The 115,343-nt window shown below is 55.7% G+C and carries 91 protein-coding genes, 4 tRNA genes and 3 rRNA genes (1 of these 98 only partly in view); 47 read left to right on the top strand and 51 right to left on the bottom strand.

Features of this window, described 5'->3' with window-relative positions; translation table 11 throughout:
- Positions 1-18 precede the first annotated feature (18 nt).
- Positions 19-237, top strand: a complete 219-nt coding sequence (locus HP15_RS05780) for a SlyX family protein (protein WP_014576624.1) — start codon at positions 19-21, stop codon at positions 235-237.
- 73 nt (positions 238-310) lie between these two features.
- On the opposite strand, the gene dapE is transcribed toward HP15_RS05780, so the two are convergent.
- The 6 genes from dapE to map all read right to left on the bottom strand — a co-directional run bounded on the left by dapE (position 311) and on the right by map (position 7,503).
- The gene (gene dapE / locus HP15_RS05785) at positions 311-1,447 is read right to left on the bottom strand and encodes a succinyl-diaminopimelate desuccinylase (protein ID WP_014576625.1); all 1,137 of its coding nucleotides are present in this window, start codon (positions 1,445-1,447) and stop codon (positions 311-313) included.
- Entirely contained in the window at positions 1,434-2,462 is a 1,029-nt protein-coding gene (gene dapD, locus HP15_RS05790) for a 2,3,4,5-tetrahydropyridine-2,6-dicarboxylate N-succinyltransferase (protein WP_008170392.1), read from the bottom strand. Before dapD ends, dapE begins: the two co-directional genes overlap by 14 nt.
- Positions 2,463-2,549: 87 nt before the next feature.
- Positions 2,550-2,891: an ArsC family reductase gene (locus HP15_RS05795; RefSeq protein WP_014576626.1), complete on the bottom strand. Its 342-nt coding sequence runs from the start codon at positions 2,889-2,891 to the stop codon at positions 2,550-2,552.
- A complete protein-coding gene (gene dapC / locus HP15_RS05800; RefSeq protein WP_014576627.1) occupies positions 2,888-4,090 on the bottom strand; it encodes a succinyldiaminopimelate transaminase in 1,203 nt (400 codons plus the stop codon). The genes HP15_RS05795 and dapC overlap by 4 nt, the downstream gene beginning before the upstream one ends.
- Positions 4,087-6,732 carry a [protein-PII] uridylyltransferase gene (locus HP15_RS05805; protein WP_014576628.1) on the bottom strand — a complete coding sequence of 882 codons (2,646 nt, stop codon included), beginning with the start codon at positions 6,730-6,732 and terminating at the stop codon, positions 4,087-4,089. Before HP15_RS05805 ends, dapC begins: the two co-directional genes overlap by 4 nt.
- Positions 6,733-7,503, bottom strand: a complete 771-nt coding sequence (map, locus tag HP15_RS05810; protein ID WP_008170385.1) for a type I methionyl aminopeptidase — start codon at positions 7,501-7,503, stop codon at positions 6,733-6,735. It lies immediately after the preceding gene.
- Positions 7,504-7,755: 252 nt separating this feature from the next.
- Between map and rpsB the strand changes: the two genes are divergently transcribed.
- From rpsB to HP15_RS23035, 17 genes are all read left to right on the top strand, one after another.
- Positions 7,756-8,508: a 30S ribosomal protein S2 gene (rpsB, locus tag HP15_RS05815; protein ID WP_008170383.1), complete on the top strand. Its 753-nt coding sequence runs from the start codon at positions 7,756-7,758 to the stop codon at positions 8,506-8,508.
- A gap of 92 nt (positions 8,509-8,600) precedes the next feature.
- Entirely contained in the window at positions 8,601-9,470 is an 870-nt protein-coding gene (gene tsf / locus HP15_RS05820; RefSeq protein WP_008170381.1) for a translation elongation factor Ts, read from the top strand.
- Positions 9,471-9,655: 185 nt separating this feature from the next.
- Positions 9,656-10,384, top strand: coding sequence for a UMP kinase (gene pyrH, locus HP15_RS05825; RefSeq protein ID WP_008170379.1), 729 nt, complete (start codon positions 9,656-9,658; stop codon positions 10,382-10,384).
- Between the two features lie 74 nt (positions 10,385-10,458).
- Positions 10,459-11,016 carry a ribosome recycling factor gene (gene frr / locus HP15_RS05830; protein WP_008170376.1) on the top strand — a complete coding sequence of 186 codons (558 nt, stop codon included), beginning with the start codon at positions 10,459-10,461 and terminating at the stop codon, positions 11,014-11,016.
- 71 nt (positions 11,017-11,087) lie between these two features.
- A complete protein-coding gene (uppS, locus tag HP15_RS05835; RefSeq protein ID WP_014576631.1) occupies positions 11,088-11,858 on the top strand; it encodes a polyprenyl diphosphate synthase in 771 nt (256 codons plus the stop codon).
- A gap of 21 nt (positions 11,859-11,879) precedes the next feature.
- The gene (locus HP15_RS05840) at positions 11,880-12,719 is read left to right on the top strand and encodes a phosphatidate cytidylyltransferase (RefSeq protein ID WP_014576632.1); all 840 of its coding nucleotides are present in this window, start codon (positions 11,880-11,882) and stop codon (positions 12,717-12,719) included.
- 2 nt (positions 12,720-12,721) lie between these two features.
- The gene (gene ispC / locus HP15_RS05845) at positions 12,722-13,906 is read left to right on the top strand and encodes a 1-deoxy-D-xylulose-5-phosphate reductoisomerase (RefSeq protein ID WP_014576633.1); all 1,185 of its coding nucleotides are present in this window, start codon (positions 12,722-12,724) and stop codon (positions 13,904-13,906) included.
- Positions 13,907-13,955: 49 nt separating this feature from the next.
- Entirely contained in the window at positions 13,956-15,305 is a 1,350-nt protein-coding gene (gene rseP / locus HP15_RS05850) for an RIP metalloprotease RseP (RefSeq protein ID WP_014576634.1), read from the top strand.
- A 44-nt stretch (positions 15,306-15,349) separates the two neighbouring features.
- Positions 15,350-17,668: an outer membrane protein assembly factor BamA gene (gene bamA / locus HP15_RS05855; RefSeq protein ID WP_041645133.1), complete on the top strand. Its 2,319-nt coding sequence runs from the start codon at positions 15,350-15,352 to the stop codon at positions 17,666-17,668.
- Positions 17,669-17,713: 45 nt separating this feature from the next.
- Positions 17,714-18,211 (top strand): OmpH family outer membrane protein, encoded by a 498-nt coding sequence (locus tag HP15_RS05860; RefSeq protein WP_041645134.1) that lies wholly within the window; start codon positions 17,714-17,716, stop codon positions 18,209-18,211.
- Between the two features lie 47 nt (positions 18,212-18,258).
- Positions 18,259-19,284, top strand: coding sequence for a UDP-3-O-(3-hydroxymyristoyl)glucosamine N-acyltransferase (gene lpxD / locus HP15_RS05865; RefSeq protein ID WP_014576637.1), 1,026 nt, complete (start codon positions 18,259-18,261; stop codon positions 19,282-19,284).
- 11 nt (positions 19,285-19,295) lie between these two features.
- Positions 19,296-19,733: a 3-hydroxyacyl-ACP dehydratase FabZ gene (gene fabZ / locus HP15_RS05870; RefSeq protein ID WP_008170365.1), complete on the top strand. Its 438-nt coding sequence runs from the start codon at positions 19,296-19,298 to the stop codon at positions 19,731-19,733.
- Positions 19,733-20,524, top strand: a complete 792-nt coding sequence (gene lpxA / locus HP15_RS05875) for an acyl-ACP--UDP-N-acetylglucosamine O-acyltransferase (RefSeq protein ID WP_008170364.1) — start codon at positions 19,733-19,735, stop codon at positions 20,522-20,524. Before fabZ ends, lpxA begins: the two co-directional genes overlap by 1 nt.
- A gap of 18 nt (positions 20,525-20,542) precedes the next feature.
- Positions 20,543-21,724 (top strand): lipid-A-disaccharide synthase, encoded by a 1,182-nt coding sequence (lpxB, locus tag HP15_RS05880; protein WP_014576638.1) that lies wholly within the window; start codon positions 20,543-20,545, stop codon positions 21,722-21,724.
- Positions 21,724-22,410, top strand: coding sequence for a ribonuclease HII (rnhB, locus tag HP15_RS05885; protein WP_014576639.1), 687 nt, complete (start codon positions 21,724-21,726; stop codon positions 22,408-22,410). The genes lpxB and rnhB overlap by 1 nt, the downstream gene beginning before the upstream one ends.
- A 69-nt stretch (positions 22,411-22,479) precedes the next feature.
- Positions 22,480-22,556: transfer RNA gene (locus HP15_RS05890), tRNA-Met, on the top strand.
- Positions 22,557-22,905: 349 nt separating this feature from the next.
- Positions 22,906-23,370, top strand: coding sequence for a fibronectin type III domain-containing protein (locus HP15_RS23035; RefSeq protein WP_227499711.1), 465 nt, complete (start codon positions 22,906-22,908; stop codon positions 23,368-23,370).
- Positions 23,371-23,401: 31 nt separating this feature from the next.
- Here the strand turns inward: HP15_RS23035 and HP15_RS05900 are convergent, their stop codons facing one another.
- The 4 genes from HP15_RS05900 to HP15_RS05915 all read right to left on the bottom strand — a co-directional run bounded on the left by HP15_RS05900 (position 23,402) and on the right by HP15_RS05915 (position 30,662).
- The gene (locus HP15_RS05900; RefSeq protein ID WP_014576641.1) at positions 23,402-25,969 is read right to left on the bottom strand and encodes a CHASE2 domain-containing protein; all 2,568 of its coding nucleotides are present in this window, start codon (positions 25,967-25,969) and stop codon (positions 23,402-23,404) included.
- Between the two features lie 33 nt (positions 25,970-26,002).
- A complete protein-coding gene (locus tag HP15_RS05905) occupies positions 26,003-27,640 on the bottom strand; it encodes a FecR family protein (RefSeq protein WP_014576642.1) in 1,638 nt (545 codons plus the stop codon).
- Positions 27,633-28,367, bottom strand: coding sequence for a response regulator transcription factor (locus HP15_RS05910; RefSeq protein ID WP_008171403.1), 735 nt, complete (start codon positions 28,365-28,367; stop codon positions 27,633-27,635). The genes HP15_RS05905 and HP15_RS05910 overlap by 8 nt, the downstream gene beginning before the upstream one ends.
- A 111-nt stretch (positions 28,368-28,478) precedes the next feature.
- Positions 28,479-30,662 (bottom strand): DNA topoisomerase III, encoded by a 2,184-nt coding sequence (locus tag HP15_RS05915; protein ID WP_014576643.1) that lies wholly within the window; start codon positions 30,660-30,662, stop codon positions 28,479-28,481.
- Positions 30,663-30,939: 277 nt separating this feature from the next.
- On the opposite strand from HP15_RS05915, the gene HP15_RS05920 reads away from it, so the two are divergent.
- Both HP15_RS05920 and HP15_RS05925 read left to right on the top strand, forming a co-directional pair.
- Positions 30,940-31,296 carry a BolA family protein gene (locus tag HP15_RS05920; RefSeq protein WP_008171407.1) on the top strand — a complete coding sequence of 119 codons (357 nt, stop codon included), beginning with the start codon at positions 30,940-30,942 and terminating at the stop codon, positions 31,294-31,296.
- A complete protein-coding gene (locus HP15_RS05925; RefSeq protein ID WP_008171409.1) occupies positions 31,293-31,916 on the top strand; it encodes an L-threonylcarbamoyladenylate synthase in 624 nt (207 codons plus the stop codon). The genes HP15_RS05920 and HP15_RS05925 overlap by 4 nt, the downstream gene beginning before the upstream one ends.
- A 21-nt stretch (positions 31,917-31,937) precedes the next feature.
- Here HP15_RS05925 and HP15_RS05930 read toward each other — a convergent pair whose 3' ends face one another.
- Positions 31,938-32,603, bottom strand: coding sequence for a hypothetical protein (locus tag HP15_RS05930; protein ID WP_014576644.1), 666 nt, complete (start codon positions 32,601-32,603; stop codon positions 31,938-31,940).
- Between the two features lie 286 nt (positions 32,604-32,889).
- Between HP15_RS05930 and HP15_RS05935 the strand changes: the two genes are divergently transcribed.
- Positions 32,890-34,515: a methyl-accepting chemotaxis protein gene (locus HP15_RS05935; protein ID WP_014576645.1), complete on the top strand. Its 1,626-nt coding sequence runs from the start codon at positions 32,890-32,892 to the stop codon at positions 34,513-34,515.
- Positions 34,516-34,542: 27 nt separating this feature from the next.
- Here the strand turns inward: HP15_RS05935 and HP15_RS05940 are convergent, their stop codons facing one another.
- From HP15_RS05940 to HP15_RS05960, 5 genes are all read right to left on the bottom strand, one after another.
- Entirely contained in the window at positions 34,543-35,190 is a 648-nt protein-coding gene (locus HP15_RS05940) for an MBL fold metallo-hydrolase (protein WP_014576646.1), read from the bottom strand.
- A 36-nt stretch (positions 35,191-35,226) separates the two neighbouring features.
- The gene (locus HP15_RS05945) at positions 35,227-35,805 is read right to left on the bottom strand and encodes a Tll0287-like domain-containing protein (protein ID WP_014576647.1); all 579 of its coding nucleotides are present in this window, start codon (positions 35,803-35,805) and stop codon (positions 35,227-35,229) included.
- Positions 35,806-35,902: 97 nt separating this feature from the next.
- Positions 35,903-36,577, bottom strand: coding sequence for a polyamine aminopropyltransferase (locus tag HP15_RS05950; RefSeq protein WP_014576648.1), 675 nt, complete (start codon positions 36,575-36,577; stop codon positions 35,903-35,905).
- Positions 36,578-36,956: 379 nt separating this feature from the next.
- Positions 36,957-38,621, bottom strand: coding sequence for a UvrD-helicase domain-containing protein (locus HP15_RS05955; protein ID WP_014576649.1), 1,665 nt, complete (start codon positions 38,619-38,621; stop codon positions 36,957-36,959).
- Positions 38,618-40,537, bottom strand: a complete 1,920-nt coding sequence (locus HP15_RS05960) for an ATP-dependent nuclease (RefSeq protein WP_041646160.1) — start codon at positions 40,535-40,537, stop codon at positions 38,618-38,620. The genes HP15_RS05955 and HP15_RS05960 overlap by 4 nt, the downstream gene beginning before the upstream one ends.
- 257 nt (positions 40,538-40,794) lie before the next feature.
- On the opposite strand from HP15_RS05960, the gene HP15_RS05965 reads away from it, so the two are divergent.
- The 4 genes from HP15_RS05965 (at position 40,795) to HP15_RS05980 (ending at position 44,226) form a co-directional block, all read left to right on the top strand.
- The gene (locus HP15_RS05965; RefSeq protein ID WP_014576651.1) at positions 40,795-41,145 is read left to right on the top strand and encodes a hypothetical protein; all 351 of its coding nucleotides are present in this window, start codon (positions 40,795-40,797) and stop codon (positions 41,143-41,145) included.
- Between the two features lie 36 nt (positions 41,146-41,181).
- Positions 41,182-42,144 (top strand): DUF932 domain-containing protein, encoded by a 963-nt coding sequence (locus HP15_RS05970; protein WP_014576652.1) that lies wholly within the window; start codon positions 41,182-41,184, stop codon positions 42,142-42,144.
- An 86-nt stretch (positions 42,145-42,230) separates the two neighbouring features.
- The gene (locus HP15_RS05975) at positions 42,231-43,232 is read left to right on the top strand and encodes a YqaJ viral recombinase family nuclease (protein ID WP_169702137.1); all 1,002 of its coding nucleotides are present in this window, start codon (positions 42,231-42,233) and stop codon (positions 43,230-43,232) included.
- A 61-nt stretch (positions 43,233-43,293) separates the two neighbouring features.
- Complete coding sequence (locus HP15_RS05980) at positions 43,294-44,226, top strand: recombination directionality factor (RefSeq protein WP_014576654.1); 933 nt, start codon at positions 43,294-43,296, stop codon at positions 44,224-44,226.
- 184 nt (positions 44,227-44,410) lie between these two features.
- On the opposite strand, the gene HP15_RS05985 is transcribed toward HP15_RS05980, so the two are convergent.
- The 6 genes from HP15_RS05985 to HP15_RS06005 all read right to left on the bottom strand — a co-directional run bounded on the left by HP15_RS05985 (position 44,411) and on the right by HP15_RS06005 (position 53,875).
- Complete coding sequence (locus tag HP15_RS05985) at positions 44,411-47,686, bottom strand: DEAD/DEAH box helicase (protein ID WP_014576655.1); 3,276 nt, start codon at positions 47,684-47,686, stop codon at positions 44,411-44,413.
- 515 nt (positions 47,687-48,201) lie between these two features.
- Positions 48,202-48,744: a hypothetical protein gene (locus HP15_RS22300; RefSeq protein WP_169702138.1), complete on the bottom strand. Its 543-nt coding sequence runs from the start codon at positions 48,742-48,744 to the stop codon at positions 48,202-48,204.
- The gene (locus tag HP15_RS22305) at positions 48,684-50,180 is read right to left on the bottom strand and encodes a hypothetical protein (RefSeq protein ID WP_169702139.1); all 1,497 of its coding nucleotides are present in this window, start codon (positions 50,178-50,180) and stop codon (positions 48,684-48,686) included. Before HP15_RS22305 ends, HP15_RS22300 begins: the two co-directional genes overlap by 61 nt.
- Positions 50,174-52,147, bottom strand: coding sequence for a coiled-coil domain-containing protein (locus HP15_RS05995; protein WP_014576657.1), 1,974 nt, complete (start codon positions 52,145-52,147; stop codon positions 50,174-50,176). Before HP15_RS05995 ends, HP15_RS22305 begins: the two co-directional genes overlap by 7 nt.
- 13 nt (positions 52,148-52,160) lie before the next feature.
- Positions 52,161-52,790, bottom strand: coding sequence for a hypothetical protein (locus HP15_RS06000; protein WP_041645135.1), 630 nt, complete (start codon positions 52,788-52,790; stop codon positions 52,161-52,163).
- The gene (locus HP15_RS06005; protein WP_206076550.1) at positions 52,787-53,875 is read right to left on the bottom strand and encodes a methyltransferase; all 1,089 of its coding nucleotides are present in this window, start codon (positions 53,873-53,875) and stop codon (positions 52,787-52,789) included. The genes HP15_RS06000 and HP15_RS06005 overlap by 4 nt, the downstream gene beginning before the upstream one ends.
- A 246-nt stretch (positions 53,876-54,121) precedes the next feature.
- On the opposite strand from HP15_RS06005, the gene HP15_RS06010 reads away from it, so the two are divergent.
- Complete coding sequence (locus HP15_RS06010; RefSeq protein ID WP_373274857.1) at positions 54,122-54,979, top strand: hypothetical protein; 858 nt, start codon at positions 54,122-54,124, stop codon at positions 54,977-54,979.
- A 23-nt stretch (positions 54,980-55,002) separates the two neighbouring features.
- Here HP15_RS06010 and HP15_RS21875 read toward each other — a convergent pair whose 3' ends face one another.
- On the bottom strand, positions 55,003-57,723 hold the full coding sequence (locus HP15_RS21875) for an ankyrin repeat domain-containing protein (protein ID WP_041645136.1): 2,721 nt from the start codon (positions 57,721-57,723) through the stop codon (positions 55,003-55,005).
- A 175-nt stretch (positions 57,724-57,898) separates the two neighbouring features.
- On the opposite strand from HP15_RS21875, the gene HP15_RS06020 reads away from it, so the two are divergent.
- On the top strand, positions 57,899-58,810 hold the full coding sequence (locus HP15_RS06020) for a viperin family antiviral radical SAM protein (protein ID WP_014576661.1): 912 nt from the start codon (positions 57,899-57,901) through the stop codon (positions 58,808-58,810).
- Between the two features lie 298 nt (positions 58,811-59,108).
- Here HP15_RS06020 and HP15_RS06030 read toward each other — a convergent pair whose 3' ends face one another.
- From HP15_RS06030 to HP15_RS06045, 4 genes are all read right to left on the bottom strand, one after another.
- Positions 59,109-60,476, bottom strand: coding sequence for a hypothetical protein (locus HP15_RS06030; RefSeq protein WP_014576662.1), 1,368 nt, complete (start codon positions 60,474-60,476; stop codon positions 59,109-59,111).
- An 11-nt stretch (positions 60,477-60,487) separates the two neighbouring features.
- On the bottom strand, positions 60,488-62,716 hold the full coding sequence (locus tag HP15_RS06035) for a CHAT domain-containing protein (protein WP_014576663.1): 2,229 nt from the start codon (positions 62,714-62,716) through the stop codon (positions 60,488-60,490).
- Between the two features lie 565 nt (positions 62,717-63,281).
- On the bottom strand, positions 63,282-63,638 hold the full coding sequence (locus HP15_RS23040; protein WP_227499713.1) for a protein rep: 357 nt from the start codon (positions 63,636-63,638) through the stop codon (positions 63,282-63,284).
- A 408-nt stretch (positions 63,639-64,046) separates the two neighbouring features.
- A tRNA-Arg gene (locus tag HP15_RS06045) sits at positions 64,047-64,123 on the bottom strand.
- An 87-nt stretch (positions 64,124-64,210) separates the two neighbouring features.
- On the opposite strand from HP15_RS06045, the gene HP15_RS06050 reads away from it, so the two are divergent.
- Both HP15_RS06050 and HP15_RS06055 read left to right on the top strand, forming a co-directional pair.
- Positions 64,211-64,918 carry a TIGR04283 family arsenosugar biosynthesis glycosyltransferase gene (locus tag HP15_RS06050; protein WP_041645139.1) on the top strand — a complete coding sequence of 236 codons (708 nt, stop codon included), beginning with the start codon at positions 64,211-64,213 and terminating at the stop codon, positions 64,916-64,918.
- On the top strand, positions 64,905-65,537 hold the full coding sequence (locus tag HP15_RS06055; protein ID WP_014576665.1) for a TIGR04282 family arsenosugar biosynthesis glycosyltransferase: 633 nt from the start codon (positions 64,905-64,907) through the stop codon (positions 65,535-65,537). The genes HP15_RS06050 and HP15_RS06055 overlap by 14 nt, the downstream gene beginning before the upstream one ends.
- Positions 65,538-65,542: 5 nt before the next feature.
- Here the strand turns inward: HP15_RS06055 and HP15_RS06060 are convergent, their stop codons facing one another.
- Together HP15_RS06060 and HP15_RS06065 are read right to left on the bottom strand one after the other, a co-directional pair.
- Positions 65,543-68,365, bottom strand: a complete 2,823-nt coding sequence (locus HP15_RS06060) for an insulinase family protein (RefSeq protein ID WP_014576666.1) — start codon at positions 68,363-68,365, stop codon at positions 65,543-65,545.
- A 64-nt stretch (positions 68,366-68,429) separates the two neighbouring features.
- Positions 68,430-68,729 carry a hypothetical protein gene (locus tag HP15_RS06065; protein ID WP_008171428.1) on the bottom strand — a complete coding sequence of 100 codons (300 nt, stop codon included), beginning with the start codon at positions 68,727-68,729 and terminating at the stop codon, positions 68,430-68,432.
- A 385-nt stretch (positions 68,730-69,114) separates the two neighbouring features.
- On the opposite strand from HP15_RS06065, the gene HP15_RS06070 reads away from it, so the two are divergent.
- A complete protein-coding gene (locus HP15_RS06070; RefSeq protein WP_041645140.1) occupies positions 69,115-71,100 on the top strand; it encodes an SDR family oxidoreductase in 1,986 nt (661 codons plus the stop codon).
- A 157-nt stretch (positions 71,101-71,257) separates the two neighbouring features.
- The gene (locus tag HP15_RS06075; protein WP_014576668.1) at positions 71,258-73,504 is read left to right on the top strand and encodes a methyl-accepting chemotaxis protein; all 2,247 of its coding nucleotides are present in this window, start codon (positions 71,258-71,260) and stop codon (positions 73,502-73,504) included.
- Positions 73,505-73,578: 74 nt separating this feature from the next.
- Here the strand turns inward: HP15_RS06075 and rnt are convergent, their stop codons facing one another.
- Together rnt and pyrC are read right to left on the bottom strand one after the other, a co-directional pair.
- Complete coding sequence (gene rnt, locus HP15_RS06080; RefSeq protein ID WP_075267700.1) at positions 73,579-74,235, bottom strand: ribonuclease T; 657 nt, start codon at positions 74,233-74,235, stop codon at positions 73,579-73,581.
- Positions 74,236-74,279: 44 nt separating this feature from the next.
- Entirely contained in the window at positions 74,280-75,311 is a 1,032-nt protein-coding gene (gene pyrC / locus HP15_RS06085) for a dihydroorotase (protein ID WP_014576669.1), read from the bottom strand.
- A 183-nt stretch (positions 75,312-75,494) separates the two neighbouring features.
- Between pyrC and HP15_RS06090 the strand changes: the two genes are divergently transcribed.
- Positions 75,495-76,412 (top strand): flagellar protein MotY, encoded by a 918-nt coding sequence (locus HP15_RS06090; RefSeq protein WP_014576671.1) that lies wholly within the window; start codon positions 75,495-75,497, stop codon positions 76,410-76,412.
- 6 nt (positions 76,413-76,418) lie between these two features.
- Here the strand turns inward: HP15_RS06090 and HP15_RS06095 are convergent, their stop codons facing one another.
- Positions 76,419-77,345: a histone deacetylase family protein gene (locus HP15_RS06095; protein ID WP_008171440.1), complete on the bottom strand. Its 927-nt coding sequence runs from the start codon at positions 77,343-77,345 to the stop codon at positions 76,419-76,421.
- A 208-nt stretch (positions 77,346-77,553) separates the two neighbouring features.
- On the opposite strand from HP15_RS06095, the gene HP15_RS06100 reads away from it, so the two are divergent.
- On the top strand, positions 77,554-80,298 hold the full coding sequence (locus tag HP15_RS06100) for a bifunctional acetate--CoA ligase family protein/GNAT family N-acetyltransferase (RefSeq protein WP_014576672.1): 2,745 nt from the start codon (positions 77,554-77,556) through the stop codon (positions 80,296-80,298).
- A gap of 56 nt (positions 80,299-80,354) precedes the next feature.
- Here the strand turns inward: HP15_RS06100 and rdgC are convergent, their stop codons facing one another.
- From rdgC to HP15_RS06140, 8 genes are read right to left on the bottom strand one after another with little or no spacing between them, the layout of a single operon-like run.
- Positions 80,355-81,281 (bottom strand): recombination-associated protein RdgC, encoded by a 927-nt coding sequence (rdgC, locus tag HP15_RS06105; protein WP_014576673.1) that lies wholly within the window; start codon positions 81,279-81,281, stop codon positions 80,355-80,357.
- Between the two features lie 19 nt (positions 81,282-81,300).
- Positions 81,301-81,501: a DUF2788 domain-containing protein gene (locus HP15_RS06110; protein WP_008171445.1), complete on the bottom strand. Its 201-nt coding sequence runs from the start codon at positions 81,499-81,501 to the stop codon at positions 81,301-81,303.
- 24 nt (positions 81,502-81,525) lie between these two features.
- Complete coding sequence (gene yaaA / locus HP15_RS06115) at positions 81,526-82,296, bottom strand: peroxide stress protein YaaA (RefSeq protein WP_008171447.1); 771 nt, start codon at positions 82,294-82,296, stop codon at positions 81,526-81,528.
- Between the two features lie 12 nt (positions 82,297-82,308).
- A complete protein-coding gene (locus tag HP15_RS06120) occupies positions 82,309-82,542 on the bottom strand; it encodes a glutaredoxin family protein (protein ID WP_008171448.1) in 234 nt (77 codons plus the stop codon).
- Complete coding sequence (locus HP15_RS06125) at positions 82,542-83,291, bottom strand: YciK family oxidoreductase (protein WP_008171450.1); 750 nt, start codon at positions 83,289-83,291, stop codon at positions 82,542-82,544. The genes HP15_RS06120 and HP15_RS06125 overlap by 1 nt, the downstream gene beginning before the upstream one ends.
- 57 nt (positions 83,292-83,348) lie before the next feature.
- Positions 83,349-84,020 carry a phosphoglycolate phosphatase gene (gene gph / locus HP15_RS06130; protein WP_014576674.1) on the bottom strand — a complete coding sequence of 224 codons (672 nt, stop codon included), beginning with the start codon at positions 84,018-84,020 and terminating at the stop codon, positions 83,349-83,351.
- Positions 84,010-84,726, bottom strand: a complete 717-nt coding sequence (gene ubiG / locus HP15_RS06135) for a bifunctional 2-polyprenyl-6-hydroxyphenol methylase/3-demethylubiquinol 3-O-methyltransferase UbiG (RefSeq protein WP_008171454.1) — start codon at positions 84,724-84,726, stop codon at positions 84,010-84,012. The genes gph and ubiG overlap by 11 nt, the downstream gene beginning before the upstream one ends.
- A 35-nt stretch (positions 84,727-84,761) precedes the next feature.
- A complete protein-coding gene (locus HP15_RS06140; RefSeq protein ID WP_014576676.1) occupies positions 84,762-86,099 on the bottom strand; it encodes a TRZ/ATZ family hydrolase in 1,338 nt (445 codons plus the stop codon).
- A 112-nt stretch (positions 86,100-86,211) separates the two neighbouring features.
- Here HP15_RS06140 and mtnA point away from each other — a divergent pair, with 112 nt between their 5' ends.
- Positions 86,212-87,276 carry an S-methyl-5-thioribose-1-phosphate isomerase gene (gene mtnA, locus HP15_RS06145; protein ID WP_014576677.1) on the top strand — a complete coding sequence of 355 codons (1,065 nt, stop codon included), beginning with the start codon at positions 86,212-86,214 and terminating at the stop codon, positions 87,274-87,276.
- On the opposite strand, the gene HP15_RS06150 is transcribed toward mtnA, so the two are convergent.
- The 4 genes from HP15_RS06150 to HP15_RS06165 all read right to left on the bottom strand — a co-directional run bounded on the left by HP15_RS06150 (position 87,265) and on the right by HP15_RS06165 (position 93,905).
- Positions 87,265-88,065, bottom strand: coding sequence for a helix-turn-helix domain-containing protein (locus HP15_RS06150; RefSeq protein WP_014576678.1), 801 nt, complete (start codon positions 88,063-88,065; stop codon positions 87,265-87,267). The two genes, mtnA and HP15_RS06150, sit on opposite strands and share 12 nt — an antisense overlap.
- A 19-nt stretch (positions 88,066-88,084) precedes the next feature.
- On the bottom strand, positions 88,085-90,268 hold the full coding sequence (locus HP15_RS06155; protein ID WP_041645141.1) for a carboxy terminal-processing peptidase: 2,184 nt from the start codon (positions 90,266-90,268) through the stop codon (positions 88,085-88,087).
- Positions 90,269-90,516: 248 nt separating this feature from the next.
- Positions 90,517-92,667 (bottom strand): 3-hydroxyacyl-CoA dehydrogenase NAD-binding domain-containing protein, encoded by a 2,151-nt coding sequence (locus HP15_RS06160; protein ID WP_014576680.1) that lies wholly within the window; start codon positions 92,665-92,667, stop codon positions 90,517-90,519.
- Positions 92,668-92,696: 29 nt separating this feature from the next.
- Positions 92,697-93,905 carry an acetyl-CoA C-acetyltransferase gene (locus HP15_RS06165; protein ID WP_014576681.1) on the bottom strand — a complete coding sequence of 403 codons (1,209 nt, stop codon included), beginning with the start codon at positions 93,903-93,905 and terminating at the stop codon, positions 92,697-92,699.
- Between the two features lie 188 nt (positions 93,906-94,093).
- Here HP15_RS06165 and HP15_RS06170 point away from each other — a divergent pair, with 188 nt between their 5' ends.
- Positions 94,094-94,357: a late competence development ComFB family protein gene (locus HP15_RS06170; RefSeq protein ID WP_014576682.1), complete on the top strand. Its 264-nt coding sequence runs from the start codon at positions 94,094-94,096 to the stop codon at positions 94,355-94,357.
- 13 nt (positions 94,358-94,370) lie between these two features.
- On the opposite strand, the gene HP15_RS22585 is transcribed toward HP15_RS06170, so the two are convergent.
- The gene (locus HP15_RS22585) at positions 94,371-94,730 is read right to left on the bottom strand and encodes a hypothetical protein (RefSeq protein WP_041645142.1); all 360 of its coding nucleotides are present in this window, start codon (positions 94,728-94,730) and stop codon (positions 94,371-94,373) included.
- Positions 94,706-96,835: a DUF349 domain-containing protein gene (locus HP15_RS06180; RefSeq protein ID WP_014576684.1), complete on the bottom strand. Its 2,130-nt coding sequence runs from the start codon at positions 96,833-96,835 to the stop codon at positions 94,706-94,708. The genes HP15_RS22585 and HP15_RS06180 overlap by 25 nt, the downstream gene beginning before the upstream one ends.
- 178 nt (positions 96,836-97,013) lie before the next feature.
- Between HP15_RS06180 and HP15_RS06185 the strand changes: the two genes are divergently transcribed.
- Positions 97,014-97,484 carry a regulatory protein RecX gene (locus tag HP15_RS06185; RefSeq protein WP_014576685.1) on the top strand — a complete coding sequence of 157 codons (471 nt, stop codon included), beginning with the start codon at positions 97,014-97,016 and terminating at the stop codon, positions 97,482-97,484.
- Positions 97,485-97,503: 19 nt separating this feature from the next.
- Here the strand turns inward: HP15_RS06185 and mltF are convergent, their stop codons facing one another.
- Positions 97,504-99,024, bottom strand: a complete 1,521-nt coding sequence (mltF, locus tag HP15_RS06190; protein ID WP_014576686.1) for a membrane-bound lytic murein transglycosylase MltF — start codon at positions 99,022-99,024, stop codon at positions 97,504-97,506.
- Positions 99,025-99,299: 275 nt separating this feature from the next.
- Here mltF and purL point away from each other — a divergent pair, with 275 nt between their 5' ends.
- Positions 99,300-103,205 carry a phosphoribosylformylglycinamidine synthase gene (purL, locus tag HP15_RS06195; RefSeq protein ID WP_014576687.1) on the top strand — a complete coding sequence of 1,302 codons (3,906 nt, stop codon included), beginning with the start codon at positions 99,300-99,302 and terminating at the stop codon, positions 103,203-103,205.
- 49 nt (positions 103,206-103,254) lie between these two features.
- On the opposite strand, the gene HP15_RS22315 is transcribed toward purL, so the two are convergent.
- On the bottom strand, positions 103,255-103,629 hold the full coding sequence (locus HP15_RS22315; protein WP_169702143.1) for a hypothetical protein: 375 nt from the start codon (positions 103,627-103,629) through the stop codon (positions 103,255-103,257).
- Between HP15_RS22315 and HP15_RS06200 the strand changes: the two genes are divergently transcribed.
- Positions 103,622-103,933, top strand: coding sequence for a Nif3-like dinuclear metal center hexameric protein (locus tag HP15_RS06200; protein ID WP_014576688.1), 312 nt, complete (start codon positions 103,622-103,624; stop codon positions 103,931-103,933). The two genes, HP15_RS22315 and HP15_RS06200, sit on opposite strands and share 8 nt — an antisense overlap.
- Positions 103,934-103,942: 9 nt before the next feature.
- On the opposite strand, the gene HP15_RS06205 is transcribed toward HP15_RS06200, so the two are convergent.
- Complete coding sequence (locus HP15_RS06205) at positions 103,943-104,494, bottom strand: NUDIX hydrolase (RefSeq protein WP_008171471.1); 552 nt, start codon at positions 104,492-104,494, stop codon at positions 103,943-103,945.
- Between the two features lie 97 nt (positions 104,495-104,591).
- Between HP15_RS06205 and HP15_RS06210 the strand changes: the two genes are divergently transcribed.
- The 9 genes from HP15_RS06210 (at position 104,592) to rrf (ending at position 112,974) form a co-directional block, all read left to right on the top strand.
- Positions 104,592-105,179 (top strand): NUDIX hydrolase, encoded by a 588-nt coding sequence (locus HP15_RS06210; protein ID WP_014576689.1) that lies wholly within the window; start codon positions 104,592-104,594, stop codon positions 105,177-105,179.
- Between the two features lie 2 nt (positions 105,180-105,181).
- Positions 105,182-105,715 (top strand): gamma carbonic anhydrase family protein, encoded by a 534-nt coding sequence (locus tag HP15_RS06215; RefSeq protein WP_008171478.1) that lies wholly within the window; start codon positions 105,182-105,184, stop codon positions 105,713-105,715.
- Positions 105,712-105,900: a DUF1289 domain-containing protein gene (locus HP15_RS06220; RefSeq protein ID WP_008171481.1), complete on the top strand. Its 189-nt coding sequence runs from the start codon at positions 105,712-105,714 to the stop codon at positions 105,898-105,900. The genes HP15_RS06215 and HP15_RS06220 overlap by 4 nt, the downstream gene beginning before the upstream one ends.
- Positions 105,901-105,918: 18 nt before the next feature.
- Entirely contained in the window at positions 105,919-107,109 is a 1,191-nt protein-coding gene (purT, locus tag HP15_RS06225) for a formate-dependent phosphoribosylglycinamide formyltransferase (RefSeq protein WP_014576690.1), read from the top strand.
- Between the two features lie 513 nt (positions 107,110-107,622).
- Positions 107,623-109,162: ribosomal RNA gene (locus HP15_RS06230) — 16S ribosomal RNA — on the top strand.
- A gap of 91 nt (positions 109,163-109,253) precedes the next feature.
- A tRNA-Ile gene (locus tag HP15_RS06235) sits at positions 109,254-109,330 on the top strand.
- Between the two features lie 122 nt (positions 109,331-109,452).
- Positions 109,453-109,528, top strand: a tRNA-Ala gene (locus HP15_RS06240).
- 340 nt (positions 109,529-109,868) lie between these two features.
- A 23S ribosomal RNA gene (locus HP15_RS06245) occupies positions 109,869-112,760 on the top strand.
- Between the two features lie 99 nt (positions 112,761-112,859).
- Positions 112,860-112,974, top strand: a 5S ribosomal RNA gene (gene rrf / locus HP15_RS06250).
- Together the 16S, 23S and 5S rRNA genes with 2 tRNA genes alongside form the textbook arrangement of a ribosomal RNA operon.
- A 67-nt stretch (positions 112,975-113,041) precedes the next feature.
- Here the strand turns inward: rrf and HP15_RS06255 are convergent.
- Both HP15_RS06255 and HP15_RS06260 read right to left on the bottom strand, forming a co-directional pair.
- Positions 113,042-113,722, bottom strand: coding sequence for a sensor histidine kinase (locus tag HP15_RS06255; protein ID WP_014576692.1), 681 nt, complete (start codon positions 113,720-113,722; stop codon positions 113,042-113,044).
- Positions 113,719-115,343, bottom strand: partial view of a tetratricopeptide repeat-containing response regulator gene (locus HP15_RS06260; protein ID WP_014576693.1) — the 3' portion only. Its footprint extends 13 nt past the window's final position; the window shows 1,625 of its 1,638 coding nt (coding positions 14-1,638); its start codon lies beyond the right edge, outside the window; it ends in the stop codon at positions 113,719-113,721. Before HP15_RS06260 ends, HP15_RS06255 begins: the two co-directional genes overlap by 4 nt.

Raw genomic sequence — 115,343 nt, forward strand, 5'->3', positions numbered from 1 at the left:
GGGGAGCACCAATACCCGATGAGCCAGAACGATCTGGAAACCCGACTGGACGAGCTGGAAACGCGGCTGGCCTTTCAGGACGACGTTATCAATACCCTGAGCGAACAAATTGCCAAGCAGGAAATGGATATCCGTGAGTTGTGGGAGGCCAAGCGGCTGCTGCACAAACAGTTGAAAGATGTTTCACCGTCCAATATCAAGTCAGAGCAGGACGAAACACCTCCCCCTCATTATTGATAATGGCACATTAAAAAAGGGATCGGATGAAGGTTTCATCTGATCCCTTTTCGTTGGATTCCGGTTCCCGCTTTTATGCCAGCAGTTCGATCAGAATCTGTTCGTAGATTTCAGACAGGGTATTCAAATCGTCGGCCTTTACGCACTCATCCACTTTGTGAATGGTCGCATTGATGGGGCCAAGTTCGACCACCTGCGCGCCGGTAGGTGCAATGAAGCGACCATCCGAGGTGCCGCCGGAGGTTGAAAGTTCGGTTTCCCGGCCTGTCACCGTGCGAATGGCGCTCTGGCTGGCAGACACGAGTGCGCCCTTGTCCGTCAGGAACGGACGGCCACTGAGGTGCCACTGCAGATCGTATTTCAGGTTGTGGCGGTCCAGGATGGCTACCACCCGTTCCTCCAGACTTTCTGCAGTGTTTTCCGTGCAGTAGCGGAAGTTGAAGTGCACCAGGCATTCACCGGGAATAATGTTGCTGCCCGTACCGGCCTCCAGCTTGGTGATCTGGAAGGTGGTTGGCGGGAAGAAGTCGTTGCCGTTATCCCAGAACTCCTTTGCCAGCGCATCCAGGGCAGGCGCAACCAGGTGAACCGGGTTCTCGGCCAGGTGCGGATAGGCTACGTGGCCCTGAACCCCATGCACGGTCAGGTAACCATGCAGAGAGCCCCGTCGACCATTCTTGATCACATCACCCACTTCTCGGGTGCTGGACGGCTCGCCAATCAGGCACCAGTCGATCTTTTCGTTCCTGGCTTCGAGAGTTTCCACCACTTTGACCGTGCCGTGTTGGGCTGGCCCCTCTTCGTCACTGGTAATCAGCAGGGCTATGGAACCCCGATGGTCCGGGTAGCTTGCAACGAAGCGCTCGCAGGCAGTTACGAAGGCTGCCAGGCTGCCCTTCATGTCCGCGGCGCCACGGCCGAGAAGGTAGCCATCCCTGATCACGGGATCAAAGGGTGGGTGCGACCAGTTCTTTTCCGGCCCGGTTGGTACCACATCGGTATGGCCGGCAAAGGCCAGTACCGGCCCCTCGGAGCCCTTTCGGGCCCAGAGGTTATCGGTATCGCCAAAGCGCAGGTTCTCGCCGGTGAAGCCCAGAGGCGCAAGGCGCGACATCATCAGTTCCTGACAGCCGGCATCGTCTGGCGTGACAGACGGCCGGCGGATCAGATCAACGGCAAGTTCGAGGGTCGGGGAATCAGTTGTTTGCATGCAGCTCTTCATTCAGCTCGATGGCAGACTTGTTGGTTTTGCACTCCACCGCGCCAGTTTGGCTGTTACGGCGGAAAAGCAGGTCTGTCTGGTTGGCCAGATCGCGGGCCTTGATCACCTCAACCAACTCGTTGTTGTCGTCGAGCAGCGCAACCTTGGTGCCGGCGGTGATGTACAGCCCGGCCTCAACCTTGCAACGGTCGCCCAGCGGGATGCCGATACCGGCGTTGGCGCCGATCAGGCAGTTCTCGCCAACGGCAATGATGATGTTGCCTCCACCGGAAAGGGTGCCCATGGTGGAGCAGCCACCGCCCAGATCAGACCCCTTGCCAACCATGACGCCGGCGGAAATACGGCCCTCGATCATGCTGGTGCCTTCGGTGCCGGCGTTGAAGTTGATAAACCCTTCGTGCATGACCGTGGTGCCTTCACCCACATAGGCGCCAAGGCGAACCCGGGCGGTATCGGCAATGCGGACACCTTTCGGTACCACGTAATCGGTCATCTGCGGGAATTTATCCACGGATTTGACTTCCAGTGTGCGGCCTTCCAGGCGAGCCTGAAGCTGGCGGTCGGACAGTTCGTTCAGATCGATCGCGCCTTCGCTGGTCCAGGCCAGATTCGGCAGCAGGCCAAAAATGCCGTCCAGCTTCAATCCGTGGGGTTTGGCCATGCGATGAGAAATCAGGTGAAGCTTGAGGTAAACCTCCGGGGTGCTGGACGCGGTGTCATCTGTTTCGAGTACTGTGACAACCACCGGGCGCTTGCTGGCGGCCGCTTTGTCCGCCAGTGATGCCTGGCCTGTCTGGCCGATCTGACGCAAGGCGTTGGCGAGCTGGCTGAGCTGCTCGGCGGTCGCGCTGATCGCCTGGTTGCCACCCTTGTAATCAAGGGCGTTGGAGATGACGTCCATCAGGGTGTTATCGGGTGTCATGACCGGCTGCTGGTAAAACACTTCCAGCCACTCGCCCTGGTTGTTCTGGGTGCCGATACCGATACCGAATGCAAAGCTCATCTGATGGTTGCTCCTGTTTTGAATGTGGGGGCAGGGCAATGCCTCAAGACCCCTGAAATTAAAGTTTGGATCTGGTTTGCCCGAGATTCAGGCCAGCCATGCGGACCATTCGTCTGCACTGAAACCTACGCGCACATCACCGCCGTTTTCGACAACGGGGCGCTTAATAATGGATGGATTCTCCAGCATGATCTCGTAAGCGCTTTGGGCGTCAATGGTATCACGAACGTCCTCCGGAAGTTTGCGCCAGGTGGTGCCACGGCGGTTCAGCAGGGTTTCCCATCCGACCGCCTGCTCCCAGCGGAACAGCAACTCACTCTGCAGGCCATCCTTCTTGAAGTCGTGGAATTCGTAGTCGATACCTTGTTCGTCCAGCCACTTCCGGGCCTTCTTTACGGTGTCGCAGTTTTTGATGCCGTACAGTTTCATGGCTTGTTCGCCTTAACAAATTCAACAATGCGTTCCGCTGCCTCTACGCACTCTTCCAGCGGGGCGACCAGGGCCATCCGGACACGGTTTTCTCCGGGGTTATGGCCATCCACGGTTCGGGAAAGATATCGCCCAGGCAACACGTGCACGTTCTGTTGCGCCGAGAGCTCCCGGGCAAACGTTTCATCGTCCATCGGAGTTATCGGCCACAGGTAAAACCCGGCATCCGGAAAATCAACATCCATAACTTCCCGGAGGATCGGGACCACTGCCTCAAATTTGGCGCGGTACGCTGCACGATTCTCCCGAACGTGGTCCTCGTCGCTCCAGGCGGCGATGCTCGCCAGCTGATTGTGGATCGGCATGGCGCAGCCGTGATAGGTGCGGTACTTCAGGTAGCCGTCAAGAATGTTTGCATCCCCGGCTACGAAACCCGATCGCAGGCCGGGCAGGTTGCTGCGTTTGGACAGGCTGTGGAACACCACGCAGCGGGCGTAGTCATCCCGGCCAATGGCGGCGCAGGTTTGCAGGAGGCCTTCCGGCGCGTTGCCTTCCTCCGGATAGAGTTCGGAGTAGCATTCGTCGGAAGCAACGATAAAGTCGTGTTTGTCGGCCAGGGCTATCACCCTGGTCAGCGCCTCCCGGGAGATAACAGCACCACTGGGATTGCCCGGGGAGCACAGAAACAGTATCTGGCATTCTTGCCAGATGGATTCGGGCACTGAATCAAAATCGGGAATGAAGCCATTTGAGCCATCGCAGGGGATGTATACGGGCGTCGCGCCTGCAAGGAAGGCGGCTCCCTCGTAAACCTGATAAAACGGATTGGGGCTGACTACGGTGGCAGGCTTGGTGGCATCCACGACAGCCTGAACCAGGGAAAAGATGGCTTCACGTGTGCCGTTTACCGGCACGATGTTGTTCGCCGCGCTGAGGCTGCCGGCCTTCAGATTGAATCGGCGGGTTGCCCAGCCACTGATGGCCTCGCGAAGTTCATCCGTACCCCGGGTGGTGGGGTAATTGGCAAGCTTGTCCAGATTGTTCGCAATGACCTGTTTGACGAAATCGGGCGAAGGGTGCTTCGGCTCTCCAATCCCCAGGGAAATCGGCCGGAGATGATCGGGCACGCTGATGCCTGCCTTCAGTTTGGCAAGCTTTTCAAAAGGGTAGGGATGAAGTCTGTCCAGGTTCGGATTCATTGAATGTCGTCCAGCATTTTACAGAGATCTTGCTGCAGGGCCTGGCATACCGCCAGCTCCCGGATGGGCTCGCCGTGTTCGTCCGTCACGAAGAAAACGTCCTCCACGCGCTCGCCCAGGGTGGCAATCTTGGCGTTGCTCAGGCGTACCCGGTGCTCCAGCAGCACCTGGCCGATGCGGGCCAGAAGCCCCGGGCGGTCGGGCGTGATCACTTCCATTACGGTGCGCTGGTTGATGGTGTCATTCGAGAACGTCACTTCCGTTGGGAAAGCGAAATGCTTGAGCTGGCGTGGCGTGCGCCGGTGGATGATGTCCGGATAGTCATCCGGGTCGTCCAGCTCTTCGATCAGGCGCAAACGCACTCGCTCTTTTCTCGCAGGGTCGATTCCCAGAGGCTGTCCCTTCTCATCAAGTACCACATAGGAACTGATCGAGTAGGGCCCCTCGCTTGAGCTGATGCGCGCGTCCACGATGTTCAGGTTCAGCTGTTCTAGGACCGCCGTTGTCGCAGCGAACAGGGCAACCCGGTCCTTCATGTAGATAATGATCTGGGAGTAGCCGTCCGTCGGGCCGCCCCGCGTGTCTCGAATCAGCACCAGCGGGTCCGTATTGTCGCCGTGTCTGATGATGGCAGCAGTCTGCCAGGCGATGTCCACGGTCGAGTCCTGGAGGAAATAGTCTTCGTCCACGGTGTCCCAGATGGCGTCGATCTGTTCATCGGTCATGTTCTGGGCATGCAGGATTTCCCGGGCTTCCGACTGGGTAGCGCGAACCCATTCCTGTCGGTCGATGGGCGTTTCAGTGCCCCGACGCAAAGCCCGTTTTGCCTCGATATAGAGTTGGCGCAACAGCGAGGCCCGCCACGTGTTCCACAGCTTCGGATTGGTAGCGCTGATGTCGCACACAGTTAGAACGTACAGGTAATCCAGGTGCGCCTGGCTCGGCACTGCCCTGGCAAACCCGTGGATAATGTCCGGGTCGGAGATGTCTTTGCGCTGGGCTGTCATGGACATCAGCAGGTGGTTTTCCACCAGCCAGGAAATCAGCTGGGTGTCCCGTTCGCTCAGGTGATGCCGCTGGCAGAAGGCCTCGGCGTCGATGGCACCCAGTTCCGAGTGATCGCCACCCCGGCCTTTGGCCACATCATGGTAAATGCCCGCAATGTAGAGAGTTTCCAGTTTCGGCAGCCGGTGAATCAGGCGAGATGCCAGCGGATACTCGGTTCGGGCTTCCGAGCCGCCAAGCCTTACCATGTTGCGGATGACCCGCATGGTGTGGGCATCCACGGTGTAAATGTGGAAAAGGTCGTGCTGCATCTGGCCAATGATCTGGCCAAACTCCGGGAGATAGCGCCCGAGCACGTTGTACTTCTTCATGGCAGACAGCGTCTGATCCAGGGCATGGGGCGTTCTGAGCAGCTCCATGAACAGGGTAGTCACCGCCAGATCAGATCGGAACGCATCATCGATTAAATGCCGGTGGGCCCGAAGCGACCGGATCGTCGTGGCCCGGATGCCCTTGATCTCAGGGTGCTGAGCCATCAGAACGAAGATTTCCATGATGGCATAGGGCGCGTAGGCGAAGACCTGGTTGTTGACCGCTTCAATATAGTAGTTACGAATCTGGAAACGCTTGTTGATGGGCTGGATGGCGTCTTCCGATGGGCTACCCAGAATCGCTTCGTCGTAATACTGCAGAATCACATCCGCCAGTTCGGCGAGGGCCAGGACGGTGCGATAGTAGGCCTGCATCATCAATTCGACGCCGAGCCGCTTACCTTCATCTCTATAACCGAGCATCTGGGCCAGGGCTCGCTGATGATCGAACAGCAGCCGGTTTTCATTCCGGTCAGCGAGCAGCTGCAGGCCGTATCGCAGTTGCCAGAGGAAGGTTTCACCCTGGAACAGAATCTGATGCTCTTCCTCGGTAAGAATGCTGAAGCGGGTCAGGTCAGCGATGTTCTGCAGTCCGAAATGTCGCTTGGTAATCCAGCCGATCGTCTGTATGTCCCGCAGGGCGCCCGGGGAACCCTTCACGTTTGGTTCCAGGTTGTATTCGGTATCGCCGTATTTCTGATGCCGTTGCTGCTGCTCCTCACGCTTCGCAATAAAGTAGTCGCGGTCGGTGCTGACATCATCGGAATAGACTTGCTCGCTCAGATCTGACCGGAGTTCATCCGGGCCGGCAATCGTGCGCGTTTCCAGCAGGTTGGTCAGTATGGTGATGTCTTCGCGGGCGGCTGTCTTGCTTTCCTCGATGCTGCGAACACTGTGGCCGATATCCAGCCTGAGATCCCACAGCAGGGTAACAAACGCGCCCAGGTCTTCGTGCCAGCTGTCTTCGATGCCGGCACGGGTGAGAATGAGCAGGTCGATGTCCGAATGCGGGTGCAGCTCACCCCGTCCATAGCCGCCGACGGCGATCAGGGCAATGTCCGGTGAATCGGAAAAGGGGTAGCGGTTCCAGATCAATCTGAGAACTGTGTCGACCGTGTCAGCCCGGGAGCGGACAAGGGCGCGCACATCGGCGCCTTGTCGAAAGGCCTCGGCATCGGCGTCATACCTGCCCTTTAACAGCTCCCGGGCCGCCGTAACCGGAGATGGGTCATTACTGATGCGGGATTCCAGCTCGCTTTGGTCCACTTAGAAGGACTCTTCCTTTCGCTTGGTCAAGACCTCATGACCGTCCGCCGTCACAAGGATGGTGTGCTCCCATTGTGCAGAGAGTTTGTGGTCCTTGGTCACGACGGTCCAGCCATCCGGCAGAAGCTTGGTCTGGTACTTGCCCTGGTTGATCATCGGCTCAATTGTAAACGTCATACCTTCCTGCAGCTCCAGACCGGTGCCGGGTTTGCCGTAATGCATTACCTGAGGCTCCTCGTGGAATACTGCGCCGATGCCATGGCCACAGTAATCTCGAACCACGGAATAGCGGTGTTTCTCGGCGTGCTGCTGAATCACATGCCCAATATCCCCCAGACGGGTTCCCGGCTTGACCAGCTCAATGCCTTTATAGAGGCATTCCTGTGTTATCTGGATCAGCCGCTCGGTGCCAGGTTTCGGCTTGCCGACAATCCACATCTTGCTGGTGTCGCCGTGGTAGCCATCCTTTATTACGGTGACATCGATATTAAGGATGTCTCCATCTTTGAGGATTTTCTTCTCAGACGGGATGCCATGGCAGATAACGTGGTTGACCGACGTGCAGATGGACTTCGGAAACCCCTTGTAGTTGAGCGGTGCCGGAATGCACTTTTGCTCGTTGACAATATAGTCGTGGCAAATCCGGTCGAGCTCTTCGGTGGAAACGCCGGGCTTGACGTGATCGCCGATCATCTCGAGCACTTCGGCCGCCAGGCGGCCAGCGACGCGCATCTTTTCAATTTCTTCCGGTGTCTTGATCGATACCTGCATTGGGTTTCCCGTTGTTTGTGCCAAACCGGCATTTTAAGGGGCCTGCTGCCCGGGTACAAGGAAGCTCGCCGTCAAAAATAATGGCGTTTGTCGGGGCGAATATGGTATAAACGCGCCCGCTGGAAACGAATCCAGCAAATTCACACACGTGTCGGCACGTTATCCTAGGGTGCCTGCTCCTGCTTTTAAAGGAGTCAGGTTGGGGTAATCGGATACGTGGAGGACTAACCCGAAGCTAAAAAGGTAACTATCATGGCTCAGGTAAATATGCGTGACCTGCTTAAGGCAGGTGCTCACTTCGGTCACCAGACCCGCTACTGGAACCCGAAAATGTCGAAGTTCATCTTCGGCGCCCGTAACAAGATTCATATCATCAACCTTGAGCAGACTGTTCCTGCCATGAACGACGCGCTGAAGTTTGTTCAGCAGCTGGCAGAGAACAAGAACAAGATCCTGTTCGTTGGTACCAAGCGTGCCGCGGCCAAGATTATCAAGGAAGAAGCCGAGCGTGCCGGTCAGCCGTTCGTTAACCACCGCTGGCTCGGTGGCATGCTGACCAACTACAAGACCATCCGTCAGTCTATCCGTCGCTACCGTGACCTGGAAACCCAGAGTCAGGACGGTACTTTTGACAAGCTGACCAAGAAAGAAGCACTGGATCGTACCCGTGAAATGGACCGCCTCGAGCGCTCCATTGGTGGTATCAAGGACATGGGCGGCCTGCCGGACGCGATGTTCGTGATTGACGTTGACCACGAGCGTATCGCCATCAAGGAAGCCAACAAGCTTGGTATTCCTGTCATCGGTGTTGTGGATACCAACAGTGATCCCGACGGTGTCGATTACGTGATCCCGGGCAACGATGACGCTATCCGTGCGATCCAGATTTACGTGAAAGCCGTTGCTGATACCTGCATGGAAGCAGCCCAGTCTGCTGGTGCCGGTGCTGACGAGTTTGTTGAAGTCAGCGAAGACGCTGAAGGCGCTGCTCCAGCCGCTGAGTAACGTTTTACCTTCACGTTTTAGATGTAAGGTGTGCCCGGTGTTTTCCGAGGCACACCGCCCCACCGAATTCGGAACAGTTGAGAGGATTGAACATGGCTGCAATTACCGCTGCAATGGTCAAAGAGCTGCGTGAGCGTACCGGCCTTGGCATGATGGAATGCAAGAAGGCACTTGTTGAAGCCGAAGGCAGCGTTGACGCTGCGATCGAAGAGCTGCGCAAGTCATCCGGTCTGAAAGCTGCCAAGAAAGCCGGCCGTACCGCCGCTGAAGGCGCTTCACTGATCAAGATCTCTGACGACAACACCGTTGCCTTTATTCTGGAAGTGAACTCCGAGACCGACTTTGTTGCTCGCGATGACAACTTCCTGAACTTTGCCAACGACGTGCTGAACGTTGCGTTTGAAAATGGCGAAACCGACGTAGCCAAGCTGATGGAAGGCGATCTGGAATCCAAGCGTGAAGCGCTGGTTCAGAAAATCGGCGAGAACATTACTGTTCGTCGTGTCGTCAAGGTTGAAGGCCCGGTTGTTGGTGGATACGTCCACAGCAACAACAAGATCGCTTCGGTTGTCGCCCTGACTGCCGGTGATCCTGAAGTTGCCCGTGACATCGCCATGCACGCAGCTGCGGTTAACCCGCGTGTCGGCAAGCCGGAAGATATGCCGGCTGAAGAACTCGAAAGAGAGAAGGATGTGATCAAGGCCCAGCCGGATATGGAAGGCAAGCCTGCCGAGATCGTCGAAAAGATGATGGGTGGCCGCATCAAGAAGTTCCTCAAGGAGAACAGCCTTGTTGAGCAGCCTTTCGTCAAGAACCCGGACCAGACCGTGGGCGAGCTGATCAAGTCCAACGGCGGCGAGCTGGTTGGCTTCGTTCGTCTGGAAGTGGGTGAAGGCATTGAGAAGGAAGAAGTGGACTTTGCTGCCGAGGTTGCTGCTGCAGCCGGCACAGGCAAGGCCTGATCCTTCGTTCGATGCAGCGGGCTTTGAGCCACTGTATCACCTGAGTCTGCCACGTTAGCCGGGAATTCCCGGCTCTCGTGGCGGGCTTGTATCTGAGATACCCCTTTTTATGAGGAGTATGTCAGATACAAGCCTGCAACGGGTACCACGCCGGATAGCAGCCAACAGACGACAAGGGGATCATCATGCCGACATCATCGAAAACCCAGCCCAGATACAAGCGTGTTCTGCTCAAACTCAGTGGCGAGGCCCTGATGGGAGAGCACGATTTCGGTATTGATCCCAAAGTTCTTGACCGCATGGCACTGGAAATCGGTGCGCTGATTGGCATCGGCGTGCAGGTTGGTCTGGTGATTGGTGGCGGCAACCTGTTCCGTGGCGCAGCCCTGAATGCGGCCGGCATGGATCGGGTTACCGGTGATCATATGGGCATGCTGGCCACCGTGATGAACGGTCTGGCCATGCGTGATGCCCTGGAACGTTCGAACATCCGGACCCGTGTGATGTCCGCGATCCCCATGAGCGGCATCGTGGAGCACTACGACCGCCGTCGCGCGGTACGGGATCTGAAGGATGGCGATGTCGTGATCTTCTGCGCCGGTACCGGTAACCCTTTCTTCACGACCGATTCCGCTGCATGTCTGCGTGGCATTGAGATCGAGGCCGACGCGGTGCTGAAGGCTACGAAAGTGGATGGCGTATACTCAGCGGATCCGCACCTCGACAGCAGTGCAGAGAAATACGACTACCTCACCTATGATGAGGTTCTGGACAAGAAACTGGGTGTGATGGATTTGACAGCCATCTGTCTCGCCCGTGACCACGGCATGCCGCTGCGGGTGTTCGATATGAACCGTGCCGGCGCCCTTACTCGCATCGTAACTGGCGAGAAAGAAGGTACACTGATCGAATGAATCGCTGTCCCGGCCCCACAGGATCGTGGCGCCAGATTACAGAATGACATGACGAACGAATTGAGGATGCTGAAGTGATCAACGACATCAAAGCAGAAGCCGAAAAGAAAATGAAAAAGAGCCTGGAGTCCCTTAACTCCGCGTTCAACAAGATCCGCACCGGCCGTGCCCACCCCTCTATCCTGGATAGTGTCATGGTGAACTACTACGGCCAGGAGACGCCGCTGAAGCAGGTGGCTAGCGTCAACGTCGAGGATAACCGCACGCTGACGGTCTCTCCCTGGGAGAAAAACCTGATGCCGACCATCGAGAAAGCTATCATGGCATCAGACCTTGGCCTGAACCCGGCGACCAGCGGCGATATCATCCGTATCCCGATGCCCATGCTGACAGAAGAAACCCGTAAGGAAATGGTCAAGCAGGCAAAAGCAGACGCCGAGCACGGTCGTGTTTCCATCCGTAATGCGCGTCGTGACGCGAACAGCATGATCAAGGATCTGCTGAAGGAAAAGGAAATCACCGAAGACGACGAGCGCAAGGGCGAGGACGATATCCAGAAGCTGACTGACCGCTACATTGCAGAAGTCGAGAAGATGCTCAAGGCCAAAGAAGAGGACCTGATGGCGGTTTAACCGTCCGGACCTACTTGCACGCGAATTGAAAGGCCGAAGCACCGAGGCGCTCCGGCCGCACAGGGGATTTCATGACGGGAACTGTATCCGCAGAGATTCCGGTGTCGGCAGACAGTCGGCCCCGGCATGTGGCCATCATCATGGACGGGAACAATCGATGGGCCAAGGCCCGTCGGCTTAAGGGAGTGGCTGGGCACAAGGCCGGTGTCGATGCGGTCAGGGCAGTGGTGGAAACCTGTGCCCGTGAAGGCGTGGAAGTGCTCACGCTGTTTGCCTTTTCCAGCGAGAACTGGCGGCGGCCCAAGGACGAAGTGTCCGCGCTCATGAAGCTGTTCCTGTTCGCCCTTGAGCGCGAGGTTCGCAAACTTCACCGGAACGATATCCGCCTGCGCATTATCGGTGATCGGTCAGCGTTCAGCGCTTCACTGCGTGAACACATGGAGGCGGCTGAAGAGCTGACCCGCAACAACTCCCGGATGACCCTGGTAATTGCCGCCAACTATGGTGGTCACTGGGATATCACGCAGGCCACACGCAAGGTGGCCGAGCAGGTCCGTTCCGGGCAGTTGGCACCCTCTGACATCACCGATGACCTGATTCAGCAGCACCTCAGCATCGGTGACCTGCCAATGCCGGACCTGATGATTCGTACCGCCGGTGAGCAAAGAATCAGCAACTTCATGCTTTGGCACCTGGCTTACACAGAGCTTTACTTTTCACCGGTGTATTGGCCTGACTTCCAGCAGGAAGAGATGCTCAAGGCCCTGCAGGCCTATGCCGGCCGACAGCGTCGCTTTGGCCAGACGGATGATCAGATAGCGGCCAAGGCTGTACAACAATAACGAACGATAGCGACGTCAACCGTGTTAAAAACCCGAATTATCACCGCACTGATCCTCGCTCCTATCGCCATTGGCGGGATCTTTTTCCTCCCGCCCCTGGGTTTTGCGCTCTTTACCGGTGCCATCATTACCCTGGGCGCCTGGGAGTGGGCGAACATGTCCGGTATTGAGAGTCCTGCCGGTCGGGTTGGCTACGCACTGGCCACCGCTATCATTCTCTACGGTCTGCTGAACGTTCCGTTTGTGGCGGTCCTCTGGTTATCGTTGCTCTGGTGGGGCGTTTGCTTTCTTTTGGTTCGCGGTTATCCCGCCGGCTCCGAAAAATGGGGCAGTCTCCCCGCAAGAGCCGTCATGGGGCTGTTCGTTCTGGTGCCGGCGTGGGTGGGCCTTAATCACCTGCGAACCGGCGGTTTCCAGTTTGGTGACAGTACCAACAACCTGCTGCTCATCCTCTACGTATTCTGTGTGGTGTGGGTTGCCGATATCGGTGCTTACTTCGCCGGTCGGGCGTTTGGTAAGGCAAAATTGGCGCCCCGTGTCAGTCCAGGCAAATCATGGGCAGGCGTCTGGGGCGGCCTGATGGCCGTCGGGGTTTTTGCCCTGGTTGTCAGCTGGCTGGCTTCGGCGGGGACGGTTCAGACCTCGCTGCTAATTCTTGCCAGCCTCGCCACGGGTCTTGTTTCAGTGTTGGGCGATCTGCTGGAAAGCATGCTCAAGAGGCACCGAGGCATCAAGGACAGTAGTCAGCTATTACCCGGTCACGGTGGCATCATGGACCGGATCGACAGCCTGACGGCGGCCATTCCGGTATTTGCGTTGATTATTACCAAACTTGGTTGGCTGACAACCGGGCACTGGTGACTATGGTAACCCGCTCTATCAGTGTTCTCGGGGCGACCGGCTCCATCGGTCTCAGTACCCTGGACGTTGTTCGGCGCCACCCTGACCGCTTCTCGGTCTATGCGCTTACGGCCAGTACCCGTGCGGAAGAGCTCGCGGTCCTCTGCCGTGAATTCCGTCCGAAAGTGGCGGTCATGGCTGACCCTGAAGCGGCCGATGTCCTCTCAAAATTGCTGGCAGACCTGCCTGAAACTCGCGTGCTTGGCGGGCTGGAAGGGTTGTGCGAGGTGGCCTCCACCCCCGATGTTGATACCGTGATGGCGGCTATCGTCGGGGCAGCGGGTCTTTCGCCAACACTGTCGGCGGTGCGGGCGGGAAAGCGGGTATTGCTTGCCAACAAAGAAGCGCTTGTGATGTCCGGCAAACTGTTTATGGATGCCGTGGCCGAAGCGGGGGCAGAATTGCTGCCGATCGACTCTGAGCACAACGCGATTTTCCAGTGCATGCCGGCCGACAAGGTCCGGGACCCTGCCGGTGCCGGCATCACTCGTATACTTCTGACAGCCTCCGGGGGCCCGTTCAGGGAACATTCTGCCGAGGATCTTCGATCGGTAACGCCCGCCCAGGCCTGTGCCCATCCGAATTGGTCCATGGGGCAGAAGATTTCCGTGGACTCGGCCACCCTGATGAACAAGGGCCTGGAGCTCATTGAAGCCTGCTGGCTGTTCAATACCACGCCCCAGAAAGTTGAGGTGCATGTCCACCCTGAGAGTATTATCCACTCGATGGTTGAATATGCCGATGGCTCCGTTCTGGCCCAGCTTGGCAGTCCCGATATGAGAACACCGATTGCCAACGGCCTGGCCTGGCCAGAGCGCATTGATGCCGGCGTTGCTCCTCTCGACCTGTTTGCGATCGGTCGCTTTCATTTCGAGCGTCCGGATCTGGGTCGTTTTCCGTGTCTGCGCCTCGCGGCGGAAGCGTTCGAGGCAGGTGGCACTGCGCCGGCGGTTCTCAATGCCGCCAATGAGGTGGCTGTTGCCGCTTTTCTCGAGGGCAGCCTGTGTTTTTCGGATATCCCCGTTATCATAGAGCGAACGCTGGTTGCGACTGCTGTTGAACCAGCAAACAGCTTTGACATTATCTTTGCAAAGGATAAAGAAGCACGGGCTCGTGCGCGGGAACAGATAGGTCTGTTAACTGTCTGATAGTCGCAGCGGAATGCTGCCCGGCTGAAGCCATTCAATCAGGAACGCTATGCAGATTATTGAAACCGTCCTAGCACTCGCACTTACCCTGGGTATCCTCGTGACCTTGCACGAATACGGTCATTTCTGGGTTGCCCGGCGTTGCGGCGTGAAAGTGCTCCGTTTCTCGGTGGGTTTCGGGAAACCGATGTTTTCATGGTACGACAGGCATGGAACCGAGTTTGCGGTTGCCGCCATTCCTTTGGGTGGCTACGTGAAAATGCTGGATGAGCGCGAAGGGCCGGTGCCAGAAGAACTGAGGGATCAGGCCTTTACCTCCAAACCGCCAGGGCAGCGTATTGCCATCGCCGCAGCCGGTCCCGTGGCCAACTTCATTTTCGCTATTTTCGCATACTGGCTGTTGAGCGTGGTCGGCGTTACCCATGTCGCGCCCATTGTTGGGCAGATTGCCGATGAGAGCGTGGCCGAGCGGGTAGGTTTGCAGGAAGGCATGGAGATCCACGCGGTGGATGGTCACCGGGTAAGCTCCTGGCGCGATGTGAATATGCGCATTCTGGAGCGAACCGGGGAGCATGGCCTGATTTCCATGGAGGTTTCGGAGGATGGCGCGCGCGGGACTATCAGCGGCGAGCTTTCCGGCTGGGGCCTGAGTGATGATACCCCCAATCCTTTGGCCGAGTTCGGTATCACACCATGGCGCCCGGCGGTTCCCCCGGTACTGGGGCAGATTTCCGACGGTGGCCGCGCTCAGGCGGCAGGACTTCAGCCCGGTGACCGCATAGTGGCCGTCAACGGGGAATCGATCAACAGCTGGTTCGAGCTGGTTGAGTTTATCCGCAATGCCCCGGAGCAAGCGCTGCAGGTAACCATCGAACGCAATGGTGCGGAACAAGCTGTCAGTGTCACGCCGGAGGCGAGGGCCGAAGAAAGCGGGGAGTCGATTGGTTTTGTCGGTGCCGGTGTGGAAGCCATTTCCTGGCCGGAAGAGGTTTTGCGGGATGTCAGCTACGGCCCGTTTGCTGCGGTTCCGGTTGCCCTCAGCGAAACCTGGGCAGATACCCGTCTGACACTGGTGGCCATCCAGAAGATGTTTACTGGCCTGCTGTCGCCCACCAATCTCAGTGGGCCCATCACCATTGCCCGGGTGGCTGAAGCCAGTGTCAGCTCCGGATTCGAAGACTTCGTGCGTTTTCTTGCCTATCTCAGCGTGAGTCTGGGCATTCTGAATCTTTTACCTGTGCCGGTTCTTGATGGTGGTCATATCGTCTACTACACCATCGAAGCCCTCCGTGGAAAGCCGCTTTCCGAGCAGGCTCAGGCGTTTGGATTACGAATTGGTATGGCAATGATCCTCACATTAATGGTGTTTGCTCTTTACAACGACCTGATGCGGTTGTGAGAATTGCGAGCTCCTTACGCGCATTAACCAGGCGAAATATTTGAATGAGACGTTCTCTTCTAGGTGTAGCCGTTGGCCTCGCTGTGGCTGTGTCCGGCCTGAAGCCAGCACTTGCTGATCAGTTCACGGTGGCGGATATTGAGGTGGAAGGCTTGCAGAGGGTATCTGCGGGTACCGTGTTTTCTGCGTTCCCTGTCAATATTGGTGAACAGGTGGACGAGACTGAGCTGGCTGGTGCGATCAAATCGCTGTTCCGGACCGGGCTTTTTACCGACATTGAGGCCAGCCGGGATGCCGGCGTACTCATCCTGACGGTGCGCGAACGTCCCTCCATCAGTGATATCGAGATTGAGGGTAACAAGAACATCGAAACCGAGATGTTGATGGACGCGCTGGCAGGTGCCGGGCTCCAGGAAGGGCAGGTGTTCCGGCGCGCAACCCTTGAGCGTCTTGAGCTTGAAATCCTGCGCTCTTACATTGCCCAGGGGCGCTACAACGCCCGGGTAAAGGCGACGGCCGAGGAACTGCCCAGAAACCGCGTTGCGATTCGCCTGGATATCAACGAGGGGTCGGTCGCTGCGATCCACCATATCAACCTGATCGGCAACAAGGATTTCAGCGACGAGGAATTGCAGGAACTGTTCGAGCTGCAGTCCACGAGCTGGTGGAATTCCCTGACCAACTCGGACAAGTACGCCAGAGAGCGGCTAAGCGGCGATCTGGAATCGCTACGGTCATTCTATCTTGACCGTGGGTATCTCGATTTCAACGTGGAATCCAGTCAGGTCTCCATTTCCCCTGACAAACAAAAGGTCTTCATTGCGATTGCCCTGAATGAGGGCCCCCAATACACCATTTCGGAGATCAACCTTCGCGGGGATCTCATCGTAGGGGAAGAGGAATTGCGTGCGTTGATTCCGGTTGAGGAAGGCGACGTGTTCTCCCGCTCCCGTATGACGGCCATTTCCGAATCCCTGGCGTTCCGGCTCGGGCGTGAGGGCTATGCCTTTGCCAACGTCAATGCTGTTCCGGAGCCCGGTGAGAATAACACAGCTGCCGTGACCTTCTTTGTGGAACCTGGCAAGCGGGCCTATGTGCGCAGGATCAATTTCGACGGTAACGTGTCGACCCGTGATGATGTGCTTCGCCAGGAAATGACGCAGATGGAGGGGGGCGTGGCCTCTTCCGACCGCATCGAATTCTCCAAGACCAAGCTCGAACGTCTTGGCTTCTTCCAGACCGTGAACGTTGAAACCGTGCCTGTGCCAGGCACTGACGATCTGGTGGATGTGAACTACTCTGTCGAAGAACAGCCCACAGGCAGCCTGTCAGCGTCTGTCGGTTTCTCCCAGGATTCCGGGGTGATCCTCGGTGCCAATGTCTCCGAGAACAACTTCTTCGGCACGGGTAAACGGGTATCTTTCGGTGTGAACGTCAGTGATTCCATCAAGAGTGCGAACATTTCCTACCTGGACCCTTACTACACCGTTGACGGAGTGAGCAGGGGCTTCAGCGTATTCGCCCGGGAGACGGACTACGAAGAAGAAGATATCTCCTCGTTCCTTCTGGATGAGTACGGTGGCCGGGTGACATTCGGCTACCCCACCGACAGCATCACCCGCCTGAACTTTGGTGCCGGTATCACTCAGTCGAATTTGAAGGAAGGCCTGTTCACCTCTCAGGAGGTGAGTGAGTTTATTGATGAAGAGGGCGATTCGTTCACCAACTTCTTCCTGTTCGGAAGCTGGCGTCGCAGTACCCTGAACCGGGGTGTTCTGCCGACTGATGGTTACAGTCACTCCCTGTCATTGGATGTGGCGGTTCCAGGCAGTGACCTGACCTTCTACAAAGCCACTCATAAAACCGATTTCTACTACCCTGTGACTGATGACAATCGCTGGGTCTTCCGGGCGCGATCGGAGATTGGTTATGGGGATGGTTACGGCGATCGCAGCCAGATGCCGTTTTACGAGCATTTTTACACGGGCGGCTATGGTTCGGTTCGTGGTTATGAGGCGAACTCGCTTGGCCTGAGAGCAACGAATAACGTAAACGACCTCTCGGATCCTGATCCGTTCGGGGGCAACCTGCTGACCGAGGGTGGCCTGGAGCTGATTTTCCCGACACCATTTGCCGGTGATACCCGCTCCATGAGAACCGCGTTCTTCCTGGATGCTGGCCAGGTCTTCGACACGGCACGGGGTTTTGACCCGGAGCTGAACGAGATCCGGATGGCGGCGGGTGTTGGTTTCCAATGGATTACCGCAGTTGGTCCATTGGCATTCAGTCTTGCCTACCCCCTGAACGACAAAGCGGGTGACGACACCCAGGTGTTCCAGTTCTCGCTGGGCCAGACCTTCTAAAGCATGGATAATAACAACCTACGGATGAAAACCAGGAGAAAACCAATGTCCCGATTTGTGTTGATGTTCGCTGCCGTGATGCTGGCGTTTTCATTCCCGGCGATGGCCGAAACCCGCATCGGTGTGGTCGATCTGCGTCAGGCACTGTTTTCGTCTGACGATGCAAAGACCTTCAGCGAGTCGCTTCAGAAAGACTTTGCCGGCGATGAAGCCCGGGTTCGCGAAGCGCAGGAAGAAGCTCGCAAGCTTCAGGAGCGCCTGGAAAAAGACGGTGCCATGATGAACGAGAGCGAGCGTAACCAGCTGGCCGGCGAGTTCCAGGAAAAGGTAAAAGAGTTCAACTTTTTGAAGCAGCGACTGGATTCTACAGTGAATCAGCGCAAGCAGGCGTTTCTCGAGCAGGCCCGCCCCGAGGTAGACGCAGCGGTCAAGGAGCTGCTTGAGGAGAACAACCTCGATCTGATCCTGCCGAGCGAAGCGGTTGTCTATGTAAAGCCGGAAATGAATCTGACCTCTCAGCTTCTTGAAAAACTGAACCGTTAACCTGTGATGGGCACCCCGGTGCCCTGATCGTTGCTTGGGAGCTCGCAATGACAGAAAGGTCCTATCGCCTTGGGGATATTGCCAATGCCCTTGGTGCGGAGCTACGGGGTGATCCTGATGTGAAGGTATCGGGCCTTGCGACCTTGCAGGCTGCTGGGCCCGACCAGATCAGTTTCCTTGCCAATCCGTCCTACGGTAAATACCTGGCAGATACGCGCGCCTCGGCTGTTATTGTCTCGCCGGCGTCGGCCAAAGATGCTCCGACCAACGTCCTGTTACTGGACAACCCTTATCTCGGATATGCTCAACTGAGCCACTGGTTTGATCCTGCCCCTGTTGCTACCCCCGGTGTTCACGCAACTGCAGTGGTGGATCCCTCTGCGTCTATTGCGGAGGACGCCTGCATTGGCCCCAACGTGGTAGTGGAAGCGGAAGCGGAGATCGGCGAGAAAGTCGTTGTTGGAGCAGGCTCCGTTATTGGCGCCCGCGCCAGCATCGGATCCCGCACGCTGATTCGACCGAGGGTAACGCTGGCCCACGATGTGGTCGTTGGTGAGCGTTGTCACATCCTCAGCGGCGCCGTTATTGGCTCCGACGGTTTTGGCTTCGCCAATGAGAAGGGCGTATGGCATCGTATCGCGCAACTCGGTCGGGTTGTGCTCGGAAATGATGTAGAAGTGGGTGCAAACACCACCATTGATCGCGGTGCATTGGACGACACGGTGATTGGCAACGGTGTAAAGCTCGATAACCTGATCCAGATTGCCCATAACGTTCGCATCGGTGATCACAGCGCCATGGCGGCCATGGTTGGTATTGCCGGAAGTACTCGTATTGGTCGGCATTGCGTGTTTGGTGGCGCCTCGGGCGTGGCCGGCCATCTCGAGATTGCGGATCAGGTCCATCTGACAGGTATGACTCTGGTGACCGGAGATATCCGTGAGCCCGGAGTCTATTCATCTGGCACCAGCGCCGATACCAACCGTCAGTGGCGCAAGAATGCTGTGCGCTTCCGGCAACTGGATGCGCTGGCGCGACGGGTCAAAGAACTGGAAAAGAAATTAGAGGGCTGAGGCCGATCAACATGATGAACATCGACGAAATTCTGGAATACCTGCCGCACCGATACCCGTTTTTGCTGGTGGATCGGGTAACGGAGGTCGAAAAAGGAAAATCGATCAAGGGCTACAAGAATATTTCGTTCAACGAGTCATTCTTTCAGGGCCACTTCCCGAACAACCCGATCATGCCGGGTGTCCTGATTATCGAAGCCATGGCCCAGCTCTCGGGCATTCTCGGTTTTGTGACTGTGGGCCGGAAACCTTCTGACGGCGTGGTACAATACCTCGCCGGCTCGAGCAAGGCTCGGTTCAAGCGCCCGGTTTTGCCGGGAGATCAACTGTGCATGGAGTCGGAACTCATCTCCGGTAAACGGGGTATTTACAAATTCGAGTGTCGCGCCCTGGTCGACGGTGAAGTCGTCTGCGTGGCAGAGATTCTGACCGCTGAGAGAGAAGTTTGATGGCGACAAATGACTGGTCGGGTGTCCATCCTCAGGCGATTGTAGACCCGTCAGCCAGGCTCGGGGACAACGTTACTGTCGGGCCCTGGAGCTACATTGGCCCCGATGTGGAAATCGGCGAGGGTACCGAGATCCTGTCCCACGTAGTGGTCAAGGGGCCGACGGTTATCGGCCGGAATAACCGTATTTTCCAGTTCTCCAGTATCGGCGAGGAATGCCAGGACAAGAAATACGCGGGCGAGCCAACCACACTGGTGATTGGCGACAACAACGTGATTCGCGAGAATTGCACGGTTCATCGGGGCACGGTCCAGGACCGGGGTGAAACCCGTATCGGCAGCGGCAACCTTTTGATGGCGTACGTGCATGTCGCTCATGACTGTATCGTCGGTGACAACACCATTCTGGCCAATTGTGCCACCCTTGCGGGCCATGTTTCGGTCGGCGATTTCGCGATTCTGGGCGGTGGTACCATGGTGCACCAGTTCTGTCATATTGGTCCCCACAGCATGGCGGCCGGTGGCAGCATCGTACTCAAGGACATTCCGGCTTATGTGATGGCGAGCGGTCAGTCCGCCCAGCCACACGGCATGAACGTGGAAGGCCTCAAGCGCCGTGGTTTCAGCAAGGATGTCTTGCTGGCTTTACGCCGCGCCTACAAGGTGATCTATCGCCAGGGACTGACAACCGAACAGGCCGTCGAAGAGCTTGAGAAGTCCTACTCCGATGTTGCAGAAATACGTCCCCTCATTGACTCCCTGCGTGGAGCTCACCGCGGCATCATCCGCTAACCCGGCAGGAGCCTGTCGGTGACAGATCTTTCTAACGCGACCATCAGCGAGCGTAAAATCACATTCGGAATCATTGCCGGTGAGGCATCGGGGGATATTCTCGGTGCCGGCCTGATCCGTTCGCTGCGCCAACGCTATCCCCAGGCCCGTTTCGTCGGCATTGGCGGGGAGGAAATGGTTGCGGAGGGATTTCATTCCCTGGTGCCGATGGAACGTCTTTCGGTCATGGGGCTGGTGGAGGTCCTTGGACGAATTCGTGAACTGTTCAGCATCCGGGCCCGGCTCCTGGACTATTTCTTCGCCACGCCACCGGATGTTGTGATCGGTATCGATTCTCCGGATTTTACGCTTGCGATCGAACGGCGCTGCCGCGAGGCCGGCATTCTTTCCGTGCATTATGTCAGCCCATCGGTTTGGGCCTGGCGGCAGAAGCGGATCTTCAAAATTGCCAAATCGGTCAACCTGATGTTGACCCTGTTTCCTTTCGAGGCAAGGTTTTACGAGGAGCATCAGGTGCCTGTGGCCTTCGTGGGCCATCCACTGGCGGATCGAATTCCCATGGCGCCGGATACCCTCAAGATGCGGGAGTCGTTGGGAATAGATGCGGATGCACCCGTACTGGCGGTTCTTCCCGGTAGTCGTGCAGGAGAAGTGGAGAGACTTGGTACCCTGTTTCTTGAGGCCTCTCGCTGGATACAGGAAAGAAGACCTGATCTGCAGTTGGTGATCCCCTGCGTGAACCGGGACCGGGAGAAGCAGGTGCGCGATCTGGTCGATGCGTTGGAGGTGAAGCTTCCGGTTACCATCGTACGTGGGCGTTCCAGGGATGTGATGGCCGCCTCCGACGTTGTGCTCTTGGCCTCTGGAACGGCAACACTCGAAGCGATGCTTCTTAAAAAGCCGATGGTTGTAGGGTACCGCCTGAGCGGGTTCAGCTATGCGCTTCTGTCGAAGTTGGTGAAGGTGCCTCATGTCGCATTGCCCAATCTCCTCGCGAAACGCCAGCTTGTTCCAGAGCTGCTCCAGGACGACGCCACGGCCGAGAGTCTGGGTGCAGCAGTGCTTGAGCGACTGGAGAACAAAGAGGAGAGGGCGAGGCTTAACGAAGCCTTTACCGAGTTGCACCATTCACTGAAGCAGGGGGCTGATGAAAAAGCCGCTCAGGCGATCTCAGACCTGATAGAGCAGGGTGCCCACTGATGCCCAAGAGCCCTTTGCCACCCTTCGAATGTCGTTACACCGGTTCTTTGCTTGCCGGTGTGGACGAAGTCGGTCGGGGGCCGCTCATCGGGGCCGTCGTGACTGCCGCGGTCATTCTTGATCCGGACCGGCCAATCGCAGGCCTGGCTGACTCAAAGAAGCTGACCGAGAAGCGTCGCAACGCCCTCTACGATCAGATTCTCGAGCATGCCAAAGCCTGGAGCATTGGCCGGTGCGAGTCCCACGAAATTGACCGGCTGAATATCTACCAGGCCACAATGCTGGCTATGGAGCGAGCAGTGTCTGGGCTCGCTGTGGTGCCTGAGTACGTGCTGGTGGATGGCAATCGCTGTCCCAAGTGGCGCTGGCCGTCGGAACCGGTTGTCAAAGGCGATAGTCGGGTGGCAGCCATCAGCGCCGCTTCTATTATTGCCAAAGTAACCCGTGACCGGGAAATGGAAGCGCTTGAAGCGCGTTTCCCCGGGTTCGGCCTGGCGCAGCACAAAGGTTATCCGACCCCGGTCCATCTGGAGGCCCTGCGCCGCCTCGGAGCAACCATTGAACACCGCCGCTCCTTTCGACCTGTTCAGGAAGTGATTGAAACAGTGGGATTCTATCAAGATCACGTTGCCTCAGAGCCCGAAGAGCTTCAGTACCGGGCAGATCTTTTCGAAGATATCGATTGACAGTTTTGAATCCAATCCTTAATATACGCGCACGTTGATCGGGGTAGCCCGGTAAACAACCAGTTTTGATGCGGGGTGGAGCAGTCTGGTAGCTCGTCGGGCTCATAACCCGAAGGTCGTTGGTTCGAATCCAGCCCCCGCTACCACTATTAAAATAAAGCCCGCATCTTGCGGGCTTTATTGTTTGTATTCGACCTTTTTTGAGCGTGCCCACCACAATTAAAAAGCCCGTCTTTGCGGACCTTTTTTCGCACTCCAGCACACCCATTTTGCTCTCCACTGCCCCTGCCCGGACTTTTTTGTAACGTTGTGTATGGCGCTTGATTCCGCTAGGCAAAAATTTGCCCGCCTGATCAATTACTTCCCCGCTTTATTACAAATCCCTGACGGGAAATTGACATTTTCGTAATTAGGAAAATGACCACCGTCACACCGATAATCGTCCACGTTTTATACAATTTAACAAAGTCGACGATTTATTGGTGCTTAATGCATATGAAACGCGTCATCAAAGTGTCACAGGCATGGATCGCCGCGTTTATTTTTGGAGCACTTCTCACAGGCTGTGGGGGTGGCTCATCGGGTAGTGCTAGCGTCGGTTCGCCGGGCGATTCTGGAGATTCCGCTGGTTCAGGCGGTCAAGTTGATTCCGGGGGCACCGGAGGACAAGAGCCATCTCCCGAGCGCTCCGCAGTATTGAGCTGGAGCGCTCCCCTGACTCGCGTTAACGGCGAGAGCATTCCGATGGGTGAGCTCGACAAATATGTGATCCGGTACGGTCAGGATGCTGACGAGCTGAGCGAAGAGGTGGTTGTCACCAATGCTCAGGCCGAAGCGGAAATGTCCTACGAGGTGAGTGGTCTGGACGCAGGGACCTGGTATTTCACCATCCAGGTTCAGGATACCAACGGGCTGATCAGTGAGCCCTCCGATGTTGTGAGCAAGTCCATCCGTTCCTGAGACTAGAACCCCGGGCCTGGAGTATGAAGTCTCAGGCCATCGGGTCTGCAATCGGCAATTTGAGGGTGAACGCAGAGCCTTCGCCTGGTTGCGACGACACCGAAATTTCCCCTCTATGCTTTTCAACAACGGTCTTGACGAAGGAGAGTCCGAGTCCCGTTCCGTGGACTCCGGCCAGCTCAGTGCTTTTTTGACGCCGGTAACGGTCAAACAGGTGCGGCAGTTCCTCCGGATCGATACCGGTACCTTCATCGGCAATCGTCAAACAGGCCTGATGGCCAGCGCGGAAGACCTGAATGCTGACGTCTGATCCACTCGGGCTGTATTGAACAGCATTGGTCAGCAGGTTGATAACGGCGCGCTCCAGAAGCTCCGCATTGCCTTTCAGCCACAAATCCTCGGTACCCTGTAACTGGAGTTGTATCTGCTTCTCTACAGCCTGCTCGCTGACGCTGTCACGGGCGTTTTCTACGATCGCCAGAAATTCGCATTCGTAGAACCGGGTTTCCGTTAATTGTTCCGCCCGGGCCAACTGCACGAATTCCTCGGCCAGGTGATAGCTTCTCCGGGCCAGCCGCCCCAGTTGTTCCAGCTGTTCCTGTTCAATGTGGCTGGGATCCCGTTTCAACTGTTCGATCAGGGCAAGCTGTGAAACCAGAGGCGAACGCACGTCATGGGAAATAAAGTCGATTGCCTCGCGGTGCTGGCGCTGCTGCTCCCGCAATTCCGAAATATCCGAAATATTGGCAATGATGCCTTGCTGGTCGCTGTCTGGCAGCGAAAACGGTGCAAAATGAATCAGGAAGTCCTTGTCGCGAATCCTGAGGTCTACGGTCCGGCTCTGTAATAGGGTCAGGGTGTCGGAAACGGTTTCATGCCAGGGTGGCGTTTCCCGCGGATCGTGTCCCTCCAGCAGTCTTACCAGGGGAAGGCCGGCCAGGCTGGGCATGGGCTCGCGGAACCATTCCTCTATGTGGCCGTTGGCAAAACGGATGACCCCCAGTTCGTCGGTCACGATGATACCGTCGGGCATGCGCTCAAAACTTCTCCGGATGAACTGCTGCATGTGGTTCAACCGATCCGTGGCGATGCGGACCCGCTCGATTCGTGCAGAAATGTTTTCACTGGGTCTGGCAGCAGAATCCGCCGGTACGGCTTGCTCAAGGTGAAGCCTGCGCAGATAGCGCTGGATGGCCTCGCGCCCGAGATCATTGGGTAACAGCAGGCCCAGGTGATAGCGGGTGCCGGCTCGCAATAGCTGAATCCAGCTGCGATTGCTGTCGTGAAACCAGTGCCCCGGAGTCAGGTCATCCGGAATATCGCTCTGTGACAGTCCACGTGCGGAGAGGATGTCGTTCTCCTCCATCAAAAGCCACCCTGTGGGGCGAAACAGGGCCTGGAAGTGCTCCAGAAGTTGTGTCGGGTTCCTTCCCGAGGGTGCGGGCAGTGCGACCTGGGGACTTCTGGCCAGTTCGTCCAGTTGCCGGTTCAAAAATCGGTTGGTCATAGCCAGTCGAAGGCCGCTGGATACAGGAAAGGCCAAGAGTGGAACCAGCAGTGCGTTTGCAAGGGGAAACCACCATCGCATCGTCAGCAGCACGAACAGATAGATTCCGAGCAGTCCCGCCAGAACCGTCGCGCAGGCGAGAAGGGTTCGCGCAGGGCGCATGGGTGGCAGGGCGAGGGCGAGTATCAGGATGGTTGTCATGGCCAGCAGGGCAGACGCCCACGCAGGTGCGGGTTTAATCAACAATCCCTGCATGTATGCCGACAACACGTTGGCGTGGAATTCAACGCCGGACATCGGACGGCTCAGCCCCGAGAAGGGCGTGGGCAGTATGTCGCCAAAACCGGCGGCTGTGGCACCGACAAAGACTATTTTGCCACTGAAGTGTTCGGGTGCGGCCGGCTGAGTGAGTACCTGCGAGAAAGAATACGACTGGAGAGAGCCGGCACCACCGATCAGGGGCACGGCACGGTATTGATCCCGAATATTGACATAGGAAGGCGTATCCCCGGCCTCCAGATTTTGTGGTCCAACACCGCTTGCGGCCAGCGCAAGGCTTGGCCAGAGCTGGTTACCGAGGCCATTAAACAGGTAAAGACCCCGGGCAACGCCGTCGCTGTCCAGTTCCACGTGAGCATGGCCCAGACCGGCGGCCGCTGAAGCCAGCACTCCAACCGGCAATTGTTCGCTTAACAAGTACTGGGAGGTGGGAGGCGACAGATAGACTGGCAGAATAACGTTGCCGTGGCTTCGCATCTGTTCTGCCAGTTGCTGGTCGTCTGGCGACGGTTCGGCGAACAGAATATCGAACACAATGGTTTTTGCGCCCGCCTCGTTGAGCTTGGCAATGAGCTCAGCGTGCAGATTACGGGGCCAGGGCCAGCGGCCCAGGCGATTCAGGCTCAGCTCGTCGATCGTCACCAGAACCACCTCGTCCGAGGCTTCCAGTGGATTCGAGGTGATGGTTTGGTCGTACAGCCAGTAATCCAGGCGTTGAGGCAGTTCGGTTGTCTGGATAAGCAGGAGCAGTGCCAGCAGTATCAGGCCCAGAGTCCAGGGGGTCGTTTTAATTGGCAGCCAATCCCGGTTCATGAGCCCTGCTGTGTGGTTCGGTCGATCAACGGATTATTCCAGGTACAATTCCCTCCCTGGTCCCCAACGGCTTTGCAGTGGACCATCAGAAAGAGCTTTCAGGCGCACAAAATACCGCCTTCCGGGAATAAGACGCAAGGCTGCCGTGGTATCAGGCAGTGTTGCTTCCTTGATGATATTGTTGAAGCCCGGCTCCTCCGAGAGTTGCAGTCGGTATTCTGCCGCCGTGTCTACCTTCTCCCAGAACACCCTTACCTGGCTGTCGATGTAGTTCACGCTGATGATCCGAACCGGAGGCAGACTGCCATTGACCACCAGCTCCCGCGGCTGCGTTGTAGCAACTGAATTGCCGCCTGCTTCGGTCACCACGCGCCAGTAATACTTGCCAGGCCCAAGCGGGCGTGAGGGCAGGGCAGCCGTTTCGGGTGCCCACTCGCTGGTGGCGATCAGGTTCCGGAAATCCTGATCCTCGGCTATTTCTACCCGAGCCACTTCATTGTCGCCGTTAAGCTGCCAGCGAAACTCGGGCATATCGTCGTTGACGGTGCCGCCATCTTCCGGAGCAACCAGGCTGGCAGTCCTGGCCTGAAGATCGACTTCCAGCGGGACGACGCGGGGCATTCCCGCCGTGCCGCGAGTATCGAGTGCCGCCAGGTGTACCTCATAGCTGCCATTATCCAGTTGCCCGATATCAAAGCTGTTGCCTGTCAGTTTTCGGCTTTCTACCCAGCGACCTGTGTCGCTTTCGAAGATGTCCACCCGGTGCATGGGGGCGCGACTTTCCTGCCAGGTCATGGTGGTTGGCAGTTGGGTCAGTCTCGGTGGCAGTGGATTGAGCGCCGGCGCTGGCGGTAGGCGACGAATGCTCAGGCCGTCATTGTCGGTGGTGGACAGGCTGGCTCCGAAACCCGCAGGGATCCGGCGGGTCTTGCCGGGCGCCCCGAAGTCAACGTCACCCTCGGTTACCTGCAGGCGAGTGCCCTCTGCCGATGTCTGGAGTGAAAATGCGGTACCTCTCACGGCGGCGACGGCCGAAGGCGTTTCAATCTCGAATCGTGCGCCTCCCTCCATGACCGGCTTCACCCGGGTGTGGATCTCGCCCCTGTCGAGTCGGAGTCTGGTATCGACCATGCCGGCTTTGCCGTATTGGGTCAGGCGATTGAAGATGAGTCGAGAATTCGGAGAAATCCTTACTTCCGAGCCGTCCGCCAGTTCAATGGTGGCGGTCCCGGACGCGGACAGAATTTCATCACCAACGCGGATGAGGGCGTCTTCACTCAGGGGTGTTTTACGACCGGTATTTCCGGAAATCAGCTGTACGGTTCCGGCGACCGATGTCGCCCGCGCCGGCTGAGGTTGGCGCTTTAGCCAGGCAAGGGGAATTCGCACACTGTCGCTGGCACCCAGAATGGCACCGTTGCCAATCTTGTTGTATTGCAGAAGGCGACTCGCGGGATAATTGGGGGCGAGCAGGTCGTTGGCCACTTCCGAAAAGCTTTCTCCCGGCCGCAAGGTGTAGATCCACTCGGGCACCGGGTTAGCCGACGAAACGTCAGAATGCCCGGCTGAACCGCGCGTTACCGAAAGCTCGGCAGCCGCGGGGGCAGCCCAGGCAAGCAGTGAAAGGATCAGCAGCAGTGCCGGTAATCGCGGAGCCGGGCTGTCAGTCATTGGCTGCCCTGGCGGGTTCGTCGACGTCAAAGGCCTGGTCCTGCGCCTTCATGGCCTCCAGGCGGTAGCCCCGCTGGTAAATGGTCTTGATGCGGAAGCCGTTTTCCGGGTTCAGGCCGAGACGACGGCGCAGTCGGCTCATATGGGTGTCCACGGTACGGGTATTGATATCCCGCGCCAGACCCCAGACGCGCTCAAGCAGCATTTCCCGAGTCAGCAGCCGGCCCTGGTTCTGGAAGAGGAACAGGGTCAGATCGAAATCCTTGTCGGTCAGCGTCAGTTCTTCACCATGGAGTGCAATGACCCTTTGCTGCGTGTTGATTTCGAACGGACCATAGCGAAGCACTTCCTTTTCGCTGTCAGGATTGGAACGTCTCGCCAGGGCATTGATGCGCGCGCCCAATTCCGCTGCACGGGCCGGCTTGGCCAGGTAATCGTCGGCGCCGGCATCCAGAGCCCGAACAATATCTGCCTCGCTGTCCCGCTGGGTGAGAAACACCACTGGAATCGGCCAGTTCAGCTGGGCGCGAACGCTCTCTAGAACATCAATGCCGGTCATGTCCGGAATCTGCCAATCCAGAATCAGGAGATCATAGCTGCGGTGCAGAACCGCGCTCAGGAAATTTTGGCCGGTCGGGAAGCTGTCGCAGTGATGCCCGCTTTCAGACAGAATTGACTGGATGTGCTGTGCCTGTTCGGTTTCATCTTCAAGCAAAGCAATACGCATTAAGCCTCTCCCGGAGTGTCGCTCTCTTGCCTGGTATCGAGCAGAGCTTTCAATGGACTACTCTGCTATATCAATCAATTATCACAAAATGTGGATCTGCGTTCAGTATCGTTATGTAGACTTGCGTAAACGGACTGAAGGCTTTCCGTTGTCGTCGTCCAGTGTTTGTCGGCAGCCGGGGAAATTACTGCAGCCCCAGAACCAGCCTTTTTTCCCTTTTCGTCGCACCAGGGGCGAGAAACAGTGGGGGCATGGAATGGGTTTCTGGCCAGTGCCATCCTGAGGCGTGGCTTCTTCCAGCGGTCGGGTGCCCCGGCAATCCGGGTAGCGTGTGCAGGCAAAAAAGCGGCCGAATTTGCCCTCACGCTCCAGCATCGGGGCGCGACATTTGGGGCAGTGGGGCTGTGCCTCTGGCGAGGTTGTGCCGATGCTCTCCGAGTCGACGGTCGGGCGGCCTTGGGGCCTGTCCAGAAAGCCGCGGATCTCCTCTTTGAGGGTATCCAGGAACTTTCTGGGATCGCCCTCGCCACGGCGAATGCTCTCCAGGTTGGCTTCCCAGACGGCCGTGCGATCCGGCTTGCTTACCGATTCGGGCAAAGCACTGATCAACGCCTTGGCTTTGTCGGTGGCGCGTATATGTCGACTGTCGCGGTACAGGTAATCGCGCTTGAACAAGGTATCGATGATCGCAGCCCGGGTTGCTTCGGTGCCCAGGCCATCGGTCTCGCGCAGGGTTTTGCGAAGTTCGGTATCGGTTACAAATCGGGCAATGTTGGTCATTGCCGAGAGCAGGGTCGCGTCGGTGAAATGCTGGGGCGGCTGGGTTTTGCGCTCGCTGAGGCTGCTATCGTCGCAGAATACTGGTTCGCCTTTTTCCAGTCTGGGAAGGGGGGCCTTCTCCGGTTCCTTGCGAGCTTCTCGCAGTTTCAGTTCCAGCGTTTTCCAGCCCGGCACCAGGATGGCGGTTTCCGTCGCGCGGAATTCGTGCTCTGACACTCGTACCGTTAGCTTACCCTCCCTGTGCACGGCATCGGGCGCGAACTGCATCAGATAATACCGGCTGATCAGTCCGTAGATTTTTTCTTCCGCGTCACTGAGTTTGCCGTTCGGCGTCGGGCGGCTGGTTGGGATAATAGCGTGGTGGGCGTCGACCTGTTTGTCGTTCCAGGCGGAAGTCCTGCGACCAAGGTCTGCGCCGTTGCAGGCTTCCTCCAAATCCGGTGCTACTCGGGCAATGGCCCTTATCACCTGCTCCCGCTGGCTGTAGTGGCCTTCCGGTAAATACCGGCAATCGGATCGCGGGTAGGTGATGAGCTGGTGGCGCTCGTAAAGATTCTGGGCGGTATCCAGGACGTCTTTGGCCCCCATCCGGAATAGCCGGCCTGCTTCAATTTGCAGGGCCGACAGGGAAAACGGCAGCGGTGGCGCTTCCGACCGATCCCGAAAGCGGGACTCGGTGATGGTGCCGGGTCGGTTTCGAACGCTGTCGGCAATCTGTTCAGCGACTTCCCGGTTCAGCAGGCGGTTCTCTTCGTCCAGGTAATCCTGGAACTGCTCGTTGGGCTGCCAGCGGGCGGTGAAGGTTTGCTGGTCGGCTTCTTCCTCCTGAGCCCTGAACCTTGCTTCAATGCGGTAATAGGGCTTGGGCTGGAAGTGTTCGATGGTGGTGTCACGTTCAACCACAAGGCCAAGTACCGGAGTCTGGACCCGGCCAACGGAATAGACCCCCTGTTCACCCTGCCGCTGATAACTGAGGGTATAAAATCGGGTCAGGTTGATGCCATAGAGCCAGTCGGCGCGTTGTCTGGCCAGGGCGGAATGGGATAACCGACGGAATTCCCGGTTGTCCCTGGGGCTCTGGATCGCCCGGGCCACGGCCGCTGGCGTCAAATCGTTGATCAGTATCCGTTGAACCGGAGCGCTAGCGCCGAAATAGCGTATAACTTCGTCCACCAGCAGCTGGCCTTCCCGATCCGGGTCGCCAGCATGAATAATGGTCTTGGCCTGGCGAATCAGGGATTCCAGCACCTTTAATTGTTGCTGAACACTGTCCTTGGGCATGACCTCCCATTTGTCGGGAAACATCGGCAGGTCTTCCTGGCGCCATTTCTTCCAGGCCGGGTTATAGCGTGCAGGTTCTGCCGGCTCCAGCAGGTGGCCGATGCACCAGCTAACGGTGGCAGCATTTTCGCCAGTGCCACAGCGTATCCAGCCCTGGCCTTTCTGGTGAGGGCCGGGGAGGGCAGCGGCGATGGCGCGGCCGAGGCTTGGTTTTTCGGCGATGTACAGGTGCATGGGGTTTGGGTGTTTTGGAATCGGGATGGGAATGTGGCGCTTTGGCTTTATGGTGTCAAGGCTCTCGGGTGTGTCCTGTATGTGTAGTAGACTGAGGTTGTTGGTGGAGGCGGCTGTGAAGATGGCTTTCCCAAAAGACGCCGTGAACCCATCCATGGGGGCTTGGTGTTGCCATCCTTGGCAACACACACTTTTGGGAAAGCCATCTCCACACCCGCTTCTGACCGTTCGTCATTCGCCCTCTTCCATCAGGGTTGAGCAGTAGGAGTCTCGAAACATGAAGATCCAGAATGCAATTGAAACCAAGCTGAACGACGCCTTCGATGCGCGTGTGCTTCAGGTGGAGAACGAGAGCCACAAGCACAGTGTGCCGCCTAATTCTGAAACTCATTTCAAGGTGACCCTGGTGTCGCCGGAATTTGAGGGGCAGATGAGGGTGCGGCGTCATCAGGCGATTTACAAGGTGCTTGCCGAGGAACTGGCGGGGCCGGTTCATGCGCTGGCGTTGCATCTATACTCACCGGAAGAATGGGAGGCGACGGGGCAGTCGGCGCCGGAGTCTCCGAATTGTATGGGCGGGTCGAAGAAAGATCCGGCGATGGCGACGCGGACCGCACAGGGAGAGGGTTCATGAGTCAGTTTTTCCAGATTCATCCGGAGACGCCGCAGAAGCGTCTGATCAATCAGGCGGTGGATATTCTGCGTCGTGGCGGGGTGATCGTGTATCCCACGGATTCAGCCTATGCCATTGGCTGTCACCTGGGTGACAAGCAGGCGGCGGATCGGATCAAGCGGATTCGCCGTCTGGATGACAAGCATAACTTCACCCTGGTGTGCCGGGATCTTTCGGACATCGGGGTCTATGCCAAGGTGGATAACACCCAGTACCGGTTGCTGAAGAATTTCACGCCCGGACCCTACACTTTCATTCTGGATGCCACCAGTGAAGTGCCCCGGCGGCTGCTTCATCCCAAGCGCCGGTCAGTGGGCGTCCGTGTGCCGGACAATGCCATTGTTCAGGAGCTGTTGGGCGAGCTTGGTGAGCCCATCATGAGCAGCACCCTGATTCTGCCGGGCGAAACCGATCCGATGACAGACCCTTATGAAATCCGGGAAACCCTGGAGCATGAGCTGGATCTGATTATCGACGGAGGATTCTGCGGTATGGAAGCGACCACGGTCGTGGACTTCACCGGCGAGGCTCCGGTGGTTACCCGTGTTGGCAAGGGGGATCCGGCGCCTTTCGAGGTCTGATTCTCCTGATCCGTCTTTCCGTTATGCCCGGGCGTTCAGATTAAAGGCGTACGCCCGGCTATTCCCTGCAGCTTCGATTTGCTCGGCACTCACTGAGCGGCGCATGGTGTCGTAACGGTGCACGAGGTCCTGCAGGCCGTTGAATTGCTGGTTCTCGCTGATCAGTGTGTCCAATAGCGGGTTATTCACCCCGTACGCCTGGTTGAGCTTGAGCGCATTGTCCATGAAATGCAGCGTTGGCTCGTTAACGCTGAGGCGATTGAACGCTTCCTTGAAGTTTTTGTTTACGTTCAGATCTTTTTCAATCTGGATGCGTGTGTTGTCTGCGATTTTCCCTTCCACCGCAACGCTGCCATTCTCCGTTTTGCTCACGTTCAATGCGGTTGCCGGGTGCAGGTTGTATTCGGCAAGTTTGTGCCGCAGGGTTTCCCGTACAAAGGCAAGATCCTGCCCCACGGTCTGTTTGTAGTCAGCCATGGCCAGCCTGCGGGCTTTCAGCCGTGAGAGGTCAGACTGGTTGTTCTCCGAGGGTGTAAAGCGGTCATCGCCAGGTGTCGGCTCGGTTTCCATGGCCTTTGCCTGTGCTTTGCCAGGCGCGGCTTCCGGCGCTGTTGAGGGCGTCTGGCGCCTTTCCATGGCCTGCTGGAACTGGGTGCTCGCCCGGATCAGAGAGGTCAGTAGGGACATGGATGGGTTTCCTCCTTCGGTCAACCGGAGTGCGGTTTCCGAACAGTCAGCGTTGGGAATCACGAATGCTTGTCATCGTGCTCTGCAGCTTTCAGGCCAACTCGATGAAGTCCCGGGCTGAGGGCTCCCCCTCCTTCCTTCATGTGTAAACGACTTTTCCCGGATCTGATCTGGGTCAGGAAATAATTGACGCATATCTATAAAGTTTGGCGACAGTTAGTTGTCATCACGAAACGTCAAAACAACGTCCTGGCCGCATGCCGCGCGGTCTCTGTGTCGGGTTACCATGAAAAAACAGTATTCCATCCGCTTTCTCTTACTTGCCGCTCTGGCGGCTGCCTTCTCCCTGGTGCTCGTGTTTACCGTAATCTACAGTGCAGACTCGCAGCGTGATCATCTTGAAGAGTTCAGCCACAAATACGTGGATGGACTGACAAAATCCTATTTCGATGGGCTGAATACCATGATGGTCACCGGCACCATCGGTAACCGGGATGTCCTCCGGAAAAAGGTGATGGCGTCTGAAGACGTGCTGGACGTGCGGGTGATTCGCAGTGACCATTTGAATCGGATCTTCGGCAACGGCAACGCGTCGGAACAGAAGCGGGAACCACTGGATAAGAAAGCGCTTACCGGTGAGCGGGTGGAGTCCTATTCCAGCAATGAGGACGGGCGAGTCTACACACTTATTGAGCCCGTGATCGCGATGGAAAACTATCAGGGCGTCAACTGCCTTGGCTGTCATCAGGCCAGTGAGGGTGACGTTCTTGGCGCCATTCGGGTGGACTATTCCATGGCTGACAGCGATGCCCGTTTGCAGCAGCAACTGCTGACCAGTGGCGGTATTCAGGTAACCATCTTTGCTGCGGTGTTTTTCCTGACCGCCGCCGCTTTGAGTCGACTGGTGTTTTCCCGTTTGCGGCGACTCCACGACCGCATGGACGAGATCTCCAGAAACTCTGACCTGACCATTGAGCTTGAGGTTAGCCGCAACGACGAGATCGGTTCCGTCTCCCGGGCGTTCAACCGGATGATGGCGAAGATACGGGAGAGCATGAATACCGTCATGGACAACGCCGAACAGGTTGAACAGGCGGCCAGAAGCATTGCAGGGAAGGCTGACACGACAGAGAGGGAAGTGCTTGCCCAGCGTGACAACACGGATCAGGTGGCCAGCGCCACTACCGAGATGGCCGCATCTGCGGTTCAGGTTCGGGAAAATGCCATCCATACCACCCGAAAATCCGCAGATACTGCGGAATCAGCGAGCAAGGGTGAGAGCCTTGCCCGGAATGCAGTAAAAGGCATCGAGGCATTGAACTCCGAGGTCCAGAGTGGCGCAAAACGCATTGAGCAGCTGGATCAACGTACCAGTAAGATGTCGGATATGCTGGAGGTAATCTCCAATATCGCTGACCAGACCAACCTGCTGGCGCTCAATGCCGCCATCGAGGCGGCCCGTGCCGGAGAGCAGGGGCGCGGTTTTTCTGTGGTGGCCGATGAGGTGCGTGCGCTGGCGTCGAGAACTCAGGATTCAACGGAGGAAATCCGGAACACCATCAACGGACTGAAGGGAGAGGTTGTCGATTGTGTGGCCACCATGCGCCATGCCTCTGAGATGGCAGAGCATCAGGTTTCAGCCATTCTGACCGTAGAGTCTGAACTGCAAACCATTGCATCTGCTGTGCGGGAGATCACCAACCTCAATCAGGAAATGGAGAGCGCTGCCAACGAGCAGAGCGATGTCTCCGAATCCATTAATCACAACGTGATTGAAATCAGTCGCTCGGCAGAGCAGACCTCCGGGGATGCCAAGGAGACAGCGAGAATTGCCGGAGACCTTCTGGCCATGGCCGAGAATCTCAGGAAAACCATCGAACAGTTCCGGCTGAATCAGGAAGGCCGCCCTTAGAACGGCGGCGTGGGTCTGGCGACAGGCTCAGCCCCGATGGTCGGAAACAAAGGGGTTGGTGGCTCGCTCCCGGCCAAAGGTGGACATCGGACCGTGTCCGGGAATGAACGCAACCTCGTCGCCGAGCGGGAACAGCTGTTCCCTGATAGAGCGAATCAGTGTTGCGTGGTCGCCCTTTGGAAAATCCGTGCGTCCGATGGAGCCATGGAACAGCACGTCACCTACCAGCGCCAGACCGGATTCCTTGTGGTAAAAAACCACATGTCCCGGTGTGTGGCCGGGGCAGTGAAGGACTTCCAGGGTCTGGTTACCCACGGTGACCTGCTGCCCATCTTCCAGCCAGCGATCCGGGGTGAAAACTTCCGGGGCCGGAAACCCGAACATCTGCGCCTGCTGGGGCAGGCCAACAATCCAGAAATTGTCTTCCTTCTGCGGCCCCTCAATGGGAATACCCAGCTCTTTGGTCAGCTCCGCAGTTCCGCCGGCATGGTCAATGTGGGCATGGGTAAGCAGAATTTTCTCGACCGTCACGCCTTCCTCAGCCACAGCGGCGCGAATCTTCTCCAGATCCCCGCCCGGATCGACTACGGCTGCCCGGCGCGTCTTTTCGCACCAGATCAGTGAGCAGTTCTGCTGGAAAGGCGTGACCGGAATGATTCTGTAGTTCAGTGACATACCTGTTCTCAATCGCTGAAGAAATGGCTAGTGCCATCAGTTTACTGGAACTTCCCGCGTAACAACGAACGCGCCCCGCAAATCGCCCTCGGAGAAGCCGGTCGCCTTGTCTTCAGGATACAGTTCAGCCAGTTTTGCCTTCACCTCCGGGGCGATGGACTTACCGTGACAGCCAAGGCAAAGTTTCTGTGTCGGGATGGCGCTCATATATTGGAACGCCGGCTGTCCGGACGCTTCGGAGACCTGCCAGACCTCCACCGGTTTTCCGTTCTTCACCGGCTGTCTGTCCATGGCCAGCAGCTGGATCTCCTGCCAGTCGGTCGGGGTGTTTTCCGGGTTCCGAACTTTCAGACTGGTCCGACTGATGACCCAGCCGCCGCTGCTGTTGTTCCTGGCGATTTCCGGTGCAACAGTCTTGCAAACACCAATACCGTTTGTGAGGCCGCCTTCTTTGATGGCCGCCTGGAGCGCCTGCTTCAGTGAGCCGCCGAAGCTTTTCACCAGGGAACGTGCTTCGGCAACCATTGCTTCCGGGCTATCTGCTTGGGGTTGCGCGAGCAGTGGCATGGAAAGCAAAGAGCATAGCAAGGCTGTTGTGATGATCGGTTTGGTCATTGAGTCTCTCCCGGGCTTCTTGGCTTTGGAATAAGTATATAACAAAAGAATAATCCCAAATTGAGCCAGGACAGATTCCGGTAGAGCCGATGAATGATTACCACGCCAGCCAGATAACGTGGCGGGCACCCTTGCCGGGTCGCAAGGCCCTCACTGTAACGGGCTCAACAGAAAATCCTGCCCGTCGCAGCCTCTCTGTGAAGGAATGCTCCTGGCCGGCAGACCAGTAGGCAAGGATGCCATCAGGTCGCAGGGCGTTCTGGGCGGCCGCAATGCCATCCGGTGAGTAGATCCAGTTGTTTTCTTTGCGGGTGAGGCCTTCCGGGCCGTTGTCAACATCGAGAAGGATGGCATCCCATTCGCCGTCGCTGTTTCTAAGTAATTCGGCTACATCACCAATGTGAACCAGCGCTCTCGGGTCGTTCAGCGGGTTGCCCGCCGCAGAGCCCAGTGGCCCTCGATTCCAGGCTTCTACTTCGGGAACCAGCTCGGCTACCGTCACCTGCGCATCGTCGCCCAGAGCGGCCAGCGCTGCTGCCAGCGTGAACCCCATGCCCAGGCCGCCGATAAGAACCCGGGGAGCAGGCTGATCGGCAATCCGTTCGCACGCGAGGGTGGCAAGAGCATCCTCCGAGCCGTGGATCCGGCTGTTCATCAATTCTCCGGTGGTGCCGGCAATTTTGATGGAAAATTCATCATTGCGTTGCAAAAGACGTAATCGGGTTCCCTTGCCGGGGATCGTTGCGGTTCCGATTTCGGTAAAGCGGGCCATTGAGAAGTCCTGATGTCGGTAAGGAGGGGCAGTTTAGCTCGCCTGGAGCCAGGTTGAATATCACGGACCGAGAATCGGGGTTAAGAGAGGTGGTACCCCCGGCAGGACTCATATAAAGGTCTAAAGCATTGAAAGATAACGCCTAAAAATTCCATCGGTGAGTTTAGTACCCCAATATAAGCCCCCAACTATCTTTTCCTGAATGGGGTTGTGCCCCATATAATCAAGTATTCTGGCTTGCAATATAAAGTCGCTAAGGTCGACATCCACTGTATTTCAACTTCAATTATCGGCGATCAAATGAGTAGCAGGCTAATGAAATCGTGCTCCTCATTTAGGACTGGATCGCTTTGCAACGGCTCTCTGCCCAAGCCGGATATCAATGTTCTGTTAAAAATGGTTCCACGTACGAAAGGTATTCTGATTGTGGCGAGCGATGTTCTCTCCACATTCCGCCGTGATTTTCCGGCCGAGGGCGAAGCTTCGCGTTTGTTAGTACTAAACGTCGTTTCGCACGAGACACTCCTACAAAAAAGGCACAGCGATTCTCGTCTTGATTGCCAAAAAAAATCTCATTTTCGATCGCCATCATGATAACCGAGTCAAATTCAAGTCCTTTACTCTTATGTATGGTCAAGATCCTCACTGACTCGTCGTCTGAAAAACGGTCCAGCGCTTCTTCGAGGGTAGAGGTCGATTGACTCAGCTCAGATATGCGATTTTTTGTATCGGTAATAACGTCTCTCAGCCTTGCCTTTGACTCATATTCAGGAGATAGCGCTGCAACGGTTTCAATGCCAACGTGTTGAAGAAACAACTTTGCTGGTTCCCACCATTCCGTGCTTCGTTGCTCAGCCGTCTGGCCAGCCATGGCTTTCCTTTGCTTTCTTATAAAGCTGTCCAGGGACCGGCTAACTTCAGACTGCACGTCGTCATCGGCAAAGGGCTGCAGCTGCTTCATTAGTCTTATCCACGCTTTGGGTTCGCGTTTTCCGTAGAGGCAAGAAAGGTAATCGACAATCAAGCGAGCTGCTGGCTCAACTGTTATATCCTGCATCTCTTGTTCATTTCGAAAGGGTATTCCTCTTGCCGTCAGCGCCTTAATTAAGTCGTGCGCGTATAGATCAAGCTGCTTGGATACAAGTATCGCGATCTCTGATGGTGCCAACTCCTCGGTTTCAATCCAGCTTTTTATGGTGTCTGCCAAATAGGAGGCTTCATCGCTGCTGTTCGCAAATTGCGTCGACAGAATCTCTCCAGCGTCTCCCTCAAGTTGTTCATCTGGCATGACAGAATCAGGGTCTATTACCTTAATGATTTCGTTTTGTACCCTGAGCAGGCCTGGTACAGACCTAAAATTTCGGTAAAGGTTTAGTGGCATCGCGGAGAAGTCTTGAGCAAATGTGAGGAATATTCCCTCTAGCGCACCGGCCCAGCCCATAATTTTCTGTTTTACATCACCCACAGCGGTAAGACGAACAGGAGTATTGTGAAATGCCAACTTTACTAACTCGTATTGTTGGTGTGTACAATCTTGAAACTCATCAAGAAAAACGTCGCTGTAAGTCTGCCTGACAGCATTTCTGGCAATTGATGACGTTTTTAGTATCTGGATTGCTAGGGGCACCAGGTCAACAAAAGTAATTTGTTTTCTGGGAACCTTCTGGTCTCCGATCGTGAAGCCCACATCCAAAGCATCATTACCCTCTAACACTGGTCGAAATCGATCAATGATGCGTTTTGCGAATGCATGGAACGTATAACTGTCGAAACGTGATGCAAGGTCATAACCACAGCGCTTCTTCACGCGTTCTCTCAAGTTTTGACTTGCATCGACTTTGAAAGAAATAGCGAGGATACGTTTGGGATAAGTACAAGTGCCAGATCTAAGTAGGAAGTCTGCACGCTGAGCCAGCATCTCTGTTTTACCTGCCCCAGGGCCAGCAGTTAGGGCTAGAGAGTGGATCTGCTCTGTCGCCGCCTTCTGTGCGTTAGGCTCAAGTGTAAGATTGTCGGCAGGTTTCCACTCCGCTACGGAGATCATTCGGGCAACTCCGTTAGCTTTGCAATAACTGTATCGATTAATCGATTGAGTTCTTGGGGCATGTTTTGAGCTAGCTGATTATCATCTAGGTTTGCCAAAGCCTGTATATGTGCAGCAGGTTTGCTTCCTAATTTGAAGTGCTTGTGATAACTCGTGAAGAGACTCTGTTCATCCTCGCTATATTGAGATGCATCGTGATGATTTTTTCCCAGAACGGCTTGCAAGGCTGGCCTGTCTGAGATCTCCCGTTTTACTGAGTATGCTTCCGGGAAGGCAAGGAGCATAGAGAAATCCAAGTCCAGAGGGTATGAAAAGAAAACACCGCGGCTTTCCAACTCGGTAAAAACATCGCGATTGTTTTCGAACCAATGATGTGTCCTTACTGGCAAATCGCTATCATTCCATTTTGGGAGATTCCAATTAGGTAACGCCTTGGTTGGTTCGAATTTTTTGAGTTGGTCGTTCACGTACTTGATACGTCCCCATCCGGCCTGATGTCTCCCTACATCGAGATCAAGAAGCGTGAGGTAGGGGATTTGCAATGCCGATAGCAAGCGCCAAAAGTGATTCACATGCCGACCACCGAGTGGAGCAATTGAGACGGAGGATTCATCCACTGGTGCTCCTTTCGCTTGAAGAAGGCGAGGTAACACGATTTCCTCACTATCTCCTTCACCAAGAATCACCAATCTCGAAAAATAGACTTCAGGAAATGCCTGAACAGCTTCCCTGACAAATTTATGGGCGTCATCGGTCTTAGGTGGTAGTTGGATATGAGTGACCCTTGACTGCCGGTTTTCTCCCAATCTCATGTATCTAATATTTTCCGGTGGTACACGTCGAAGCATTGATGGAGCATGGGTAGCAATAAGCGCCTGGCAGTCTTCGTCTGCGACCATTTCGTTTAGTGCGGTAACAATTCTCCCTAAATAAAGAGGAGAAAGGCTGTTTTCTGGCTCCTCTATTGCAATCAAGGTGAAAACGGGAGGCTGGAGACGATCCGGATCGAATGATGCGTTTTCCTCGGATAGAGTTTTTCGGCCTATCGCTTGGGAGGAAAATACCAGCGATAAGTACAGCAATGACTTTTGCCCGTCGCTTAAACGAGAAAAATCAACCAACTCCTCGTCATGTCCCGGAGAGAAAGAAACTGACATGTGTCGCAGCAATGCCTCGATCTCAGACGCTACAAAAGTGATTTTCGGGTCGGTGAAGAAATCGCCTTTGTGCAATGTCTCCCAAGAAGCTTGAAGCGCGTCACTGAATGCCTTTACTGATGGGTTGGCTATAAGGCTGTCACTGATTTCTGTAGTCAAACCCTTAATGGTCTCTCGCTCTTCTTCCCAGCGAATTGAGCGAAGAATTCTCCCCAAGAGGGCATTGGCGCTATAGGAAATATGGTCCGCTGGATCTCGTCGAGCAGGCAGATAGTGAAGCTTTATGTGACGTCGTTCAGAGCGAGGTACCTGCGATACATCTAGTGGATTTCCCTCGTCATCTATGTCTAGAACATAGACGAGGTTCTCCTCGATTTCTCCGTCCAATCCCATTGTTGCATTGAGTCTAAATCGTACTCGAGGAATACCATCAACCTCATCAAGCCGCATGTGCCCAAAATGCGGGGCCACTGTGCTGTTGTCTTCATCCTCGGTCAGTTCGGGAAACGTGAAATCGGCTTCAACCCATAACTCGCGTTCCTCAGATTCCGATTCTTCATCAATTGGGACGTGGAAGTCTGAGCGCTGAATACGACGTTGAGCTGGATCGAAAGCGAATAGCCGGCATAGGGCTTCCAATGCTGCTGTCTTACCCGATCCATTCCGACCAATGAGATATGTGATGTCGTCAAGCAATATCGTGGTTGGAGTTTGGCCAAAAGAACGGAAGTTCGAAAGGCGCATCGTGTGTAGTTTCATAATTAGTTCGAGGCCATCCTTGTATCTTTTTATGGATTGCGGCAGCTTCCCAACTACTAACGATTGTGTGCAGCTAGAACGCCCATGAACTGATCTATCGCAAAGTATGTCAACCATACTCATCTTTCCGATTGACATCATCCCTTGCTAGTTCTTGAAGGCAGTGATCGCGTAATAAAAAAATCTCAAACCTATATCACCCCTGTGAACCAGGGCACTGACAGTGCCTTCCCTCCCGATTCACAGAGGTAATTCCCATGTCTGAAAAATGCCCCAACTGCCTGTCTGTTCGGATTGGTAAAAACAACTACGGCAAGAAAACCGCTGGGGTGGTCGGTGCTTCTGCAGGCGCCTATGGCGGGTTTGCTGCTGCGACAGCCGGTGCTCGAGCAGGTGCCACGCTGGGTATCGTTGCCGGACCCGTAGGCGCAACCGTGGGCGGTATCGGTGGTGCCGTCATCGGCGCGCTGCTCGGTGGCGCTACCGGTGCTTCAGCTGGCGTGATTCTGGGTGATGTCCTGGATGATCGTGTGCTCGATAACTATCGATGCCTCGACTGCGGCTATTCCTTCAGTGTCGACCCTGGCTGCCCCGACAACATCCGTTAATTCCCTTCGCGCATTTCAAATTTAAGGAGAACAGTCATGGCTCACCTTATTGAGCAAATGTCCTACGCAGGACAAACCCCGTGGCATGGCCTGGGGAACGAACTGACTTCAGACCAACCCCTGGACGTCTGGGCAAGGCAAGCCGGTCTGGACTGGCAGATCCAGGAAAGTCCCGTCCGATATATCGCCAATGCCAGTGGCACTTTGGGAGAGATCCTGTCCTTTCCGGATTCCAAGGTGCTTTATCGCTCAGACACCAAAGCCCCGCTGTCAGTGGTCGGTAACCGCTTTAAAGTGGTTCAGCCTGAAGAGATCCTGGAGTTTTACCGGGACCTGACCGAGGTATCCGGTTTTGAGCTGGAAACCGCCGGTGTCCTGAAAGGCGGCCGAAAAATGTGGGCACTCGCCCGAACCGGTCAATCCGGCATGCTCAGGGGCAACGATCAAACCAATGCCTACGTCCTGCTGGCAACAGCCTGTGACGGAACCATGGCAACAACCTGCCAGTTCACCAGTATCCGAGTGGTGTGCAACAACACACTGGCGGTTGCATTGAAGAGCTCCACTGCTAATGCCGTCAAGGTGAAGCACAACACAGCGTTCGATGCAGACCTGGTGAAGAAGCAACTGGGAATCTCTGTCTCGGCTTGGGATGACTTCATGTATAGCCTGAAAACTTTGAGTGAACGGAATGTGAAGACCACCGAAGCCAGGAACTACTTCCTCAAGGTGTTCACCGATGATTCCGGCATTGGTGTAGGCAAAACTAACGAACGATCGATGGTGAAGGCTCTGGGGCTGTATGAAGGCGAGGGCATGGGTGCCAACCTGGCATCCTCCGAAGGCACGGCCTATGGCCTGCTGAATGCCGTCACTGAATTCATCGATCACCAACGCCGCGCGAAAACCGTGGACCACCGCCTGGATTCCGCCTGGTTCGGTACCGGTGCTGCCATGAAGAGCCGTGCATTAGAGCAGGCCATGTCACTTGTGGCTTAAGCCACCCCCACAAATTTCAAAACCGTCATAAAGCCCACCGAAGCCTGATGCTCTGGTGGGCTTTTTTATGTCTGGAGCAAAACATCATGGGCATGAGTGCAAACGCAAATCAGAAATCACGACCGGCATTGCGCCTGGTCTCTACCAAGGGCCTCAGCCGGGATGAATGGCTGAGGGTCCGCAAGCAGGGCATTGGCAGTAGCGATGCCGCTGCATCTGTCGGCATGAACCCGTATCAATCCCAACTGGAACTCTGGATGGTCAAAACCGGCAGAGATGCGGGTTTGCCAAAACCGGATTCAGGCGATCCGACTTCACCGGTCTACTGGGGCCATATCCTGGAACCTATTGTGGCAGAGCAGTACAGCCAACAAACGGGCAGAAAGGTGCGCCGGGTGAACGCGGTATTGCAACACCCAGATCCGGACAAGCACTGGATGTTGGCCAACCTCGATTATTCGGTGGTGGCCGATGACGACGTGCAGATTCTGGAATGCAAAACGGCAGGGGAGTTCGGATCACGGCTCTGGAAGGAGGGGGTTCCGGACTACATCCAGTGCCAGGTGCAGCACCAGTTGGCTGTCACTGGGAAACCGGCAGCGGACGTGTGCGTTCTGTTGTGTGGCGAGGAGTTGAAGATCTACCGCGTTGAACGGAATGAAGAGCTCATCGAGGCACTGTACGTGCTGGAGCGCCAATTCTGGGACTTCGTGGTAACGGATACCCCGCCACCGGTCGATGGAACCGACTCCGCTGAACGGGCCTTGCGTCATCTGTATCCAGTGGACAGAGGGGAGACCCTGGACTTCAGCCAAAGCAAGGAATTGTCGGATGCGTTTGACGAGCTGCTGGCCATTCGCTCGGAACTGGAAAGCCTCAAATCCACCGAATCCCACCTGAAACAGCTAATCGAGATCCAGATGGGCGACGCCTCAAAAGCAACCTTCCCCAGTGGCAGCGTCAGCTGGAAACGGAGCAAGGATTCCGTTGGGCTCAACGTGAAGCGACTGCTCAAGGATCAGCCAGAGCTTCTGGATCAATACCCACTCCCCAAGCCGGGCAGTCGGCGGTTTCTCATTCAAGCATAGATGCCCATTGGCCACGCGGGCGTGACGAGTGCCCCGTGGTCCTTTTTTCAGGAGAGAAATCATGATTAAAGGTTTAGCCATCACGCCTCCCGTGTTGGGGCGTATCAGCATTGGTCGGGTCGTTGAGAAAAACGGCATCCGGTTACCTCAAAAAGATGATCAATTCACTATCACCTCCCAGATCCAGGAGAAGGACTCCGGGTGGGTTTTACACCCCATGGACGAAGAACTCAGAAAGGATGCGCCGAACAGCAAGCTGCGGACCATCCCGGTACGCATGCTGTTCAACGATGCGGATCTCAATCTGCGGGCTGAATACACCATGTTTGACCGTAAAAGCGGGCGACCCATGTGTGTCGGCAATGGCGACACCTGTAAGCGCCTGACACAATCAGGAGTGCAGTCTCTGCCATGCCCGGGGCCGAAGCTCTGTGAGTTCGGCAAAGGAGGCCTATGCAAGCCCTATGGCCGTCTAAACGTGAAGATTGGTGACGATGATGATCTCGGCAGTTTTATCTTCCGCACCACCGGCTACAACAGCATCCGAACCCTCGCGGCCAGGCTGAGCTACTACCAGGCAGTCTCTGGTGGTCTATTGGCGTACATGCCGTTGGAGCTGAAGCTAAGGGGCAAAAGCACTAAGCAGAGTTATGGAACGCCAGTCTATTACGTGGATCTGGTCATCAGAGACGGTATGAGCTTGATCGACGTGATCAATCGCGCTCGTGAGCGATTTCTGACGTTTCAAGAAGCCGGCTATGATCAGGATGCGTTGGAAGGAGCCGCGATGAATGGCTATGGGAATTGTGTGTTTGAGGATCTGGGTGACGATTCGGGCGACGTGCTTGAAGAGTTCTTCAGCACCGAAATTGCCAAGCCTGAGATCAACGATTCCAAAGAGAATGCCAAAAGCCACTTGCGAGCAATTAAGCGAGAGCTGTCCGCCGGAGGAAGCCGCACTGATCTCTTTAGTCAGGGATCAGCACCAAACTGATTAATCTCTGGTAAAGGGAGAGGGTGTCGTCATGCTCTTTACGAAAAGCCATTATTCGAGGAGGACCACTATGGCAGGAGCATTTTTAGGGAGCGTAGCTCCCTAATTTTTTGTCATTACTGCGAAAAAGAGCGACTTCGAATCAAAACTCCAATTGAACAACACAAGCCGCTTAGATTGTCGACTATGGCGTAGGTGGAATCCGCTTCTGCTCGTTTGCCGAGATGCTATGGAGTGGGAGCAGATCCATCACATCACAGAACAACGCCCTATTTTGCCAGTCTCCTCTATCACCAATGACATAGAAACGGCGCTTGGCACGCGTTGCTGCCACATTTAAAAGATTCGGTTCCGAAACGACCCAGTTGCGAGCTCCCGAGTTCTCGGTATTCCCGCCTAACACCATTATTATAATTGCTGCTTCCTTGCCCTGCATGGTGTGGATCGTGCCGGAAACCACTTTGTCAGGGAGTATGCGATTTAGGTTTTCCCGGACGGCTTTGAAGGGAGTGATGACAGAAATGTCTTTAGCCTCAACGCCGTCTCCTTCCAACAGCTTAAGTAGCCTCTGGAGTGCTTGTCCTTCGGCTGGTACCCAGTTTCCTTCTGACGTGCCAATGGCTTGAATCCATCCCGTCGGAAGACTGGCTGGCGTCTCCTTGTCGGGTTTAGGAGGAATCGTTCCAAACACCATCGCCCCGTCATAGGCAACGCGATTTGCCAGCTCGTGCATAGGCTTGTCACAGCGCCGATGTACTACGAGAGGCATTCCCACCCAGGTCTTGTCATCCGCTGGTCCAGCCATGCGTCCCAATGGAGTTGCTCCGTCGGCTAATGTCTGCGCAGATTGTCGATTGGGAAGCCAATGGGCATTGATCTGGTAACGCGTTCTCATGTGTTCAAGTACAGCATCGGAGACGGTGACGATGGGCTTGAGCTGCAGAGGGTCCCCAACCATCAAAGCTCGTTGGGTACGCCATAACGCGCCGACCGCCGCTTGAGGTGGAGCTTGACCTGCCTCATCTACGAACAACCAGCCGATCTCGCTGGCCCCTAAAGAACCGAATGAGCGTGAAAAAGATGCGAATGTGCTACTCAGAACTGGCACCACCATAAACAGTGTTGTCCAGGCGGAACGGATAGCTTCACGTGATAAGCCTCGATAGCGGCTGCCGGTCAAAATTCCATTGATGAGGAAAAGGTTGGATCTTATACGATATGCTTCCAATTCAAAGAACACACGATGAAGCTTGAGAGCCTGAATGAAGACCCGCGCGCGAGATTGGCGCCAGCCCTCAATTTGCCAAGGTTCTGCGAGCTCGATGGGCTCGCCGCGACCGATGGAACCCTCTTTCAGCCAGGCCAATAGGTGATTGGCTCGATACGTGTTTGCTAAGTCTATGGCGTCTTGTTCCTGTGCTTGGCCTTGATCCTTTAGTCGCTGAAGTGAGCGCTGTAAATCACCTACCTGCGTTTCCAAACTCTTTCGTGAAACATCCAATCGCATAGTTTGGCGTGCTATCCGGTTGAATTCAGACTTTGCCAAATCGTGTTGGCTTTTCAGTAGTTTACCCGTAGTCTCCCAGTCTCGTTGTGCTCTCCAAAGGCTGAACAACTTAACCCAGAAGCTTGGCCTTCTGGCTTGATGTTTGCCAAGCGCATCCAAGTATTTTTTGAGCTTTATACTGGCTGGACGGCTTTCTTTGGTATCCAAGTCAGCGAGGTCGTTCAGTGTATCGCCCAACTTACTTTCGAGGTCAGTTAGTGTTTTCGATTTTTCCCTGATCTTCTCACGGGTTTGGCATAGGTGCTGAATCAACTCACGGATGCGCGAGGCAGCAGCATAGGTCTTGCGCACGTCTTCTTTGGCTGTTTCAAAGTCCTGGACGGCCTCTTTCCACAATGCCTGGCGCTCTGCGGGTGAGCGAGTTTTGTTGATCTTAGCGTTCGCATTGAGCCATTCGAGCAGGCCCTCTGCTTCCTTTTCCTTGTCTCGCGGCGTATCAGCGTGATCCTTAAGTGAGTCGCGTCCTTCTTCCAAAGAGCGTGTGGAAGATAAGCTCCTTGCGACGTCGCGTTCAGTAACAGGGCCGGCTTTATCATCCACTTCTGGGGCCACCTGCTCTGCGCTGCCAAATGGGCGCTGACCATAGAAGTAGCGCTCCACGAATTTGGTTCGCCGCGACTTGCTGCCCAGGGCTCCGGAGATAAGTCCCCATGCTGGCTGTCCACTGACCAGTTCGCCTAATTCGGAAAAATACTCAGCCTCGGGTAACCAGCTCTCGTCGATCTTGTCCCGCTGTGGTAATTCAAGCGTGATGTTTTCCACCGCGCCGTTATTGGATGAAGCCACTACGATCTCGAAGCCATAAAGTTTCGAGTCAAGTTTGAAGCAAGCCTGCTTTTTGCCTCCATCATTAGCCTCCTCGCGTCCGTCACGAACAAACCCATCTGAAGCGCGCCCGAGTCGAGCGAGTACATCGGCACGACTGGTCACGATGGACGCTATCAAATCGCGCAGTAGAGTCGTTTTTCCTGTACCCGGGGGGCCATTGATGCCCAACAGCCCGTCGTCGCTGTTGAGCTTGGCGAGGGTCGTGTTGACAGCGAGTTGTTGAGAATGGACGAGACCACGATGTTGTTCTGATGGCCAACAGCTCAGTGGATAACTGTCTGGCATCAGACTTTTAATGAGTTGCAACGAGGAATGTTTATCATCGACGTGCAGGCGGAGTCGCTCATTGTACTGACATAGGTACTCCTCCAGAGGTCTGCTTTTTTCTCCTTTGCTGATGCTGTCAGCTATGTTGGAAAGGTCTTCTAGCATGAAGCTATTGAGTGGGTCGTCTTCTCGCTCTGGCTTTTGAGGTTTGATCGGACGTGATCGAAACCGAAATACCTTTTTGTCTATATCGCCAAAAAAATTCGATATGCCAATGTAGTCGAGAATCCAGATGGTCAATTCGCGCAGCGCGGAGCCAGTTACCTCGCCTCCAAGCAAGGCTTTTGCCTGATCGCCAACAGCTCTTTGATCGTCCTCGAATCCAGTGCTCCAATCCTTCCCCTTCAAAACTCGTCCTAAAAACCATGCTTCGCTCGAGAGGACGAAACTGTCCTCTACCAAGTGACCAGCCATGTTGAATTTTGCTGCGAAGAGTGCCGATTCTCGATGTTGGGGCTCTTTATATCCCTGATCAGCGCCAAAGACCTTTTCAAGCTGTTCAGCAACAAGGCGACTGTCATAGACATGTGCGAAAAGTGTGTGACTCCAAACGCGCTGCTTGGGCAACTCCTGCTTCGCAGCAATACTTTCTTCTGACCAAGGGGGTATGACATCCGCGATGGGAGTGTTGTGAATAAACGCTCCGTAGCTGTTGGTGCGCTTTTCCACCTTTGGGGCCGACTGAGGTTGCAACAACTCCACAGCATGCCAATAACGGACAATATTCTCCTGCCCCATTGAAAATTTTTCCTTCTGAAAAGTCAGTACAGTGTGATGGGGTCATCCTACCAGCGTAACGTACTAAACTCTCAACGAAAATTTCCAGAAAGCGCTTTCCGGCGCGAAGGGAAAAACCAGGCGGAGGGGGAGAAGCAGGTGGTTACCGGATGGTTTCCGATGAGGCTGCAGCGAAAGGATTTGGTGATTCGCCTTTCGAGTTCGATGAGGCCGAAATGACTGAAGCGATATAGGAGTTATGCCCCTCAACTCTAACGGGAGATATTGACGACAACTCAAGGTCAGGAGTGTCATAGCTCCGGAAAGGATTGACGTCGACTACGTCTATTACTGGGTTCGGGGGAACGATCCTTTTCAGGGCTGTTCGAAAACCTCGCCCGATAGATCTACTTTTTGACTACAATGCGAATTTCAACAGTATGGAACTTGCGCGCCGAATTTGGCTGTCTGGGCCGATGTTTAAAACAGAAGAGCGGTCTTGATGCCATCTCTTCCTATCATTGTATTCAAGTCGCTTAAGGTCGGTTAGTTTTGGCAAGCTTTGTAAGGTCACTAGGCCTCTTTCGCCGGCCGGGAACCTTTACAGCCAAAACCATCCGTGACTGTGATTCGCCGGAGCGGTAGACGCGGCGCATCTCAAATAAGCTCGTTAAATGCGGCGTACCTTCGCGATTGGGTGTCGCCAGGTCGAGTACCAGCAGCACGCCCAATCGAATACTAACATTTTGGTAGTCTGTCGTTTGTGCTGCATACGATTTGAATAACGCATCGAAGGAGCAATCTTTTTCCTCGCGCTTCACCTCGACTACGAGACGTTCAGGGCCAGATTGCAAGCGTATGTCGGCTCGGCCACTCGCAATGTTTGTGGGTTCAAGATCACTCCCTGCGGCATACGTTGCCACCCACCGAAAAAAGTCCTGCTGTAGTTCGTCCTCGTGAGGCAGTGAACCGTCTTCGCGTTCGAACAGGTAGGCGCCAGTTGGGTCATCGCCCTTAGTCAATTCCAGGCGATTAAAATAAAACGGACCATCCAGAGAAGCACGGTATCGAAGAGACATGTGCCGTTCGCATTCGTGTTGTAGTCGATGTGCCCCCGGGCCTCCTGGTAGCAGCGTTCGATGACCTCGATTTCGGAACCCGTCAGGTTGGCAAGCTGCAATGACATAGCATTCTCGACTACACCAGAAAGGATTTTCTTCTTTTCTTCTGGAATGTTGGATCTTGCAATGATGGCGGCGAGCGATGTCCGTTCGCTCGCCGCCTCAGGAGGGTTATTCGGGCTGCCTGACTGTTCAATGAAATTATCAATCTGTGCAATTAAATCCTGAGCTTCCGTGGCCCATTCGTGGGTCGTGTTGTGTTGGAGCCACATTCGCACTTGATGCACTTGCCCAGCTTGCCTGGCGACGCTTGTGCGTATTCGAGGTCTGACCATCGATTCGACACCACCATGCTGATCTCGACGCAAGATCGATCGACCTGCGTTATACACAGATAGGAGGCCCTCCTCGATGACAGTTGCCGGCTCCCACCAACTCGGCTCGTCAAGCGACACTGCCAGCCCTGCAATAGCTCTGGCTAGGACGCTCCAACAAGCCGCCTCGGTCTGTCTTGATCCCAACCAGGGAGGCCCGGAGCCTCCTGACCAAGCGTGCAGCTCGAACGCGTGTCGCTGAACACAGGCGCTCGCGGAGGCGATCGAAGCGCTTGCGGCTCCGTTGTGAAAGCTTAGGAGAAGATCAAGCCCGTCGAGGTATAAGCTAGTTTCCGGACTGCGCTCGGATGCTCTGTTAGACTCATCAAGCCAGTCTCTGGCCATACGGAAGGCGGTGGTTGCCGAGTTGCGGTCCTCTCTATCCATGGCTTCAGAAAGAGCTGCCATCCCCAACTCGAAAGTGGCCTCAGGTCGCACCGCGTCGAGTTGAGCGAGTTTGTGCAGAACTTCAACCAGTTCCTTGTCACGCCAATGGGAATAAGCGACGCCGACAATCTTTGCCGCCCGTCGAAGGAACTCTGTGTCGTCGTTTGGTGCGAGACCCAGGAAGAAGTCCAATAAGCGAAGTTGCCAGCGCCTGTTGTCACTGGCCCAGCGAAACGCGCCATCTAGCGCTGCGCTGCGGGCTAACCCAGATAGTGAGTGGTCTCCTGTTGCGGCCTTTGATAGAAAGAGCATAAAGCAACACTCATCTCCTTCATCCGGCAGCGGCCGATGTTGACCCAGGATATCGACCGCTTCAAGGAGAACGAAGTCTGTTGTCGCGACCTCCAATAGATCGTGCAGGACACCCTTGTGCAGTTCTCGATCACTTGCCTGAGCACGGCCCCATCCCAATACAAGTGGGTGAAACAGCTCGGGCATTATGGGTGTAGTGCCGAGCGACCGCGCTGCCGGCGCGAGTTGCTCTATCCCACCAAGATCTTCCAACTGCCAATCTCGCCCATCTTTCAAGATTTCTATGAGCTTTGCTTCGATCGGATGCATGTCGTCTACCATAGGAAGGCGTTCCCGGCGACTTCACGGCGATGCGCCTTCGGTATGTGGTCGGTAATCGCTTTGGATGAGATGCCAGCAACAAACACCTGAAAATGCGGCAACTTGGTGAAAACTGACTGAAGTCCAGCAACAAGGTGATCCACGTCGACAGGGGACACCTCCTGAGCAGCAGGCGAATCGATCATCAACAATCCAGGATGGCGGCCGATTCCCCGCTCCTCCGCAATTTCGATCATCGCAAGAACGGTCGCAACTTTAAGGCGTAGCTTTTCGCCTTCTGTTACCTTGCTATAGCTTGTGGGCGCTCCGCCTTTGATCAACGAGAGTGACGCATTTCCCTTTAGAGACGCTTCCGACAGGTTCTTCATTCCGAAAGCATTGGCGTACTCTACCAAGCGCTCAGATACGTCTTCGAGCAATCCATCCCGTCTCGCTTTGACGCGAGACTCCGTTTCCTTCACGACAGCAGATAGAATTTTTAACTCGTCGTTGCGGTCATTGGTTTGTGTATTCGGGCTTATCGAGGCTTCGGCCTCCTCAAGCCGACCTTCAAGGACAGCCACGGCTCTTGCAGCGTCCTGCCGGCGCGTGGCGGAGCCTAGCTCTTTAGAAGCAGACTCAAGACGATCCTGAATGAGATCAACCTTTCTGCGAAGGTCTGCCAATTCATTTTCCGCCTGCTCTTTGTTTACCGAGGCGCGTTCTACTGCAGCCTTTGATCCTGCGACACGCTCCTGGAGTTCAGCCTTGATCGCTTCGCCGTCTTCGGAGTTAGTGATTGATTCTCCGCAAACGGAGCATGAGTGGGTAGAACTCTCGAGTTCTTTCTTCGCCTTGGAAATCGTATGGTCACATCGAGGGCAACATTTCGGTTCTAAGAGACGAAACACTGCCGAAGCGGACATGGCATCCATATGGGTCTGCAGGTCTCGTCTATCTTCCTGATAGACTGCGCGTAGTTCTCGAAGTCCGGTAACAGCACGTTCCGTGTGTTCAGCTAAAACCCGCTCTTGGCGACGAAGATCGACCAGCTCGATGGAATCGGCATCGATGGCACTGCGTACCGCCTCATCGCTCGGTATCTTCGCTAGCTCAGCACGCCTCTCTGCCAACTGGGCCCTAATGTTTGCAGTGCGCTCGTTGCTTGTTTTCTGTACTTGTTCGGCTTGTCGAGAAGAAACTTGAACCGCTTGCTCGACATGCTGGTAGGCGGTTTTAGCTGTGGCGAGCGTCGAAACCCGTGGAACTCCTAGGTACATTTGCATCAGTCGTGATGTGAGACCAGTGGTTACTGGCATGTCACCTAGGAGTACTTCGTAATTGGTGCCGATGAACATTGCTCCTGAGAAGGCGACCCAACTATGTGTTACCGACTGCCCCTCGTTTTCTCCATTTTTTCTCCAACTGGATATCGGGTTCATAGCGAAAGTGTGCATAAAGAAATCTGCCATGACCGCTTCGAACTCGCCGTCGGTGGCGAAGTTGGCAAGAGCGACTCTCTCTGGCTCGCCTCTTGCCATGCTGGTGGCGCGAACGCGATATAAGCTACCGATAGGCTCGCCCTGAGTCTTGGCAGCGATCTCGTATTCGTCTGAATCGAGGAAGAAACTCAGGCGCACGGCATGAATCCACCGCCGCACATCGTCTTGAAGGTTGGCAGATGGTCGTCCTCTTATCATCCATCGAACAATCTCGATGATTGTCGATTTGCCCCGTAGGTTGTGTTCAGAAAGCATGGCCCACAGGCCGTGATCAAGGTCTGCCCATGAAAAGGAAAAATGTCCAGCGTCCGCAACACCGTCCTTCTCGCCAGAAAACTCAATATCTCGCAGAACGAGCCTGCGTGGCTGGGCGAGTACAGGTGAGGGTTGAATTCGGTGGGCTGAAAGAACTCCTTCAACCTTGGAAGGTTCCACTTTTGCCTTTGTGGCTATCGCTTGCAGCCATTCCTCCTTGTGTTGCGCCATCCTTCCTCCCTAACTAGTCAGATTGCAGTTGCGTAAGACGAAGTCGCACTTCTTCGGTAATGGGGGGGATTATCCCTCCCAGCTTCGTCTCCGCGTAGCTCGCGCGCTGATACTGTTTTTGCTTCAAAGCTGTCCCACCCATGCTTCCGGCAACTTTCGCTACCAACTTGGACCTTTTGGCATACCAACTAAGGATTGGCTCTTGTGACACGGCGGCCGAGCAGATGTCATAGCCGGCCTTAGTGAGAACGAAGTCTGTCTCCAAAACCTTGTTGTTTGCTCCTTTTATTCCACTAATGCGAACGAGATCGCGGGATCTCAGTAGCGATAGGGCATCATCCAAGCGTTCGTAGGCTCCAAAGAAGTACCGGGTCATCGGAACGCGCCGAAGGTCCGGTTCTTCGTCGTCTATGATCGCTTGAGCAGCTTCGTAGTAGCTTTTGTCCTTCGTCTCTATGAACAAATCAAGTAGTTCAGCCGCGAGGTAGTCTGGATTTCGCATCCAGAAGTCGAACGCTTGTAGGCGTGCTTCGCCTTTGAAAATAAGAGCATGCTCAGCCGTGGGTGGTTCAATGGAACTGCCTCCTGCCCTCAAGACGAACAAAATTCGCAGGGCGTCTCGATGGGGAGACCGAATCGTCATTTTGCCTTGCCTTTTTTCGAAATCGGCGCTGCATCGGGCCAAAGGCCATGCGCTCTGAGCAGTCGCGCCGTTGTAGTGCCATCCATGAACATGATCTGACATGGGGCGACAAAACTGCGTGCGAGCGCAAACGCCTCTGCCTGCTTTCGGACGGCTGCACCAATGGAATGGCAATGCTGTATGACGTAGATACGGGCGGGAATGTTGAAGAGGCGATAGAGCTGGTCACCATTTTTTCCAAGATCTGTCGGCTTCATTGGGTGAAATCGTGCAGGCCCCTTCAATAGGAAAGCCCCAGTGTGACGGTGGCCAGCAACAAGTAAGTTGGCCGAAAGCACATCGCTTTCCTCGCCACCCCAGTCGCTGGGAACAGAATGCTCGCAAAGAAGGCGACAAATCAGCTCCTTAACGACCTGTTCCGAAACCCTGGTCATGCGCTTGAACTCGGCTTGAGATGGAAACCAAGACTCGTCTATTCCGGAAAACTGCTCGACTTCCTCTGGGCGCAGTTCGAGTGTCGGCCCGAATGGCGAGGTTATCGCATGGCTGCTCGTAACCAAATCTCCCACCACATAGGGTACTGCGCGGATGATGGTGTCATCGATCTCAGTGATGTAGCCAAACGCAAACAGACGTGTCGAGCCAGACATTCGGGTATACGCAGTGGAATTTACTAGCCCATTTTTGGAAAACTCGAAGATGAGCTTTTTGCCGGCAAGAGGTTCGTCGAGCTTCTCTGTAAGGCTCAAAGCAAGGGTCTTGTTGGAAGCCGCGAATCCCTTGCCGGTTACATGACCATTATAGATAAATGGGACGCCTTCCTTCAGTTCGCCTTCAAAGGCCAGTTGTGGAAGCGTTCTTACGCTATCTGTTGCTATTGCTTGCAGTAAATATGAGCCGACGGCATTTGAAAGGATTGCCGTAGACATCTGAGCGTTTTGCCCCGTGAGGGCAGCTATTACCTGAGCGGGCAATGTCTGTGAGCTCAGCAGTGCCAGGACGCGGTCACGACTCAAGTAGAACGCCACTAGCTTCCCAGCAGTTGGCAGCGTTTCTATTCCTTCTTTCGCCACAATGTTAGTCAATCTTAGCGGGCCTCACGTTCTATTGTGCGTGGGTAGACGCTGTCGACGATTATCTATCGCCTTGCTTGGTAACTTCCTTCAACTCTTTCTGAACCTGCGCCAAAACCTGATCGGACTCTGTCTTACTGTCGCCGGCGGGTGTTACCTTGTATCAATACCAGAAATGATACCCGATAGGTAAGTGGTCGAATACCAAGCAGAAACATAGCCTTTGAAATCGGGCAAGGCAAAGTCTCATGAGTGAAGGTGGTTTTTTTGAAGAATCTAGGCATTGATCAGGATACCGGCGACATCTACATCGGCAGTAGTGACCGTCGTCCGGATCAACCCCAGCAAGTTTCTGTTTTTCCGGTGAAAGTTTGGGGGGAGCTCGCTGACGCTATTTCTGGGCCGGAAATCGATGCGTCTTTTATTTCGGATTACGTATTCCAAGAGTTGTCTTTCGATCCGGTGTCTCAGATACGGCGTGGCTACGTTTGGCGAAAAATGGATTCACAACCCCAGAACTGGGGGCATCCTCCCCGGCAAGATGCCAGACTGATTACTTTCCAGTATCAGGGATTCCTCGGTATTTTGGGGGGCAAGTTACCCACTCAAGTTATGTTCACCTTTGGCAGCCAGTCGAACTTCACGATCGGAGAGCTGGTCCACTTTGAGCCGGACGCGATTGGGCAGGAGCTGCTTACGATAAAGATGAGGCCGCAATTTGGGTTTCTGCCTCGTTTGAAAAAGAGCGAGATTGATGAGGACGACCTCAGACGTTTAGAGACGGCTTTGAATAACGTATCGATGGGCCACCGCTCGTCACCTCCAGCCTCTGTAATAGACCGCTGCAGAGACGCGCTGACCGTTGTACTGTCGATTGCTCTCAACATTAGAGACAAAGACTTGGGAGAGCTCATTAAGAAGTACGATGCAAGTTTTAACAACAATCAGAGGACCGTTGTTACTAACCTCGCTCATACAGTAAGCAGGTTGCATGCTCGGGCAAAGCCAGCAGAATCTGGTTACCCTCCGGTGTCAGATCGTCAGGCAGAGCTGGCAGTAGGAGCCGTAGCGGAGGTATTGATTTCGCTCCGCTGGGCGGAATGGGCACCAAGCTAGGTAAACTAGGCGCCTCTCGGCTGCTAATTTACGGCAGGAGCGTTTTTCAGAGCGGTAATAAGCTTTTCTATTTGTTCTGCAGGCACTGGTTTCCGCCCCTCTTTTACAAGCTCCGCGTTCAGATAAGAAAGTGCTCCCGGGGTCTCGCAGTAGAATTTCGCCAACTCCAGTGGAGTCATCCCGTTTGAATCGCGTTGCCAGGCAAGCTGCGGTGATAGTTCGATAACCTTTTTAATCGCGTAGGTGTTTCCAGACCAGGTTGCGGTATGAAGCGCAGACCGACCATCCACCGTCTTTAGGCTGAGATTGCATCTATGGCTTAAAAGCGCATCGATTGACGCCTTGTCATACGATTTCACTGCAGCATGAAAAGCAGATTTGCCCTGGAAGTCCTGTAGGTCAGGGTCTGCACCAGCCTCGAGAAACGCCTGAACCAACTCCGAGTCACCAGCTTCTGCAACGAGCATCAGAGGCGATTGGCCCTTAAAATCTGTAAGGGTCAATTGTTTTGGTCCCTTTTGGGCGAGTAATTTAATTGCCTGCCTCCACACGTCAAAGTTTCTTTCCATTCGCTGAAGTTCCGGCTGCAGATCCATAGGGGCGATTTGCTTCATCTTAGGCAGCTGATTCTGGAAGTGTGAGCGGCATTTGATCCAGCTCAGCAGTAAAGAGTCGCCTGTAACGTAGTGAAGGCTTTTGTTGTATTTTTTGTGGTTGAGATTGATCCAGTCTTTAATGGCATTAACGTCCCCAGACATGAACACATTAATAGCTGGCTTAAGCTCCTCACTGCCGACCGGCTTTTTTCGTTCCAATCCCGGGTAGGGCTTGTATAGGTCATTCCAGAAGTATTCAGAGGCCCACTTCGCCACTTCTTCGATGCCTGGCGCTTTCTCCTCTTCGATCACTCCGCCAGCCAGCATTTCCCGATAGTAAATTTCATGATTATTAGGGATCAGCTTCTGATCTGCGACCTGCACAGCGAAGCCGTCCCTGGCAATTTCTCCTCGTAGAGAGCCAAAACCCCTGCCTAATACAGCTTTGCGAGCTGCATCAAATAGTTTTTGGGCTAATTTAAAGTCATTCTTGGCCAGATGATGCTTTGCCTCGTATTGGAGAAAGGGAGCTTCCCATTGATCGAACGATGGATTGGCTTTGGCTTTGGCCAACAGCTTTTCAACTTGGATGGCGCTGTCTTTTGACAGCTTCTTGCGGTCTCCATTCAGGTAGCCGTCCAGCTCTAGCAAGATGGGCGGAAGTTGCTCACCGGGTGTCTCGGCCAACTCCTTCAGCCTTTCAATGGCTGCTGAGCGAGCTTTTGGACTCAGTCCGCTGGCCCCGGCGACTTGAGTCACAACTGAATAGCGGCCTTCGGATTGAAGTGTGCGCCAGGGGGAAGCGGTTTTCAGGCGGTCAATTAGTTTTGATATGGCGATCGTTTCTTCGGCATGGCTTGTTACCAGGCCCAATTTTGCTTTAGTGACATGCTCTCTTGAGGACGCGTTATATCCAATCAGGTCTTGAAGGTCTGCCTCAGCTATCATTGATCCAAACATCCGATTCAACAATGATGCAAGTTCGAGGATTGCGGTCTCATGTCTGGATGGGAGTATGGAAAGGTAAAGCGTATATGCATCCCACGGGTCAAGACGCTCTTCGAACCATTCGTCCTCTGCTACCTCTCCATCGACTCGACAATTACGCCAGGCCGCAATTGTCAGGTTGTAGATGTGCTTGTAGATAGCGAAGACCTGAAGGAGTTTATTCTGCTCGAAGTTAGGGCAGGACTTCTCCACTCCGGGACACAGAAACTTCAAGGCACGTTCATAACCGTCTTGAATCATTCTGGCAAACAGTAGTCGCTGCCGGATGATTTTGAGGGTAGGGCGTTGATAGCGATCTGCCACCAGGCCAATGAAGAGCTGCTTTTCGTTGGCCGTGCCATGGCCGCTGATGATCCGCTTAATGTCCTGTTCATCACCTATGGCGAGCTCTTTTCTGAGGGCTTGTTCATCCAATTTTTTCGCTTCGACAAAACGGAGAGCGTCAGAGAACTGGCGATCAAACGTCTCTGTCGTGTCCAACTCAAACGAACCAGCGAAGTTAATTTCGAAGTCGTCGGAAAAGAAGCAGTGAATCTTATCGCGGTACGGGAGCGTGCCTTTTCGCCAGTTATATAGGGTTCTGATAAAGGTCTCTGTATCATCAACCTCCGAAACACTAGCTGCACGATTCCTGCATTCTGCAAGTCGCTCGATTGAACCTCCAGCCAAGTCAGAGAGCCAGTCAACGACTTGGGAAACTGGCAGATATACGCCTGTCTCATTTTTATCGGAGAGCACCTCCGGCAAATACCAGAAACTTCCTCGTGGCATCCCCCCGTCCAGATTGGCTCCTAGGTTCCAAAATGCTGCGTGTCGGGCGATGCCTGGTGTAAAAAAGTGCCCGAGCACAAGCCAAAAAACCTGCCTTAGGTCTGCATTAAATGTCCAAGTGTTGCATTCCAGGCCTTTATAAGCGTTGCCAATTTTCACCAGGTCATCGACGAAGCCAGCTCTTGCCTGTTCATCCAGTTCGAGTTCATCGAAGATTTCCCAGAGCACTTGTTCCCCCATCTTTTGATGATTGATCAACTGCATGTGGCCGGATGAAAATTTGCGCTTTGTGTCGGACTGACCTTGCTTCAGGCCTAGGCTCTGGTGGATTTCGAGCAGTGCGGTTTCGATAGTAGGGAACGTAGCCATAGATTTCTCCTTGGTGACTGATCTGCACATCCTTGTCTAAAACGAACCCTGTCTCACTGAAAAGTGACATACCCCCCCAAGGATGCGTAAAGCGCAGGGGGGGGACGTGAGGTTTCATACTGAAATATCTTGTGCGCTGACATTCTGGCTCCTTCACAAATCGAATGGAGCTTTTATGACTTACTCAACAAATCCCGTACCGATTGTTGTTAATTGGCACCTGACTGAAGCATGTAACTTCTCATGCCGATATTGTTATGCCTATTGGGAACGCGCTGAAAGCGTAAAGGACTTGATCAAAAATGAACACCAGGTTCGAGCTTTGGTCGCAGAACTCGGGCGATTTTTCGGGTCAGAAGCGGCGACCAGAAGGTTTGGATTCTACGGAGTCGAGCCTCGCCTAAACATTGCAGGTGGAGAGCCGCTACTTTTTCCTTCCGCTGTGCAGGCAGCTGTGCACCAGGCGCGGCAAGTGGGTTTTCGGGCCTCGATAATTACGAACGGGTCGTTTTTAACAGAGGAGTTGTGTAGTTCACTTGCCCCTGATCTGGATATGCTCGGGGTTAGCGTCGACTCTGGTCAGCCGGACACCAACAAGTTGATCGGGCGTGTTGATCGTCAGGGACGGTTTCTGGAATTGGCGGCGCTCAGCAACTGTATTGAGGTTCTGAGGCAACGTAATCCCCCGTTAAAGATCAAACTGAATACCGTGGTTAATCGGATGAACTGGAAGGATAGCCTTTCGAGTGTTGTTGATACGATCGAGCCTTGGAAGTGGAAAATTCTGAGGGCACTGCCGGTTATCGATCAGTCGACATCGGTATCGGACTATCAGTTCCAGGCTTTTGTGGATCGCCACTCGGCCTATCGATCGATATCGGTGGTTGAGGACAACCAGGATATGCAGGAGTCCTACATCATGGTTGATCCCCAAGGCCGTTTCTTTCAGAACTCGCCATGTTCAGCGGGATATCAATACAGCCAGCCTATTCTGGAGGTTGGCGCTGAAAAAGCGTTTGAGCAGGTGAATTTTGATCCCGAGCGATTTCTTTCCCGGTATTCGAAGGAAGCCGGGGGCGCCGTATGAAGTTCTCTTCGGATAAGGATATTAATCTGTACACCAAACATCTGGTCCGCGATGGTTGGAGATTCAAGCAGGGTAAAAAGCACGGGAAATTGCTTGCACCGGGATCTCAAGGGATAGTGGTGGTTCCGTCGACGCCGAGTAAAAGAAGGTCTCTGCAGGAGATGGTGTCTACTGTGAGCAGGATAAAGCGCCGACGGTAGAGGCGCCTAGAAACCCGGACATGGAAACGGGGTAGAACCCACGAAAATAGCTATACGTAAAGTTATACTTCGCCCCGAGATTGCGGTGGACTAGCCCACTACTTCGAAGCCAGTATTGCGGACCATATCGCGTGAGCCACTTCAGGGTGCGCGATGTCACTATGTGCGCCAGAAAAGCCGCTCCCGTTCTTGATCGTATTGCTTGCTTCCAGGTTGTAAACGCGGCCGGGGCTAAACTTGTAATCATGTGTAGTCGATTGCATCTCAAGATCCTCCGCTATATCACCGAGCCCCTGTGCGCCGAACGTACCGATGCCGCCGTATTTTGGTAGCTCATCGCCGAGCAAGTATTGGTTCGCGACCCTTACAGCATGGGGATAGAGTTTCCCGACAGCCGTATCGTGTGAGGATCTTGTCGTAATGATCGTTCCGCGCACGAGCCCGTTTTTTAGGGTGTGGTTGAAATAGCCGACTTTCCCTATCGCGAAGGGAATCGAGGAGGAAAACGACCAAAGCGAGAGCGCCCCTTGAATGAGTGACAGAGAGTCGACTGGACGAGGGAGCGCTGCGCCGGCAGGTGGGCCGGCAACCGCCGCCGATACGACGATGCAGCCAAAGCTGTGACCCATCAGATGGAAACGCGTTCCGTCTCGCCCCCCGTTTTGAAGCTTCCGCAGCAACGCGTGTCCACCACTTTCGCCGACGCATCGCGCGCGATCCTTCATGGTCCAGAAGGAGAGTTGCCGAAGCGGGGCAAGAACCCAGCTCTTGAATGTATCAGCAACCCCACCTCCAAGTAGCATGGACTCTGTAGTTGGTTCAGCTTCTATCGCAGCTTTTCGCGCGTCACGATAGATAGCGTCTGGGTCCCAGTCACCGTGGTCAGCCCCCGGCGGTGCGGCAACGTCGCCAGAAGCGTCTTCGAGTTGCATTTCGGCATACAAAGTTCGATAGGCGTTACGCACCTCTGTTGAGAGCTCTTGATCAGTGCCGGTGTCTCGACGAGCTGCCGTAACAATGGCACGAATAGCCTCTCGTGCAGCAGTAGTATCGGCAATACTGGCTGCGTATTGCTCGACCTCATCCTCAATACTCATATCAGCATTTGCCAAAAGCAGACCGCTGGCGGCCGGGATTCGCTCGTCGCCAAATGGCAGACTTGGCCAGTGCAAACCGATCACGATCGCTCTAAAATTTGGGTTCGCGATTTTGGCCGCTGCGTGATCGGGCGAGCAGGCCATTTCACCGACCCATCGGTCGTACTGTTCGATGGCAGCCGGGACATCTCCCTTCCATCCATGGCTTGCAAAGATAACGTCAGTAAATCTCTCGTCATGGTCGGCGACGAGCTTTCGCAAGTCTTCGCTGAGCATTGAGCCATCAGCCTCGGGGCGTTCAACACCTTTTTTGTCGAACGAGATAAGGAAATACTGGACACCGGTTTGTTTGATCGTGCGAATGGGCATGCGCTTCACTCCTATGAAAGCCCCGGATGTATCTGCGTGTCGCCATCACAGTAGACCGCATAAACAAGCCCAAGTGGATTGCGATGCTCCGTCAAAAATTCTTGCCTGAGATTGAGGAATAGCTCGCCGATCGGTTTTCCGGCGAGGAAGCGCGGGAAGAAACGCAGCGCCCATTCGGAGGCGAAAAGTGCCGGAGTCTTGCACTCTGTGCCGACAACACCGCGCGCGCCCTTGGCCATGAAGTAAGGAACAAAGCCATCATAGAACGACGGCGACAGTTCCGCAGACTCGCAAGCGTTAATGAAGATCAGCGGCTGACCAAGTAAATGCTCCGTCATCGGTGCTTCCAGGTTCAGATCCCCGAGCATCAGTTGCTCGTCGCCAGTTAGGACTATGTGGGAGCCATTGATACCACCAGGGTCACCGAGATTCGACGTTACTGCATGGCAGTAAAGGTACATCAACTGATCGTTAGCTGAGTTCGTTAGCGCAGCGAGGAGTTCCGTACGAGATTGTCGCTTGGTGACTCGCATTCGCGCGCCGAACCCCTCAGAGCAATTGTCCCAGTATTCGAGCTGACGACCTACGAAGTCCGATTTCATCTGTGCGTCAATGCCCGCATGAACGTTGACACTCACTGCAAGCGAAGGGTCGTCGCTCTTGATCAGCGAGTCCTGAATTCCGAGGTTGGGCTGAAGCGGGATTTGCTCAATGATATGACTCATTCCCAAGAACAGCTTCCAGTCGAGCGGCGCGTCCCGAGCGATGGGGCCGAGATAGATCAGGCCCCAGGGAATCGGAAAGCGTTCGGCGACAATCTGCAGCTTGAGAGTTACATCCGGTTTCGAGAATTGGTCGCGCAGAAATTCTCCGACGCGCTGAACATCGGCTCCGCAGAGAGGGCCGAAGAAAATTCGCTGGAACAGAGTTGCACCTGCGCGGGCGAGGGAGCGCAAGGCTCTGCTTTGTGAATCGACATCAATTTCAAGTCCCTGTTGAAATACTAAGTCCTGCTTTTCGTCGCGCTGAAGTATTACTCCGATCAGCGCCTCGCGTGCCGCTTTGATCGCATCATCGAGTTCTGCCTCAGTGATTGGCAGGGTGACTTTTTTTGCACTAGCTCCCCCCCATACTGTCAACTCGTACCCATTCGCAGCAGGATGGATAACCATCCCCACTTCACGGGGCTTCAGGTCTGTGGCTGCGTCGAGAGGGCGCCCATGGGTCACTACACTGGCGGGCTTAGTTTCTGCCTCTGTAGTTCCTATAGAATAACTAATTTCCATCTGGAACAGAAAGTTACCGGCTTTAAGGATAGTTGCCGTCAGTGACGCTCGTCCCGTTTTTAAGGGTGTAATATCAAAGCGTGCTTTATCTTTCGAAGGGCCCAGGCGCGGGACTTTCAATAACACCGGGCTTTGGGCAACTTTAAAGTCTTCGCTAAAAACCTCGACAGAGAGTTCGATGTCCTCTTCATGCTTTTCGAAAATTAATTCCGAATCAGGTAGACGAACTGCTGCGTTTGCGTTTTTTGCTTTCTCGAGAGCAACGCTGAATTCGAGTTTGTATGTTTTGTGAATGTCCAGTGGAGTATCATTCGAATGGCCGGCAATCTCCGCATTCAAAAAACGCGGTTTCCCGGGCTGTGGAGGCGATTCTTCAGGGTTAGTAAGCTCGCTGGCGTTTTCCGCAGGTACTGCATGGGAAGGCCCGCTGCGGCCCATATCACTATTCGCTCTCCCCTTTTCCCAAACGCTCTGACCGAGCAACCCTCCGCCGCTTATAGCAATATTCGTAGATTGCTCTGGACTCGCGCCTAAACTGAAACTGCCAGCAACACCGGATTGCAGATACGTTTTATTAGCATCGGGTGCCACATATACCGAATGTTTGGCGATCGCCGCGGGCAAAACCTCAAGTGTTTCGGACACAGGGCTCGCTAAAAGTTCGGCATGGGACTTCTTGGCTACGAGAACCACCCCCTGTTGTTGCATAACAGCAGTAATCTCGGCGCACGCGATAATTTCGAACTTTTTGGCATTCCCTCCCAACTCATTCCTTAGCTGTGAGAATTGAGCTGCAAGGCTCTTAAATCTTTTTAGTTTTTTGAGGTCAGCAGGAAAGGTTAATGGCGCCTTATACAAGCCTGATAAACAACGGATCAAGAGATCCTTATCATCGATTTTTGCAACTTTATCGAGCAGTTTACGGTACTTTTTGCGGAAATTATTTGTAGACATGCCTATCTCCTTTAGGCGTCCCTAAAAAACACAATAGTACGGTCAGCCATTCTGTCAAACTTCAGTCCTGAGTGCGGGTGCAATCATTTACGCGTTAGCACACGTTGGCCGGTTCCGTGACACGCAGCGTTTGCACTCAATCAGTTTTCATATGATGTCTCCGTTGGTCTGCGTCGGTGGATTTAATGTTTTTTTGGCAAACCGGGGCAAAAATAATGCTGAGTTATCGGCCCGGCCCCATATATATCTATTTGCGTCCATCCAACTCCGAGCGGTTCATGAGCACCACGTTATGGTCCTGGTGGCTTACTCTGACCCGTAACTTCCGCTCGAGTCATCCCAGTAGTGAATCCGTGGATTATTGTCTTGTCGGATCTCATCGGGTCCCTCATCTGCGCGACCCGATGTTTCATAGTCCAGATCCGTAAACAGCGACCGTATGTCGCCAAGCGGTTCGACGAGCCTTAGTCCTCTCAATTGTGTCGCGGCTTCCAGAAACCAGGACCTTGCATATGTATTCACTCTCGCCTTCATTGAGTACCGGGTAGCGCTGACAATCTTGTGTCTAAGATCCTGATCCTCGCCAAGCAGTCTCATAGAGCTGACGATTGGTAGGTAGTGATTGTTGCCATTCTTCTGCCCATCGTAGTTCAGAAACGTATTTGACCCCGGCATGCATCGATGGGCTGACCCGCAGTATGCAATGGAAGTGGAGATATGTTGACTGGTAGTTGAGACTCTCACCATCAAGGAAGCAACCGGCTATCTCCGCAAATCGAATGCCAACCTGAACATGCCGTTTCCAGAAGTCCCGGTTCATCAAACGCCAGAAAGCCTGATTCATGTGTTCGATAGTTGCCCTCAGGGCGCTGACGTCGCATTTGCGGGCGTTCAATGTCAGGTAGATCCACTTGTGCTGCAAGAGAGGGGGGATGGTCCAAGGTTCGATGGACTTTACTGCAGTACCTCAAGGATTTCCGCCATTGGCAGATTTGGCAGCTACGATGCTTGCAGTACCAAGTGTTGAAGAAAGAGCCGTAGGTTTCGTCTTAATACGTTCTCAAGCGATTTGCGCATTCGAGGATCCGGATGCCATCGGGGAGTGTGTTGCTGTCGGCTAAGAAGTGTCTAGCAACTTCCTGAGCTTGAACTCTTCTTTAAGGTGCAAAATCTACGATAGCGTGGCACATATAAGTTTGCACCCCAGATGTATCCCTAAAATATGTAGATTGGAACGGAATTATTGTGGATTGATAAGAATAGCGGTTTCCGAAAAAATGTCTTAAAACAGTCGGTTGAGGTCGTCGGTGGATCGATGCGGAAGGGTGGTTGGTACCCCCGGCAGGACTCGAACCTGCTACCTTCCCCTTAGGAGGGGGACGCTCTATCCAGATGAGCTACGGGGGCATTATCGCGAGAAGGGCGGTATGATAGCGGGCTAAGACCTGAGGCTCAAGGTTCGGTCCGGTTTCAGAGAATGTCACGGAGTGTGTTTTGCCAGATCCTTTCTCGCTAAGCGTGATTGTTCCCGTGTGGATGGAAGCGGCAGGTGTAACCGACACCCTGCGCGCCCTGCAACCGATCCGTAACCGGGGGCATGAGTTGGTTGTCGTCGATGGTGGCAGTACCGATCGAACCGTTGAGCTGGCCCGGCCACTTTGCGACAGGGTGGTTGTGTCAGAGAAGGGCCGGGCGCTTCAGATGAACGCCGGCGCGGCAGTTGCAAAGGGCGATCTACTGTTGTTTCTGCACGCAGATACGCGCCTGCCGGAAGAAGCTCTGGAGCATCTCGCAAGTTTCGTCCATTCCCGTCGCGCCTGGGGGCGGTTCGATGTGCGGCTGAGTGGTGAGCGGCTGCTTTTCCGGGTTATTGCCTGGTTCATGAACCAGCGCTCGCGCCTGTCAGGCATCTGCACCGGTGATCAGGCAATTTTCGTACGGCGGGACGTTTTCGACCTCCTGGATGGTTTTCACCAGATGCCGCTCATGGAAGATGTCGAATTCTCACGCCGTCTTTGCCTGGTGTCCCATCCTTTCTGTATAAAAGAGCCAGTCGTTACCGATAGCCGCCGTTGGCAGAAATACGGTGCCTGGCGAACGATTTTTCTGATGTGGCAGCTGCGCTGGCGGTATTGGCGTGGTGAATCGCCGGAGTCCCTGGCCCAAATTTACCGATCGGATGTGCGCAATGCCTCAAAGTAATCCGCCTGCGGCGGTTTTTCTCCAGTTTGCCAAATGGCCGGAAGCCGGACGGGTTAAAACCCGGTTGATGCCCGAGTTGGGTGCGGTCGGGGCTCTCGAAGCCCATGTTCGGCTCACGCTGGCTGTGCTGGATAACCTGTGTGCGACCGGCTATCCGGTGGAATTCTGGTGGGATAGACCGGTGGATGACCGGCCCGGCGAGGCGGCCTCTATCATTGAAGAGCTTGATGCCGCCGGCCTGATGCAAGGCGTTCAGGAGGGGAGCACACTGGGCCAACGGATGTATCGAGCGTTGAGCCTGTCTCTTCAGGACTATGACCGGGCATTGGTGGTGGGCAGTGATTGCCCCTCGGTCGATCCGGATTACGCCCGTAACGCCGTCGCGCTCCTGAAAGACTACGACGTTGTGCTTGGGCCCTCAGATGATGGCGGCTATGTCCTGATTGGAGCCTCCCGAGTGGCTGAGGGAATGTTGGATGACATTGCCTGGGGCACGCCGGAGGTTCTGGCCCAGACCTGTGAGCGCCTAAAAGCATCGGGGCTCAGCTATTGTTTGCTGGAGCCCCGCTGGGATGTCGACGAGCCCGAAGACTGGGCGCGCTTTCTGCGCACTCTTTGAGTACTCTAGCTGGCGGGCACCGGCGGCAGCTCGGTGAGCCTGCCAAGCGCCCGGTTTGCCTCCAGGCCATTCCCACCTGTAACCACTTCTAATGCCTGCTTGCGCTCCAGGACGGCCTTTTTGAAGGTTTCCAGCAATTGTGGTTTTCCGACCTGCTTGATCGCGTTGGCCAACTGCTGGCGGGAATCAAACGTGTCCATGCCCCGATCAATCTCACGCCAGTAGCGGCTGGAAATCTCGCCGAGTTGCCGGTCCCGCTCGAGTAGCTTGCTGATAACGGCCTGTTTCTCCCGATCAAGGCGTTCCGCTGTCAAAGCGGAGAGGGTTTCCTCAAAGCTGTTGGAGAATTCCTGAACCGCCTGGTCAATCTCTGCCTGGGAAGCGGAAGGTGACTGAACAACAAACCCCAGGGCCGGTGTTTCAAGCATTTCAAAAGGCGTCGCGTAAACGATGTAGCCCATCTGGCGGTTGGTTCGGATCTCTTCGTAGAACGGGCTGCTGATAATCTGGGCCAGCAGCCGGAATCGGGCCCGCTCCTCAAAGCTGGTGTTGTCTCCCTGCATGTAGAGGGTATAGCCCGTGTCCGGATGGTCCACGTCGATGGAGACGAGGGTTTCATTATCTGGCAGCTGGCGCACCTGGCTTCGTGCTACCCGGACCAGCTCGCTGTTGCCCAGAACTATGGCGTCAATTTGCCGCGCGAGGTTAAGAGTCGAGGCCTCGGTGAGGTTTCCGTGCGCCATCATAACCGGGTCAACCTGTGACAGCAGGGCTTCAGAGAAGGATTGCAGTTCCTCGAAGCTAACTTCCCGGGCGGCTCTCAGCTTGGCGTCGGTGGACCAGGCGCCTTCGATGAGGGACGTCTGGATAAACTCAGAGGTCTGTTCGACGGGGCGATCCTTGGCCTTGTTCTGCAGGCCGTCAATCAGCTGCTGCCGCGCGATCTCGAAACGTTGTTCGGTCAGTTCCGGTGCAGCCACCTGGAGCAGAATCCGGTTCATCAGGGTATGGAGTTTGTCGTTGTAACCGCCGACCCGGACCGTGATACCCCTGAGATGCGGATAGACGCTGTAATCCAGGCCCGCAAGACTGGCGGAGTAAGCCCAGGCGTTCAGATTGGTATTGATGGCGTCCACCAGCAACTGAGTGAGCACGTAGCTGCGTGCCGACGCTCGGGTGGCAGGCGTACGAAGGCCCACAAACACGTTGGCTTTCGGGGTATCAAACCGGGTATCCCGGGCAAACCAGACATCCATTCCCTCGATGGTTGCCAGTTGTGTCGGCTGCGCCATGGTTTTTCCGGGCACCATCGCCAGATCTTCCGGCACAAATGGATTCTCCGGCGGCAGGCGCAGCTGGGCAGCGAGTTCTGGCAGGCTCTGGGTCCTCAGTGTTGCCGGGTCGAGTGGTTCCCGGGCCCACGCCGCTTCGTACCAGTCGGTTCGGTTCGGATTTTCAAGTTCAGGCTCCGGTGCCAGAACAAAAGCAAGGAGGTTGTCCGGCGTCAGCCTGTCCAGAATGTCGCGGTACTGTTCCGGTGCGAAGCGCTCAACCAGCCAGGGCGCCCGCAAAACGTCTTCGGCGGGATAGTCCTGGAGGTAACGAGAAAGGCGCATGGCCTCGTGCAGGGGGTTACCCTGTTCGCGGAATCGAAAATCGATGCGAGCCAGGTTCTGCATTTCCAGGAAACGCTGCTCGCTGATACCTTTCTGGCGAATCTTCTCGATGTAATCGAATACCAGCGGCAGGATGTCCTCATGGCGAGCCAGTCCTTCCGGTGTCAGGGAAATGCTGATTTCGAGGGTGGCGTTCTCGCCGGTATCCATGCCCAGACCTGCGGAAAGGCTTTCCGCCAGACCGGCCCGTTTCAGAACGTCGAACAGGCTGCCCGGGCCCTCGTGGCCGAGCAGGTTGGCCACGTAGCTGGCGGGTTTGGTGCGGTAGTTCGCTTCCTGGGACGGAATAGGGAACGTGAGCGACAGGCTTCGAACGTCCTTCAGTGCCTCTGCTGTGACCTTGGCTGGCAGCTCATCTGAGCGGTACAGGCTGGCGACGTGACGCTTGGTCTCAAGGTTGCGGTTTTCAATGGCATCGAAGCGCCCTCGCACCATGGATTCCAGCTCATCCAGGGTTTGGGGCCCGTAAACCGCCAGGCTCATGATGTTCGAGGAGTAATGCTGCTTCCAGAACTCGATCAGGTCCGGCCGAAGGGGATTTGCTTCCGTATTCTCAAGGGTGCTCAGGTTTCCGACGGCAAAGTGACTGAAGGCGTGATCCGGATTGCTAACGGCTTTCTTGACGGAATAGAAGCGTCGACCATCGTCTTTCTGTTTGGCGCTGAACTCCGAGTGCACAGCGTTGCGCTCACGATCCACCAGTTCGGCGGTAAATAAGGGCGCGGAAAATTGCTGGGCGAACCGATCCAGTGCCGGTTCCAGAAATTCGGCCTGAACATCGAAGAAGTAGTTCGTGTCCTGGAACGCGGTGAAGGCATTGTGCTGGCCACCGTGGCTCTTGATGAACTGCTGGTACTCGCCCGGATCGGGGTATTTCTCGGTCCCGAGGAAAAGCATGTGCTCGAGGAAGTGGGAGAGGCCTTCGCGCTCCGCCGGATCATCTCCGCTACCAACAGCAACGTTCATTGAGGCCGCTGCTTTGTCTGCATCCTCATCAGACACCAGAATGACCTTCAGGCCGTTGTCCAGTTCGATGAACCGGTACTGGTTGTCGTCATTGGGGCTCTTCTCCGGAATCTGCGCAGAAAGAGCAAGGGTGCTGAACAGCAAAAGTATGAGCAGGGAAAACAGGCGTGAGATCGGGTTCTGCATGGAGTTCTTCCTGACGGTACGTGTGTTCATAGGCCCTCTGGGATCCGGAGAAGAGGTTTGCGAATCAGTGCATCAGCGCGTTGCGGGTGCTTTCAGGCTGCTGGTCAAGTGTTTTACGTGCCAGGTCGGCGGCTTTCTCACTGTCCAGCTGGCCCGAAGCAATACGCTCGAGAACCGTGGCCATGATGGCGACGGACTGGCGATAATCGGCGAACTCGGCCTGGAAGGCCTTGTCGATGGCCTCGTAGACCGCCTGAATTTTCTCTTCCCGTGAACCAGCGTTATCGGCTGTGTCGTTGATGGCCTTCAGGCAGGCCCGGGCAATCGAAATGTAGCGTTCCGCGTTGGGATTGTCTTTCTGCATAGTAGGGGTTCCGAAGGTCGGTGTTCCTGTGAAAACAAGAGATGCCAAAAGGCGCGATAAGTTCCCGATTATGTCATTGCTGGCGGGCGCTTTCATTGCATTGTGGTAATCCGGAAATTGAGCATGCACGGGGCAATTCCTGTGCTAGTCTCAAAAACATTGTGTCGACGAACCGGACAGGCATGTCCCGCTTGTCGGGTCAGAAATTTAGAGTAATAGCTCTATACAAAACAAAGGGTTACAGAGTAAAAGCTCTAAAAAAGTTCGATACATGAAGGTTGCAATTAAGTACAATGCCGGCGTTTCCGGAAAACTCTAAGACTTTAGTCGTATGGGTGCCGGCATGGATAGACAACAACAGAGCAACAGGCAGGGTGGAAGATTGATGAATTATTTCCTGACGGGTGGCACCGGATTTATTGGCCGTTTCCTGGTGGAGAAGCTTCTGGCACGTGGTGGCACTGTCCACGTATTGGTGCGTGAACAATCCCAGGACAAGCTGGACAAATTGCGTGAGCGCTGGGGCGCGGATGAAACCCAGGTGAAGGCCGTCATAGGCGACCTGACCAGCAAGAATCTGGGCATCGACGCCAAGACGATGAAAGCCCTGAAAGGGAAAATCGACCACTTCTTTCACCTCGCCGCCGTGTACGATATGGGCGCAGATGAAGAAGCCCAGCAGGCGACCAATATCGAGGGCACCCGCGCTGCGGTGAATGCTGCGGAAGCGATGGGCGCCAAGCACTTCCATCACGTTTCTTCCATTGCGGCTGCCGGTCTGTTCAAGGGAATCTTCCGCGAAGACATGTTCGAGGAAGCCGAGAAGCTGGATCATCCGTATCTGCGGACCAAGCACGAATCTGAAAAGGTCGTTCGTGAGGAATGCAAGGTTCCCTTCCGCATTTACCGCCCGGGCATGGTGATTGGGCATACCTCTACCGGTGAAATGGACAAGGTGGATGGCCCCTACTATTTCTTCAAAATGATTCAGAAAATCCGCCACGCGCTGCCCCAGTGGGTTCCGACCATTGGTGTCGAGGGTGGGCGTCTGAACATTGTGCCGGTGGATTTCGTGGTTAACGCCATGGATCACATTGCTCATCTCGAGGGTGAAGACGGCAAGTGCTTCCACCTGGTGGATACCGATCCGTACAAGGTTGGCGAAATTCTCAACATCTTCAGCGAGGCTGGTCACGCACCCCGGATGGGGATGCGGATCGATTCCCGCATGTTCGGCTTTATTCCGCCATTCATTCGCCAGAGCTTGAAGAACCTGCCACCGGTGAAGCGTCTGACGTCGGCCATTCTTGATGACATGGGCATTCCGCCATCCGTGATGTCGTTCATCAATTACCCGACCCGTTTTGACGCCCGCGAAACCGAGCGCGTTCTGAAAGGCACCGGCATTGAAGTGCCCCGCCTGCCGGACTACGCGCCGGTGATCTGGGATTACTGGGAGCGCAATCTGGATCCGGACCTGTTCAAGGACCGCACGCTCAAGGGCACGGTTGAAGGTCGCGTCTGTGTGGTGACCGGTGCTACATCTGGTATTGGTCTTGCAACTGCCCAGAAACTGGCAGACGCCGGCGCGATCCTCGTGATCGGTGCCCGCAAACTCGAGCGCCTGAAGGAAGTGGCCGCAGAGCTGGAGTCCCGGGGCGCAAGCGTACACGCCTATCCCTGCGATTTTTCCGACATGGATGCCTGCGACGAGTTCGTGAAGACCGTGTTGGATAACCATGGCCAGGTCGACGTGCTGGTCAACAACGCCGGGCGCTCGATTCGCCGTTCACTGGATCTGTCGTTCGACCGCTTCCACGATTTCGAGCGCACCATGCAACTGAACTACTTTGGTTCCGTTCGTCTGATCATGGGCTTTGCGCCCAAGATGCTAGAGAATCGCCGCGGTCACGTGGTCAACATCTCGTCCATCGGTGTGTTGACCAACGCTCCCAGGTTCTCGGCTTACGTGGCTTCCAAATCCGCGCTGGATGCCTTCAGCCGCTGCGCCGCTTCGGAATGGTCGGATCGCAATGTCACGTTCACCACCATTAACATGCCGCTGGTGAAAACGCCGATGATTGCGCCAACCAAGATCTACGATTCTGTCCCCACGCTAACGCCGGACGAGGCTGCGACCATGGTTGCTGATGCCATCGTCTACCGGCCGAAGCGAATCGCTACCCGTTTGGGTATCTTTGCCCAGGTGCTTCATGCCCTGGCGCCCAAGATGGCCGAGATCGTCATGAACACCGGTTACCGGATGTTCCCGGATTCACCGGCCGCCGCTGGTAGCCGTTCCGGGGAGAAGCCGAAGGTGTCCAGCGAGCAGGTGGCTTTCGCCGCCATCATGCGGGGCATCTACTGGTAACGCAGTTGCCCCCGAATCGAGTGGGAGGGGGAGTTATTTCCCCTCCCATATTAATGGGTTAAACGAGATTCGCCTCTTTTATAGAGTGTTCTGGGCTAAAGAAAACCAGCCGATAGCCGATGGTTAACATAAGAACAATATAAAAGAAGGGCTATTGATGACTCTCAAGAAACGTCTTTTGCTGACTTTGCTGCTGGTTGGCCTGCTTCCCGTCATTGCCATCTCATTTTTTAACGCCGAAATTGCCCGACAGAGCCTGACGGAACAGGCGTTGCAACAACTCTCTATTGCGGCTACCAATAAGCAGCATAGTGTTGAAGATTATCTCAGCACTATTGCCCGGCAGCTGAAAGCCATGGCCAATAATCGCGGGACCCGAACGGCGGCCCAGGGGTTTGGTTTGGCATTCCAGAATTATGAAAAACTGGTACAAGAGGAGCAGTCGACCTTACGAGAAAACGTCGAGGCTTATTACCAGCAGAATTTTTTGCCACCCTTGCAGCAAAATGGTGGTGCTAAAGGACGTTCAGCCTCGGACTTCGTTGCATCCCTCAGCAAAAACAGCCTGGCTCTGCAGATGGGTTACATCGTGGACAACCCGAATCCTGTGGGGCAGAAAGACGAATTGGTATCGGCTGACGTCCATATCGCGCAGTTTTATAACACGCTTCACAAACAGTGGCACACCTCGTTCAAGGAGTTTCAGGAGGCGTTCGGCTACTACGATATTTATCTCATTGACGCTGATACAGGCCACGTTATCTATTCCGTAGCCAAAGAGGTGGATTTCGCTACCTCCCTGAAAGACGGTCCTTACGCGGATTCTGGCCTGGCGGCAGCTTATCGTCAGGCGATGTCTGACGGACAGGATACTGCTCCGACTTTTGTTGATTTTACTCGGTATGTACCGTCCTACGGTGCGCCCGCCGGATTTGTGGCAACCCCCATATATTCCGAAAAAGATGAGCGGCTGGCCGTGCTGGCCTTCCAGTTCCCCATCGACAGCCTGAACAACATCATGATGGAACGAGATGGCATGGGCGAAACCGGGGATGCCTATCTGGTGGGGCCGGATAACCTGATGCGGTCAGACTCCTACCTGGATCCGGAAAACCGCAGTGTTGTCGCTTCCTTTGCCGACCCGGAGAATGGACGCATTAGTTCGACATCGGTGGATGAGGCCCTGGCCGGAAATTCCGGTGAAGGCGTGGTTACGTCCTACCGTGGCGAGCCAGTGTTTTCCGCCCACAGGCCAGTTACCGTAGGCGGGCTGAACTGGGCGCTGGTGGCGGAGATCAGCGAAGACGAGGCCCTGGCGCCGGTGCGTGAAATGTGGACGCTGGCGGCGATAGCCATTGCTATTGTGCTCTTGGCCGTGGCGGCCGTGGCGGTCTGGACCGCAGTGCGGATCATGAAACCCCTCGGTAAAGACCCGTCCGAATTGCAGGCACTGGCGGAACAGGTAGCTGCAGGTAACCTGGTCATTGATTCGTCCGACAGTGACAATGCCACGGGCGTATACGGCTCCATGCTCAAGATGGTGTCAGACCTGAAAGAAGTGATCTTCAAGGTTGAAGAAGCGTCCCAGCGCCAGGCCAGTGCATCTGAACAGTTGTCCGGTACCACCTCGCAGACTCTGGACAGTGTGAATCAGCAGGCAGAGCAGACTGAGCAGGTGGCGTCGGCCATTGAAGAAATGTCCTCTGCCATCAGCGAGGTGTCCCAGAATACCTCGGAATCGGCAGCCGCCGCCCGGCGCACTGATGAGGCGGTCAGCCGCAGCGCCACCGAGGTGGAATCCTCCGCTGAGGACACCCGTGCTATGGCCAGGGAACTGGAGGAAGCAGAAGCCGGCATAGAGGACTTGCGAAAGAATATGGAATCCATCACCAGGGTTCTGGATTCGATAAAGTCCATCGCCGACCAGACTAACTTGCTGGCTCTGAATGCCGCTATTGAAGCGGCCCGGGCCGGTGAACAGGGCAGGGGCTTCGCGGTGGTCGCGGATGAGGTGCGCAGCCTGGCCCAGAACAGCCAGAAGGCGACCGAGGAGATCAGTAGTTCCATCGAAACTCTGGTCAATTCTTCGGAGCGTGCTTCAAAGGTGGTTACCCGCTGCAGCACCCAGGCCAGAGGTATTTCTGAGCGGGCAGGAACCGTAGTGTTGCAGCTTCGCGAGGCAGTGGAAGAGGTTGCCCGGATGTCCGGTATGGCGGAGCAGATTGCTACGGCTTCCGAAGAGCAATCAGCCACGGCCGAAGAAGTAACGCGCAACGTATCCACAATTGCTGAAAAGTCCTTGGAGACCAAACAGGCCATGGTCCAGATCTCCGAAGCCAGTGGTGACTTGGCGGAGTTGTCTCATCAGCTCAAGGATTCTCTGTCCCGCTTTAAAGTCAGCTGAGTACGAGGCGTGCCTTCCACAATTATGCCTGGCACACATAAAAAAACCCGCTTCAGCGGGTTTTTTTATGGCGGTTATTCGGTCTCTTCGGGGATCACCGGAGGCGGAAATCCGCCCAGTTCTTTCCAGCGATTCACAATGCCACAGAACAGGTCTGCGGTTTTTTCCGCGTCATAGGCGGCGGAATGGGCTTCCTTGTTGCTGAACGGAATGCCCGCGAGTTTGCAGGCCTGGGCCAGAACCGTGTGGCCATAGGCTAGGCCGGCCAGCGTGGCGGTATCGAAGGTTGAGAAAGGATGGAACGGGTTACGACGGATGTCGGCCCGCAGCGCGGCTGCAAAGATGAAGTTATGGTCAAAGGTGGCATTGTGGCCCACCAGGACGGCTCGCTTGCAGTCGTGGTTCTTCACCGCCTTGCGAATGGGGCTGAAGATCTCGCTGAGTCCTTCCCGCTCGGGTACCGCTTCTCGCTCCGGATTCCACGGATCAATACCGGTGAAATCAAGGGCGGACTGCTCCAGATTCGCGCCTTCGAACGGATCGATCTGCTGAACGTGGGTTTCAGCGCGCCGCACCCAGCCGTCGTCGTCCATGGTCAGTATCACTGCCGCCACTTCCAGCAGGGCGTCCCGCTCGGGATTGAAGCCAGCGGTTTCCACGTCGACTACAACAGGCAGAAACCCGCGAAAGCGGCGGGACATGGGATGCGGTGGTTTGTTTTCGTCAGTCACTCAAGCTCCGGTCTTGGCCGTGTGTGAGAAGGAATAAGTCAGGTTTACGCCAGTTTCCAGTGAACGGTTTCACCAGCCTCGAGGGGCACGATGGTTCCGTCAGCCAGCGGCAGCTCTGCCGGCATGGTCCAGGGGGCACGAATCAGTGTGATGGTATCGGTATTCCGCGGTAGGCCATAGAAATCAGGCCCGTTGAAACTGGCGAATGCTTCAAGTTTATCCAGGATGCCAAGCTCTTCGAAAATGTCCGCATACAGACCGATTGCGCCGTAGGCCGAATAACAGCCAGCGCAACCGCAGGCTGCCTCTTTGCGATCCTTTGAATGGGGGGCGGAATCCGTGCCCAGGAAAAAGCGTTTGTCGCCGCTGGCCACCGCGTCCCTGAGCGCCTGTTGATGGCGGTTACGCTTCAGGATTGGCAGGCAATAGAGATGCGGTCGAATGCCGCCTACCAGCATGTGGTTGCGGTTATACATCAGGTGCTGGGGCGTCAGAGTCGCACCTAGGTTGTCACCGGTGTGCTGCCGGACAAACTCTGCGGAATCGGCCGTGGTGATATGTTCCAGTACAACCTTCAGGTTCGGGAAAGCCTCGAGAGTGGGTGCCAGGACACGCTCCAGAAATACCTTTTCCCGGTCAAAAATGTCGATATCGGCATCGGTTACCTCGCCGTGTACCAGCAGCAGCATGCCACAATTGGCCATGGCTTCCAGAACCGGGTAGATGTTGCGGATATCCTTCACGCCGGAGTCGGAATTGGTCGTTGCTCCGGCGGGGTAAAGCTTGGCGGCCACAACGCCTGCAGCCCTGGCATCCCGGATGGTCTGTGCCGTCATGCTCTCGGTCAGATACAGCGTCATCAACGGCTCGAACTCGGTGCCATTGGCAGCCGCCAGAATGCGCTCCCGGTAGGCTGTGGCATCGGCTGCGGTGGTAACTGGCGGTACCAGGTTGGGCATGATGATGGCGCGACCGAAGCAGGCGGCCGTAGCCGGTACCACGTCCTTGAGAATGTCGCCGTCCCGTACGTGAAGGTGCCAGTCGTCGGGGCGTGTGAGCGTGAGCTTGTCTGTCATGGCGTTTGTCCGAAATACCTTTGGCGGGGCGAGCTTGTGCCCGGTTCTCTGGGAGCCGAAAAAATTTGGCGAATTATACCAGAAGGCTCGGGTGATTGTTTTCCGGTTGGTGGCTAAAGAACTTCCGGCTCAGGCCGTTAAACGGTCTGACTCTGCTAACTCCGGACACTGATGGCTAGCTCTATGGGATTTCGCCCCGGACAACTCCTGAATACTCTGCTGGTTGCCACGTTGCCCGTGGCGCTTCTGCCGGCAACCGCGCAGGCTGCCAGCTATGGCGCCGGAATCGAGAACAGCCAGTGGTATCTCGCCGAGTCGGTATTTGAATGCCGGCTGGTGCACGAAGTTCCCGGCTACGGTCGGGCGGTGTTCAATCATCGCGCCGGTGAAAGTCTCAGCTTTTTCCTGGAGTCTGATTCTGCATTGATGCGACCAGGGCGCGGCAGCCTTGTGGTCGAGGCACCGGCCTGGCGTCCGGGTGTGGCGCCGAAGCCCCTGGGAACGGTAAATGTATCGGATGATCGCCGTCAGGTCTCGCTGGATACCCGTCAGGCGTTCGTGGTCGCCCATGGACTTCTGGACGGGATGCGCCCGACGGTAACCAGGGAGTCGTGGTTTGATGGCCGCCCGGTGCGTGTTCAGGTCTCCAACATCAACTTTGCCGGCGAGTACCAGCGTTATCAGCGCTGTACGTCCAATCTTCTGCCGGTAAACTTTGATCAGATCCAGCGCTCGAGGGTGCCCTTTGCCAGTGGCAGCACGCAATTGTCCGATGCCGACAGGCAACTACTGGATAACATCGTCGCTTATGTGAACGCAGATTCCACGGTTGAGCGGATTTTCGTGGATGGTCATAGTGACAGTATTGGCAGCCGGATCGACAACCGTGCGCTCTCCGAAGATCGCGCCAATGTGGTGGCTGACTACCTCAAGGCGAGCGGTATTGATGAAAACATGATTACCGTTCGGGCTCACGGCGACCAGTACCCGGTATCCAACCGGCCCGCCGATAACCGCCGCACCAATATCCGCCTGCAACGGGCCGGTGACCGCCCGGAACTGCAGCAGGCTAACGGCTATGGCGGCGAACCCAGGGGCTGATTGGCGTCAGTAAACCGAATCCAGTACTTCCAGGTGGGCATTGACGCTTTCCGCCAGGGCCCGCAGATGGTACCCGCCCTCCAGGGTTGAAATGATCCGGTCATTGCTGTGCTCACTGGCGACACCCACAATCATTTCCGTTAGCCAGCGATAATCTTCCGTATCCAGATTCAGTTCTGCCATCGGATCCAGCCGGTGGGCATCAAAACCCGCCGAAATCAGGATCAACTGCGGTTTGAATTCATTCAGGCGCTTCAGCCATCCCGCCTCCACCTGCTTACGGTACTCTTCAGACGAACAGTTTGCCTCAATCGGAATATTCACGATGTTGTCGGCCTGCCGGTGCACGTGGGAGTGCGGGTAGAAGGGATGCTGGAAGCTTGAGCACATCAGGATACGCTCGTCGCCACTGACAATGTCTACGGTGCCATTGCCCTGGTGCACGTCGAAATCGATGATCGCGACCCGCTCCAAATGATGAAAGGTGAGGGCGCGCATCGCGGCCAGGGCAACGTTGTTGTAAAAACAGAACCCCATGGATTTCGCCCGCTCGGCATGGTGCCCGGGCGGCCGGGCACACACAAACGCGTTGGTAACCTGGCTGCTCATGACCATATCCACGGCCTGGATATTGGCACCAGCTGCCAGACGAGCGGCTCGAAGGGTGTCGGGCATCATGGCCGTGTCCGGGTCGGTAAACACGCGGCCGCGGGTCGGTTGCATCAGGTCCAGTTGATGGAGATATTTTTCCGGATGCACCATCAGAAGCTGATCACGGGTGATTTCTTCCGGCCGCACCCAGTCCAGCTTCTGGTCCAGGCCAGTATCAGCAAGGTAGCTGATGATGGCCGCCAGCCGCTCAGGGCTTTCCGGATGTTCCGGCCCCATGTTGTGTTTCATGAAGTCATCGTGGGAAAAGAATGCCGTGGTCATACGTCTCGGACTGCCTTCGATATGCTTATATTTTCTTCAAGCTTATCAGGGAAAACTGCACGATGCCGTGTTTCTTTGGTCTTATAACGGCGATAGTCATTTCACATCGGGGTATCAAGGCCTAAGATAAGAGTTACACTCATAAGTAACCTGTTTTATTACATTTATTTCCCAACGGTCTGCCGGCCGCATACAAAGGAGAGTCAGCTTGAGCACCCGGTATCTGGAGAGCCTGTTTAATCCCGCGTCCATTGCGGTGATCGGTGCGTCGGAGCGGGCAGACAACCTTGGCGGTATGGTGTTGCGGAACCTGATGGGGGGCGGTTATCCCGGCCGGTTACTGGTGGTTAACCAGAACGATTACGACAACGTGCACGGGGTGCCCTGCGTCAAGAAAGTCTCGAAAATGGAATTTTCCCCGGACCTGGCAATCATCTGTACGCCGCCGGATACCGTGGCCAAGACCATCAAGCGGCTGGGGGAGGCCGGGGTGCGCACCGCGATCGTTATGACCGGTGGCATGTCACGTACTCACAGTAAAACCGGCCAGCCCCTGATGTATTCCGTTCGTGAAGCGGCCCGGGAGACCGGAATCCGGGTACTGGGCCCCAACACCATTGGCCTGATGGTCCCGGCACGCAGCCTGAACGCTACCTACGCCCATATGGGCGCCATCCCTGGCCGGGTTGCCTTCGTTGGCCAGTCGGGCACCATCGCCAGTTCGGTCATAGACTGGGCATTCGCCCGTGGTGTGGGGTTTTCCTATTTCCTGACCCTGGGCGATGGCATGGATATCGATCACGACGACCTGATCGACTACCTGGCGCAGGATACACAGACCCGTGCGATTCTCCTGCACATCGAAAACATTCCCAATGCCCGCCGCTTCATGTCGGCGGTTCGGGTGGCGTCCCGCACCAAGCCGGTGATTGCGGTGAAGTCCGGTCGGGTACCGGAGTCGGAGTGGTTTCCCCACGACCTCCCTGATGGCCTGAAACGCAGCGATCCGATCTACGACGCCATGCTTCAGAGGGCAGGTGTGCTCCGGGTGGATGGCCTTGGCCAGATGTTTGATGCGCTCGAGACATTGACGCGGATGCGTCCCCTGCGCCGCGAAACCCTGGCGATCATGGCCAATGGGGTCGGCCCCGGGGTGTTGGCCGTGGACCGGTTGGCCGATCTTGGTGGTGAACTGGCAGAGCTGTCGAAATCCAGCATTGAGAACCTGGCCGAGCTGCTGCCACCTTACTGGACCCGTAAAAACCCCATTGACCTTAACTACGATGCCTCGCCGGAACTTTACGGCCAGGCCATCAAGATCCTGGCAAAGGATCCGGAAGTGGCAAACGTTCTGGTGATGTATGCCCCGAGTCTGACGGAGGACAGCCTGCAGATTGCCGACGCCGTTGTGCAGGCGTCCAAGGGCACACGTCTGAATGTGTTCACCTGCTGGCTCGGCCAGAGTACGGTCATGGATGCTCGGGAAGAGTTTTACCGGGCCGGGCTGCCGTCGTTCTTCAATCCCGAAAAAGCCGTGATGGCATTCATGCAACATGTTCGTCACCAGCGGGTTCAGCGGCTGCTTACGGAAACGCCGGAATCCTTTACCGATCACTTTGCAGACCGCACCCATACCCGTCATGTGGTCAACAGGGCACTTCGAGCAGGTCGGTATCACCTGTCGAACCGGGAAGCGCGGGACCTGGTGCGGGACTACGGGATCAGCACCATCGAAACCATGTACTGCGACGATATGGAAGAGGTGCTGGAGGTGTTTGCGGTTGAGCGGCGCCCCATCGACATTACCATCATTCACGAGCAGGCGTGCCATCCTTTTCTGGACCTGAGTCCGACCCAGCGTCGGTACAAGGGTACGGTCCAGAAACTGAACAGCGAGGCGGCCATCATGGATTCGTGCCGCTACCTGATGGAGGAGTACAAGAGCCATTTCCCGGAAAGTGGATTTCTAGGGTTTGCGGTTCAGCGTTCCTACCAGCACGTGGGTGGGATCGAGTTCAGTGTCGGCATTACCCGGGACGCATTGTTTGGGCCCCTGGTGGTTTGTGGTGCAGCTGGCGCCCAGATCAACGTGATGACCGATCGTCAGATCGCACTGCCGCCATTGAACATGGTGTTGGCCCGTGAGCTTCTGCGCCGTACCTACATGTACAAGCTGCTGAAAGAACACAGCCTGAAGCCGGAGGAGGATATCCGCGCGGTGTCCGAGACCCTGGTCACCCTCTCACAGATCGTTATCGACATTCCGGAAATCAAGGGGCTTGAGATCTCGCCCTTGCTGTTCAACGAGCAGGGGGCCGTGGCTGTCAATATTGCCATCAATCTGGCCGACAAGCCGGGGCGGCCGATTATTCAGCCTTACCCGCGGGAACTGGAGGAATGGATTGTTTTGCCCAAATCCGGGCGCCGGGTCATCATTCGACCGGTACTGGCGGAAGATGAGCCTGCCCATCGGGCGTTCCATGAGTTGCAGTCGCCGGAATCCATTCGTTACCGGTTCTTCCAGTATCGCAAGCATTTCTCTCGCGAAGACGTAGCCCAGATGGTGCAAATCGATTACGACCGGGAGATGGTTTTTATTGCCAACGCGCCCAGGGAAGACGGGGAAGGCGAGGAAACCCTCGGAACCGTGCGCACCTGGACCGATGCCGATAACCTGCAATGCGAGTTCGCGGTCATGGTGCACGATAAAATGAAGGGCGAAGGCCTCGGCGTTGCCCTGATGCAGAAGATGATCGATTACTGTCGGGCCAGGGGTACCGTGGAAATGGTGGGCAATGTGCTGCCGGATAATCGTCCCATGTTGCAGCTGGCTGAACATCTGGGCTTTGAAATCAAGTTCAACACCGAAGAGGAAGTGATGGATCTGCGGCTGGTCCTGAACGAACCGGAAAAAGACTGGCAGAGAGAGCGGCTGGGAAAGATTGCCCACTGAAGAGCGCAAGGGAGGCCGGGTCAGACAAGACGGGTATCTGACCCGGTTTTAAGGCTTTACTCTTCGACAATCGCAGAGCGATCTTCGCCGCCGAGCGCTTCCAGGAGCCCTGGAATCAGCCGGGACAGCTCAAGGGTCATGAGCGTGAAAGCCGCATCAAACTTGGCAGCGTGGTCGTCCACGTCGACATCGTCCAGTTGATCCTGAAGTGTTTCGCCGAATTTGAGGCGACGGATGCCCAGTTCTTCATCCAGCACAAAGGAGACGTTGTCGTCCCAGGTCAGGGACAGCTTGGTCACCTGCATGCCCGCATCCAGATGGTTGCGGATTTCATCGGCTTTCAGGTCCAGGCCTTTGCAGCGCACCACGCCGCCATCTTCAGACGGATCCTTGAGTTCGCATTCAGTGCCCAGAACCACCTTGCCGGGCAGGTCGATGGATTCGTTCAGCCAACCGGTAAAGGTGAAAGCAGGTGCCTGTTCCACCGCGGGTGGACGAACCGGCAGCGATCCGAGGCTCTTGCGCAGAGTCGAGGCCAGATCTTCCGCCTGCTTGGCGGAACCCGCGTCCACCACCAGAACACCGTCCTGGGGGGCGAGGTAGGCAAAGGAGCGGCGGTTCTTGGAGAAGGCCTGGGGCAGCATCTCCAGCATTACCTGTTCCTTGATTTCGTCCTTTTCTTTGCGCCGGACCTTCCGGCCCTGCTCGAACTCGATGGCTTCGGCCTTCTCCTCAACCGCTTCTTTCACCACCGGGCCGGGAAGAATCTTTTCCTCCTTGCGCAGGGCAATCAGGTGATAGCCGTTGGCACTGTGAACCAGCTGTTCGCCATGCTTGCCCAGGGGCGGAACCCAGCCCTGGCGGCTGGTTTCCTGAGGTCCGCAGGGCTTGAAGGCGTCGGCCTGGAGCTTTTCTTCCAGCTCTTCGGCAGAGATATCAAAGGGTTTGGTAAATCGGAATACGCGGGCGTTGCGAAACCACATCAGGGCTGGTCCTTGTCTTTCATATTTGCATGATCTCTACGAGTACGGTTTTAACGATAAAACCCACAACGCCGGCGCCCAGCACCGTAAACAGTGCGATGGTGCCGAACTTGCCGGCCTGGGATTTCTTGGCCAGATCCCAGACGATGACACCCATCCAGACAATCAGGCCGGTCAGAAACACCAGCATGGCGATCTGGGAAAACATTGCTTCGTTCATTGCTGACTCCGATTTCAACGTGGATTACTGTTCATCCCGCAGGAAAACCCAGTTGTTCTTATCGGATTGGTCTTCGCTGAAGTAATAGCCTTCGAGGTTGAATCCCTTGAGGTCGTCGGCCTGGGTAATGCGGTTCTGAATGGCAAACCGACACATCAGCCCCCGGGCTTTCTTGGCATAAAAGCTGATCATCTTGTACTGACCATTCTTCCAGTCCTTGAATTGGGGGGTAATCAGCCGGCCTTCAAGGTCTTTCTTCTTTACGCTTTTGAAATACTCGTTGGAGGCAAGGTTGACCAGCACGCCGTCGTCATCCGCAAGCAGCCGGTTGATCTCCTCTGTGATCTTGCTGCCCCAGAAGGCATACAGATCCTTGCCACGGTTATTCTCGAACCGGGTACCCATTTCCAGGCGGTAGGGCTGCATCAGGTCCAGCGGTTTCAGGACGCCATACAGACCGGAAAGCATGCGCAGATGCTGTTGGGCAAAGTCGAAGTCCTGTTCACTGAAGCTCTCGGCGTCCAGGCCGGTGTACACGTCACCTTTGAAAGCCAGCACAGCCTGCCGGGCATTCTCGGGGGTAAAAGGCGTGTGCCAGTTCTGGAAGCGCTCGGCGTTCAGCTGCCCAAGCTTGTCGCTAATGCTCATCAGATTGCTGATCTGGTGCGGCTCCAGCGTTTTAAGCTGGTCGACCAGCTCGCAGGCATCCTCAAGGAATTCCGGCTGAGTATAGGTACTGGTCGCCAGCGGACTCTCGTAATCCAGCGTTTTGGCAGGGGAAATAACCATCAACATGTCAGGCAATCCTCATTGCAGGAATGTAAGTAAGTCATCCCTGGTAAAAGGCCAGTCCAGTTCCACACCGGTATCGTTGCGTCGGAGCACCGGTATCCGGGTACCGTAGCGTTCTACCAGTTCTTCGGACTGGGCAATGTCCACCACGTCTACCGGGATCGGCTCCGGCATGGGCGTGCTTACAAGCAGGGCTTCGGCCAGTTCACACAGGTGGCACTGAGAGGTTGTGTAAAAAAGCAGTTCCATTATTTCGGTTGTGCGTCCAGTTTCTGGCCGTTGACGCCCTGGCTGTCCTTGCCCATGAGGTACAGGTAAATCGGCATCAGGTCCTCTGGTGCCGGATTTTGCTGTGGATTCTCCGCCGGATAGGCGTGGGCTCTCATGTTGGTACGGGTCGCGCCGGGGTTCAGACTGTTTACCCGGACATTGTGACGCTCATCGTCCAGCTCTTCGGACAGCAACTGGCTCAGGCCCTCTACGGCAAACTTGGAGACGGCATAGGCGCCCCAGTAGGCTTTTGCCTTGCGGCCGACACCAGAGGAGGTGAAGATCACCGAGGCGTCGTCGGATTTGCGAAGCAGGGGAATCATTGCCCGGCTTAGCAGGAACGGCGCCGTTGCGTTCACGTGCATGACCTTGTTCCAGGTCTCCGGGTCATAAAGCTCCACAGGACTGCGGTCGCCCAGAATTGCCGCGTTGTGCAGCAAACCATCCAGCTGCCCGAAGTTATCTTCCAGGGTCATAGCCAATTCTTCGTAGTCTTTCACCGCGGCGCCCTCGAAGTTCATGGGCACGATGGCAGGCTTGGGGTGGCCGGCTGCTTCAATTTCATCGTAAACCGTTTCGAGTTTGCTGACCGTGCGACCTACCAGTACCACGGTGGCGCCATGGGCGGCGTAGGCCTTGGCTGCAGCCCGGCCAATGCCACTGCCGGCACCCGTCACCATTACGATGCGGTCTTTCAGAAGATCGGCGGGTGCTTGGTAATCATGCATAACCTGTCTCCGTGTCAGGCTGTTACCGGCTGAACACCGGATCCTAAATTTGATGGGCTATTGTAACAGCTTTGCCAGGTCCGTGACGGTGTCGGCGATGAGGTCCGCTTGCCACAGGTCAACGGCTTCCGGCTCCTCGATGTAACCGTAGCGGACGGCGATGGTTTTCATGCCTGCGTTACGCCCGGCTTCGATGTCCCGTTCGTGGTCGCCCACGTAAATGCCGGTGGCGGGATCGGCGCCGATCTGCTGGCAGGCCAGAAAGAGGGCCTCCGGATGAGGTTTGCGCTGGGCAACGTGATCGGGGCAAACCAGCGCCGCGCACCGGTCAGCCAGGTTAAGGGCCTCGATCAGTGGAACCGCGAACCTGGCAGGCTTATTGGTCACAATGCCCCAGGGAATACCTTGCTCCTCGAGGGCTTTGAGAAGCTCGTCCATCCCCTCGAACAGGCTGGTCTCCACTGCCACGCCCGCCTCGTAGAGGTCGAGGAACGCGGTGTGTTTTTCCAGGTATTCCGGATGTTTCGGTTCCAGGCCGAAGCCGACCCGGATCATGGCGCGCGCGCCGTTCGAAACCGAGCGTCGGATATGCTCGTGGGGAAGGGCGGGGAGCCCGTGGTGTTCCCGTAACTGATTCAGGCACCGGATAAAGTCCGGTGCGGTGTCAATCAGCGTTCCATCCAGGTCAAACAGGACCGTGGAGGCTCGATGCGTGGTTTCAGGCTTCACGAATATCCCTGGCATGCATCAGATAGTTGACGTCCACGTCCCGACCGAGCTTGTACACCTTGGTGACGGGGTTATAGGTCATGCCCGTAAGTTCACGGACTTCCAGCCCTGCGTGGCGAAGATGGTCGGACATTTCCGATGGCCGGATAAATTTCTTCCATTCGTGGGTGCCTTTGGGTAGCAACCTGAGCACGTATTCCGCCCCCACAATCGCGAAAAGAAACGATTTCGGGTTCCGATTGATGGTTGATACAAACAGATGGCCGCCCGGTTTCAGCATGGCGGCACAGGACCTCACCACCGATGCGGGATCCGGCACATGCTCAAGCATTTCCAGGCAGGTAACAACGTCGTACTGGCCCGCATGTTCGCTGTCCTCGGCCAGTTCTTCGATGGTGATCTGGCGATAATCCACATTCACACCGCTCTCCATGCCATGCAGCCGCGCGACGGCCAGCGGAGCCTCGCCCATGTCGATACCGGTAACGTGGGCGCCGCGCTGGGCCATGCCCTCCGACAGCAGGCCACCACCGCAGCCGACATCCAGAGCGCGCTTTCCGGCCAGGGAAACCCGCTCGTCGATGTAGTTCAGCCGCAGGGGATTTATATCATGCAGTGGCTTGAATTCGCTCGAGGGATCCCACCAGCGGCTGGCCAGGGCCTCGAATTTGGCGATCTCGTTCCGGTCTACGTTCTGGTTTGTCATGGTTGGTTCTGCCTGGTGAATCAATAGGAAATCGGTTAGTCAGCCTTTGTGCGGATTCGCCCGGCCCAGTCCTCAACTCGAAGCATGAGATCGGCAACGTCAATGCGGGTAAGCCGGCCATCCTGTACTTGTGGTACGCCGTTAATCCAGCTGTGGCTTACTGATCGACCATGGTTGCTGTATACGAGGTGCGAAGCCGGGTCGTAGACCGGCTGCAAAAACGGGTCGCTCAGGTCAATGGCAATGATGTCCGCCAACTTGCCCTCGGCCAGAGAACCCAGTTCATGGTCCCGCCCCAGAGCCCTTGCCCCGTTGATGGTGGCCATCTGCAGGGCCTTGTGCGCCGATAGCGCCGAGGCATCATTGGCCACTACTTTGGCCATCATGGCGGCAGTCCGGAGTTCCCCGAACAGATCGAGGTCGTTGTTGCTGGCGGCGCCGTCGGTGCCTATGGCGACGTTAATCCCGCTATCGAGGAGTTCCTGCACCGGACAAAGGCCGCTGGCCAGCTTCAGATTCGATTCCGGGCAGTGGATAACATGGGCGCCCGTTTGTTTAAGCAAGCTGATATCGCTGGCATCAATCTGGGTCATGTGTACGCACTGGGTCTCTGGGCGGAGCAGGCCGAGATCCGCCAGTCGGGCTGTCGGCCGTTGACCCAGCTTTTCAGTAGCCTCGGCCACTTCGAATGCCGTTTCGTGCAGGTGGATCTGGATGGCTGCGCCGGTCTTTTCCGAGAGCCGGACGGCTTCAATCATCGGGCCGTCGGACACGGTGTAGGGTGCATGGGGGCCAATGGCCGGCATGATGTAGCCATCGTTTTTCCAGCTGTCGATAAAGTCAGCGCCCTTGCGCAGGTATTCCTCGGGGCCGGCACCCCACGGCGTCGGGAAGTCGAGCAGCGGAAAACAGACTTGCGCACGAATGCCCGTATCGTGCGCCATCTGAGCCGCAATTTCCGGGAAGAAATACATGTCAGAAAACGTGGTGGTTCCCGTACGCAGCATCTCGGCCATGGCCAGTTGGGTCCCATCGGCAATGAACTGCTCGCTGATAAAGCGACCTTCGGCCGGCCAGATATGGTCATTCAGCCAGGTCATCAGCGGAAGATCGTCTGCCATGCCCCTGAACAGGCTCATGGCCGCGTGGCCGTGCATGTTGATCAGGCCGGGCATGACGACGTGGTTCGGAAGATCAACGGTTTCCCGGGTTCTGAACGATCTGTCCGCCTGTTCCTGGGGAATGACTGCGGCAAGGCGGTCACCCTGGATAATCACTGCATAATGCTCAAGTACCGTGCCTGCCGGCTCAATCGGGATCAGCCAGCGCGCGTTGATGCGAATATCGGCTGCGGTGATAGTGTCTGCCGTCATTTATCCTGCCTTACAGCGCATGGCGCGGAGCTTCCACACCTTGAAAATGTAGCCCGGAAGTATAACCGTTATACTGGCAGTTTTCAGCGCTGAAAAACCGGAGCAGTCTTCTATGACAACAACCCCGAAACCCTCCCAAGAACGGGCCATTGGCACCGTTGCGATTCGCTGGCACGGCAGCAGTCTTGAGCTGCTGGATCAACGCCTGCTGCCGGGAGAGGAGCACTGGATAACGCTGGAAGGCGCTGCCGGGGTAGCGCAGAGTATCCGGGATATGGTGGTTCGGGGCGCTCCTGCAATCGGCATCAGTGCAGCCTACGGGGTGGCCCTTGCGGCCAGACATGCCGGTGGCGGGGACTGGAAGGCCGAAATCAAACAGGCCATTCGCGAGCTTGCAGCTTCACGTCCGACCGCAGTAAACCTGTTCTGGGCGCTGCAGCGCATGGAAAGGATTTTCCACGCGTGCCATTCGCTGGACGAAGCGGTAAAACGCCTGGCCTCGGAGGCCCGGGCCATACATGAGGAAGACCTGGCCGCCAACTTTGCCATGGCGGACCATGCCCTTGAGTTTATCGGAGCAGAGGCACCGTTTTCGGTGCTGACCCATTGCAATACCGGTGCATTGGCCACCGGGGGCTACGGTACGGCACTGGGCGTTGTTCGTCGTCTCTATGAGGAAAAGCTGCTGGCAGACGTCTATGCCGACGAGACTCGCCCCTGGCTTCAGGGTGGCCGGTTGACGGCCTGGGAACTTTCACGCGACGGCATTCCCGTCACGTTGAATGCCGATGGTGCCGCTGCCGCCATCATGGCCCGGAAAGACGTACGCTGGGTGATCGTCGGCGCGGATCGAATAACTGCCAATGGTGATGTGGTCAACAAGATCGGCACCTACAGCCTGGCGGTTCTGGCCCGCCATCACAAAGTGGGCTTCATGGTGGTCGCGCCTTCAAGCACGGTGGACATGGCCACGGCGTCAGGGGCAGATGTGGCCATTGAGGAGCGCGACGGCATTGAGATCCGGGAGATACGCGGTATCGGGTTGGCGCCGGAAGGCATCAACGTATTCAATCCGGTCTTTGACGTGACACCGGCAAGCCTGATCGACGCGATCGTTACTGAAAAGGGCGTGGTGCATAACCCGAATATAACCGGTATGCAGGCGTTATTTGGTTGACGGTGGGGTGCGCTCCGGCTGCTTCTTTTTGGCGGCAGGCTTGTCTGGTGACCTTTTCACGTCGGGGTGCTTTTCCTCGTAGGTGGCCCTGAGTTCGGCCACCTGCCGTTCCTGCTCCTCAATAAAGTGCAGGGACATTTCAAAGCTTTGACGGGTGAACTCCAGCACTTTCTGGAAACCTTCATCCGAGAGCGTGCGAGCGTCATCATGCCGGCGGAAGATGTTGATAAACTCCCGCTCCCGCTCAAATTGCAGGGGCAGTCTCGCCACGCCCCAGTCATTCAGAATCTGCCAGACTTCGGGATTGTAGTTGCGCGTGGTGCGCATGATGAACGGGATGGGATCGTTTCTGGCAATGAGGGCTGCCAGACGTAGTATCAGTTCGAAGGACAGGGTGGTGGTGCCGTTCTCTATAGCCTCCAGGACGGACTTGTCCCGCAGGTTAAGGGCCTCGCTCATTTCAGATACGGTGAGGCCGGCCACTTCGCGGATGTCTTTGAGAGACTGGCCTGCTGTGAGCATTGCCCGCAGCTGATCCTGGGAATTGATCAGCGCCCGGCCCACCCGAAGAGACGTATCCGTCGCCTTGACCCCGAAGCGGAGCGCAGACCCGGTAAGGCTTGCCAGGCGGTCGATCAGGCCTTCCGGCGTTCGTTCCTGAGCCGCCGGTTTCTCCAACCCTTCCACTTCCTCCAGGGAGCGCATGGCATGTAGCGCGTCCAGTAGCATGTCTTGCAACATCCGTGCTTTCTGGTGGCTATCCTGTCCGCCTGCGTCCTTCTCAGTCATGAGACTTGGAGCTGCCTGTTCAACGTGTCACTGCGGCGGCCGGAGACTGTGCCGCAAATTGCTGGGGATCCAGGATCGATGCCATGCGGTTATCAAGGTCCAGCATGTCGGCCATGATATGTCCACCTTCCCGTATCACGAAATCCAGCTCCTCATCGGTGGAATTCAGGTCCGCCGCCTGCTGGTCTTGCCAGTCTTCAAGGTCTTCCAGCGACTCGAACGGTGTCTGGCCTTTCAGTTCACGACGGGCATTTGCGATCGTGAGCCGTGTGCGTTCAATCTGTTCGTGCTCAGCGCGGCGTTCTTCCAGGTTGAGGCTGACGCTGTCGGTGGCGCGCTGTTTGGTCAGGAAGTCGATCTCCTGCTGCAGCAGGCTGAACTCAGGGTTGGTTGAGAACCGCTCTTCGTGCCGCTTGCGAAGCTCATCGATAATGCCGCTGAAATCGAAGTAGCGTGTATGCGGCACGGCCTCGATCTGGTCCCAGGGCAGGGCATGATCCAGGGCGTCCTCACCGATGCGGGTCTTGTCGATACGAGAAGGAATCTCGATGTCCGGGATAACCCCTTTGTGTTGCGTGGAGCCGCCGGATACCCGATAGAACTTGGACTGGGTGATCTTGAGTTGCCCGTGGTTCAGGGGACGCACAGCCTGAACGGTGCCCTTGCCAAAGGTCTGGGAACCGACAACCAGTCCGCGGCCATAGTCCTGGATGGCGCCGGCGAAAATTTCGGACGCTGACGCACTCATGCGGTTGGTGAGTACCACCAGAGGCCCGTCGTAGGCCACGGAAGGATCCTCGTCATTGAGTACCTGCACATCGTTATTGGCGTTGCGAATCTGAACGGTGGGGCCCTTGTCAATAAACAGGCCGACCAGATCATTGGCTTCGTGCAGCGCACCACCGCCGTTGTTTCGCAAATCCATCACCAGGCCGTCAACGCCGTCGGCTTCGAGCTCCGCAATCAGGTTGCGGACATCGCGGGTCGTGCTCTTGTAATTCGGGTCACCAGCCTGCATGGCCTGGAAATCCGCATAGAACGTGGGGATGGTAATGACGCCAATCGTATATTCCTTGCCGCCACGTTCAAGACGTATGGTGTCCTTGCTGGCGCTCTGCTCTTCCAGCTTTACTTCATCGCGTTTGATGGCGATGGTCTCGGTAATGGTCTCGTCGGAGGCATTGGCCGGAATCACTTCCAGTGTGACGGTCGAATTGCGCGGCCCACGAATCAGATCCACCACTTCGTCCAGACGCCAACCGATCACATTCACCGGTTTTTCGTCTTCCTGTGCGACAGAAACAATGCGATCTGCGGGCTCAAGCTGACCCTGCTTGGAGGCGGGCCCGCCGGGTACCAGTCTCACCACCTTGGTGTATTCGTTGTCCGACTGAAGCACAGCACCGATGCCTTCCAGTGAAAGGCTCATGTTGATATTGAAGTTTTCGGAGGTGCGCGGCGAAAAGTAGGACGTGTGCGGGTCCCACATGCCGGTAAACGCATTCATATAGGCCTGGAAGGCATCTTCACTGCGGGCCTGGTACGCGCGCTTCAACTGGCCTTCGTAGCGGCGGCGCAGGGTTTCAACGATGGCTTCGTCTTCTGCCCCGTTCAGGCGCTGAGCCAGCACCGCATTTTTAATGCGCTTGACCCAGAGATCGTCCAGGGCCTTGGCGTTCGATTCCCAGTCCGCTTTCGAGCGGTCGACCAGAATACTTTCGTTGGCCGAGAAATCCAGCGTGTCGATGCCCTTGTCGATTGTTTCCAGAGCAAACTGGAGGCGCTCGATAATCCGTTGCTGAACCAGATTGTAAATATCGAACCCGGGCTGAAGCTGACCTGTTTTCAGGGCAGAGCCGAGTTGAGTGCGGATTTTGTCGAACTTCGCAATGTCGTCCTGCGAAAGATAGATTCTCTGCCCGTCGAGGTAATCCAGGTAGGCATCAAACACATCTCCGGAGAGTTCATCGCTGATTCCGAGGTCCCGGAAGTGGGTAAACTGCAGTTGACGGGCGATCAGGATATTGGCTCGCGCCTGATCAATCGTCGGTGCAACTGGCTCGTACACGTCTGGAGTTTCAACGTTCGCATGAAGCCCCAGTGGCGCAGACAACAGCAATGCTACAGTCATTGCCTTGCACACCCCGAACCGAACAGATCCGGCCGAAGAGCGACGAGCCATAATTCTTTCCGCGATGGTCATAAATGCTTACCCGACGGTGTTGGTAGCCCCTCGGTTTGCGAGGGAGTGTCTACCCGTGACTTATTAAATTTATTGTAGGCAAGCACTACACCCGATGCCATAGGCAGGGCGTATCGGATCGTGACAATCTGTCCATGAAGACGCCACGTTCGTAACCGAGGGATCATCAGGGTTGAGGCGTGTTGCACACGGGGAAACTGCCGGGAGAATCGGTAAATCCTCCCGGCAGCAGACGTGCAGAGGCTGAATCAGGCGAACGGTGTGTTCGTTTCCGCCTTTTCCTGCAACAGTTTGGGTGGTGCAAAGCGTTCACCATAGGTCTCGGCGAGCGCCGATGCCCGCTCCGTGAATGCTCTCACGCCATACTGATTGATGAACTGAATCGCGCCACCGGTCCACGGCGCATAGCCGATGCCAAAGATACTGCCGATATTCGCATCCTCTACCGTTCGCAATACGCCTTCCTCCAGACAACGAACGGTTTCGATGGCCTGAATGAAGAGGATCCGGTCTTTCAGCTCCTGTAGTTTGACCGTTCTTGCCTTCTCCGCGTTCACGAACAGAGTTTCCAGCTCCGGCCAGAGGTGTTTCTTGCCGTTGGCAGGGTACTCGTAGAAGCCCGCGCCCGCAGCCTTGCCCTTGCGGCCATGTTCGTTGACCATCGCATCAATGACGGCCTCCGCGGGGTGGGGATTCCAGGTTCCGCCGGCGGCTTCGGTATCCTTCCTGCTCTGGTCCCGGATGTGTTGCATCAGGGTCATGCTGACTTCGTCGGAAATCGCCAGTGGCCCGACGGGCATACCGGCCAGCACCCCCGCGTTTTCAATGCTCGCTGGATGAATACCTTCGCCAAGCATGCAGATGCCCTCGTTGACGAAGGTCCCAAAGACCCGCGAGGTAAAGAACCCTCGACTGTCGTTGACCACCACGGGAATCTTTCCGATCTGCTGAACGTAGTCAAACGAGCGCGCCAGGGTTTCATCCGAGGTTTTTTCGCCGACGATGATTTCTACCAGCTGCATCTTGTCGACCGGTGAGAAGAAATGCAGGCCAATGAAGTTCTCGGCGTTCGCAGAGGCTCCGGCGAGCTGGGTAATGGGGATGGTTGAGGTGTTGGACGCAAAAATCCCGTTTGCCACCAGTTTGGGTTCCGCTTCCTGGGTCACTTTTGCCTTCAGTCCACTGTCCTCGAAGACCGCCTCGATCACCAGATCACAGCCTTCCAGATCGTCTGACGAATCGGTGGCCTTGATGCGGCTCAGGATGTCTGCCTTCTGTTCTTCGGTCATTCGGCCACGACTGACCTTCTTGGCGAGCAGGTTCTCCGAGTAGCTTTTGCCTTTTTCGGCATTTTCAACGGAGACGTCTTTCAGCACCACATCGATACCCCGTGTCGCCGTTGAATAGGCGATACCTGCGCCCATCATGCCTGCGCCCAGAACACCCACCTTGCGGAAGGTTTCTTTCTCAACGCCCTCGGGGCGGCTGCCGCCCGCCTTGATGGCGTTCAACTGAAACCAGAAGGTGCCGGTCATGTTCTTGGCAACCTGGCCGATCACCAGTTCCGCAAAATACCGGGTCTCGATCAGGCTGCCGTTATCGAAATCGACCTGAGCGCCTTCAACGGCAGCGGAAAGTATGCGCTCCGGGGCCGGATAGCAGCCTTTGGTCTTCTGCTTCAGCATGGCCGGAGCGATCGCCAGCTTCTGCGCCATGGCAGGATGGTGGGGCGCGCCACCCGGGAACCTGAAGCCTTTCTGGTCCCACGGCTGCTGACATTTCGGGTTGGCCTCAATGAACGCTCGGGCTTTCGTGATCATATCGTCGGCAGAATCTGCCAGTTCGTTGATAATGCCGGCCTTGAGCGCAGCTTTCGGATTTACCTTTTTGCCTTCCATCAGGAACGGGAAGGCTGCCTCCAGGCCAATCATTCGAGGCAGTCGCTGGGTGCCCCCGCCACCCGGCAGCAGGCCCAGAGTCACTTCCGGCAGTCCAAGTTGAATGCTGTCGTCATTGATGGCGACACGGTAATGGCAGGCGAGTGCAATCTCGAGGCCGCCACCCAGGGCGGAGCCGTTGATGGCAGCCACCACGGGCTTTCCGGTGGTTTCCAGAAACCGCATGTGGGATTTCAGGCCGTTGACCATATCCTCGAAAGTTCTGGCGTCTTCGCGGGTGACCTTATGCAGTTCTTTCAGGTCGCCGCCGGCGAAAAACGTCTTTTTGGCGGAGGCAATGATGATGCCGCGAATGTTATCCAGGTCTTCCTTCACTTTTGCGGCGGTTTCCGAGAGGGCGTCCCGGAAAGCAGCGTTCATGGTGTTGGCGGACTGGCCGGGCATATCGATGGTGAGGGTCAGGATCTGGTCTGAACCCAGTTCGTAACGAATAGCACTCATAATTGGTTCTCCTGGAAAAGTGGACGGGTTCAGACGCGCTCAATGATGGTGGCAATGCCCATGCCGCCACCGACGCACAGTGTGGCCAGGCCGTAGCGCAGCTCGCGCCGCTCCAGCTCATCCAGCAGGGTGCCAAGGATCATGGCGCCGGTGGCACCCAGCGGGTGGCCCATGGCGATAGCCCCGCCGTTCACGTTCACTTTTTCGTCGGGAACCGAGAGTTCCCGCTGGAAGCGCATAACCACAGAGGCGAAGGCCTCGTTCACTTCAAACAGATCGATCTGATCGGCAGTCATGCCCGCCTTTTCCAGTGCCTTGCGCGCTGCCGGGGCGGGGCCGGTGAGCATGATGGTGGGGTCTGTGCTGGTCACGGCCGTGGCGATGATGCGAGCGCGCGGCGTCAGCCCCATGGCTTTGCCCTTGGCTTCACTGCCGATGAGCATGGCGGTGGCACCGTCGACGATACCTGAGGAGTTGCCGGCATGATGAACGTGGTTAATCTTCTCCACGTAGTGGTATTTCTCCCGGGCGACACCGTCGAAGCCCATCTCGCCCATCATCTGGAAGGAGGGTTTCAGGCCGGAAAGGCTTTCCAGGGAAGTGTTGCCACGCACATGCTCATCGCGATCAAGGATCACCACGCCATTCTGGTCAGTGATCGGAATGATGGACTTCGCAAAGTAGCCGTTCTGCCAGGCATTGGCCGCTTTCTGCTGGGATTTCACGGCAAAGCCATCAACGTCTTCACGGCTGAAGCCCTCAAGGGTGGCAATCAGGTCTGCGCCGATGCCCTGGGGCATGAAACCGGTATGTAGATTGGTTTCCGGATCTGTGGCCCAGGCTCCGCCGTCGGAGCCCATGGGCACCCGGGACATGGCCTCCACACCGCCGGCAACCACCATGTCCTCCCAGCCGGAACGAACTTTCATGGCTGCCAGATTCACGGCTTCCAATCCGGAGGCGCAGAAACGGTTCAGGGTGACGCCCGCCACTTTTTCATCCCAGTCAGCGGCCAGCGCTGCCGTCTTGGCGATATCCGCACCCTGGTCACCCACGGCGGTCACGCAGCCCATCACAATGTCGTCCACCTGGGCGGTATCCAGGCTGTTCCTCTCCTGCAGCGCATGGAGCACCGTGGTCAACAGCGAGATGGGTTTGACGCTGTGAAGTGATCCATCTTTTTTTCCGCGCCCCCTGGGGGTGCGGACTGCATCGAAGATATAAGCCTCGGTGGTCATTGCTTGTCCTCTGGTCATATTGTTTTCGGGTTTGATTTACCGATGACACAACCATAGCCGGTTGCGGTTGCAGGGGGTAATGACGCGGGCTGCCAATCGCATTGGCGAAATTGCTCATGAACCATGACAAGGAGGGGGCTGGCTTCTATGGTGTTAGAAACCGCAGACGAATTCGGGAGGCGGAAGCCATGTCTCTGCGAGATGCAATCGACAATTTCTACGAGCGGCTGGTGGTGGATGCCATCGAGGCAACGCGGGAGGAGTCTGACACAGCGGACTATCTGACCGATGTTATGTGCGTGGCTCTCAACCGACTGCCCACACGGTATTACCGGCATTCAATCGATATGATGTTTTACCTGGCGGACGAGGAACTCAAGGGGATGAAACAGAAATCCCTGGCCGCCGTAAAGGAAGCCAGGGAATTCGTCAGGGAACATCAGCGGGAGTAGACCGCTGGGCGCCTCAGGCCTCGTTCAGATTGGCGATAGCCCTGTTCAGTCGCTCAGCGAGCTCCGTGTCCGCGTTTTTGCCAGTGCCACCCAGGCACCAGGCTGCCAGCAGTTTCTCTACATCCTGCATTTGATCCGTGCTGTTGTCGGCGGAACCCATGCCATTGGCAAGGCGCTGAACCTGGATTTCCATGCGGCGCTGCTGATCGGCTTCGGGGGAGGGCACGCCGCAAAGGATTTCTGCGCGAATCACCAGCTCGACCGGATCGCTGGCGTCTGACGTTTCGGCCAGCGCACCCCAGTGCTGAGGCGCTGATTCACTGCCGGACGGGCCCGCTGTGGCCGCCATCACCAGAGACTGCCAGGAAGCCATTTTGCCTGCAGTCTCAGAGCCGAGAGAATCTTGCTCAGCCGCTGCTTTTCTTGCTGGACCTGTTCTCTGACGCCTTTTGAGAGCGTAGCGGCATCAATATCCTTGAGCGTCGCCAGGGCCGCAGTAACTGCCTGTTCGTCACTTTCCGGGGATATTCCTGAAACCTGATTCAGGCCTGCTTGTGCCGTCTCGTCGGCGGCACGTGATGCCTGCTGCTGTTCCGAGCGCTCGGCATCACGGCGGGCGAAGATCTGGTCACAGGCCTTTCGGAACGCTTGCCATAGTTTGCGGTCTTCCCGATGGCGGGTGATTCCGATGGCTTGCCAGTCTCCCTGGAGGGCCTTGGCCTGGTTCATGGCCTCCTGAAGCGGCTCGTGTTCGACCAGGGCCTGGGCCTTTTCCACGATCGTCTGTTTCAGGCCTTCGTTCTTGCGCCGTTCCTCGTCCAGGGGGGCTTCCAGCCTCTTGAGCAGTTCATCGAAGCGCTTTTGAACGGCCCGATTGTCGCGGAATTCCACTGGCCAGGCCTCTTTCCACTCCTGGCGAGCGGTCTGGTGGATTCGTTCCGCGGCTTTCCAGTCGATGGAAGACCAGTCGGCATTGTCCAGGAAGCTTTCGAGCTGCTCGCAAATGGCGGACCGTTTTTCCAGATTGGCCTGTTTGAGGCCGGACTTGGCAGAGAAGTAGGCCTTGCAGGGCTCGTAAGCCTTGTCCGAGGCAGCTTTGAACCGGGACCACAGCGAGCGATCCGAAGAGCCGCCGAGATCGCGCCACTCATTCTGCAACTCCTTGATTCGCTCGGCCTTTGCTTCCGGATCCATTGGCTGCTCTGCCAGGTATTCCATTTGCTCGCACAGGGCAATCTGCTTGGGTTCCGTGGCGAAGCCCTGCCAGTCCGAGAGTTCACGCAATTGCCCGGTAAGCAGCTGCATACGCGCCTGATAGGGTTTTGCGTGGCGCTGGTCCAGATCCCGGAAGTGCTGTTGTGCCGTTTTGAAGAGCTGTTTGGATTCTTTCAGCTGTTTGGCCTCCAGAGCCTCCTCCAGTTGCCTGATTTCGGCCTCGAGGCGAGTCGTCAGAGCTTTCTGTTGCTCCTGATCAACTCGGGGCTCTGCCGGTTTCTTGCGTTTGCCGGCCAGCTTCCGCAATGGCTCCAGTAGTGCCGGGATGGGATAGCCTTCCGGCCAGTTGATCTCGGCAACCAGTGTCTTTGCCTGGGCACGCTGCTCGTCGGTGGCATCGTCTGCGCGCTCGAGCAGTGCGCCAAGTTCGACGATGGTTTCCCGTTCCTGGGTAATCCGACGGACAGAGCTCAGGTAATTGCGCAGTGCCAGCATGGCGTTTTCGTAGGCTTTCTGTTCCTGCTTCTCCACTGCCGTATCCCGGGTTGCTTCCAGCCAGCGGTTTTCCTGGGTTTTCTGGAGTGCATCCAGGGACGCCAGTGAGGGCAGTGTTTCAGGCGGTTGAGACTTGAGCTCGTCCAGTGTGCGGGTCAGCAGATCCAGGGTTTCCTGACGTTGCAGCTTCTGCTCGCGCTGGCGCTTTTCATCTTCCGCCGCAGATTGCAGGGCCGCAATGCGCTCTTTGCACAGGTGAACCGCTTCGAGAAATGCCTGGGCCTGTTCCGGTGAGGCGTGTGTTTCCACCTCTGTCCATTGTTTCAGCAGGGCATCGAGCCGGGCCTCATAAAGCTTGGTATCGTCACTCTTCGCCTGGTCCTGGGCATGGCGGGTAAGGGTAGCGATGGTCTGGCTGATGCTGTCCAGCCGGGCCTGTTCTTCGCGCCGCCGCTGAAGTGCCAGTTTAACGATCTGGTAGACACCTTTGTCACGGCCTTTGGCCTGTTTCTGCACTTCCTGCAGACTGGCTTCGTCGGTCAGTCTGCCCGCAGCGGACTGCCGGATATCCGCCGTAACGCCGTCAATGGCAAGCTTGGCCAGGACATCCTGGGATGGTGCGCTCTCCAGAGTTTTGAGCTGCTCTTCCCTCCGGTCAGTCCGGGTATCTTCCTGTTCGACAGGCTCTGGCTGGGTGGCTTTCCGCTGTTTTGGCGTTGCCTCGGTTGTCTTGCGGGATTTGAACAGTTTCTGGATGAACGCGGCCATAAGAGTATCCTTGGGTGTTGAAACCAGTTCACGGTGTCGGGCAAAGTTGTGCCGCCACCGGCCGTCGGCATCCGGTCAGGGATACCGGGTAGTTTGACTGGTCAGCCTGAGGTGCTGGCCAGCAGGAAAAATTCGCGGCTAGTCTAGCGTTTTGTATGCGTGTGCGGAAAGGGTCTGTATGGCAAAACAGGAAAATGACAACGATCAGGATTACAAGGCCCGGGCAACGGCACTCAGGTTGCTTGCCAGGCGCGAGCACAGTCGCCTCGAGTTAAGCCTGAAACTCCGCCAAAGAAAGCTGCCGGGCGACATTATTAACGCTGTTCTGGATGATTACGAGAAAGAGAGTTGGCTAGACGATGATCGGTTTGCTGACGTCTACGCCCGCCAAAGAATGGACCTTGGTTACGGACCGCTACGGATTCTTGGCGAACTTCAGCAGCGCGGGGTTCACAAGACTCCGGAGAGTGTTGACGAGATGACGGAGGAGGATTGGTGTCAGCGAGCTATCGGTATCCGCGATAAGCGTTTTGGCCTGGCGGATCTGAGTGAGGACTGGGACGAAAAAGTACGGCAGGCGCGTTTCCTGAATCGTAGGGGCTTTTCCGCCAGTCAGGTGGAGCGCGCACTCGAGGCTCGTAGCGAATAGCCGGCGGAAGTCGGATTCTTCAAAGGGTCGGCGGTATCATGCCCAGTTCTGCGGGCAGGCCGGCCCTGAGCTTTCCGTCCGTTTGCAGCTCGCCTGATGGAACTTCCGGCGCCCGGCTTTCCTCCATCTGTACGATCTGTTCCTCTGCTTCGGTCGCCGGAATACCCGGCTGGTTGAGCCGGGCGAGGACATCGTAATAGCGCCGGATATTCTGGACGTAGATTACCGGTTCGTGGCCCCGGGCATAGCCAAAGCGGGTCTTGGTATACCATTCCTTCTCGGCCAGTAACGGCAGGAATTCCTTTACGTCCATCCACCGGTCAGGGTCTCGTCCCGCGCCTTCTGTAAGTCGTCGGGCGTCCTCCAGATGCCCGAAACCCACGTTGTAGGAGGCGAGAGCGAACCAGGTGCGGTCTGGCTCCGGGATCCGTTCCGGGATTTTTTCGTGCACGATCCGGAAATACTTGGCTCCGCCCTGGATGCTTTCTTCGGCGTCCAGGCGGTTGTTGATGCCGATATGGCTGGCAGTGTTCCTGGTCAGCATCATCAGTCCACGGACTCCGGTAGGCGATACCGCATTGGGGCGCCAGTGGGACTCCTGGTAACCAATGGCTGCGAGCAGTCGCCAGTCCATGTTGAAGTCGCGGGCATAGTCGCGAAACAGCGACTCGTATTTGGGCAACCGGTTCTCCACATGATGCATGAAGGTTCGGGCACCCACGTAATTCAGTCGATCAAGGTGGCCATAGAAGCGCTCGGAAATCTGGGCCAATGTTCCGTTGGTCTCGAGACTTTCCAGGAACTGGCGGGCCGCTTTTGCCAGGGAATCATCCTGCGCTGACGGGAAAAACCAGGCCAGTTCACCGGGTTCTCCAACGGTAAAAGCCTCCTTCACCATCGGGTAGAATACGTGGTTAAGGTCGAGCTCGTTGGAAGAAACCATCGCGTAGGGGAATTCGCCGCTTTCAACGCGGGACAGAACGCCTGCGGCGTCCAGTCCGGGATGCACCTCCCATTCAAGCTCTGCGTTTTCCTGGCGGGCTTCATTGAGGCGGTGCTCATGGTTGCTGTCGGATACCACGTGCACCGTTTTCCCGATCAGGTCTTGTAATGATTCAGGCCGCTCGACATCGCGATTATAAACCAGGATCGACTGGGCGGTGATGCCGGTCGCTACGGTGCGATACTGATTGGCAGTATGGGGTTGCCTGGAGAGCCCGAGCATCCCGAAGTGGGCGTAGTTCTTTTCCAGAACGGACAGGATTTCTGTGTTGCTATCGGCAACGCGAACCCGGAGCTTTACGCCAAGGTCCTCGGCGAACAGTTTTGCCAGTTCGTAATCATAGCCGGTGGGGCCGTCTTCACTTTCCACATAGATAGACGGCGCCGTCCGGGTAATCACATGCAGCACCCCCTCATCACGGATTTCCTGGAGAGTGCTAGGCTGTGAGCATCCGGTCAGTATCAGGGCAGTGCCGAGGAAGAAAACAATCCCGGCGGATGCGCTTTTGAAAGCAGCAAATATCTTTGGCAAGTCCATGGACTCCGTCACGGCTGGATCATCTGGTTGTAGCGTCGCTTAAAGCCACGCAACCTTGTCTATCCTGAGCGTGGAATTCCGTTCCACACAGTCAATGATCCTTGGTGTCGGAGGCCTGGTCAATAAAGCTGGTTAATTAATGTGCAAAACAATGTTAATTGTACAGCCCGGGATTAACGCCTCAAGCGCTGTATCCTGACCCCGCTTTCGAGTATCATGTCGGCCTTTCAAATTGCACCCAGACTTCCCCGTTTCGCGCGATACAGGTTGATATCATGCTTGAACTTCGCGGCGCTCCCGCGCTCTCGCCATTCCGCTCCCGCAAATTGCATTCCCGGATTCAGGATATCGTGCCTGAAATCGAGCATGTTTATGCTGAGTTCATGCACTTTGTTGACCTGGAGGCAGACCTCTTGGACGCGGAGCAAGCTATTCTGGACCGGCTCCTGACCTATGGCCCGAGTGTGCCGGTGGAAGAGCCTGACGGCGTGCTTTTCCTGGTTGTGCCTCGCCCCGGCACGCTCTCGCCCTGGTCCAGCAAGGCAACGGACATCGCCCGGAACTGTGGCCTGCGGCAGATACATCGTATTGAGCGGGGCACGGCCTATTACATTCGTTCGGGGCGCAAGCTTGGCCTGGAACAACGCGAGAAAATCGCAGCGCTTCTGCATGACCGCATGACCCAGAAAGTATTTCATGAGATGGGCGGCGCAGAGCTGTTGTTCAGCCATGAAGAGCCTCGGCTCCTGGGAAGGGTGCCAGTTCTCGCCGGTGGTCGCGATGCCCTGGTGGAAGCCAACTCGCGCCTGGGGCTGGCGCTTGCCGAAGATGAAATTGACTACCTGGTTAAGTCCTTCACGGATCTTGAGCGGGATCCGACCGACGTGGAACTCATGATGTTCGCCCAGGCGAACTCCGAGCATTGTCGCCACAAGATATTCAACGCGTCCTGGGATATTGACGGCGAAGGTCAGGAAAAATCCCTGTTCGCCATGATCCGGAATACCTTCGAAATGAACAGCGAGGGCGTGCTATCCGCCTACAAGGACAATGCCTCGGTTATTCGGGGTAGTCGTGGTGGCCGCTTCTTCCCGGACCCCGAGACGGGTGTCTACGGATATAACGAAGAAGACATCCATATTCTGATGAAGGTGGAAACGCACAACCACCCGACGGCGATTGCTCCTGCCGCCGGCGCCGCCACAGGCTCCGGCGGCGAAATTCGCGACGAAGGTGCTACCGGCCGGGGTTCCAAGCCCAAGGCGGGTCTGACTGGTTTCACAGTCTCCAACCTGAATCTGCCGGACGATCCCCAGCCATGGGAAATCAACTACGGCAAACCTGAACGCATCGCTTCACCGCTCGACATCATGATTGAAGGGCCTATTGGTGGCGCGGCATTCAATAACGAATTCGGACGTCCCAACCTGGCGGGCTACTTCCGGACCTTTGAGGAAAAAGTGCCCGGAGCCGCCGGCGAAGAAGTCCGCGGTTACCACAAGCCGATCATGATTGCCGGTGGTCTTGGCAACATTCGTGAGGAGCATGTTGAAAAGGGCGATATCCCGGTGGGCGCGAAACTCATCGTGTTGGGTGGGCCCTCCATGCTGATCGGTCTGGGCGGTGGTGCGGCTTCGTCCATGGACTCGGGCTCCAGTAACGAAAATCTGGACTTTGCGTCAGTGCAGCGGGACAACCCCGAGATGGAGCGTCGGTGCCAGGAAGTTATCGACCGCTGCTGGCAGATGGGCGACAAGAACCCTATTGCGTTCATCCATGATGTGGGCGCCGGTGGTCTGTCCAACGCTATGCCTGAGCTTGTCAAAGATGGCGGTCGCGGCGGTAAATTCGAGCTTCGCGACATTCCCAGTGACGAGCCGGGAATGTCTCCGCTGGAAATCTGGTGTAACGAATCCCAGGAACGGTATGTGATGGCAGTGGCTCCGGAAAACCTGGAGCAATTTGACGCCCTGTGCCGCCGCGAGCGCTGCCCCTATGCCGTGATAGGCGAGGCGACAGAAGCTCATCATCTGGAACTGGGCGATTCCTACTTCGACGACAAGCCGGTTGATCTGCCGATGGAAGTGCTGTTCGGCAAACCGCCGCGCATGCATCGGAGTGTCAGCCGCGCTTCCTTTACGAAGCCCATTTTCGACTCCACCAAAATCGATCTGGATGATGCCATTCGCCGCGTTCTGCGTCTGCCGTCTGTTGGCTCCAAGAGCTTTTTGATCACCATTGGTGACCGGACCATTACCGGCCTGGTTGCTCGGGATCAGATGGTTGGGCCCTGGCAGGTTCCGGTGGCTGATGTGGCTGTGACGGCCACCTCCTTCGATGTTCGCACCGGTGAAGCAATGGCCATGGGCGAGCGCACGCCGGTCGCCACGATCGATGCGCCCGCGTCCGGTCGCATGGCCGTCGGTGAAGTGATTACCAATATGGTGGCAGCGCCGATCGGCAAGTTGTCCGATATCCGGCTCTCTGCAAACTGGATGGCCGCTGCTGGCCACCCGGGTGAAGATGAGAATCTCTACGAGACCGTTCGCGCCGTAGGCATGGAATTGTGCCCGGAGCTTGGAATCACGATCCCCGTGGGCAAGGACTCCATGTCCATGAAGACCATGTGGGAAGAAGACAGCGGCGAACAGAAAAGCGTGACTGCACCGCTTTCATTGATTGTCAGTGGTTTTGCACCGGTTATTGATGTTGCAAGGACGCTGACTCCCCAGCTGGTCAAGGATGCTGGCGAGACAGACCTGATCCTCGTGGATCTTGCTGCTGGCCAGAACCGCCTTGGGGGCTCCGCTCTGGCTCAGGTTTACCGTCAGGTCGGTGCAGTTGCACCGGATCTGGATGACCCGGAGGACATCAAGGCTTTCTTTGCGGTTATTCAGGGTCTGAACAGCGACGGTAAGCTCCTGGCCTATCACGATCGTTCAGACGGCGGCCTGTTCGTCACCCTGGCTGAAATGTGTTTCGCCGGCCACTGTGGGGTTGATATCAAGCTGGATGGCCTCGCCGAGGATCGCAGTCAGTTTGCCCGGGAACTTTTTAATGAAGAGCTGGGTGCCGTCATCCAGGTACGCAAGCAAGACACCGGTTTTGTCCTGCAGCAATTCTCTGCCGCGGGTCTTGGGGACTACATCAGTGTTATCGGTAGCCCGAATGATACTGACAACCTTCGCCTGACCTTCGAAGGTAGCACTGTGGTGGATGAATCCCGGGTGGAGCTCCAGCGCCTTTGGTCCGAGACCAGTTACCGGGTTCAGTCGCTTCGGGATAACGCCGACTGCGCTCGTGAAGAATTCGATAATCTGCTTGACGCAGAGGATCCCGGTCTCCACGCCGAACTCTCTTACGACATCAACGACGACGTGGCTGCCCCGTATATCAACAAGGGAGTCCGTCCAAAAGTTGCGGTTCTGCGGGAGCAGGGTGTCAATGGACAGGTTGAGATGGCGGCGGCATTCGACCGTGCCGGCTTCGATTCTGTCGACGTGCATATGAGCGATCTGCTCTCAGGCCGGGTTACGCTGGATGGCTTTAACAGCCTGGTTGCCTGTGGCGGTTTCTCCTACGGTGACGTTCTGGGCGCTGGCGAGGGCTGGGCCAAATCGATTCTGTTCAGCGATCGCGTCAGGGACCAGTTTGCGGCGTTCTTTAATCGCCAGGACACGCTGGCGCTGGGTGTGTGCAATGGCTGTCAGATGCTCTCCAATCTTCACGAGCTCATTCCGGGAAGTGAGGGCTGGCCACGTTTCGTACGTAACCAGTCCGAGCAGTTTGAGGCGCGCCTGGTTATGGCTGAGGTGATGCCGTCACCGTCGGCGTTCATGGATGGCATGGCCGGTTCCCGTATGCCGATTGCCGTTGCTCACGGCGAGGGTAGGGTTGAGTTTGCCAGCGGCACCTCGGCAGAAGCTCTCTCCGAGAACGAGTTGGTGGCGCTGCGCTATGTGGATAATCGGGGGCAGGCGACCGTACGCTATCCCTACAACCCGAATGGATCCGAAGCCGGTATTACTGGTGTGACGACGCGCGATGGCAGGGTCACCATCATGATGCCGCATCCCGAGCGAGTATTCCGGGCTGTCCAGCATTCCTGGCGTCCCTCTGAGTGGCAGGAAGACGGTTCCTGGATTCGCATGTTCCGAAATGCGAGACGCTGGTTCGGCTGATTTTCCGTTCCAGTAACAAGCCGGTTTTGGGTGCGCTCAACATGAGTGTTTATTCCAAAGCCGGCTTTTTTGTTTTGCGCCCTTTTTTTGGGCGTTTTTCAAGGGAAAAAATCGGCAAAAATGGCAAAAATCCCCTTGACTCAGTATTTTTATGCACATTGCTGGTGCCTCCCTGTTTGTTCTGTGCACAAAGAGCAGGAATTTGGTTCAACTTTTGCCCAAAAGTCATAACCAATTGAAAAATATAGAATAAATGAATCAGGTGATTTTGTCGCCAATTTAACGGAAGTGCAGTGATTACGGGGTTTGAGGGCGTGTTCCCAAAAACTTTCCCCAGAGTTATCCACAGATTCTGTGGGTAAGTATCTAAGCTATTAATCTGTACAAAAAATATCCGACCTGAAGGAGGTTTTTCGATGTACAAGATGTGTTATTTCGTTCCGGAGACTCACGTCGAAAAAACCAAACAGGCATTGTTCGATGCCGGCGCCGGTCGAATCGGTGATTACGATTCCTGTGCCTGGCAATGTCTTGGAAGAGGGCAGTTTCGTCCGCTTGAAGGAAGCGATCCGTTTCTCGGCCATGCCGGGGAGATTGAAGCGGTGAATGAATACAAGGTTGAACTGGTTTGCGCCGACGAGCTGATAAAGGATGCCCTCGCGGCACTTAAGCAGGCCCACCCTTACGAGGAGCCCGCTTACGAAATCTATCGAATGGAAGAATTGTAGTCGCCGGCGCTACTTGCGGTCTTTCGCCATGGGGTGGCGGATATCACTCACGTGAACGCCGAAGGATTCGCGACTGTAGTCAGACAGGAAAAGTTCCAGGGTTCGCTTGACGGTCGGGAACGAGATTTCTTCCCAGGGAATCTCGTCCAGGCCGAACAGTCTGGATTCGAGGGACTCCTCGCCTGCACCAAACTGACCGTCTTTCAGTGTGGCCCGGTAGAACATGTGAACCTGATTGATGTGCGGGACGTCGATGATGGAATAGAGGCCTTCAATGTTTACCTCTGCAAGCGCTTCTTCCATCGTTTCCCGCTCGGCGGCCTCGATGGTGGTTTCGGCGTTCTCCATGAAACCTGCAGGCAGGGTCCAGTAACCATAGCGAGGTTCGATAGCGCGGCGACACAGCAGTATCTGGCCCTCCCACACGGGCACCGTGCCGGCGACAATGCGTGGGTTCTGGTAATGTATGGTATCGCAGCTGACACAGACATAGCGGTGACGGTTATCGCCTTCGGGGATGCGTTGTTCAACCGGATGGCCGCATGTGCTGCAGTACTTCATGATTTTCCCCGTATACTTGAATTGGTTTGGTAGTCAGTTTAACGATCCCGGCTGCCTCTGTCTCATCCAACCTCCGGATGTACCGTGGAGATGAACATTGCGTGATTTACTTGCCGAGCGCCTGGCCGGCTATGCACCGCGCCAGTTGGCCCTGGATTATCCTGAGGCAGGCATACTGGTTCCGGTAACCGACGATCTGAAAAACCCGGAGATGATCTTTACGCTCAGGTCCGAGAATCTGAGCACCCATCGCGGGCAGGTCGCCTATCCCGGCGGCAAAAGGGATCCGGAAGATCCGTCTCTGGCAGCAACGGCGTTACGTGAAACCCATGAAGAGATCGGATTGCCGCCGGATCAAGTACAAATAATTGCGCCGCTCAGTCAGGTGATGTCCCGCTATGGAATTCTAGTTACACCTTACGTTGGTGTGATTCCCGGAGATCATCCTTTGGAGCCAAACCCCCATGAAATCGAAAGTGTATTCCGCGTGCCTCTATCGTTTTTTCTGGAAGATAGACGGGAGCGCACAGATGCTCTGGATTTCCTGAACCATACATTTTACGTACCCTGCTACCGTTGGGAGCGCTACGAGATCTGGGGCCTGTCGGCAGTGGTTCTAGTTGATTTCCTGAACGCTGTTTACGATGCCGGAATCGATCTGCTTGAACCGCCTGAAGGAGGCTGAGAATGTTTTACCAGTTGAATGACCGAACGCCGGAACTGGAAGGTGAGGGTCACTTTGTGGCCGAGAACGCGTCGGTGATAGGCCGTGTCCGGCTGATGGATAAGGCCAGCGTCTGGTTCAATGCCGTTCTACGTGGTGACAACGAGTGGATCACCATTGGGCCTGAAACAAATGTTCAGGACGGTTCGGTACTGCATACAGACCCGGGTATGCCTCTTACTCTGGGTAAGGGTGTAACGGTTGGTCACAAGGTAATGCTCCATGGGTGCGAGATTGGTGATTACTCTTTAATTGGCATAAATGCTGTGGTTCTGAACGGAGCAAAGATTGGCAAGCACTGTCTGATTGGCGCCAATGCTCTCATTCCCGAAGGAATGGAGGTGCCTGACGGCTCCATGGTTGTCGGTTCGCCGGGCAAGATCAAGCGGGAGCTCAACGATAGCCAGAAGAAGATGCTGGAAATGAGTGCGCAGCACTATGTTCAGAATGCTGCTCGCTACGCCGATGAGCTCAAGCCCTGCGAGCCGAAAAAATGAGTGTTGCTGACAAGGTTCGATCGCCCTGCGTAAGCATCTGCGCGCTTGATGAAAATGACATCTGTGTGGGCTGCCATCGAAGTGGGGATGAGATCACCCTCTGGACCAGGATGGATGACGACGAACGGCGCGAGGTGCTCCGGAAAGTGGCGGAGCGCGAAAAAGGTTCCCTGATTCACGGCTAACATAGGTGTTGGTAAATCATGACTGACTCAGTTCGAATTGGTACTCCCCTCAAAGGTAATGCCTTCAAGGTTTTGTTTTGTGGATCCGGTGAGCTTGGCAAGGAAGTTGTCATTGAACTTCAGCGCTATGGCGTCGAAGTTATCGCTGTCGACAGATATGCGGATGCGCCTGCCATGCAGGTGGCGCATCGGAGCCATGTCATCGACATGCTGGACGGCGCCAGCCTGCGCAGTGTTATCGAACAGGAAAAGCCGGATCTGATTGTTCCGGAGATTGAAGCGATTGCCACGCCGGAGTTGGTAAAGCTCGAAGAGGAAGGCTATCGCGTCATCCCCACCGCCAGAGCGGTGAACCTCACCATGAACCGTGAAGGAATCCGGAGGCTCGCGGCTGAAGAGCTCGGGCTGCCTACCTCACCCTACCGCTTTGCGGGTACCCGGGAAGAATACCTTGCCGCCGTGAACGAAATAGGCCTGCCACTTGTGGTAAAGCCGGTCATGAGCTCGTCGGGCAAGGGGCAGAGTACCGTCAAGACCGAGGATGATATTGAAGCGGCCTGGGAATATGCCCAGTCTGGCGGGCGTGCCGGTAAGGGAAGGGTGATTGTCGAAGGCTTTGTGGACTTTGACTATGAGATTACCCTGCTCACCGTCAAGCACCGTGATGGCGTATCTTTTTGTGAGCCCATCGGGCACAGGCAGGAAGATGGAGACTATCGGGAATCCTGGCAACCACAGCCAATGGCCCCGCTGGCCTACGAGCGTTCGGCCGAAGTTGCCCGCGCTGTGGTCGAAAACCTCGGTGGCTATGGCATCTACGGTGTGGAGCTGTTTGTTAAGGAAGACAATGTCTGGTTCTCCGAGGTTTCGCCGCGTCCGCACGATACTGGCCTGGTTACGTTGGTCTCACAGGACCTGTCCGAATTTGCTCTGCATGCCCGAGCCATTCTGGGTTTGCCCATTCCCGCGATACGGCAGACTGGTCCCTCGGCATCAGCCGTGATTCTTCCTGAGGGCGATTCGGCGTCCGTATCGTATTCCGGTCTTGAGTCAGCGCTTTCCGAGCCGGATACTCAATTGCGTTTGTTCGGCAAGCCCGAGTTGAAGGGGCGCCGTCGAATGGGCGTTGCCCTGGCGAAGGGCGCAACGGTGGATGAAGCGCGCAAGAAAGCTCGCGACTCGGCAAATTCGGTTACCGTTGAACTGTGAGGTTCATCCAGGCCTGGCTCTGTTCAGCCAGGCCTATGAGGGTTTGATGACGATTTCCGAAAAAAATCGGAACGAACCGTTGACACCCACGGGCAGGTCTGTAGAATGCGCATCTCTTTCGAGGGGAGCACCGCTGAGGCGGCTTAGGAATCGAAAGATAACTGTTTGAAAGCGCTGAAGAAAATGAGTTTCAAAATTCTTCAGAAAGCAGTTGACAGGCAAGCGATTCGCTGTAAAATGCGCGCCTCGAAACAAGCAGTAAGCCGGGTCATTTTTCGGCGCTTTCCGGAGACGGAAAACATCGAAAAATAAACGGTTGACAAGGCGGCGCTACGGTGTAGAATACGCGGCCTTGATTGAGCAACAGCTCAAACGCTCTTTAAAAAGTTGACCAAGTAATTCGTGTGGGCGCTGGCCGAGGTATTTCGGATATGAAATATCAGGACAGTGACTCGTCGAAATTGAGTTTTGTCTTGAGCAAGAATAGAGAATCTTCGGATTCTTGTATGATTTAAACTGAAGAGTTTGATCATGGCTCAGATTGAACGCTGGCGGCAGGCTTAACACATGCAAGTCGAGCGGTAACAGGGGGTGCTTGCACCCCGCTGACGAGCGGCGGACGGGTGAGTAATGCATAGGAAACTGCCCAGTAGTGGGGGATAGCCCGGGGAAACCCGGATTAATACCGCGTACGCCCTTCGGGGGAAAGCAGGGGATCTTCGGACCTTGCGCTATTGGATGTGCCTATGTCGGATTAGCTAGTTGGTGGGGTAAAGGCCTACCAAGGCGACGATCCGTAGCTGGTCTGAGAGGATGATCAGCCACATCGGGACTGAGACACGGCCCGAACTCCTACGGGAGGCAGCAGTGGGGAATATTGGACAATGGGGGCAACCCTGATCCAGCCATGCCGCGTGTGTGAAGAAGGCTTTCGGGTTGTAAAGCACTTTCAGTGAGGAGGAAAACTCTGCGACTAATACTCGTAGGGCTTGACGTTACTCACAGAAGAAGCACCGGCTAACTCCGTGCCAGCAGCCGCGGTAATACGGAGGGTGCAAGCGTTAATCGGAATTACTGGGCGTAAAGCGCGCGTAGGTGGTTTGATAAGCGAGATGTGAAAGCCCCGGGCTTAACCTGGGAACGGCATTTCGAACTGTCAGGCTAGAGTATGGTAGAGGGTAGTGGAATTTCCTGTGTAGCGGTGAAATGCGTAGATATAGGAAGGAACACCAGTGGCGAAGGCGGCTACCTGGACCAATACTGACACTGAGGTGCGAAAGCGTGGGGAGCAAACAGGATTAGATACCCTGGTAGTCCACGCCGTAAACGATGTCTACTAGCCGTTGGGACTCTTGAAGTCTTAGTGGCGCAGCTAACGCACTAAGTAGACCGCCTGGGGAGTACGGCCGCAAGGTTAAAACTCAAATGAATTGACGGGGGCCCGCACAAGCGGTGGAGCATGTGGTTTAATTCGACGCAACGCGAAGAACCTTACCTGGCCTTGACATGCAGAGAACTTTCCAGAGATGGATTGGTGCCTTCGGGAACTCTGACACAGGTGCTGCATGGCCGTCGTCAGCTCGTGTCGTGAGATGTTGGGTTAAGTCCCGTAACGAGCGCAACCCCTATCCCTAGTTGCTAGCAGTTCGGCTGAGAACTCTAGGGAGACTGCCGGTGACAAACCGGAGGAAGGTGGGGATGACGTCAGGTCATCATGGCCCTTACGGCCAGGGCTACACACGTGCTACAATGGTGCGCACAGAGGGCTGCAAACCCGCGAGGGGGAGCCAATCTCACAAAACGCATCGTAGTCCGGATCGCAGTCTGCAACTCGACTGCGTGAAGTCGGAATCGCTAGTAATCGTGAATCAGAATGTCACGGTGAATACGTTCCCGGGCCTTGTACACACCGCCCGTCACACCATGGGAGTGGATTGCACCAGAAGTGGTTAGTCTAACCTTCGGGAGGACGATCACCACGGTGTGGTTCATGACTGGGGTGAAGTCGTAACAAGGTAGCCGTAGGGGAACCTGCGGCTGGATCACCTCCTTAAACGAAGCCGAATGCTTCGGTCAGAGTCCACACGAATTACTTGGTTAGCTGAATAAAGAGAGCAGATGGGTCGTTGCAGGCCCGTGTTTTTGGGTCTGTAGCTCAGGTGGTTAGAGCGCACCCCTGATAAGGGTGAGGTCGGTGGTTCAAGTCCACCCAGACCCACCAGAATTGCGTGGCTCGTCGTTGCTTCCAAGCTCACGTGCGACTCGCACGCTACGCTTGCAAGCGCCTAGATCCACACAATTCTATAGCTAAGGTTAAACGACCTGGCTTGTGTGGAAGATCGAGGGGCCATAGCTCAGCTGGGAGAGCGCCTGCCTTGCACGCAGGAGGTCGGCGGTTCGATCCCGCCTGGCTCCACCAAAAGCCTGAACGATCGATGCTTACATAACTGACTAACTTCGGTTAGCAGTGTACAGAAACAAGCTTTTCAGTTGTGTGACTCGATTAAGAGTTGTAGCTGAAGATCTTCTTTCTGATCACTGGGTCAGATTTGCTCTTTAACAAATTGGACGAGATAGAACACGATTGATGAATTCCATTATCTCCGGAATTCATTAATCAGAGTGATAACGATTTCAAGCGTTATCCGGTGTTGTCGTTGAAGTGGTTGTTATATCGCTTCAAGGAACTGTCTCCACTTATTGATGCCCTGGTTTACCAGGTTGTCGATGAATGGAACACAGTTGTCTTGGGGTTATATAGTCAAGCAACTAAGCGCATACGGTGGATGCCTTGGCAGTCAGAGGCGATGAAAGACGTGGAAGCCTGCGATAAGGTTCGGGGAGCTGGCAAACAAGCTGTGATCCGGGCATTTCTGAATGGGGAAACCCACCGACTTTCGGGTCGGTATCTTGCACTGAATACATAGGTGTAAGAGGCGAACCGGGGGAACTGAAACATCTAAGTACCCCGAGGAAAAGAAATCAACCGAGATTCCCTAAGTAGCGGCGAGCGAACGGGGACTAGCCCTTAAGCTAGACAACTGGTAGGAGAAGGCTCTGGAAAGTGCCGCCATAGTGGGTGATAGCCCCGTATCCGAAACCTGAGTCTGGTGAAATCGAGTAGGACGGGACACGTGATATCCTGTCTGAACATGGGGGGACCATCCTCCAAGGCTAAATACTCCTGACTGACCGATAGTGAACCAGTACCGTGAGGGAAAGGCGAAAAGAACCCCTGTGAGGGGAGTGAAATAGATCCTGAAACCGTATGCGTACAAGCAGTCGGAGCGGACTTGTTCCGTGACGGCGTACCTTTTGTATAATGGGTCAGCGACTTATGTTCAGTGGCGAGGTTAACCGTTTAGGGGAGCCGTAGGGAAACCGAGTCTGAATAGGGCGATTTAGTCGCTGGGCATAGACCCGAAACCGGGCGATCTATCCATGAGCAGGTTGAAGGTGCCGTAACAGGCACTGGAGGACCGAACCCACTGTCGTTGAAAAGCCAGGGGATGACTTGTGGATCGGAGTGAAAGGCTAATCAAGCCCGGAGATAGCTGGTTCTCCCCGAAAGCTATTTAGGTAGCGCCTCGGACGAATACCACAGGGGGTAGAGCACTGTTTCGGCTAGGGGGTCATCCCGACTTACCAACCCGATGCAAACTCCGAATACCTGTGAGTACTATCCGGGAGACACACGGCGGGTGCTAACGTCCGTCGTGAAGAGGGAAACAACCCAGACCGCCAGCTAAGGTCCCCAAGTACCAGTTAAGTGGGAAACGATGTGGGAAGGCTCAGACAGCTAGGAGGTTGGCTTAGAAGCAGCCATCCTTTAAAGAAAGCGTAATAGCTCACTAGTCGAGTCGGCCTGCGCGGAAGATGTAACGGGGCTCAAACTGGTCACCGAAGCTGCGGCTGCATACTTTGTATGCGGGGTAGGGGAGCGTTCTGTAAGCCTGCGAAGGTGTGTTGAGAAGCATGCTGGAGGTATCAGAAGTGCGAATGCTGACATGAGTAACGACAATGCGGGTGAAAAACCCGCACGCCGGAAGACCAAGGGTTCCTGCGCAACGCTAATCGGCGCAGGGTGAGTCGGCCCCTAAGGCGAGACCGAAAGGTGTAGTCGATGGGAAACGGGTTAATATTCCCGTACCTTGGATAGCTGCGATGGAGAGACGGAGAAGGCTAGGTGAGCCGGGCGACGGTTGTCCCGGTTTAAGCGAGTAGGGAGTGGACTTAGGCAAATCCGGGTCCACAATCTCGAGACGCGACGACGACTGCTCTTAGAGCGGGAAGTCATTGATGCCATGCTTCCAGGAAAATCTTCTAAGCTTCAGGCTATTCGAGACCGTACCCCAAACCGACACAGGTGGTCAGGTAGAGAATACCAAGGCGCTTGAGAGAACTCGGGTAAAGGAACTAGGCAAAATGGTGCCGTAACTTCGGGAGAAGGCACGCTGGTGGTAAGTGAAATCCCTGCGGGTGGAGCTGAAGCCAGTCGAAGATACCAGGCCCCTGCGACTGTTTATTAAAAACACAGCACTGTGCAAACACGAAAGTGGACGTATACGGTGTGACGCCTGCCCGGTGCCGGAAGGTTAATTGATGGGGTTAGCGCTTGCGCGAAGCTCTTGATCGAAGCCCCGGTAAACGGCGGCCGTAACTATAACGGTCCTAAGGTAGCGAAATTCCTTGTCGGGTAAGTTCCGACCTGCACGAATGGCGTAACGATGGGGGCGCTGTCTCTACCCGAGACTCAGTGAAATTGAAATCGCCGTGAAGATGCGGTGTATCCGCGGCTAGACGGAAAGACCCCGTGAACCTTTACTATAGCTTCACAGTGAACTTTGAGCATGTTTGTGTAGGATAGCTGGGAGGCTTTGAAGTGGGAACGCCAGTTCTCATGGAGCCAACCTTGAAATACCAGCCTGACATGTTTGAGGTTCTAACTTGGTCCCCTTATCGGGGATGAGGACACTGTGTGGTGGGTAGTTTGACTGGGGCGGTCTCCTCCCAAAGCGTAACGGAGGAGCACAAAGGTGGGCTAAGCATGGTCGGACATCATGCGGTTAGTGTAATGGCACAAGCCCGCTTAACTGCGAGACAGACACGTCGAGCAGGTACGAAAGTAGGTCATAGTGATCCGGTGGTTCTGTATGGAAGGGCCATCGCTCAACGGATAAAAGGTACTCCGGGGATAACAGGCTGATACCGCCCAAGAGTTCACATCGACGGCGGTGTTTGGCACCTCGATGTCGGCTCATCACATCCTGGGGCTGAAGCCGGTCCCAAGGGTATGGCTGTTCGCCATTTAAAGTGGTACGCGAGCTGGGTTTAGAACGTCGTGAGACAGTTCGGTCCCTATCTGCCGTGGACGTTGGAGATTTGAGGAAAGCTGCTCCTAGTACGAGAGGACCGGAGTGGACGAACCTCTGGTGTTCGGGTTGTGACGCCAGTCGCATTGCCCGGTAGCTATGTTCGGACAGGATAACCGCTGAAAGCATCTAAGCGGGAAGCCCCTTCCAAGATGAGATCTCCCTGGACCCTCGAGGTCCCTGAAGAGCCGTTCAAGACCAGGACGTTGATAGGTCGGGTGTGTAAGCGCTGCGAGGCGTTGAGCTAACCGATACTAATTGCTCGTGCGGCTTGACTATATAACACCCAAGACAATTGCGGATGACGCAGAGCCTAACCGCTCAAACGAAATCAACATCACTCAGTTCCTTCTCGTCCCCCAGTGATCAACCGTTTTGCCTGACGACCATAGCGGTCTGGAACCACCTGATCCCATCCCGAACTCAGAAGTGAAACAGACCAGCGCCGATGGTAGTGTGGCGTTGCCCATGTGAGAGTAGGTCATCGTCAGGCTCCTAATACCAAAAACCCCAGCATCCCCGATGCTGGGGTTTTTTATTGCCTCCAGAAAAGACCTGGATCAGGGCAGCCAGATCTCAAACACACCACCACCGAGGCTTCCACCGTTGTGGAGTTTTATCGACCCACTCCGCTTTCCCTCACTGTGCAGTCTGGCAACGGATGAGGCGAAGAACAGCCCGAGGCTGGTACTGCCACTCTTGAAATCAAGGGATTTGAAGTTGAGTGTTCCCGTGTGCTGCATGTTGTCGGGATATCCCTTGCCGTCGTCTTCAACACCGATCACCAGATAGCCGTCTCTCTCACCAGCGGTAAGCCGGATTCTGCTGCGGGTATAGCGGATGGCATTGTTGATGGTGTTATTGAGTACACCGGTCAACAGATCCTCGTCGAAAAAGCCGTTTATGTCCTCAGCGTCCACGGAAACATCAATGCCGAGCCCTTGCAGAAGAGGGTTGTGTCTGGCCAGGTGTTCCGAGAGGAAATCCGGCACATAGTGCTCCTCAATGTGTGCCGAGAGGTTGTTCTCGCCAAGCCGGTAGATACCAAGGAGTTGCACCAGATCGTTGTGCATCCGTTCGGCTTCGTACTGCAGGGTATTGAAGCGGGAAGATTCCCCGAGGCTTTCCTCGTGCTCGCTGCGAAGCTCGTCGAGGGAATTAAGGAGCATGCCAAGCGAGTTCTTCATATCGTGAACGGCTGAGGCAAGTACCATGGAAAAATCAATATTCTGGTCTTTCATACCATCAGCCCCTTCAGTTTTCGTTGTAAGGCGATATAGCGCCGATGTTGGCGGTGTTGCTCCGGCAGTCCTGCCAGGCGATTCAGGCAAGTCTGGCAGCGTTTGAGGAGCTCAGCGTCACCGGGACTGTTGTCATTCTCCTTCATCAGCACCTGAACCAGGTTAAGGTTCAGGGCGGCGTGGTCCGGGACGATTTCCAGAGCCTTTGAAAAGATCTCCACGGCTTCTTGCAGGTTCCCGGCTTCGAACGCTTTTATGCCGTCTCGGTTGAGAGTTCGGGCTTTGATTTTCTGCCGGAACCCTACGGGCTCATCAAGGAGGCTTTCAATCTTCTGAAGTATGTCAGGCTCGTTGCTGAACCGCTCTGACATCTCTCGTAACAGCGCTTTGGCGTCGCTTTCATGTCCGAGTCGAAACAGGGTCTTGGCGTAATCAAGACCCGTTGCGGCATCCAGGGCTGCGGCATTGTCGAGTTCCGGTCTGATCTTCTCGAGGATTTTGGTCGCCTCTTTATCCTGACCCTGTCCCGCATAAACCCGGCACTGGACGATCTGGCTCCGCAGACTGATACCTTCCTCAGCCTCGAATCGTTTTTCCATCTTCTTGAGAACGGTCAGTGCTTCCCTGGCTTTTTCTTTGCCTTCTTCTTCAAGATTGCCCTCGCTGAGGTCAGAAAGTGCCTGGCCCAAGGCGAGGTAATGCTCTGAATTGTCGTGAATCGAGTGGGTGCCAAGCTCTACTGTGCGCTGCCAGGCCTCGGATGATGTTTCGAGATCCTGGTTGGAGCCGGCCAGCTGTGCCAGATGCTTTTGCCGAAGTAGGGCATTGGGGGAATGCTCTATGGCTTTCTCCAGTACCTGCTGTGCCTGTGTCGGCCGGCCCTGCCGTTCGAACCCCTCTGCCAGAAGGTCATAGGCCTCCATGTAGTCCGGATGATTTGCAATAAGCTCTCGCAGGCCGTCTACCGCCTGGTCGAAGCTTCGATTGGCGAGCAGGACTTTGCAGCGTCCGAGCCTTGCCCAGGACAATTCCCGTTGCGCAAGGACGTCATCGTAGATTTTGAGCGCGTGCGCCAGGTCCCCCAGCTGGAAATACAGGTCGCCCAGGGTTTTCATCAACCAGGTCTTGTAACGTGGCTGCCGGGGCAACAATTGGAGACAGAGCGAAATGGCTTCCGGGTAGTTTTCCCGGTCGATTTCCCGATTGATGGGCATGAGCGTGTTGCGCTGGCTGATCAGGGCGCCCAGACGTTTTTCGAGTACAGCCCGGTTTATGGGCTTGGTCAGATAGGCATCGGGCTGGTACTCCCTCGCCCCCATGACCATTTCCTTGGAGGTCTCCGCTGTCACCATGAGGAACAGGGATGAGCGCTTCAATAATTTTTTGTACCGGAGGTCCTCGAGAATATGCTGGCCATTCTTGCCTTCTCCCAGGTTGAAGTCGCATAACACGACATCCACGTGATTATAGGTACAGTGCTGGATGGCCTGACTGGCATTGGAAACCAGCTCGATCGTGTCAGCGCCACAACTGCGCAACATCTGGCGAATGGACAACCGAAAATTTTCGAAGTCATCGATCACGAGATAGTTGAGCTTGCCAAAAGGATTGACGTCCGCTT

The sequence above is a fragment of the Marinobacter adhaerens HP15 genome (assembly GCF_000166295.1).
Taxonomy (GTDB): domain Bacteria; phylum Pseudomonadota; class Gammaproteobacteria; order Pseudomonadales; family Oleiphilaceae; genus Marinobacter; species Marinobacter adhaerens.

Coding starts and splice junctions, on each gene's coding strand:
- HP15_RS05780 (WP_014576624.1), top strand. CDS start 19: ATGAGCCAGAACGATCTGGAAACCCGACTGGACGAGCTGGAAACGCGG.
- dapE (WP_014576625.1), bottom strand. CDS start 1,447: ATGCAAACAACTGATTCCCCGACCCTCGAACTTGCCGTTGATCTGATC.
- dapD (WP_008170392.1), bottom strand. CDS start 2,462: ATGAGCTTTGCATTCGGTATCGGTATCGGCACCCAGAACAACCAGGGC.
- HP15_RS05795 (WP_014576626.1), bottom strand. CDS start 2,891: ATGAAACTGTACGGCATCAAAAACTGCGACACCGTAAAGAAGGCCCGG.
- dapC (WP_014576627.1), bottom strand. CDS start 4,090: ATGAATCCGAACCTGGACAGACTTCATCCCTACCCTTTTGAAAAGCTT.
- map (WP_008170385.1), bottom strand. CDS start 7,503: ATGCAGGTATCGATCAAGACACCGGAAGAAATTGAAAAGATGCGCGTC.
- rpsB (WP_008170383.1), top strand. CDS start 7,756: ATGGCTCAGGTAAATATGCGTGACCTGCTTAAGGCAGGTGCTCACTTC.
- tsf (WP_008170381.1), top strand. CDS start 8,601: ATGGCTGCAATTACCGCTGCAATGGTCAAAGAGCTGCGTGAGCGTACC.
- pyrH (WP_008170379.1), top strand. CDS start 9,656: ATGCCGACATCATCGAAAACCCAGCCCAGATACAAGCGTGTTCTGCTC.
- uppS (WP_014576631.1), top strand. CDS start 11,088: ATGACGGGAACTGTATCCGCAGAGATTCCGGTGTCGGCAGACAGTCGG.
- ispC (WP_014576633.1), top strand. CDS start 12,722: ATGGTAACCCGCTCTATCAGTGTTCTCGGGGCGACCGGCTCCATCGGT.
- rseP (WP_014576634.1), top strand. CDS start 13,956: ATGCAGATTATTGAAACCGTCCTAGCACTCGCACTTACCCTGGGTATC.
- bamA (WP_041645133.1), top strand. CDS start 15,350: ATGAGACGTTCTCTTCTAGGTGTAGCCGTTGGCCTCGCTGTGGCTGTG.
- HP15_RS05860 (WP_041645134.1), top strand. CDS start 17,714: ATGTCCCGATTTGTGTTGATGTTCGCTGCCGTGATGCTGGCGTTTTCA.
- lpxD (WP_014576637.1), top strand. CDS start 18,259: ATGACAGAAAGGTCCTATCGCCTTGGGGATATTGCCAATGCCCTTGGT.
- fabZ (WP_008170365.1), top strand. CDS start 19,296: ATGATGAACATCGACGAAATTCTGGAATACCTGCCGCACCGATACCCG.
- lpxA (WP_008170364.1), top strand. CDS start 19,733: ATGGCGACAAATGACTGGTCGGGTGTCCATCCTCAGGCGATTGTAGAC.
- rnhB (WP_014576639.1), top strand. CDS start 21,724: ATGCCCAAGAGCCCTTTGCCACCCTTCGAATGTCGTTACACCGGTTCT.
- HP15_RS23035 (WP_227499711.1), top strand. CDS start 22,906: ATGAAACGCGTCATCAAAGTGTCACAGGCATGGATCGCCGCGTTTATT.
- HP15_RS05900 (WP_014576641.1), bottom strand. CDS start 25,969: ATGAACCGGGATTGGCTGCCAATTAAAACGACCCCCTGGACTCTGGGC.
- HP15_RS05905 (WP_014576642.1), bottom strand. CDS start 27,640: ATGACTGACAGCCCGGCTCCGCGATTACCGGCACTGCTGCTGATCCTT.
- HP15_RS05910 (WP_008171403.1), bottom strand. CDS start 28,367: ATGCGTATTGCTTTGCTTGAAGATGAAACCGAACAGGCACAGCACATC.
- HP15_RS05915 (WP_014576643.1), bottom strand. CDS start 30,662: ATGCACCTGTACATCGCCGAAAAACCAAGCCTCGGCCGCGCCATCGCC.
- HP15_RS05920 (WP_008171407.1), top strand. CDS start 30,940: ATGAAGATCCAGAATGCAATTGAAACCAAGCTGAACGACGCCTTCGAT.
- HP15_RS05925 (WP_008171409.1), top strand. CDS start 31,293: ATGAGTCAGTTTTTCCAGATTCATCCGGAGACGCCGCAGAAGCGTCTG.
- HP15_RS05930 (WP_014576644.1), bottom strand. CDS start 32,603: ATGTCCCTACTGACCTCTCTGATCCGGGCGAGCACCCAGTTCCAGCAG.
- HP15_RS05935 (WP_014576645.1), top strand. CDS start 32,890: ATGAAAAAACAGTATTCCATCCGCTTTCTCTTACTTGCCGCTCTGGCG.
- HP15_RS05940 (WP_014576646.1), bottom strand. CDS start 35,190: ATGTCACTGAACTACAGAATCATTCCGGTCACGCCTTTCCAGCAGAAC.
- HP15_RS05945 (WP_014576647.1), bottom strand. CDS start 35,805: ATGACCAAACCGATCATCACAACAGCCTTGCTATGCTCTTTGCTTTCC.
- HP15_RS05950 (WP_014576648.1), bottom strand. CDS start 36,577: ATGGCCCGCTTTACCGAAATCGGAACCGCAACGATCCCCGGCAAGGGA.
- HP15_RS05955 (WP_014576649.1), bottom strand. CDS start 38,621: ATGATCTCCGTAGCGGAGTGGAAACCTGCCGACAATCTTACACTTGAG.
- HP15_RS05960 (WP_041646160.1), bottom strand. CDS start 40,537: ATGAAACTACACACGATGCGCCTTTCGAACTTCCGTTCTTTTGGCCAA.
- HP15_RS05965 (WP_014576651.1), top strand. CDS start 40,795: ATGTCTGAAAAATGCCCCAACTGCCTGTCTGTTCGGATTGGTAAAAAC.
- HP15_RS05970 (WP_014576652.1), top strand. CDS start 41,182: ATGGCTCACCTTATTGAGCAAATGTCCTACGCAGGACAAACCCCGTGG.
- HP15_RS05975 (WP_169702137.1), top strand. CDS start 42,231: ATGGGCATGAGTGCAAACGCAAATCAGAAATCACGACCGGCATTGCGC.
- HP15_RS05980 (WP_014576654.1), top strand. CDS start 43,294: ATGATTAAAGGTTTAGCCATCACGCCTCCCGTGTTGGGGCGTATCAGC.
- HP15_RS05985 (WP_014576655.1), bottom strand. CDS start 47,686: ATGGGGCAGGAGAATATTGTCCGTTATTGGCATGCTGTGGAGTTGTTG.
- HP15_RS22300 (WP_169702138.1), bottom strand. CDS start 48,744: ATGTCTCTTCGATACCGTGCTTCTCTGGATGGTCCGTTTTATTTTAAT.
- HP15_RS22305 (WP_169702139.1), bottom strand. CDS start 50,180: ATGGTAGACGACATGCATCCGATCGAAGCAAAGCTCATAGAAATCTTG.
- HP15_RS05995 (WP_014576657.1), bottom strand. CDS start 52,147: ATGGCGCAACACAAGGAGGAATGGCTGCAAGCGATAGCCACAAAGGCA.
- HP15_RS06000 (WP_041645135.1), bottom strand. CDS start 52,790: ATGACGATTCGGTCTCCCCATCGAGACGCCCTGCGAATTTTGTTCGTC.
- HP15_RS21875 (WP_041645136.1), bottom strand. CDS start 57,723: ATGGCTACGTTCCCTACTATCGAAACCGCACTGCTCGAAATCCACCAG.
- HP15_RS06020 (WP_014576661.1), top strand. CDS start 57,899: ATGACTTACTCAACAAATCCCGTACCGATTGTTGTTAATTGGCACCTG.
- HP15_RS06030 (WP_014576662.1), bottom strand. CDS start 60,476: ATGCCCATTCGCACGATCAAACAAACCGGTGTCCAGTATTTCCTTATC.
- HP15_RS06035 (WP_014576663.1), bottom strand. CDS start 62,716: ATGTCTACAAATAATTTCCGCAAAAAGTACCGTAAACTGCTCGATAAA.
- HP15_RS06055 (WP_014576665.1), top strand. CDS start 64,905: ATGCCTCAAAGTAATCCGCCTGCGGCGGTTTTTCTCCAGTTTGCCAAA.
- HP15_RS06060 (WP_014576666.1), bottom strand. CDS start 68,365: ATGCAGAACCCGATCTCACGCCTGTTTTCCCTGCTCATACTTTTGCTG.
- HP15_RS06065 (WP_008171428.1), bottom strand. CDS start 68,729: ATGCAGAAAGACAATCCCAACGCGGAACGCTACATTTCGATTGCCCGG.
- HP15_RS06070 (WP_041645140.1), top strand. CDS start 69,115: ATGAATTATTTCCTGACGGGTGGCACCGGATTTATTGGCCGTTTCCTG.
- HP15_RS06075 (WP_014576668.1), top strand. CDS start 71,258: ATGACTCTCAAGAAACGTCTTTTGCTGACTTTGCTGCTGGTTGGCCTG.
- pyrC (WP_014576669.1), bottom strand. CDS start 75,311: ATGACAGACAAGCTCACGCTCACACGCCCCGACGACTGGCACCTTCAC.
- HP15_RS06090 (WP_014576671.1), top strand. CDS start 75,495: ATGGGATTTCGCCCCGGACAACTCCTGAATACTCTGCTGGTTGCCACG.
- HP15_RS06095 (WP_008171440.1), bottom strand. CDS start 77,345: ATGACCACGGCATTCTTTTCCCACGATGACTTCATGAAACACAACATG.
- rdgC (WP_014576673.1), bottom strand. CDS start 81,281: ATGTGGTTTCGCAACGCCCGCGTATTCCGATTTACCAAACCCTTTGAT.
- HP15_RS06110 (WP_008171445.1), bottom strand. CDS start 81,501: ATGAACGAAGCAATGTTTTCCCAGATCGCCATGCTGGTGTTTCTGACC.
- yaaA (WP_008171447.1), bottom strand. CDS start 82,296: ATGTTGATGGTTATTTCCCCTGCCAAAACGCTGGATTACGAGAGTCCG.
- HP15_RS06120 (WP_008171448.1), bottom strand. CDS start 82,542: ATGGAACTGCTTTTTTACACAACCTCTCAGTGCCACCTGTGTGAACTG.
- HP15_RS06125 (WP_008171450.1), bottom strand. CDS start 83,291: ATGCATGATTACCAAGCACCCGCCGATCTTCTGAAAGACCGCATCGTA.
- ubiG (WP_008171454.1), bottom strand. CDS start 84,726: ATGACAAACCAGAACGTAGACCGGAACGAGATCGCCAAATTCGAGGCC.
- HP15_RS06140 (WP_014576676.1), bottom strand. CDS start 86,099: ATGACGGCAGACACTATCACCGCAGCCGATATTCGCATCAACGCGCGC.
- mtnA (WP_014576677.1), top strand. CDS start 86,212: ATGACAACAACCCCGAAACCCTCCCAAGAACGGGCCATTGGCACCGTT.
- HP15_RS06150 (WP_014576678.1), bottom strand. CDS start 88,065: ATGACTGAGAAGGACGCAGGCGGACAGGATAGCCACCAGAAAGCACGG.
- HP15_RS06155 (WP_041645141.1), bottom strand. CDS start 90,268: ATGACCATCGCGGAAAGAATTATGGCTCGTCGCTCTTCGGCCGGATCT.
- HP15_RS06160 (WP_014576680.1), bottom strand. CDS start 92,667: ATGAGTGCTATTCGTTACGAACTGGGTTCAGACCAGATCCTGACCCTC.
- HP15_RS06165 (WP_014576681.1), bottom strand. CDS start 93,905: ATGACCACCGAGGCTTATATCTTCGATGCAGTCCGCACCCCCAGGGGG.
- HP15_RS06170 (WP_014576682.1), top strand. CDS start 94,094: ATGTCTCTGCGAGATGCAATCGACAATTTCTACGAGCGGCTGGTGGTG.
- HP15_RS22585 (WP_041645142.1), bottom strand. CDS start 94,730: ATGGCTTCCTGGCAGTCTCTGGTGATGGCGGCCACAGCGGGCCCGTCC.
- HP15_RS06180 (WP_014576684.1), bottom strand. CDS start 96,835: ATGGCCGCGTTCATCCAGAAACTGTTCAAATCCCGCAAGACAACCGAG.
- HP15_RS06185 (WP_014576685.1), top strand. CDS start 97,014: ATGGCAAAACAGGAAAATGACAACGATCAGGATTACAAGGCCCGGGCA.
- mltF (WP_014576686.1), bottom strand. CDS start 99,024: ATGGACTTGCCAAAGATATTTGCTGCTTTCAAAAGCGCATCCGCCGGG.
- purL (WP_014576687.1), top strand. CDS start 99,300: ATGCTTGAACTTCGCGGCGCTCCCGCGCTCTCGCCATTCCGCTCCCGC.
- HP15_RS06200 (WP_014576688.1), top strand. CDS start 103,622: ATGTACAAGATGTGTTATTTCGTTCCGGAGACTCACGTCGAAAAAACC.
- HP15_RS06205 (WP_008171471.1), bottom strand. CDS start 104,494: ATGAAGTACTGCAGCACATGCGGCCATCCGGTTGAACAACGCATCCCC.
- HP15_RS06215 (WP_008171478.1), top strand. CDS start 105,182: ATGTTTTACCAGTTGAATGACCGAACGCCGGAACTGGAAGGTGAGGGT.
- HP15_RS06220 (WP_008171481.1), top strand. CDS start 105,712: ATGAGTGTTGCTGACAAGGTTCGATCGCCCTGCGTAAGCATCTGCGCG.
- purT (WP_014576690.1), top strand. CDS start 105,919: ATGACTGACTCAGTTCGAATTGGTACTCCCCTCAAAGGTAATGCCTTC.
- HP15_RS06255 (WP_014576692.1), bottom strand. CDS start 113,722: ATGAAAGACCAGAATATTGATTTTTCCATGGTACTTGCCTCAGCCGTT.